Origin of the sequence: [Collinsella] massiliensis, assembly GCF_002161605.1 — a bacterium.
Taxonomy (GTDB): domain Bacteria; phylum Actinomycetota; class Coriobacteriia; order Coriobacteriales; family Coriobacteriaceae; genus Enorma.
Window position 1 is genome coordinate 1 of the sequence record NZ_NFIE01000008.1, and the last position, 101,265, is coordinate 101,265.

The 101,265-nt window shown below is 67.2% G+C and carries 95 protein-coding genes; 61 read left to right on the forward strand and 34 right to left on the reverse strand.

Features of this window, described 5'->3' with window-relative positions:
* Positions 1 to 365: 365 nt before the first annotated feature.
* The 7 genes from B5G02_RS04325 (at position 366) to B5G02_RS04355 (ending at position 6,854) form a co-directional block, all read left to right on the forward strand.
* The gene (locus B5G02_RS04325) at positions 366 to 2,111 is read left to right on the forward strand and encodes an ABC transporter ATP-binding protein/permease (RefSeq protein WP_094335324.1); all 1,746 of its coding nucleotides are present in this window, start codon (positions 366 to 368) and stop codon (positions 2,109 to 2,111) included.
* Positions 2,108 to 3,757 carry a thiol reductant ABC exporter subunit CydC gene (cydC, locus tag B5G02_RS04330; RefSeq protein ID WP_342631419.1) on the forward strand — a complete coding sequence of 550 codons (1,650 nt, stop codon included), beginning with the start codon at positions 2,108 to 2,110 and terminating at the stop codon, positions 3,755 to 3,757. The genes B5G02_RS04325 and cydC overlap by 4 nt, the downstream gene beginning before the upstream one ends.
* Positions 3,757 to 4,131 carry a nitrous oxide-stimulated promoter family protein gene (locus tag B5G02_RS04335; protein ID WP_094335326.1) on the forward strand — a complete coding sequence of 125 codons (375 nt, stop codon included), beginning with the start codon at positions 3,757 to 3,759 and terminating at the stop codon, positions 4,129 to 4,131. Before cydC ends, B5G02_RS04335 begins: the two co-directional genes overlap by 1 nt.
* Positions 4,131 to 4,514 (forward strand): YbaN family protein, encoded by a 384-nt coding sequence (locus tag B5G02_RS04340; protein WP_094335327.1) that lies wholly within the window; start codon positions 4,131 to 4,133, stop codon positions 4,512 to 4,514. Before B5G02_RS04335 ends, B5G02_RS04340 begins: the two co-directional genes overlap by 1 nt.
* A gap of 191 nt (positions 4,515 to 4,705) precedes the next feature.
* Entirely contained in the window at positions 4,706 to 5,440 is a 735-nt protein-coding gene (locus B5G02_RS04345; protein ID WP_094335328.1) for a hypothetical protein, read from the forward strand.
* 237 nt (positions 5,441 to 5,677) lie between these two features.
* On the forward strand, positions 5,678 to 6,631 hold the full coding sequence (locus B5G02_RS04350; RefSeq protein ID WP_094335329.1) for a tRNA dihydrouridine synthase: 954 nt from the start codon (positions 5,678 to 5,680) through the stop codon (positions 6,629 to 6,631).
* Between the two features lie 40 nt (positions 6,632 to 6,671).
* Positions 6,672 to 6,854, forward strand: a complete 183-nt coding sequence (locus B5G02_RS04355; RefSeq protein WP_019239576.1) for a hypothetical protein — start codon at positions 6,672 to 6,674, stop codon at positions 6,852 to 6,854.
* Between the two features lie 6 nt (positions 6,855 to 6,860).
* On the opposite strand, the gene B5G02_RS04360 is transcribed toward B5G02_RS04355, so the two are convergent.
* On the reverse strand, positions 6,861 to 7,778 hold the full coding sequence (locus B5G02_RS04360) for a LysR family transcriptional regulator (protein WP_094335330.1): 918 nt from the start codon (positions 7,776 to 7,778) through the stop codon (positions 6,861 to 6,863).
* A 170-nt stretch (positions 7,779 to 7,948) separates the two neighbouring features.
* On the opposite strand from B5G02_RS04360, the gene B5G02_RS04365 reads away from it, so the two are divergent.
* Entirely contained in the window at positions 7,949 to 9,001 is a 1,053-nt protein-coding gene (locus B5G02_RS04365; protein ID WP_094335331.1) for a YeiH family protein, read from the forward strand.
* A gap of 214 nt (positions 9,002 to 9,215) precedes the next feature.
* A complete protein-coding gene (locus tag B5G02_RS04370; RefSeq protein ID WP_094335332.1) occupies positions 9,216 to 11,231 on the forward strand; it encodes an elongation factor G in 2,016 nt (671 codons plus the stop codon).
* Here B5G02_RS04370 and B5G02_RS04375 read toward each other — a convergent pair.
* Positions 11,228 to 13,204, reverse strand: coding sequence for a glycoside hydrolase family 2 protein (locus B5G02_RS04375; RefSeq protein WP_094335333.1), 1,977 nt, complete (start codon positions 13,202 to 13,204; stop codon positions 11,228 to 11,230). The genes B5G02_RS04370 and B5G02_RS04375 overlap by 4 nt on opposite strands.
* Before the next feature lie 316 nt (positions 13,205 to 13,520).
* On the opposite strand from B5G02_RS04375, the gene B5G02_RS04380 reads away from it, so the two are divergent.
* Positions 13,521 to 14,996, forward strand: a complete 1,476-nt coding sequence (locus B5G02_RS04380; protein WP_094335334.1) for an ATP-binding cassette domain-containing protein — start codon at positions 13,521 to 13,523, stop codon at positions 14,994 to 14,996.
* Between the two features lie 80 nt (positions 14,997 to 15,076).
* Here B5G02_RS04380 and B5G02_RS04385 read toward each other — a convergent pair whose 3' ends face one another.
* Positions 15,077 to 15,556 (reverse strand): universal stress protein, encoded by a 480-nt coding sequence (locus tag B5G02_RS04385; protein WP_019239566.1) that lies wholly within the window; start codon positions 15,554 to 15,556, stop codon positions 15,077 to 15,079.
* A gap of 283 nt (positions 15,557 to 15,839) precedes the next feature.
* Between B5G02_RS04385 and B5G02_RS04390 the strand changes: the two genes are divergently transcribed.
* Positions 15,840 to 16,199, forward strand: coding sequence for a helix-turn-helix domain-containing protein (locus tag B5G02_RS04390; protein ID WP_019239565.1), 360 nt, complete (start codon positions 15,840 to 15,842; stop codon positions 16,197 to 16,199).
* 56 nt (positions 16,200 to 16,255) lie between these two features.
* On the opposite strand, the gene B5G02_RS04395 is transcribed toward B5G02_RS04390, so the two are convergent.
* The 3 genes from B5G02_RS04395 to B5G02_RS04405 all read right to left on the reverse strand — a co-directional run bounded on the left by B5G02_RS04395 (position 16,256) and on the right by B5G02_RS04405 (position 18,454).
* Positions 16,256 to 16,672: a helix-turn-helix domain-containing protein gene (locus B5G02_RS04395; protein ID WP_094335335.1), complete on the reverse strand. Its 417-nt coding sequence runs from the start codon at positions 16,670 to 16,672 to the stop codon at positions 16,256 to 16,258.
* 165 nt (positions 16,673 to 16,837) lie between these two features.
* Positions 16,838 to 17,599 carry an ABC transporter permease gene (locus B5G02_RS04400; RefSeq protein WP_019239562.1) on the reverse strand — a complete coding sequence of 254 codons (762 nt, stop codon included), beginning with the start codon at positions 17,597 to 17,599 and terminating at the stop codon, positions 16,838 to 16,840.
* Complete coding sequence (locus B5G02_RS04405) at positions 17,600 to 18,454, reverse strand: ABC transporter ATP-binding protein (protein WP_019239561.1); 855 nt, start codon at positions 18,452 to 18,454, stop codon at positions 17,600 to 17,602.
* Between the two features lie 303 nt (positions 18,455 to 18,757).
* Here B5G02_RS04405 and B5G02_RS04410 point away from each other — a divergent pair, with 303 nt between their 5' ends.
* Entirely contained in the window at positions 18,758 to 19,102 is a 345-nt protein-coding gene (locus tag B5G02_RS04410; protein WP_019239560.1) for a HigA family addiction module antitoxin, read from the forward strand.
* Positions 19,103 to 19,111: 9 nt separating this feature from the next.
* Here the strand turns inward: B5G02_RS04410 and B5G02_RS04415 are convergent, their stop codons facing one another.
* On the reverse strand, positions 19,112 to 20,038 hold the full coding sequence (locus B5G02_RS04415; protein ID WP_019239559.1) for a LytTR family transcriptional regulator DNA-binding domain-containing protein: 927 nt from the start codon (positions 20,036 to 20,038) through the stop codon (positions 19,112 to 19,114).
* Positions 20,039 to 20,155: 117 nt separating this feature from the next.
* Between B5G02_RS04415 and B5G02_RS04420 the strand changes: the two genes are divergently transcribed.
* The gene (locus B5G02_RS04420; protein WP_232385532.1) at positions 20,156 to 20,920 is read left to right on the forward strand and encodes an ABC transporter permease; all 765 of its coding nucleotides are present in this window, start codon (positions 20,156 to 20,158) and stop codon (positions 20,918 to 20,920) included.
* Positions 20,921 to 21,126: 206 nt separating this feature from the next.
* The gene (locus tag B5G02_RS04425; RefSeq protein WP_094335336.1) at positions 21,127 to 21,774 is read left to right on the forward strand and encodes a helix-turn-helix domain-containing protein; all 648 of its coding nucleotides are present in this window, start codon (positions 21,127 to 21,129) and stop codon (positions 21,772 to 21,774) included.
* Positions 21,775 to 21,912: 138 nt separating this feature from the next.
* Here the strand turns inward: B5G02_RS04425 and B5G02_RS04430 are convergent, their stop codons facing one another.
* Complete coding sequence (locus tag B5G02_RS04430) at positions 21,913 to 23,184, reverse strand: ATP-binding protein (RefSeq protein WP_094335337.1); 1,272 nt, start codon at positions 23,182 to 23,184, stop codon at positions 21,913 to 21,915.
* 157 nt (positions 23,185 to 23,341) lie between these two features.
* Here B5G02_RS04430 and B5G02_RS04435 point away from each other — a divergent pair, with 157 nt between their 5' ends.
* The 7 genes from B5G02_RS04435 (at position 23,342) to B5G02_RS04465 (ending at position 28,092) form a co-directional block, all read left to right on the forward strand.
* The gene (locus tag B5G02_RS04435; RefSeq protein ID WP_241146167.1) at positions 23,342 to 23,761 is read left to right on the forward strand and encodes a TipAS antibiotic-recognition domain-containing protein; all 420 of its coding nucleotides are present in this window, start codon (positions 23,342 to 23,344) and stop codon (positions 23,759 to 23,761) included.
* Positions 23,762 to 23,874: 113 nt separating this feature from the next.
* Positions 23,875 to 24,465, forward strand: a complete 591-nt coding sequence (locus tag B5G02_RS04440; RefSeq protein ID WP_094335339.1) for a TetR/AcrR family transcriptional regulator — start codon at positions 23,875 to 23,877, stop codon at positions 24,463 to 24,465.
* A gap of 76 nt (positions 24,466 to 24,541) precedes the next feature.
* Positions 24,542 to 25,183, forward strand: coding sequence for a class I SAM-dependent methyltransferase (locus tag B5G02_RS04445; RefSeq protein ID WP_094335340.1), 642 nt, complete (start codon positions 24,542 to 24,544; stop codon positions 25,181 to 25,183).
* Between the two features lie 180 nt (positions 25,184 to 25,363).
* Entirely contained in the window at positions 25,364 to 25,573 is a 210-nt protein-coding gene (locus tag B5G02_RS04450; protein WP_094335341.1) for a DUF3923 family protein, read from the forward strand.
* 101 nt (positions 25,574 to 25,674) lie between these two features.
* Entirely contained in the window at positions 25,675 to 25,971 is a 297-nt protein-coding gene (locus tag B5G02_RS04455; protein WP_094335342.1) for a hypothetical protein, read from the forward strand.
* Between the two features lie 4 nt (positions 25,972 to 25,975).
* Positions 25,976 to 27,211: a type II toxin-antitoxin system HipA family toxin gene (locus B5G02_RS04460; protein ID WP_094335343.1), complete on the forward strand. Its 1,236-nt coding sequence runs from the start codon at positions 25,976 to 25,978 to the stop codon at positions 27,209 to 27,211.
* 86 nt (positions 27,212 to 27,297) lie between these two features.
* On the forward strand, positions 27,298 to 28,092 hold the full coding sequence (locus tag B5G02_RS04465) for an EFR1 family ferrodoxin (RefSeq protein ID WP_094335344.1): 795 nt from the start codon (positions 27,298 to 27,300) through the stop codon (positions 28,090 to 28,092).
* Positions 28,093 to 28,317: 225 nt separating this feature from the next.
* On the opposite strand, the gene B5G02_RS04470 is transcribed toward B5G02_RS04465, so the two are convergent.
* Positions 28,318 to 29,592 (reverse strand): HipA domain-containing protein, encoded by a 1,275-nt coding sequence (locus tag B5G02_RS04470; RefSeq protein WP_094335345.1) that lies wholly within the window; start codon positions 29,590 to 29,592, stop codon positions 28,318 to 28,320.
* A gap of 2 nt (positions 29,593 to 29,594) precedes the next feature.
* Positions 29,595 to 29,837, reverse strand: coding sequence for a helix-turn-helix domain-containing protein (locus B5G02_RS04475; RefSeq protein ID WP_019239555.1), 243 nt, complete (start codon positions 29,835 to 29,837; stop codon positions 29,595 to 29,597).
* 279 nt (positions 29,838 to 30,116) lie between these two features.
* Here B5G02_RS04475 and B5G02_RS10205 point away from each other — a divergent pair, with 279 nt between their 5' ends.
* From B5G02_RS10205 to B5G02_RS04490, 3 genes are all read left to right on the forward strand, one after another.
* Positions 30,117 to 30,389 carry a hypothetical protein gene (locus tag B5G02_RS10205; RefSeq protein WP_342631451.1) on the forward strand — a complete coding sequence of 91 codons (273 nt, stop codon included), beginning with the start codon at positions 30,117 to 30,119 and terminating at the stop codon, positions 30,387 to 30,389.
* Positions 30,386 to 30,694 (forward strand): DUF1848 family protein, encoded by a 309-nt coding sequence (locus B5G02_RS04485; RefSeq protein ID WP_094335346.1) that lies wholly within the window; start codon positions 30,386 to 30,388, stop codon positions 30,692 to 30,694. The genes B5G02_RS10205 and B5G02_RS04485 overlap by 4 nt, the downstream gene beginning before the upstream one ends.
* Positions 30,695 to 30,807: 113 nt before the next feature.
* Positions 30,808 to 32,259 carry a radical SAM protein gene (locus B5G02_RS04490; protein WP_019239552.1) on the forward strand — a complete coding sequence of 484 codons (1,452 nt, stop codon included), beginning with the start codon at positions 30,808 to 30,810 and terminating at the stop codon, positions 32,257 to 32,259.
* 17 nt (positions 32,260 to 32,276) lie between these two features.
* Here B5G02_RS04490 and B5G02_RS04495 read toward each other — a convergent pair whose 3' ends face one another.
* From B5G02_RS04495 to B5G02_RS04515, 5 genes are read right to left on the reverse strand one after another with little or no spacing between them, the layout of a single operon-like run.
* Positions 32,277 to 32,783, reverse strand: a complete 507-nt coding sequence (locus B5G02_RS04495) for an AAA family ATPase (protein ID WP_019239551.1) — start codon at positions 32,781 to 32,783, stop codon at positions 32,277 to 32,279.
* The gene (locus B5G02_RS04500) at positions 32,780 to 33,337 is read right to left on the reverse strand and encodes a hypothetical protein (RefSeq protein WP_019239550.1); all 558 of its coding nucleotides are present in this window, start codon (positions 33,335 to 33,337) and stop codon (positions 32,780 to 32,782) included. Before B5G02_RS04500 ends, B5G02_RS04495 begins: the two co-directional genes overlap by 4 nt.
* A gap of 30 nt (positions 33,338 to 33,367) precedes the next feature.
* Positions 33,368 to 33,637, reverse strand: coding sequence for a hypothetical protein (locus B5G02_RS04505; RefSeq protein ID WP_019239549.1), 270 nt, complete (start codon positions 33,635 to 33,637; stop codon positions 33,368 to 33,370).
* 12 nt (positions 33,638 to 33,649) lie between these two features.
* Entirely contained in the window at positions 33,650 to 34,372 is a 723-nt protein-coding gene (locus tag B5G02_RS04510; RefSeq protein WP_019239548.1) for a DUF1700 domain-containing protein, read from the reverse strand.
* Entirely contained in the window at positions 34,369 to 34,668 is a 300-nt protein-coding gene (locus B5G02_RS04515; protein WP_019239547.1) for a PadR family transcriptional regulator, read from the reverse strand. Before B5G02_RS04515 ends, B5G02_RS04510 begins: the two co-directional genes overlap by 4 nt.
* A gap of 225 nt (positions 34,669 to 34,893) precedes the next feature.
* On the opposite strand from B5G02_RS04515, the gene B5G02_RS04520 reads away from it, so the two are divergent.
* From B5G02_RS04520 to B5G02_RS04545, 6 genes are all read left to right on the forward strand, one after another.
* Positions 34,894 to 35,310, forward strand: coding sequence for a hypothetical protein (locus tag B5G02_RS04520; protein ID WP_019239546.1), 417 nt, complete (start codon positions 34,894 to 34,896; stop codon positions 35,308 to 35,310).
* A gap of 83 nt (positions 35,311 to 35,393) precedes the next feature.
* On the forward strand, positions 35,394 to 35,786 hold the full coding sequence (locus tag B5G02_RS04525) for an MmcQ/YjbR family DNA-binding protein (RefSeq protein WP_019239545.1): 393 nt from the start codon (positions 35,394 to 35,396) through the stop codon (positions 35,784 to 35,786).
* Positions 35,787 to 35,933: 147 nt separating this feature from the next.
* Positions 35,934 to 36,896, forward strand: a complete 963-nt coding sequence (gene bsh / locus B5G02_RS04530) for a choloylglycine hydrolase (RefSeq protein WP_026089034.1) — start codon at positions 35,934 to 35,936, stop codon at positions 36,894 to 36,896.
* Between the two features lie 67 nt (positions 36,897 to 36,963).
* Positions 36,964 to 38,784, forward strand: coding sequence for an MFS transporter (locus tag B5G02_RS04535; protein ID WP_232385530.1), 1,821 nt, complete (start codon positions 36,964 to 36,966; stop codon positions 38,782 to 38,784).
* Positions 38,785 to 39,062: 278 nt separating this feature from the next.
* The gene (locus tag B5G02_RS04540) at positions 39,063 to 39,623 is read left to right on the forward strand and encodes a DUF5714 domain-containing protein (RefSeq protein ID WP_094335347.1); all 561 of its coding nucleotides are present in this window, start codon (positions 39,063 to 39,065) and stop codon (positions 39,621 to 39,623) included.
* A gap of 101 nt (positions 39,624 to 39,724) precedes the next feature.
* Positions 39,725 to 40,414 carry an alpha/beta hydrolase gene (locus B5G02_RS04545; RefSeq protein ID WP_094335348.1) on the forward strand — a complete coding sequence of 230 codons (690 nt, stop codon included), beginning with the start codon at positions 39,725 to 39,727 and terminating at the stop codon, positions 40,412 to 40,414.
* 149 nt (positions 40,415 to 40,563) lie between these two features.
* Here the strand turns inward: B5G02_RS04545 and B5G02_RS04550 are convergent, their stop codons facing one another.
* The gene (locus B5G02_RS04550) at positions 40,564 to 44,625 is read right to left on the reverse strand and encodes a M60 family metallopeptidase (RefSeq protein WP_094335349.1); all 4,062 of its coding nucleotides are present in this window, start codon (positions 44,623 to 44,625) and stop codon (positions 40,564 to 40,566) included.
* Between the two features lie 475 nt (positions 44,626 to 45,100).
* On the opposite strand from B5G02_RS04550, the gene B5G02_RS04555 reads away from it, so the two are divergent.
* From B5G02_RS04555 to B5G02_RS04570, 4 genes are all read left to right on the forward strand, one after another.
* Positions 45,101 to 46,666, forward strand: coding sequence for a SpaH/EbpB family LPXTG-anchored major pilin (locus B5G02_RS04555; RefSeq protein WP_094335350.1), 1,566 nt, complete (start codon positions 45,101 to 45,103; stop codon positions 46,664 to 46,666).
* A 3-nt stretch (positions 46,667 to 46,669) separates the two neighbouring features.
* Positions 46,670 to 47,638 carry a class C sortase gene (locus B5G02_RS04560; RefSeq protein WP_019239538.1) on the forward strand — a complete coding sequence of 323 codons (969 nt, stop codon included), beginning with the start codon at positions 46,670 to 46,672 and terminating at the stop codon, positions 47,636 to 47,638.
* On the forward strand, positions 47,619 to 48,410 hold the full coding sequence (locus tag B5G02_RS04565; protein WP_241146170.1) for a hypothetical protein: 792 nt from the start codon (positions 47,619 to 47,621) through the stop codon (positions 48,408 to 48,410). The genes B5G02_RS04560 and B5G02_RS04565 overlap by 20 nt, the downstream gene beginning before the upstream one ends.
* 71 nt (positions 48,411 to 48,481) lie before the next feature.
* Positions 48,482 to 49,174, forward strand: coding sequence for an aspartate/glutamate racemase family protein (locus B5G02_RS04570; protein WP_019239536.1), 693 nt, complete (start codon positions 48,482 to 48,484; stop codon positions 49,172 to 49,174).
* 36 nt (positions 49,175 to 49,210) lie between these two features.
* Here the strand turns inward: B5G02_RS04570 and B5G02_RS04575 are convergent, their stop codons facing one another.
* The gene (locus B5G02_RS04575) at positions 49,211 to 50,233 is read right to left on the reverse strand and encodes a helix-turn-helix transcriptional regulator (RefSeq protein ID WP_094335351.1); all 1,023 of its coding nucleotides are present in this window, start codon (positions 50,231 to 50,233) and stop codon (positions 49,211 to 49,213) included.
* Positions 50,234 to 50,360: 127 nt separating this feature from the next.
* On the opposite strand from B5G02_RS04575, the gene B5G02_RS04580 reads away from it, so the two are divergent.
* The 5 genes from B5G02_RS04580 (at position 50,361) to rhuM (ending at position 56,619) form a co-directional block, all read left to right on the forward strand.
* Positions 50,361 to 52,214 carry an ABC transporter ATP-binding protein gene (locus B5G02_RS04580; protein WP_232385528.1) on the forward strand — a complete coding sequence of 618 codons (1,854 nt, stop codon included), beginning with the start codon at positions 50,361 to 50,363 and terminating at the stop codon, positions 52,212 to 52,214.
* Positions 52,215 to 53,990, forward strand: coding sequence for an ABC transporter ATP-binding protein (locus B5G02_RS04585; RefSeq protein ID WP_019239533.1), 1,776 nt, complete (start codon positions 52,215 to 52,217; stop codon positions 53,988 to 53,990). It begins immediately after the preceding gene.
* Between the two features lie 59 nt (positions 53,991 to 54,049).
* Positions 54,050 to 54,787 carry an AAA family ATPase gene (locus B5G02_RS04590; RefSeq protein WP_094335352.1) on the forward strand — a complete coding sequence of 246 codons (738 nt, stop codon included), beginning with the start codon at positions 54,050 to 54,052 and terminating at the stop codon, positions 54,785 to 54,787.
* Between the two features lie 78 nt (positions 54,788 to 54,865).
* Complete coding sequence (locus B5G02_RS04595) at positions 54,866 to 55,366, forward strand: YaiI/YqxD family protein (RefSeq protein WP_094335353.1); 501 nt, start codon at positions 54,866 to 54,868, stop codon at positions 55,364 to 55,366.
* Positions 55,367 to 55,650: 284 nt separating this feature from the next.
* A complete protein-coding gene (rhuM, locus tag B5G02_RS04600) occupies positions 55,651 to 56,619 on the forward strand; it encodes a RhuM family protein (protein WP_241146171.1) in 969 nt (322 codons plus the stop codon).
* Between the two features lie 164 nt (positions 56,620 to 56,783).
* Here rhuM and B5G02_RS04605 read toward each other — a convergent pair whose 3' ends face one another.
* The 6 genes from B5G02_RS04605 to B5G02_RS04630 all read right to left on the reverse strand — a co-directional run bounded on the left by B5G02_RS04605 (position 56,784) and on the right by B5G02_RS04630 (position 61,886).
* On the reverse strand, positions 56,784 to 57,413 hold the full coding sequence (locus B5G02_RS04605) for a helix-turn-helix domain-containing protein (RefSeq protein WP_094335355.1): 630 nt from the start codon (positions 57,411 to 57,413) through the stop codon (positions 56,784 to 56,786).
* A 245-nt stretch (positions 57,414 to 57,658) separates the two neighbouring features.
* Complete coding sequence (locus B5G02_RS04610) at positions 57,659 to 58,273, reverse strand: hypothetical protein (RefSeq protein ID WP_094335356.1); 615 nt, start codon at positions 58,271 to 58,273, stop codon at positions 57,659 to 57,661.
* Positions 58,274 to 58,361: 88 nt separating this feature from the next.
* Positions 58,362 to 58,835 (reverse strand): hypothetical protein, encoded by a 474-nt coding sequence (locus tag B5G02_RS04615; RefSeq protein ID WP_241146172.1) that lies wholly within the window; start codon positions 58,833 to 58,835, stop codon positions 58,362 to 58,364.
* A gap of 156 nt (positions 58,836 to 58,991) precedes the next feature.
* Positions 58,992 to 59,264, reverse strand: a complete 273-nt coding sequence (locus tag B5G02_RS04620; RefSeq protein ID WP_019239526.1) for a metal-sensing transcriptional repressor — start codon at positions 59,262 to 59,264, stop codon at positions 58,992 to 58,994.
* 2 nt (positions 59,265 to 59,266) lie between these two features.
* Entirely contained in the window at positions 59,267 to 59,482 is a 216-nt protein-coding gene (locus B5G02_RS04625) for a heavy-metal-associated domain-containing protein (protein WP_094335358.1), read from the reverse strand.
* Positions 59,483 to 59,531: 49 nt separating this feature from the next.
* Positions 59,532 to 61,886: a heavy metal translocating P-type ATPase gene (locus B5G02_RS04630; RefSeq protein ID WP_094335359.1), complete on the reverse strand. Its 2,355-nt coding sequence runs from the start codon at positions 61,884 to 61,886 to the stop codon at positions 59,532 to 59,534.
* A 218-nt stretch (positions 61,887 to 62,104) separates the two neighbouring features.
* On the opposite strand from B5G02_RS04630, the gene B5G02_RS04635 reads away from it, so the two are divergent.
* From B5G02_RS04635 to B5G02_RS04650, 4 genes are all read left to right on the forward strand, one after another.
* The gene (locus B5G02_RS04635) at positions 62,105 to 62,323 is read left to right on the forward strand and encodes a hypothetical protein (protein WP_094335360.1); all 219 of its coding nucleotides are present in this window, start codon (positions 62,105 to 62,107) and stop codon (positions 62,321 to 62,323) included.
* Between the two features lie 258 nt (positions 62,324 to 62,581).
* Positions 62,582 to 63,388 carry an AIM24 family protein gene (locus B5G02_RS04640; protein ID WP_094335361.1) on the forward strand — a complete coding sequence of 269 codons (807 nt, stop codon included), beginning with the start codon at positions 62,582 to 62,584 and terminating at the stop codon, positions 63,386 to 63,388.
* A gap of 132 nt (positions 63,389 to 63,520) precedes the next feature.
* Positions 63,521 to 65,341 carry an adenine deaminase gene (locus B5G02_RS04645; RefSeq protein ID WP_094335362.1) on the forward strand — a complete coding sequence of 607 codons (1,821 nt, stop codon included), beginning with the start codon at positions 63,521 to 63,523 and terminating at the stop codon, positions 65,339 to 65,341.
* Positions 65,342 to 65,546: 205 nt separating this feature from the next.
* Positions 65,547 to 66,560: a GlxA family transcriptional regulator gene (locus tag B5G02_RS04650; protein ID WP_019239520.1), complete on the forward strand. Its 1,014-nt coding sequence runs from the start codon at positions 65,547 to 65,549 to the stop codon at positions 66,558 to 66,560.
* An 83-nt stretch (positions 66,561 to 66,643) separates the two neighbouring features.
* Here B5G02_RS04650 and B5G02_RS04655 read toward each other — a convergent pair whose 3' ends face one another.
* Both B5G02_RS04655 and B5G02_RS04660 read right to left on the reverse strand, forming a co-directional pair.
* Positions 66,644 to 67,672: a Gfo/Idh/MocA family protein gene (locus B5G02_RS04655; RefSeq protein ID WP_019239519.1), complete on the reverse strand. Its 1,029-nt coding sequence runs from the start codon at positions 67,670 to 67,672 to the stop codon at positions 66,644 to 66,646.
* 50 nt (positions 67,673 to 67,722) lie between these two features.
* The gene (locus tag B5G02_RS04660) at positions 67,723 to 68,637 is read right to left on the reverse strand and encodes a GRP family sugar transporter (protein ID WP_019239518.1); all 915 of its coding nucleotides are present in this window, start codon (positions 68,635 to 68,637) and stop codon (positions 67,723 to 67,725) included.
* Between the two features lie 352 nt (positions 68,638 to 68,989).
* Here B5G02_RS04660 and B5G02_RS04665 point away from each other — a divergent pair, with 352 nt between their 5' ends.
* On the forward strand, positions 68,990 to 69,784 hold the full coding sequence (locus tag B5G02_RS04665) for a Cof-type HAD-IIB family hydrolase (protein WP_094335363.1): 795 nt from the start codon (positions 68,990 to 68,992) through the stop codon (positions 69,782 to 69,784).
* 15 nt (positions 69,785 to 69,799) lie between these two features.
* Here B5G02_RS04665 and B5G02_RS04670 read toward each other — a convergent pair whose 3' ends face one another.
* The 7 genes from B5G02_RS04670 to B5G02_RS04700 all read right to left on the reverse strand — a co-directional run bounded on the left by B5G02_RS04670 (position 69,800) and on the right by B5G02_RS04700 (position 79,336).
* Positions 69,800 to 71,329, reverse strand: coding sequence for an ATP-binding cassette domain-containing protein (locus B5G02_RS04670; protein ID WP_241146173.1), 1,530 nt, complete (start codon positions 71,327 to 71,329; stop codon positions 69,800 to 69,802).
* Between the two features lie 7 nt (positions 71,330 to 71,336).
* Complete coding sequence (locus B5G02_RS04675; RefSeq protein ID WP_019239515.1) at positions 71,337 to 72,488, reverse strand: ABC transporter substrate-binding protein; 1,152 nt, start codon at positions 72,486 to 72,488, stop codon at positions 71,337 to 71,339.
* A 272-nt stretch (positions 72,489 to 72,760) separates the two neighbouring features.
* Positions 72,761 to 74,503 (reverse strand): [FeFe] hydrogenase, group A, encoded by a 1,743-nt coding sequence (locus tag B5G02_RS04680; RefSeq protein ID WP_094335365.1) that lies wholly within the window; start codon positions 74,501 to 74,503, stop codon positions 72,761 to 72,763.
* Positions 74,497 to 76,320, reverse strand: a complete 1,824-nt coding sequence (locus B5G02_RS04685) for an NAD(P)-binding protein (protein WP_094335366.1) — start codon at positions 76,318 to 76,320, stop codon at positions 74,497 to 74,499. The genes B5G02_RS04680 and B5G02_RS04685 overlap by 7 nt, the downstream gene beginning before the upstream one ends.
* A gap of 403 nt (positions 76,321 to 76,723) precedes the next feature.
* A complete protein-coding gene (locus tag B5G02_RS04690) occupies positions 76,724 to 77,545 on the reverse strand; it encodes an HAD hydrolase family protein (RefSeq protein WP_094335367.1) in 822 nt (273 codons plus the stop codon).
* A gap of 12 nt (positions 77,546 to 77,557) precedes the next feature.
* Complete coding sequence (locus tag B5G02_RS04695; RefSeq protein WP_094335368.1) at positions 77,558 to 78,976, reverse strand: citrate synthase; 1,419 nt, start codon at positions 78,974 to 78,976, stop codon at positions 77,558 to 77,560.
* Positions 78,977 to 79,048: 72 nt separating this feature from the next.
* Entirely contained in the window at positions 79,049 to 79,336 is a 288-nt protein-coding gene (locus B5G02_RS04700) for an ACT domain-containing protein (RefSeq protein WP_206383739.1), read from the reverse strand.
* 296 nt (positions 79,337 to 79,632) lie between these two features.
* Between B5G02_RS04700 and rpmE the strand changes: the two genes are divergently transcribed.
* Both rpmE and B5G02_RS04710 read left to right on the forward strand, forming a co-directional pair.
* The gene (gene rpmE / locus B5G02_RS04705; RefSeq protein WP_094335370.1) at positions 79,633 to 80,061 is read left to right on the forward strand and encodes a 50S ribosomal protein L31; all 429 of its coding nucleotides are present in this window, start codon (positions 79,633 to 79,635) and stop codon (positions 80,059 to 80,061) included.
* Positions 80,062 to 80,467: 406 nt separating this feature from the next.
* The gene (locus tag B5G02_RS04710; protein ID WP_094335371.1) at positions 80,468 to 81,196 is read left to right on the forward strand and encodes an HAD family hydrolase; all 729 of its coding nucleotides are present in this window, start codon (positions 80,468 to 80,470) and stop codon (positions 81,194 to 81,196) included.
* Positions 81,197 to 81,240: 44 nt separating this feature from the next.
* Here the strand turns inward: B5G02_RS04710 and B5G02_RS04715 are convergent, their stop codons facing one another.
* On the reverse strand, positions 81,241 to 81,753 hold the full coding sequence (locus B5G02_RS04715) for a pyridoxamine 5'-phosphate oxidase family protein (protein ID WP_094335372.1): 513 nt from the start codon (positions 81,751 to 81,753) through the stop codon (positions 81,241 to 81,243).
* 437 nt (positions 81,754 to 82,190) lie between these two features.
* Between B5G02_RS04715 and secA the strand changes: the two genes are divergently transcribed.
* From secA to B5G02_RS04730, 3 genes are all read left to right on the forward strand, one after another.
* A complete protein-coding gene (gene secA, locus B5G02_RS04720) occupies positions 82,191 to 85,004 on the forward strand; it encodes a preprotein translocase subunit SecA (RefSeq protein WP_094335373.1) in 2,814 nt (937 codons plus the stop codon).
* On the forward strand, positions 85,004 to 86,143 hold the full coding sequence (gene prfB / locus B5G02_RS04725; RefSeq protein WP_094335374.1) for a peptide chain release factor 2: 1,140 nt from the start codon (positions 85,004 to 85,006) through the stop codon (positions 86,141 to 86,143). Before secA ends, prfB begins: the two co-directional genes overlap by 1 nt.
* A 172-nt stretch (positions 86,144 to 86,315) precedes the next feature.
* On the forward strand, positions 86,316 to 87,227 hold the full coding sequence (locus B5G02_RS04730) for a YitT family protein (protein WP_094335375.1): 912 nt from the start codon (positions 86,316 to 86,318) through the stop codon (positions 87,225 to 87,227).
* Positions 87,228 to 87,358: 131 nt separating this feature from the next.
* Here the strand turns inward: B5G02_RS04730 and B5G02_RS04735 are convergent, their stop codons facing one another.
* On the reverse strand, positions 87,359 to 88,369 hold the full coding sequence (locus B5G02_RS04735) for a hypothetical protein (RefSeq protein WP_094335376.1): 1,011 nt from the start codon (positions 88,367 to 88,369) through the stop codon (positions 87,359 to 87,361).
* A gap of 186 nt (positions 88,370 to 88,555) precedes the next feature.
* Between B5G02_RS04735 and B5G02_RS04740 the strand changes: the two genes are divergently transcribed.
* The 12 genes from B5G02_RS04740 to recJ all read left to right on the forward strand — a co-directional run.
* A complete protein-coding gene (locus B5G02_RS04740) occupies positions 88,556 to 88,681 on the forward strand; it encodes a DUF2179 domain-containing protein (RefSeq protein ID WP_094335377.1) in 126 nt (41 codons plus the stop codon).
* Between the two features lie 219 nt (positions 88,682 to 88,900).
* Positions 88,901 to 89,803 (forward strand): transketolase, encoded by a 903-nt coding sequence (locus B5G02_RS04745; RefSeq protein ID WP_094335378.1) that lies wholly within the window; start codon positions 88,901 to 88,903, stop codon positions 89,801 to 89,803.
* A gap of 3 nt (positions 89,804 to 89,806) precedes the next feature.
* Positions 89,807 to 90,733: a transketolase family protein gene (locus B5G02_RS04750; RefSeq protein ID WP_094335379.1), complete on the forward strand. Its 927-nt coding sequence runs from the start codon at positions 89,807 to 89,809 to the stop codon at positions 90,731 to 90,733.
* Between the two features lie 265 nt (positions 90,734 to 90,998).
* Positions 90,999 to 92,177 (forward strand): cell division ATP-binding protein FtsE, encoded by a 1,179-nt coding sequence (ftsE, locus tag B5G02_RS04755; RefSeq protein WP_094335380.1) that lies wholly within the window; start codon positions 90,999 to 91,001, stop codon positions 92,175 to 92,177.
* The gene (ftsX, locus tag B5G02_RS04760) at positions 92,164 to 93,081 is read left to right on the forward strand and encodes a permease-like cell division protein FtsX (RefSeq protein ID WP_019239499.1); all 918 of its coding nucleotides are present in this window, start codon (positions 92,164 to 92,166) and stop codon (positions 93,079 to 93,081) included. The genes ftsE and ftsX overlap by 14 nt, the downstream gene beginning before the upstream one ends.
* Positions 93,082 to 93,277: 196 nt before the next feature.
* The gene (locus tag B5G02_RS04765; RefSeq protein WP_094335381.1) at positions 93,278 to 95,344 is read left to right on the forward strand and encodes a ribonuclease R family protein; all 2,067 of its coding nucleotides are present in this window, start codon (positions 93,278 to 93,280) and stop codon (positions 95,342 to 95,344) included.
* 50 nt (positions 95,345 to 95,394) lie between these two features.
* The gene (locus tag B5G02_RS04770; RefSeq protein ID WP_094335382.1) at positions 95,395 to 96,315 is read left to right on the forward strand and encodes a hypothetical protein; all 921 of its coding nucleotides are present in this window, start codon (positions 95,395 to 95,397) and stop codon (positions 96,313 to 96,315) included.
* Positions 96,302 to 96,772: an SsrA-binding protein SmpB gene (smpB, locus tag B5G02_RS04775; protein WP_019239496.1), complete on the forward strand. Its 471-nt coding sequence runs from the start codon at positions 96,302 to 96,304 to the stop codon at positions 96,770 to 96,772. Before B5G02_RS04770 ends, smpB begins: the two co-directional genes overlap by 14 nt.
* 108 nt (positions 96,773 to 96,880) lie before the next feature.
* Positions 96,881 to 97,384 carry a flavin reductase family protein gene (locus tag B5G02_RS04780; protein ID WP_094335383.1) on the forward strand — a complete coding sequence of 168 codons (504 nt, stop codon included), beginning with the start codon at positions 96,881 to 96,883 and terminating at the stop codon, positions 97,382 to 97,384.
* A gap of 158 nt (positions 97,385 to 97,542) precedes the next feature.
* Entirely contained in the window at positions 97,543 to 97,686 is a 144-nt protein-coding gene (locus B5G02_RS04785) for a rubredoxin-like domain-containing protein (protein WP_019239494.1), read from the forward strand.
* Positions 97,687 to 97,809: 123 nt separating this feature from the next.
* Positions 97,810 to 99,210 carry an alpha-amylase family glycosyl hydrolase gene (locus tag B5G02_RS04790; RefSeq protein WP_094335384.1) on the forward strand — a complete coding sequence of 467 codons (1,401 nt, stop codon included), beginning with the start codon at positions 97,810 to 97,812 and terminating at the stop codon, positions 99,208 to 99,210.
* A 248-nt stretch (positions 99,211 to 99,458) separates the two neighbouring features.
* The coding region (gene recJ / locus B5G02_RS04795; RefSeq protein ID WP_094335385.1) for a single-stranded-DNA-specific exonuclease RecJ at positions 99,459 to 101,265 on the forward strand (1,807 nt) is incomplete at its 3' end.

Sequence of the window (101,265 nt, forward strand, 5' to 3'; positions counted from 1 at the left end):
GCGGCGCGGGACAGGTCGCTTTGAAGGCGGCCCCGCGGGGGCGCCAGCAGGTAGATGGGTCACCGCGCCGCGTACCGACATGGTATCCGCCGAACGGCGGTACGACCATATTGCAAATTATCAGTGCAGGTAGCGAAGTTGCCGTTTTTCCGGCTACTTGGGCACCCCCGTATAAACCGTTCGTTTCGCTCACTTTGGGAATCCGGCGCAAAAAAGGGGTTGAAAGGAACACGTCCCCAACCAACCCACCGCCCCTCAAAAAGTTAGCCACTTCTAATCTCTCGAGAAATAGTTTACTATGTCTAACCGTTTGGGGCGCAGCGGCCGCCGTGGGGTGCGGCCGCATGACCAGAAAGCGGTTAGATATGATCAACAAGCGGCTCGTGGGGCTGGTGCCCGAGAGCAGGCGCTACATCGCGCTGAACGTCGCCTTCCAATGGGTCTCCCTCGTCGCGAACATCTGCCTGGTCACGGCGATCTGCCGCGTGCTCGGGCGCGTCTTCGCGCACGCGGTGACGCGGGGCGACCTCGTTGCCCTGGCCGCCATCGCGCTCGCGGCCATCGCCGTGCGCGCCCTGTGCACGAGCGGCGCGTCGTGGGCGAGCTTCCGTGCCTCGAGCGCGGTGAAACGCCGCCTGCGCCCCGTCATCTACGAGAAGCTCCTGCGCCTCGGCCCGTCGTATCGCGAGCACGCGCTCACCTCGGAGGTGGTGCAGGTCTCCGTCGAGGGCGTCGACCAGCTCGAGACGTACTTCGGCGCCTACCTGCCGCAGCTCTTCTACGCCCTGCTCGCGCCGCTCACGCTCTTCGCCGTGCTCGCACCGGTGAGCCTGCCGGCGGCCGTGGTGCTGCTCGTGTGCGTGCCGCTCATCCCCGTCGCCATCGCCGTCGTGCAGACGTGGGCGAAGCGCCTGCTCTCCAAGTACTGGGGGAGCTACACGGCGCTCGGCGACACGTTCCTCGAGAACCTCCAGGGCCTCACGACCCTCAAGGTCTACGGCGCGGACGAGATGAAGCAGCGCGAGATGAACGAGCGGGCGGAGGAGTTCCGGCGCATCACCATGCGCGTGCTCGTCATGCAGCTCAACTCCATCGCCATCATGGACATCGTGGCCTATGGCGGCGCGGCGGCGGGCATCGCGGTGGGCCTCTTCCAGCTCCAGTCGGGCGCGGTCGGGCTCACCGGCTGCCTCATGATCATGCTGCTCGCGGCCGACTACTTCCTGCCCATGCGCCAGCTGGGGTCGTTCTTCCACATCGCCATGAACGGCATGGCGGCGAGCGACAAGATCTTCCGCCTGCTCGATGCCGAGGAGCCCGCGCGGGGCACGGCGGCCATGCCGGCGCGCGCGGACCTGCGCGTCGCGGGGCTCGGCTTCACCTACCAGGGCGAGGGTGCCGCGCGCTCCGCGCTCGCCGATGTGGACCTCACGGTTCCCGAGGGGTCGTTCACGGCGATCGTGGGCGAGAGCGGCTGCGGCAAGTCGACGCTCGCCTCGGTGCTCATGGGCAGGAACCGCGTCTACACGGGCTCCGTCACCGTGGGCGGCGTGGAGCTTTCCGAGCTCGACCCGGCCGACCTCATGCGGCAGGTGACCTACGTGGGCCATGCGGGCTACCTGTTCCGCGGCACGGTGCGCGAGAACCTGCTCGCCGCCAAGCCGGACGCCACCGACGACGAGCTCTGGCGGGCGCTCGAGGCCACGCGGCTCGCCGGCTTCCTGCGCGCGGGCAAGGGGCTCGACACGCGCCTCACCGAGCAGGCGTCGAACCTCTCCGGCGGCCAGCGCCAGCGCCTCGCGCTCGCCCGCGCGCTCCTGCACGACAGCCGCGTCTACATCTTCGACGAGGCGGCCTCGAACGTGGACGTGGAGAGCGAGGACGCCATCATGGCGGTCATCGCCGGGCTCGCGCGCGACCGGACGGTGCTGCTCATCTCGCACCGCCTGGCCAGCGTGCGCGCGGCGGACCAGATCGTGGTGCTCGACGCCGGCTCCGTGGCCGAGCGGGGCACCCATGACGAGCTCGTCACCCGCGGCGGCGCCTATGCCGAGCTGTGGGACGCCCAGCAGGAACTTGAGAACTTCGGGACTGAGGAGGTCGCCGCATGAGAAGGACCGGTATCGGCGTGATGGCGCGGCTCGTGGGGCTGGTGCGCCCGCTCGCGGGGTACATGGCGCTCGCGGTGGCGCTCGGGCTCGCCGGGCACCTGTGCGCGACGGCCCTCACCGTGCTCGGCGCATACGGTGTGCTCTCCGTTCTGGGTGAGGCGGCGCTGCCGCTTGTGGGCATCGTGGTTGCGATGGCGCTCTGCGCGGTGGCGCGCGGCGTGCTGCGCTACGGCGAGCAGGCGTGCAACCACTTCATCGCCTTCAAGCTGCTCGCGCTCATCCGCGACCGGATGTTCCGGGCGCTCCGCCGCCTCGCCCCGGCCAAGCTCGAGGGGCGCGGCAAGGGCGAGCTCATCTCCGTCATCACCTCCGACATCGAGCTGCTCGAGGTGTTCTACGCGCACACCATCTCGCCCGCGCTCATCGCGCTCGCGTTCTGCGCGATCCTCGTGGCGTTCATCGGGTCGTTCAACCCGGTCTTGGGTGCGTACGCGGCGCTCTCGTACGCGCTCGTGGGCATCGTGCAGCCGTGGCTGGCCTCGCGCGCGGCAGGCGATGACGGCCTGCGCTTCCGCACGCGCTCGGGCGAGCTCTCGGGGTTCGTCCTCGACAGCCTGCGTGGGCTCGACGAGATCCTGCAGTACGACCAGGGCGAGGCGCGCCTCAAGGAGCTGCGCGCACGAACGGACGCGCTCACCGCGGACGAGGCGCGTCTGAAGCGCGTCGCCGGCAGGAACGCCGCCGCCTCGAGCGCGGGCGTCCTTTTGCTCGATGTGGGGATGCTCCTGCTCGCCGCCTGGCTCGCGCCCGAGGGGGCGCCGCTCGCCGGCGTGCTCGTCCCCACCGTGGCGCTCATGGGCTCGTTCGGCCCGGTGATCGCGCTCGCGAACCTGGGGAGCACGCTGCAGGCGACGTTCGCGGCGGGCAACCGCGTGCTCGACATCCTGGACGAGGATCCGCAGGTCGAGGACGTGCAAGGCCGTGCGCACACGGGCTTCGCCGGCGCGGCGGCGCGCGACGTGGCCTTCTCCTACGACGGCGAGCCGGTGCTCGACGGCATCACACTCGAGGCGCCCGAGGGGAAGATCGTCGGCATCACCGGGCGGAGCGGCAGCGGCAAGTCCACGCTGCTCAAGCTCTTCATGCGCTTCTGGGAGCCCGCGGCGGGGTCGGTCGAGGTCTCGGGCAGGAGCGTGTCGGACGTAAACACCGCGAACCTGCGCGCGCTCGAGTCCTTCGTCACGCAGGAGACCCACCTCTTCCGGGACAGCATCAGGGAGAACCTGCGAATCGCCAAGCTCGACGCGACGGACGAGGAGGTCGAGACCGCGTGCCGCAAGGCGTCGTTGCACGACTTCATCTGCTCGCTGCCCCAGGGCTACGACACGCCCGTGGGGGAGCTCGGCGACGCGCTCTCCGGCGGCGAGCGCCAGCGAATCGGCCTCGCCCGCGCCTTTCTGCGCGACGCCCCGTTCATGCTGCTCGACGAGCCGACGAGCAATCTCGATAGCCTGAACGAGGCGGTGATCCTGCGCGCGCTCGCGCGCGAGCGGGAGGGCAGGACCGTGCTGCTCGTCTCGCACCGCGCCTCGACGATGCGCATCGCCGACGAGGTGGTCTCGGTCGAGCAGGGGAGGGTGTGCTGATGGGCGCCGCGCGCAACCGAAGCGACTCGCCGCGCGTGCGCGCCAAGCGGGAGCGCGAGAAGCGCATGGTGAGCGAGATGATCGCGCTGTGGTGCCGTGCCAAGCACGGGACGCGGGGCGGCGAGCTCTGCCCGGAGTGCGCCGAGCTCGCGGCGTACGCGCGCCGGCGCAGCGATCGCTGCCCGTTCATGGAGGAGAAGACGTTCTGCTCCAATTGCCGGGTGCACTGCTATAGGCCCGCGATGCGCGAGAAGATCCGCGAGGTCATGCGCTTCGCCGGCCCGCGGATGATCTTCCATCACCCTGTGGCGGCGTTGCGGCATGTGTATGAGACCAGGGCTGAGGCCCGGAGGATGGGAAACGAGGAGGCGTGATGAACGTCAAGAAGGTTCTGCTGATCGTGGTGGGTTGCATCGGGCTCGTGCTGGGGGCCATCGGCGCGGTGGTGCCGCTGCTGCCGGCGTTCCCGTTCCTGATGCTCTCCGCATACTGCTTCGCCAAGAGCTCCGAGCGGCTGCACACGTGGTTCACGGGCACCGCGCTCTACCGGAAGAACCTCGAGGGCTTCGTCTCGGGCAAGGGGATGGACTGGGCGACGAAGATCCGCGTGATGGTGACGGTGACCATCCTCATGTCCATCGGCTTCGCCATGATGCACGCGGTGCGCCTGGGCCAGCTCGTGCTGCTCTGCGTGTGGATCTTCCACATCCTCTACTTCTGCTTCGGCGTGAAGACCCGCCGCCCCGCCGCCGAGTAGCGTGCCAGATCGGGATGGGTTGGTTGGGGACGTGTTCCTTTCAACCCCTTTTTGGCGGGGGCGCGTTCGCATCGGCCGCCTTCCTCAAAAGGGGTTGAAAGGAACACGTCCCCAACCAACCCATTCTTGAGCTGCAGCGGAACCAGGGGCACAATGGGAGTAGCGTGGGTCGGAGTTGCGGGGAGGTCGCGGTGTCCCTCGGTGCCAAGAACAATGCGGATGCGAAGCGCGCGGCGCGCGAGCCCCATGCCGCCGGGCAGCGCGCCCAGGACGTGCTCCGGGACGCGGTCGCCGTCGGCGAGAAGGTACGGAAGGACTACGACGCCTCGACCGCGCGGGCGCTGTACCTGGCGACGGTGCTCGGGGCGTGGCACACCGTGATCGGCATCGGCAAGATCGTGTCGGGCGTGCTCGGCACGTCGCTCTTCGCGTGCGTCAACGGCCTCTATACGCTGTTCATGGGGGCGTCGCGCCTGGTCACGGCGACGGGCGCGGTGCGCGCCGGCTCCGGCTCGTCCCGGCGCTACGCTCGGATCGCGGGCGGCATGCTCACGGCGGCGAGCCTGCTCTACGTGGCGTACGCGACGTGGAGCTTCTTCAACCCATCGAGGGTCTACCCGAAGACCGCGGCGTTCGCGATCGTCGCGTTCACGTTTTTGGAGATCGGGCTCAACATCCGGCACCTCATCCAGACGCGCGGCGCGAAGACGGCCATCGAGAAGGCGCTTCGGATCATCTCGCTGGCGAGCTCGCTCATCGCGCTCTCCCTCACGCAGGAGGCGTTCCTGTCGCTGCTGGGCTTTCCGCACGACCCCACCGCCGACGCCTGCATCCGCTGCCTGGCCGGCTTGATCGCGGCATCGCTCGGCGCGTACGTCGTGGTGCGCGCCCGTCCCGGCTCGTCCACGGCGCATGGGTGGAAGTAGCGCCCGGAATGGGTTGGTTGGGGACGTGTTCCTTTCAACCCCTTTTGAGGCGGCTGATACGAGCGCGCCCTCAACCAAAAAGGGGTTGAAAGGAACACGTCCCCAACCAACCCCCCCCAGCCGTCCTCGGTTCCCATGGGGTGATAGTATCTACGGGTCTGCGGCGATATGGGAATAGCCGTAGCCCGTGCGGCCCGCAGCCGCTGTCACACGATGCCGTGAACGAGGGGATTCTCGATGCTTTTCTCGCTGGCGCCCATGGAGGGGATAACGGGTCACGCCTTTCGGCAGGTGCACGCCGCCTGCTTCGGCGCACTCGACCGCTACTACACGCCGTTTCTCACCCCGCCGCAGGTGGGGTCGGCGTTCGGCGGCCGCGCGCGCAAGGAGCTCGATCCGGCCGCCAACCGGGGACTCGATGTCGTCCCCCAGCTGCTCACGAACGATGCGGACCGCTTCGTCTGGGCCGCGCGGCTGCTCGCCGATATGGGCTATGCGGAGGTGAACCTCAACCTGGGCTGCCCGTCGGGGACGGTCGTCGCCAAGGGGCGGGGGTCAGGATTCCTGCGGGATCCGGACGCGCTCGAGGCGTTCCTGCAGGATGTGTGCGCCCGCTCGCCGCTGCCCGTGTCGGTCAAGACGCGGATCGGCATCGCGGACGACGCTGAATACGGGCGCATCCTCGGCATCTACTGCCGCCTTCCGCTCAAGGAGCTCATCGTCCATCCGCGCGTGCAGAAAGACCGCTACCAGGGCAAACCGCGCTGGGAGGCGTACGGTGAGACCCTGGCGCGCGCCCCGTTCCCCGTGGCGTACAACGGCGACATATGTTGCCGCGCCGACCTGGATGCCCTCTGCGCGGCATACCCCCAGACGCGCCATGTGATGCTCGGCCGTGGCATCCTGACCAACCCCGCGCTCGCACGCGAGCTGCGCGGCGGTGGGGCGCTCGCGGCCAGCGAGCTCGCGCGATTCCACGACGAGCTGTACGGCGCCTACAAGGCGGAGATAGGCGGCAACGCGGTGTTCCGCATGAAGGAATGGTGGTCCTACGCCAAGTTCGCTTTCGCCGATTCAACCGCGGTGCATCGCGCCGTGCGGAAGGCGCGCACCACCGCCGAGTACGAGGCGGCCGCCGCGCGCGTGCTGAGTGCGCAGCCGTTGGCGAGCAGTCCGCGGTTCGAGGGGTAGGGGAGCAGCGCGGATCCGCTCTGATGCCTTTGCTCGACCCATGATGGCGGATGCCGATGTCGGTATCCGCCATATTTTGGCTGAAACCGATGTCGGCATCCGCCAAAAATTGGCTGAAACCGACGTCGGCATCCGCCAAAATTGGTTGAAACCGACGTCGGCATCCGCCAAAGACCCCCTCTATGCCGCAGGGCGCGTCGCCGATGCGCTCGCGGACGCATAGGGCGTGCTACCGGGCGGCGCCCGCCTCGGCAACCTTTCGCCAGGCGCGCAGGAGCGCGCGGTAGCTGTCCGCGTAGATGCTGCCACGCTGCCAGACGAGCGAGAAGTCGTGCTCGATGGTGAAGTCCCGGGGCGTGACGTCGACGAGGGCGCCCGCGGCGAGTTCGCGCTCGGCGGCGATGCGGTACAGGAACGAGATTCCCGCGCCCGCCTCGACGCAGGCAAGGATCGCGGGGATGCTCGCGAGCTCGATGACGCCGGCGAAGTCCGCCGTTCCGAGGTCGTGCGCTGCGAGGTTCCGCTCGAGGATGTCGCGGGTGCCCGAGCCCACTTCGCGCAGGATGAGCCGCGCGCCCAAGAGCCCTTCGATGCCCCGCGCCCCGCCCGCACGGAGGCGCTCCGCCAGCTCGGGGCTCGCGACGGCGATGAACGGCTCCCGTGAGAAGACGGCGAAGTCGAAGGCCGTCCGGTCGAACGACCCCTCGACGAGCGCGCAATCGACCTCGCCCGTATCCATGAGGGCGAGGAGCTCGGCGGTGTTTCCCACGCGCATGCAGATGGGCTTCGCCGGGCGAGCGGCCGCGCGCTGCGCGAGGATGCGCGGCACCGCGTAGTCCGCCACGGTGCGCGTGCACCCCAGGTGCAGGGGCGTGGCGTCCGCTCCCTGCGCGCCGGCGCGAAGCTCCGCGCACAGGCGCTCCTCGTCGTTCTCCATCACGGAGAGGGCGCGGTAGAGCATCCGCCCCGCCTCGGTGGGCTCGGCGCCGCGCGTCGTCTTCTCGAAGAGCCGCGCCCCGTAGTGCCGCTCGAGGTGCCGGATATGCTGCGACACCGCGGGCTGCGTGATGTGGAGCTCGCGCGCCGCCTGCGTGAAGCTGCGGCTGCGGTAGACGGCGAGGAACGTGTGCACGCGGTAGTCGAGCATGGGGCTCCTTTCGGCGGGGCGGGCGGAGGCGGTGGCAGCGCGGACGCGTCAGCGCGCAAGCGAGCAGACCGTAAATAATTCTTATGAATATATAAGCAATTCGATAGAAATCATTATAAGCGATGGTGGTAGCTTCAAAGCAACGGAATCCATCGGAAAGGAACGGCTGCATGGAGCTTATCAAGGACTTCAGAAACCTTTGGAAGGGCGTGCTGTTCGCGTTCATCATCGCGGTGCCGGCATGGCTGCTCGGCAAGCAGTTCGAAGTGATCGGCGGCCCGGTCTTCGCCATCATCATCGGCATGGTGCTGGCGCTCCTGGTGCCCGGGCGCGCCGGCGAGCCGCTCGCCGCGGGCATCAAGTTCACCTCCAAGAAGGTGCTCCAGTGGGCGGTGATCCTGCTGGGCTTCGGCCTCAACCTCGCCCAGATCGCGCAAGTGGGCATGACCTCGCTGCCCATCATCGTCGCGACGATCGCCACCTCGCTCATCGTCGCGTACGTGTTGCACCGCGCGCTCAAGATCCCCGGCAAGATCTCCACGCTCGTGGGCGTGGGCTCGTCCATCTGCGGCGGCTCGGCCATCGCGGCGACCGCGCCCGTCATCGACGCGGACGACGAGGAGATCGCCCAGTCCATCAGCGTCATCTTCCTCTTCAACGTCATCGCCGCCCTCGTGTTCCCCACGCTCGGCGTCATCCTCGGCCTCTCCAACGAGGGCTTCGGCCTCTTCGCGGGCACCGCGGTGAACGACACCTCGTCGGTCACGGCGGCCGCGGCGGCGTGGGATGGCATGCACCCCGGCGCGAACACGCTCGATGAGGCGACCATCGTCAAGCTCACGCGCACGCTCGCCATCATCCCCATCACGCTCGCACTCGCGTTCTGGCAGATTCACCTCGCCAAGAAGGCCGCTGCGGAGGGCGAGGGCACGGGCGAGGTCGCGGGCAGCTTCGACCTCAAGCGCATCTTCCCGTTCTTCATCATCTTCTTCGTGCTCGCGAGCGTGGTGACTACGGTCTTCGCGCTGCCGCCCGCCGTGACCGCGCCCATCAAGGAGCTCAGCAAGTTCTTCATCATCATGGCGATGGCCGCCATCGGCTTCAACACGAACATCGTGAAGCTCGTGCGCACGGGCGGCAAGCCCATCCTCATGGGTCTCGTATGCTGGATCGCCATCACGGTGGTGTCGCTCGGCATGCAGCACATGCTCGGGATCTGGTAACGGGCTCCGTTCGAGGGCGCTGCTATACTCTTCCCGACAGCGTGTTTGAAACGCAGACACAACAGAGCGCGGTGAGCACCCGTCGGTAATCTGCTGGCGAGTGGCGCGCATGCGAGAGGGCTCCATGAGGGAGCCCTCTGCGCTACCGGCGCGTCCCGGCGGGGCAGCATCCGCGCCCAGCTCCAACGGGTCGGCGGGGAAGAGGGGAGGCCGCGTGGCAGCTCAGGCGGTTATAGGGCTTCTGGCGCACGTCGATGCGGGCAAGACGACGCTCGCCGAGGCCATGCTGCACGTCTCGGGCGCCATCCGCGCGGCCGGGCGCGTGGACAAGGGCGCCTCCCACCTGGATACTGACGCCATGGAGCGGGCGCGCGGGATCACCATCTTCTCCGCGCAGGCCGCACTCGACTGGAAGGGCGCGCACCTCATGCTCGTCGACGCGCCCGGCCACGTCGATTTCTCTGCCGAGGCCGAGCGCACGCTCCAGGCGCTCGACTACGCGATCCTCGTGGTGGGGGCGAACGACGGCGTGCAGGGGCACACCGAGACGCTCTGGAGCCTGCTCGAGCGCGCCTCCGTCCCGACCTTCATCTTCGTGAACAAAATGGACCTGGAGCATCCCGGCCGCGAAGCGCTCATGCGCGAGCTGCGCGAACGGCTCTCGGCGGGCTGCGTGGACGGGGCGGCGCTGCTCGCGGGCTCCGAGGCGGCGCTCGAGGACGCGGCCGCGACGGATGAGGCGGCGCTCGAGGAATACCTCGATTCCGGCATGCTCGCCGCGAGCACGTGCGCGCGCCTGGTTGCCGAGCGCGCCATCGTCCCGTGCTTCTTCGGCGCGGCGCTGCGCGAGGAGGGCGTCGAGGGGCTTCTCGATGGCCTTGTTGCCCTCATCGCCGAGCGAACGTGGCCGGAGGCGTTCGCCGCCCGCGTGTACCGCGTGAGCAGGGGCGCGCGCGGCGAGCGGCACGCCTGGCTCAAGGTCACGGGCGGCATCTTGCGTGCGAAGGACCTGGTGGACGGCCGGGGCCTGCGCGGGGAGGCGTGGACGGAGAAGATCGACGAGGTCCGCCGCTACCAGGGGGCGAGCTTCGAAACGGTCGCCGAGGTTCCCGCGGGGCAGGTGTGCGCCGTGACCGGGCTTTCCCAAGCGACGCCGGGGTGCGTGCTCGGCGCGGAGCCCGTCGGCGAGCAGCCGGTGCTCGCGCCCGTTCTTTCCTACCAGGTGATTCCCTCCGAGGGGCTGGACGCCACCGCGCTCGTGCGCGCGCTGCGCGAGCTTGCGAGCGAGGACCCGCTGTTGGGCGTCACCTGGCATGAGCAGCTGCAGGAAGCGCACGTGCAGCTCATGGGCGAGGTGCAGCAGGATGTGGTCCGCGAGCAGCTGCGCGAGCGCTACGGCATGGAGGTCTCCTTCGGGACAGGCGGCATCCTGTACAGGGAAACGATCGCGGCGCCCGTCGAGGGCGTGGGGCATTTCGAGCCGCTCCGCCATTATGCCGAGGTGCGGCTCATGCTCGAGCCCTTGTCGCGCGGCTCGGGGCTGGAGTTCGGCACGCGCTGCGCGGAGGACGACCTCGACCGCAATTGGCAGCGGCTCATCTTGACGCACGCCATGGAGCGCGACCATGCGGGCGTGCTCATCGGCGCCCCGCTCACCGATGTCCGGATCACGCTCCTCGCCGGCCGCGCGCACCTGAAGCACACCGAGGGAGGGGATTTCCGCCAGGCGACGTACCGGGCGATCCGGCAGGCGCTCATGTGTGCCCGCGAGCGCGGGGATTGCGTGCTGCTGGAACCTTGGTACCGGTTCCGTCTCACCGTCCCCGCGGAGAACGTGGGGCGCGCGCTCGCTGACCTTGCGCGCATGGCGGCGGAATTCTCGTCTCCCCTGGCTGAGGGCGGCCAGGCGCGCATCGAGGGCGCGGTGCCGGCTTCCGAGGTCGGCGCGTACGCGCTCGAGGTCGCGCGTTACACGGGCGGCCGCGGCCGGCTCTCGCTCGCGTTCTCGGGATACCGCGCGTGCCATGATGCGGAGGCGGTCATCGCGGCGGAAGGGTACGACCCCGAGGCCGACCTTCCCCATACGCCGGATTCCGTGTTCTGCAGCCACGGCGCCGGCTTCACGGTCACGTGGCGCGACGTGCCGGAGCACGCCCACACGGAGGTCGATGCGGCGCGGTTGCGGCCGTACCGCCCCGCCGACGCCGCATTCTTCTCGGCGGGATGTTAAAAAACCCCTGGGGTAATTTTACATACGCGGCGATCGTAGGTGATGAGGCCGTTGACCTCGTCTTCGACGTCGGAGAGCTGCGTGTAGACGTAGCCCGCAAGGCCGTGTGCCTCGAGGTCCCCCGCGGCGGCGAGCGACGCGCGCACCGCCGCGCGCCATGCATCGATGCCGTCGAACTCGCCGTAGCCGTAGGCGGCGTCCGAGAACCGGTGCCCTTCGACCGGCTGCCCCCATCCGCCGAATTCCGAGAGGAAGAGCGCACGGAATCCGCGCTGGGCGACGTAGCCGGAGAGGTGCCCGCGGTCGCGGTCCGCGGTGAGCGGGCGGAAGTAGTTGTGCTGCGAGAGGTAGTCCCCGCAATGCTGGTCGAACCAGCCGCTCACGGCATCGATGGGGCGCGTCGCGTCGATGCCGTGGATGTGCTCGGCCGCTGCGCGGGCATCGAACTGCCCCATGCCCTCGTTGAAGAGCGACCAGGTGGCGATCGAGGGGTGGCATGCGAGCAGGCGCACCATGGCTGCGCAGGTCTCGTTCCATTCGAGCTGGTAGCGCACGTCGGTGGACGCGAGGGCGGCCCGATGGGGCGGGATGTCGTCGCGGAAGCGGCCCCAGGTGCGCTTGAACACCGTGGGCTTGCGGCTGATATGCCACAGGCTGTACGGGCCGCCGCCCTGCACGGCGTCCTGCCATACGAGCATGCCGAGCCGGTCGCAGTGGTAGTACCAGCGTGCGCACTCGATCTTGAGGTGCTTGCGCATCATGGTGAAGCCCGCGGCCTTCATGGCGGAGATGTCGTGGATGAGCGCCTCATCCGAGGGGGCGGTCATGAGGCCATCCGGCCAGTAGCCCTGGTCGAGCACGCCCTTCACGAAATACGGCTCGCCGTTGAGGAAGAAGCGCGGCACGCCCTGGGCATCGCGCTCGATGGAGACGGTGCGAAACGCGCAGTAGCTCTCGACGCTGTCCGGAGCGGACGCGGCTGTCGTGGGCGAACCCTCACAGAGCCGGGCCTTCACCTGGTAGAGGTACGGGTCGTCCGGCGACCACCGGTGCGGGTTCTCGACGGCGAGCGTGGCTCGGAGCCTCCCGCGCGCGTCAAGCGGGAGGGTCTGTTGAAGCACCGTAGCCCCCGCGTGGTCGAGGACGGTGAGCTCGAGGGCGCGGCCGGATGCTTCGGCACCTGCCGCCCGTGCATCGATCGCAAGCGTGCCGTCCGCCGCGCCGCTCAGGGAGAGCGACGTGAGATGCATCGCCGGCACGACTTCGTACCATACACTTTGCCAGATGCCGCTCTGCGCGGTGTACCAGATGCCCCCGGGCGCGAGGCTCTGCTTGCCGCGCGGCTGCACGCCCGCGTCGGAGGGGTCGTACACGCAGAGCATGAGCTCCGTAGGCTCTGTGCTCGCAGGGCGGAGATAGGGCGTGGCGTCGATGTCGAAGGGGAGGTACCCGCCCGCGTGCTCGCCGGCGAGCTGCCCGTTCACGTAGACCGCGCACACCCAGTCGACCGCCTCGAAGTGCAGGATGAGCCGTTCGCCTGCGGTGAGCGCGGGCGGCTCGAAGGTCCGGCGGTACCACAGGAGCTCGTCCGGCCGGAGCATGCGGTTCACCCCGGAGAGCGGGGCCTCGGGAGAGAAGGGGACGCGGATGCGGCCGCTGTTGAAGGTGATGGGCGCAAGGGCGCTGCTCACCACGGCAAGCGCCTCATCGCGGTTGAGCGCCAAGGGTCGGGCGTCTCCCGTGCGGGTGTTGCGCGGGGGAAGCTCCACGGGAAGCGGGGTGAACGCGTACTCCCACATGCCGTTGAGCATGGTGTACGCGTCGCGCCGCGTGGTGGGGCGGGGGTGTTCGGGCAGAACTGGGGCGTCGTCTCCCGCGGAAGCGATCGCTTCGCCCCAAGGGGTCGAGAGGGGCAGGGTGCGCGTGCGCGCGGGTACCTGGGCAGCTTTGAGGGCGCGCCTCACGTCGAGCATGGCTGCCTCCGTTTCTCGATGTTCGCGCCGCCGAGCCCGGCGCGCGAAAGGCCGATGCTGGCTATTGTACCGTGCGGGCGCGTTGTCCGGCCGCGCGGCGAGCGAGGGGCGGGCAATTGACCCTGCATGCACCGCGGCGTATACTCGGCGTGTCGACCGGGCGAGGGCAGAGGGTCCTCGCAGCGCGCGTGGCGGCGCCACCGGAACCGACGGAAGGGAAGCTCGGTGAAGATTCGCTAGATCAATGTCTTGATGAGATGGCAGCGCGATGCCGCGCCGAGCGCGGATGCTGCCTGCGACCAGCGAAGGAGCCCCCATGCAGCTTACCCTTTCGGGCGTGACGTACGCCTACCCCTCATCGTTCGAACCCATCCTCGACCGCGTGAGCATCGCCTTCCCGGAGGGCTGGACCGGCCTTCTGGGCGACAACGGCTGCGGGAAGACCACGCTCGCGAAGATCGCCTGCGGCCTCATCGTGCCGGACGCGGGCAGCGTGTCGCCGCACCTCGCGAGCGCGTACTGCGCGCAGGAGACGGACGACCCGCCCGCGGGCTTGTTCGACTTCGCTGCGGACTTCGGTCGGGACGCGCGCGCCCTCCGCGTAGCGCTCGGCATCGAGGACGACATGCCCTGGCGCTACGACGAGCTCTCGTTCGGCGAGCGCAAGAAGCTGCAGGTCGCGTGCGCGCTCTGGCAGCGGCCGGACGTACTCGTGCTCGACGAGCCCACGAACCACATCGACCATGACGCCCGCGCGCGCATCGCGGGGCTTATCCAGGGCTTCAAGGGCATCGGCATCCTCATCAGCCACGACCGCGAGCTGCTCGACGAGGTCGCCGCGCGCTGCGCCTCGTTCGAGGCGGGCGGCATCGTGGTGCGGCAGGGCGGCTACACGGCGGCGCACGCGCAGGCGGAGCTCGAGCGCGCGACCGTGGTGCGCGAGCGACGCGCGGCGAAGGGCGAGCTCGCGCGCCTCGCGGCCGAGAAGGACGCCCGCGCCCACGAAGCGGCCCGTGCCCAGGCGCGCCGCAGCAAGCGGCACATCGACCCGAAGGACCGTTCGGCGAAGGCCAAGATCGACCTCGCGATCTTCACCGGGCAGGACGGTGCCCGCGGCAGGCTGTCGTCGCAGATGGACGCGCGCATGCAGGCGGCCGAGCGGCGCGTGGGCGCGGCGTTCGTGCACAAGCGCTATGACGGCGACCTGTGGGTCGACGCCGCCCCGAGCCCGCGCAAGGTGGTGGTGCGCATCGCCGAGGCGCGCATCCCGTGTGGCGCCGGTACGCTCCATATCCCCGAGCTCTTCGTGGGGAACCGCGACCACATCGGCATCGTGGGGCCGAACGGCGCCGGTAAATCGACCCTGCTCGGCCATATCCGCCCGCGCATCGCGCGCGACCTCGTCGTCCTCGACATCCCGCAGGAGCTCGACCCGGCGCGCCGCGCGCAGGTGCTCGAGCGCGTGCGCCACCTTTCGGATGCGGAGCGCGGCCGCGTGCTCTCCACGGTGGCGCAGCTCAACTCCGACCCCGACCGCATCCTGGACGGTGGCGCGACGAGCCCCGGCGAGCTGCGCAAGCTCATGCTCGCGCTCGGCATGCTCGAGCATCCCGCGCTCATCATCATGGACGAGCCCACGAACCACCTCGATCTGCATTCCACCGAGGCGCTCGAGCGCGCGCTCGCGGCGTATCCCGGGGCGCTTCTGCTCGTGAGCCACGACCGCGTGTTCCTCGACGGCTGCACGACGGCGACCTGGAAGGTGCGTGACGGGGCGGTCACGGCGCGCTAACAGATGCGGGGCGGACGCCCGGGGGTTCCAGGCATCCGCCCCGCCGCGCGCCGCCGTGCCCGGCGCACGCTTCCCATCCGCTATTTCACGGTGAGGATGGGCACATCCACAGAGCGGAGCACGCCGTAGCTCACGCTGCCGAGCATGCCGCGCAGCGCGCCCACGCCGCGCCGCCCCATGACCACGAGGTCGATGTTGTTGTTCTCGACGTAATTCGCGATGCCCTCCACGGGCGAGGCATCGATGACGGCGTCCACGGACACCTTGCAGCGCGCGCCGTCGAGCGATTCCTTCACCACCTGCTGCAGGTCGGTGCGGGTGCGGCTCACGAGGACGTCCATGAGCTGGTCGTAGCTCTCGGGGTTCACGACGGTGGGCGAGACGTCGAAGCCGTCGCCGGTGAACGGGACGCCGGGCAGGGCGCGGGCGGGGATGATGGTGACGACGTGCACCTTCGCGTCCGGCTCGTCGCCCACCATGGCGAGCGCGGTGTGCAGGGCGCTGAGCGCGTGGTCGGACTCGTCGTAGGGAACCAAGATGTTGCGGAAGTACATGGACATGGCAACCTCCCTCGAGCTCATGCGGCACGCGGCCGCTGATATGACTCGTATACCCGTTGCGGCCGGTGCGGGGACGCCGGCGCGCCCATACTGGGCGAACAGCCGGTTTCGCGCGGTGAAAGGCGCGGGCGGGAGCACGGGCGGGGGCGTGGCGGGCGGTCTGTTCGGCGAAATAGCGCGCGCAACCGATATGCAACCGCATGTTGCGCGATAGGTGGTGGAGGCAACGGGCGGCCTGCGCGACACTTCCCGTATCATAGGACGCGAGAGACAAGGAGCCACCATGTACCCGAGCGCGTATGAACTGTTCATCATCTTCACGATACTTGTCGTGAATGTGCTGCCGTGGCTGCTCTTCGTGGTGGCCGCGGTGCTCGCGATCCGCTGGTTCGTCCGCCAGGAACGCGCGCGCAAGGACGCCCAGACGGTCGCCGTGCGCCGCTCGCTCGGCGAGGCGCTGCGCGCGGAGCGCGAGCGCTGCCGGATGACGCAGGAGTTCGTCGCCCAGCACGTGGGCGTGAGCCGGCAGGCGGTGAGCAAGTGGGAGCAGGGCACGTCCGAGCCGAGCACCACGAACCTCATCAAGCTCGCGAAGCTCTACGACGTGGACCCTGCCGACCTGCTGCGCAGCGTGAGCGGATAGGCGGAGCGGCGCGATCGGGCAGCTGCGCCGCCTAGCCCGTCCGTCGGCGGCAGCGCCTACTCGTCGGCCTCCCCGCCATCCATGAGCTGGACGATCCCCAGGCAGGCGACGCCGATGCCGAGCAGGCAGAAGGCGTTTCGCGGCTCGACCTCGTCCATGATAGTGAGCGCGGTCACGCCGACGCCCATGGCGAGCGCGACGGCCTTGAGGACGAGGCGCACGAGTGCGGGCGCCTTCGTTCGCGCGCCTTCCGGGTTCTTGGCAGCCGTCTGCACCTCGAGCAGCTCGTCGACCGAGGTGTCGAGGAGCTCGGCGAGCTTGGGGAGGGTTGCCACGTCGGGAAACGAGAGGTCGCGCTCCCACTTGGACACGGCTTTGTCGGTCACGCCCATCTGTCGGGCGAGGTCGAGCTGGGTCATGCCCTTCTGCTTGCGGAGGGCGGAGATGGTGGCGCCGAAGCTCTTCTGTGCCATGGGTGTCCTTTCGTCGGCGGCTTTTCGAGCGACCCCATCGTTCCATAGGGCGCATCCGCACTCAACCGACCGCCAGTTGAGTTCACTCGACCGATGGTAGAGTAGCAGGTTACGCGCCCGCGAGCTGGGTGTTTCGTGAAATCTGGAACCTGGCGCGCCTCAGGGTCAGTTGTCGCGCGCGAGCCGGCGGAAGAGGGCTGCGAACGCGACGGCGCCCGCCGCCGTCCAGGCGAGGGTCACGGCGAGCGGCGTGAGCGCTTCCGCTGTGAGGAGCTGCCCCTCTGCGGCAAGGTTGAGCAGGTCGTAGACGCCGCCGAGCGGGGTCACGCGAGCAAAGGCCTCGATCGCCGCGCTCGCCACGCCGAAGGTCGGAACGAGCACGAGCAGCAACACGGGCACGCTGAAGAACCCGGCGGTCATCTGGTCGCGCGACGCGAGCCCCAGCACGAGGGAGATGAGCGTCACCGGCACCGCGCCCAGGAAGGTGAGGAGCAGGTATGCGGGCAAGAGCCCCGGCGCGCCGCCGGCAGCGAAGAAGCAACCCGCGCCCACCACCATGGTCGCTGCCAGCGCCACAGCGCCTTTCGAGGTTGCGACCTCGCCCGCCCCCACGTTGGCGAGCATGAGCGTGCGCAGGGTGCGCTTCTCCTTCTCCTCGGCGATGCCGTAGATGAGCACCATGGGAACTACCATGCCGACGGACATGCACAAGCCGGAGCCGAGTAGGTAGCGCCCGACTGCCTCCCCCGCCCGCGCGGCCTCGGCGCCGGTGAGATCTGAGCCTGCGGTGGTGTCGCCCATGATTAAGCGGAAGAGCAGCATAAAGCCGATGGGCATGAGACACACTGTGAACATCGTGGGATTCTTGAACAGGTCGGCGAAGTCCTTGTTTGCCAGGGCGCCGATGCGCCGCAGGGTCGCGTTCATCTAAAACTCCCTTCCGGTGAGCTCGAGGAAGACTTCCTCGAGATCGGGTTCATCCGAGTGCATGGTGATGACCTCGCCCGCAGCGAGCAGGTCGCGCACGGTGTTTGCGGCCTTGGCGTCTTTTGTTAGCTCGAGGACGCCTTGGGTGCGCGTCGTGACCACGATGCGGTTGCGCGCGAACCTCATGGTAAGCGATGCCGGCGCGTCGAGCGCGATGATGCGTCCGGCATCGAGGATGGCGAGCTGGTCGCAGAGCGTCTCGGCCTCGGTCATGTCGTGTGTCGTGATGAAGATGGTGGTGCCCCCGCGCTTAAGCTCGGCGAGCATCCGGTGCACCTCGGCGCGAGCCGCCGGATCGAGGCCGCTTGTGGGTTCGTCAAGGAAGACGAGCTCCGGGCTGTGGATGAGGGCAGCGAGGAGCGCTGCGCGCTGCCGCATGCCCTTCGAGCAGTTCTTGATGAGGGTACGGCGGTCGCGGTCGAGTCCCATCCGCTCGAGCAAGCGGTCGATGTCGCGTGCTCCGCGCCCGCGGATGTGCGCATAGAGTCTGAGGTTCTCCTCGATGGAGAGCCGTTCGTAGAGGGAGCTTGTGTCCGAGAGGATTCCGATGCGGTCGTAATCCGCACCACTCGCGTGCTCAATGGGGCGTCCGAAGAGGCCGATGCGCCCGGCGTCTGCCGTAAGCTGGCGGGTGAGCAGCTTGATCGTGGTCGTCTTACCCGCGCCTGAGGGGCCGAGGAAGCCGAAGCATGTGCCCCGCTCCACGCTGAACGTGAGGCCGTCGAGTACGCGCTTCGCGCCGAAGGAGAGGCAGACGCCCTCCATGGAGAGGACGGCATTATGCGTTGCGCTCATCGTTCTGCTCCTTCCGTGCGTCGCGTTCGATTCCTTGTTTCCTCATGAGGCTTCCTTTCGTCGTTTCCGGTGGATGGCTGGGTGTTTGCCCGTGGCCTCATCCTCGTCGGGGAGGCGAGTGCAGGCAAGGCGTTTTGTCTATCAGGAGCAGGGAAAACGACGAGAGGAGCATAGGGGGCGACGACAGGAGTAGGGAGCATTGACGCGGAAGGGCAATCGCCTTGCAGTATACGAACATATGTTCTAATATAGAAATGCGATTGTCCCTCATACGCTTCAAATGGGTCGAAGGAGGTACTGAGGATGTTGAAATCGTCGACTATCGTTGAGACGGTGCCTGCGGGTATTCCGCTCGACCCGGTTACGCCGGGCGAGCTGCTGCGGGAGGAGTTTCTCGTCCCGCTCGGCATCTCGCAGTATCGCTTGGCAAAGGAGACGGGCATTCCCGTGCAGCGGATCGGGCAGATCGTGCTCGGGCGCCGCTCCATCACGGCCGATACCGATTTGCGGCTGTGCCGGTTTTTCGGGCTGTCCGATGGCTACTGGCTGCGCGCGCAGGCTGCATACGACATCGAGGTCGCGCGCCGAAAGCTCGAACCTGAACTGAGCAAGATCAGGCCATGGCGGCGCGTCGTCGCGCTACGCTAGCCGTCGCTGCTAGCGCCAGCCGTAGCGCTCGCGCATGGCCTCGGCGCGCCCCTTGGCAAGTGGAACCTGCGTCGCCCGTGCGTCGGCGAGCGTCAGATTGAAGCTGTTGCGGGTGAAGCGCTCGACCTTCGCCACCTTCTGCACGTTCACGATGTACGAGCGATGGCAGCGAAAGAAGCCGAAGCGCTCGAGCTCCACCTCAAGCTCGTCGAGCGTGAGCGTGACGGGATAGAGCTCCCCGCGGACGGAGGCGAAGTTCTGCCGGTTCACGCTTTCCACGAAGTCGACCTCGCGCGGGTCGAGGAGCAGCGTCGCACCATCCACGCGTGCGGGCAGCTTGAATACGCGTACCTCGTCGCCTGCATACTCGCCTTCATCGTCCTCGCCCACAGCGGTCTGCGCCTCGAACAGGCGGCCATCTTCTTCATAAAAGGCCGTGCCGGGCATGAGGAGCGCTTCGCGCAGAGGCTCGCCGGCTGTGATGAGGATGCCGCCGTCGTCAACGACCGTTCCCATCCAGGCGGTTACGATGCCGCGTGTGGCAGGGGTGATATCGGCAAGGGGTCGCTCGCAGAATACCACCTCGGGTTCGAAGAGGCTCATGCGTGCGAAGTTCATGAGCGCGCGTTGCTCGGGATTGAGCTTTTTGACGGGGGTGCGCGCGGCAGGTGAGAGGCCGAAGTGCGTCAGCACGTCGTCGGCAGAGACGACGCCGCCCGCGAGGCGCGAGAAGAACTTGAGGTAGGAACGGACGGTCTCGCGATCGAACCCCCGGTCGGTGATGAGGTAGAAGGCGCAGCGGCGCCGCGCGTAGCGCTCGTGAACAAAGCGTACCGCGCGATCGACGGTCTCGCGCGAGCATTCGAGGTGCACGCTCTCATCTGCGCGTGCCTCGAGCAGCTCTTCGATGCTGTCGTAGGATGTCGCTGCGGCCACTGGTAGCCTCCTTTTCGCTGAGGGCGGAACGAGCAGGCCGGCGCCCGTCGCTTCGCGGTGTAGCGCGGTTGTTTTTCGATCCCGCTGCATCCTGCCCTGTTCAGTATATCGGGTATCATGGGTCGCATGATGGGAAGGACATTTGCTACCATACGTGCGCTTGTGGCGCGCGACCTTTTGGATGCGGTGCGCAACTCCACCCTGTTCATGTCAGGTGCGGTGGGGGTGGCTCTGGCTGTGTTCATCGTGCGCATCGTCGAGCATGCGCCGAGATTCGCTGCCGGTGAGCTGCCCGCATATGCGTGCACGGCTGCGCTTTGTATCCCGCCTGCCTTCACGGGTTGCGTGATGCTGCTCTATGTGATGGCCGAGGAGCGCGAGCGCGGCGTTTGCCTCACACTCGCTGAGGCTGGGGTGACACCCCGTGCGTTCGCTGTGTCGAAATGGCTCGCTGGAACCCTGGCGGCGCTCTTCGCGCAGGTCGTTGCCTGTCTGCTTCTGGGTTTCTCGCCTGTGCAAACGCTCGGACTCGGTGCGTTCGCACTCGTGGTGATGCAACCGTTGCTGCTTGCGGGACTTGCCTGCGGACTTATGGCGACCGAGCAAATGTCATCGAGCGTTCTCGCCGCCCCGCTCACGCTTGTTGCTGTCGCGCCCATTCTCTCGTTCATGTCGGTATCGGTGCGCGCGGTAACGTGGCTGCTGCCCTTGGGGCCTGCTGTCGAGTTGGTTCGAACGGCGCAGGGGCTTGCACCCATAGTACCTGTTCCGGTGCTTTTCGCGGTGCTTCTATTCTGGCTCATCGCCTCGGGCGCGCTTGCGGTCTGGGCGCTTCGCCGGTATGCCCGGCAGCTTGCCGCAGAGCGCGATCGTCTCGCGTAGGGGCACCAAGGGGGCGTTTCGCCTTGGCATTCCGACCAATCATGCTGCCTTCAAACTATGGAACCGTTCCAGTTCGTCGCGGATAGCGCATCTGGCGGCACGCTCACCTCACTCTACGCTCCGTAGGTAGCGCGGCGGCGATGGATATCCCATACTGAGGCGGTCAACAGGGCGCATGCCATCAACCTCATCTGAAAGGGGCCGACATGTCCGGCTATCTCACCGCTTCCACCATCAAGTCTCTCCGCGAGCATCGCGGGCTCACGCAGCGCGCCCTGGCAGACGCCGTGGGCGTGACCGACAAGGCCGTGTCCAAATGGGAATCCGGTCGTGGGCTGCCGGATATCTCGCTTGTGGAGCCGCTCGCCGCCGCGCTCGGCATCTCGGTGGCCGAGCTTCTGACCGGCGACGTGCGGCAGAACGCCAACCGGGCGGGCAATCTGCTGCGCGCGCGGTTCTACGTGTGTCCCATCTGCGGCAACGTGGTCTATGCGCTCGGCGAGGGGTCGTTTTCGTGCTGCGGCGTGCAGCTCCTGCCCTGCGAGGCCGAGCCCGCAGAGCCCGGCAAGATGGCGGCGCCGACCGAGGAGCTCGAGCCGGGGAGCGCCGGGTGCCATGCCATCTCGGTCGAGCGCATCGAGGACGAATGGTACGTCACGCTCGACCACCCCATGCGCAAGGACCACTTCATCAGCTTCATCGCGTACGTGTCCACGGGCGGTGTGGCCATCCAGAAGCTCTACCCCGAGCAGGAGGCGGCCGCGCGCTTCCGCGCCGGGATGTCGGGCGTCATCTACGCGTACTGCAACCGGCACGGTCTGTTCTCCGCCCGCACGCCGCGTCGTCAGCGATAAAATGGTGTCAGACACCTTTTTATCGGTCGGCGACGATGCCGATGTAATAAAACCCCTGGGGTGATTTTACGGGTTGGGGACGGGGTGTTTCACCCTGGTACGGGACGCGGTGACCCCGTCTCGCTCCCCAGTGCATTTCTACCCGCACAGGCTCAGCAGGAACTTCCACGCGGGCACGATCTCGATGCGCACGCCGTCGCGCTCGATCGTTTCCTCTTCCTCCTTGGTCACGATGACGAGACGTTCTACCGAGTCATCCACGTGCGCGAGCCGCGTAAGGTTCGCGACCTCGCGTTCGCGCGCGCTGCCTGCAACGGAGTAGGCAACCTGGACGGCGAGCCCAGATTCGGGAACGTAAAAGTCGACGTCGATGCCGGTTTTCGGTGACTTGAGGTAATGCAGCCCCTCGCCGAAGCGGTCGCGCAGCGCGACGGCTATCTCGTTTTCCAGCAGCGCGGTATCCCGATCGAAGAGAAAGAGGTTCAGCAGGCCGTTGTCCGAGAAATAGTACTTGGGCGAGCCCTCTCGCTCCACGAACTTGGCCGTCGCGTTGGTGATGCTGAACAGCAGGTACGCCTCCCGGGCGTAGCCCAGGTACGCGATCACGGTGTCTTTCGAGATGCGGTGCCCGATGCTTTGCAACGTGTGGTGAAGCGCAGAGAACGAGACCTCGTTGCGAACGGTCTCGGCGACCTTTTTCATGAGGACGCGCAATGCGTCCACGTTCCGCACGTTGTAGCGCGCAGCCACGTCTCCCAGCAGCACCTTTTGATAGACGTTCTCGACGTACGCGCGTGGGGAGGAGAAGCGCAGGGACTCGGGAAAGCCACCCTGTTCGTAGAAGGTGTCGAAGCAATGAGAGATGCGGCCGATCTCCCGCGTGGTGTACAGGGCGCCGCCCGTATGCGTCTGCCCGAGGGCATCGAGGTACTCGTCGAAGCGGTAGGGCGTCACGTGCAGGGAGAAATACCTGCCTCCCAGCGTCGAGGAGATCTGGCTGCTGAGCATGGCCGCGTTGCTTCCCGTGATGTAGATGCGCTCGCCGGCGTCGGCAAGTCGCCGAGCGAACTTCTCCCAGCTCGCGACGTTCTGGATCTCGTCAAAGAAGAAGTAGCCGCGCTCGTGGCTGAGTTCGCTTTGGGCGAGCAGGATGTCCTGGAAATCGGCGGACGTGAAGTCTGCCAGACGCTCGTCCTCGAAGTTGATGTATATGACGCGCTCCCACGCGACGCCACTCTGCACAAGGTCGTGCACGATTCCGTAGAGGAGCGTTGACTTTCCCGCGCGGCGGAGACCCGTCACAACGTAGTTCGCCTGGGGGTCGAGCGCGTAACGGCGGGGAATGATCTGCGCGTTGCGGATGACCTCATGCTGGTCGAAGATGATGCGCTTGAGCAATTCTCGATTCACAGGCACCTCGGTTCATTATGTCTTGTATATTCGACAAGATTATAATGATTCTGTCTTTTATAGTCGACAAACTTGAATAGATGGGCAGACTCGTTTCGTCCCGCACTTTGCGAGCTTGGTTTCGGCGCAGCGTGCTGCTGTGGAAGGAGCAATGACGATGCAAGACAGCGAAAAGTTCGAGGGGCTCAAGCGGAACCTCGTGGAGGAGAACGAGCGCCGCTATGGCGCGGAGGCGCGCGAGCGCTGCGGCGCGGCAGCGGTGGACGAGAGCACGCGAAAGATGCTCAACATGGGCGAGAAGGATTTCGCGGCGTGGCAAGAGCTGGGAGCGGAGATCGTGAGCGCGCTTGAGGAGGCCGTCCGCTCAGGCGCCGACCCCGCCGGGCCGGAAGGTGCGCGCGTGTGCGACCTGCACCGTCGGTGGCTCGGCTACACGTGGCCTTCCAACACGGCCGAGGCGCACCGCGGGCTCGCCGAGGCCTACGTTGCCGATGAGCGCTTCACCGCCTACTACGACGGCACCGTCGTCGGCTGCGCCGCCTGGCTGCGCGCCGCCATCCTCGCGCACGCGCGATAGCAGCTGGCGCGTGCCGATAAAATGGTGTCAGACACCTTTTTATCACATCGTCAGCTTATCATTGACCAATGTTCAATGAAAGCGTATCCTTCTCGTTGAAGGAGGTGCCGCCCATGCCGAGAACCGTCAAAGATCCCGAGGAGCGCCGGCGCGAGCTGCTCGCCTGCGCCATGCGGCTCTTCGCCGAGGAGGGCTACGACAACGTATCCGTCCGCGCGGTGGCGCGCGCCGCGCACGTGGCGCCGGGGCTCGCGTACCACTACTTCGACTCCAAGGAGTGCCTGTTCGCGGCCGCCATCGAGGACTACGCCCGCCGCTGCGCGGAGGGGGTCTGCGCAGTGCTGGACGAGCCTGATACGCCGCTGGACGAGAAGCTCGACCGTGCGCTCGAGGTAGGCGCGCGCCACGACGGCTACCCGTATGCGGAGTTCTTCCACAAGGAGGGGCACGGCGCGCTGCACGACCGGCTCTCGCTCGCCATGTGTGAGGTAGTGCGTCCGCACCTGCGCCGTGCGCTCGAGGCGGACGCAGCGGAGCGGGGCGTGGCGGCTCCGGATGCCGACGAGCTCGCCGCCATCATGGTCTACGGGTGCGTGGGGCTCGCCGCCGGGCCGGGCATGCCGGACGAGCGCGCCCTCGCCGCCGCCCGGCGCTACCTTCGCGCGTTGCTCACCGCGTTTCGCTCGGACGAGTCGCTGAACTAGGGATCCCACCCCGGCTCTGGTCGGGGTTTATTTCGGCCGATTGTATTGAACATTGCCCAACAGAAGGGATGCGAACATGGACGAGAATAGCGCCCAGGCGCTCAAGAACCGTTTGCGTGCGGCATTCGACGCGCAGGCGGGAACATACGATGCGGGGATGGAAGGGGAGCACGCGCGCCGGCTGTACCCACATGTTGTGCGCGAGGTGACGGCAGCTGTCGCGGGTATCGCCCGCCCGCGCCTGCTCGACCTCGGTTGCGGCACGGGTGCGCTTGCCGCGCGCATGCTGGGCGAGATGCCAGCCGCGCAGCTCACCTGCATCGACCTGTCCCCGCGCATGGTTGAGGCGGCTCGAGCTCGCTTGGCGGGCCGTGCAGAAGTGCTGCTCGGCGACGCTGAGCGCCTGCCGTTCCACGACGCGAGCTTCGATGTCGCGTGGTGCAACGATTCGTTCCACCATTACCCCGACCCGGAGCGCGCGGCGTTCCAAGCGTGGCGCGTGCTCGCACCGGGCGGTGTCTTCGTCATCGGCGACGCTTGGCAGCCGGCGCCTGCGCGCGCCATCATGAACGCCTGGATGCCGCACTCCCGCGAGGGCGACGTGCGCATCTACTCGGAGGCAGAGCTTCGCCGGATCCTGGGCGCCTGGTTCACCGATGTCGACTGGCACCGCGTCGGCACGACCGCCTGCATCGCTGTGGCGCGCAAGGGGCGCTGAGGCTGACCCCGATTGTTACGAGTAATCGCGGCGTGGGGATTTCGCTTTCATTTGCGCGGCTCCGCGACGAAGATGTATCCCGGTAGGAAGAGCCGTGCCGCGCCGCATGCTCGGGCATCGGCGACCTGCGGGGTCATGCGGGAACAGCTCGGCGGATGAGCCGCTGTGGGAGATGGCACCATGAAGACGAAAAAATGGCAAACGTTCCAAATCGTCCAGCTCGTCCTCTTCGTCAGCTTTAGCGTGTTCCTGTTTCTGCGACCGGTGGACGGGCATGGCGCCGAGCAGACGCCCGAGGTGAGGCTCATCAGCTTCGCGGTGTGGGCAGCCTTTTACCTCGGCATCTTGGCGGTGGAGCGGCTGATCTACGCCATCGTTCGACACCGGTGATAAAAAGGTGTCTGACACCATTTTATCATTTTATCAGTTTATAGAAATATATCTTTCTCTTATAATCGATTACAGTAGTATATCTTTCTGTAAGGAGTGTCATGGCTGGTCGCACACCCATTCCGGTCTCACGCGCCATGCGCCAGGTTGCGGCACATCTCGACCTCGCGCGCCGTCAGCAGCGCATCACGATGGAACTGTTGGCGGAACGTGCGAACCTGTCCGTGCCGACCGTGCGCAGGCTCCTGAGCGAGGGAGCGGGAACGTTCGAGAACTTTTTACGCGTCGCCCGCATCCTGGGCATGCTCGACGGCATCGTTGGGGCGACGGATCCCCTGCGCACGCCCATCGGCAGGGCACGCGCGGAACAGGACGTGCCCAAGCGCGTGAGGGGGTGACGGTATGGAGTTCGACGTGACCGTCCAAATCGCCGGCGAGGATGTTTTGGCGGGCAGGCTCTATCAAAACGTGCGCCATGGGGATGAGACGACGACGTTCTCATACGACCCCTCATATCTCAGCGACCCGCGTTCGTTCTCGCTTGCGCCCGACATGTCGCTCGGTGCCGGGTCGTTCCACTCCTCGGGGTTGCGGCAGTTGCGCGCGTTCGAGGATTGCATGCCCGATAGGTGGGGGCGCAACCTGATGCTTAGGGCGGAGCGTTCCCGTGCGCGCGATGAGCAGCGGGCGCCGCGTACGCTCTTCGAGGCGGATATGCTTGCGGGCGTCAACGACGAGGCTCGCCAGGGCGCGCTGCGCATCTGGAGCGATGCGGGCGAGGCGCTCTCGCCGGTGAGCGATGGCGTGCCGCGCGAGACGAGCATACCGGCGCTGCTCGATGCGGCGGATCGTGCGTCCAGGGACATGAACGCCGATATTCGCGACCTGCTAGCTGCGGGTTCAAGTTTGGGTGGGGCGCGGCCGAAGGCATCCATCCGCGACGAGCAGGGGTGCCTATGCATTGCGAAGTTCCCCAAAGCGGACGAGGGAGCGTTGGACGATGTGTGCGCTTGGGAGCATGTCGCCCTGCGGCTCATGGCGGAGCTGGGGATATCCGTCCCCGTTTCGCGCCTCCTGCGCATCGGCCCGCGCGCGGTACTCCTCATGCGACGGTTCGACCGGAGCGGAAGCGTGCGAGTGCCCTACATCAGCGGCTTGACCGCTGTGCAGGGAGAGGATGGGGGAAGGTATTCATATCTCGAGCTCGCCGAATTCATCGAGGAAGAAGGGTCGAGACCGACGAACGACCTGCGCGAGCTTTGGACTCGGGCGCTCTTCTCGTGCGTCGTGGGAAACACGGATAACCACCTCAGAAACTACGGATTCTTGCGCGAGCGCGCAGGCTGGCGGCTGTCGCCGGCGTTCGACGTCAACCCCACGCCGGGCTCGGAGCGAAAGTACCTGGCGACCGGTCTCGATTTCGATAATCGCGAGGCGGAACCGGAAGGCGCGTTCGCGGTGCGCGAGTATTTCAGGCTGGATGATGCGGCGGCCCGCGCTGTTGCGGCTCGCATGGCGCGCGTGATGGGTGGATGGCGCAGGATAGCTCGGGCAGACGGCATATCAGAAGCTTCGATCGAGTTCATGGCGGATTGCTTCGAATCGGGCATCCGCAAGCTGAAGGCGCTTGCTCGTTAGGGGCTGAGCTCGGGCGCATCGTCCCTGTCGGTTGCGGTGCCGTGGCAGCGGGTACGATACGTTTACGTGTCGCCAGAGGAGCGGTCATGATTCTGTACTTTTCCGCAACGGGTAACAGCGGATACGTCGCGAAGCGGATAGCCGACGGGCTGGGTGACGAGCGCCTCGACCTCTTCGACAGAATCCGCGATGAAGATTCCTCGTCCATAACGTCCAAGACCCCGCTCGTGGTGGTGACGCCGACGTACGCCTGGCGCATGCCGCGCATCGTCGCGTCGTGGATGGAGCGCACGCCGATCACGGCGCCCGCGGGCGCCTACTTCGTGATGACCTGCGGCGGGAGCATCGGCAACGCCGGCGCCTACCTCAAGCGCCTGTGCGCGAAGAAGGGGCTTGCGTACCGGGGCCGCGCGGGCATCGTCATGCCGGAGAACTACATCGCGCTGTTCACCACGCCCGCGCCCGCGGAGGCCAAGCGCATCATCGACGCCGCCGAGCCCGCGATCGACCGGGTCATCGAGTGCATCAAGGCGGGCAGCGCGCTTCCCGAGCATGCGCCCTCGCTCACGGATCGGCTGAGTAGCGGCGTCGTGAACGACCTGTTCTACCCGGCGTTCGTCCGTGCGGTGAAGTTCCGCGTCACCGACGCCTGCATCTCGTGCGGCATGTGCGTCCGCGCGTGCCCGCTCGCCAACATCCGCCTCGAGGGCGGTCGACCTGTTTGGGGGAGCGACTGCACCCACTGCATGGCGTGCATCAACTGCTGTCCCAAAGAGGCGATCGAATACGGCAAGCACAGCGTCGGCCTACCGCGCTACACGTTCAGGCGCGCAGCTTCCGCGACGGGGAAGGGGCGGTCGGGAGGCGGGGAGCGTAGCTGAGCTTCTCAGTGTCGCGACGAGCGAGCTGGCTGAGACGGCGTATGCCGGTGCCGCGGTTTGCCTCTCGCGTTGCTTGTGATGGCTTCGCAGATATGCGGCGTTTTGTTACGCGGCGTGCATAGGTTTGCCGGCGAGCGTGTCACTCCCTTACCCTCGGGGTTCATGAGGCAATTCCTGGACAGGGTGGAGTCCATCTTAGAAATGATTCTCTCCGGCACCGGGCGGCTAGCTCAGTGTGACTTTCTGGCTCAGCTCCTTGCGAATATGCTGCGCGATCTCGTGCGCCTCTGTTGCAAAACCTGCTGATGCTATCGCTTCTTCCGCGGCGTCGAGCGCAGGGACGATGTTGCGGAGAAGCTCCTGATAGAAGCTTCTCGCCAGAGTCCGGGGGATGCCTGCGTCTTTTCCCGCCCGTTCGATGTCCTGCTCGGAAACGTCGCAAATGCGTCGGGAAGGAGTGAGCGACACGCCCATTTCTAGGTAGATTTGTGGGTATACCGTTGTGCACGTGATGTCATACAGCGGGGAGAGCATGGGAGTTTTCCAAGATGGGTCCCACAGCAAAGAATGGTTCTTGAGATGGTTGTCGCAATTGCCGATGAGATAGTCAAAATAGATGGTCTGCAAGAAGCATGCGCGATCTCCGAAGGGATTTGCCGATGCGTTTTGTATGGCGTTGCAGCAGCGTGAGAGGTACGCTCCGTTCGTGGGCTCGTACTTCATGTCGGGCATGAGTCCCGTAGCTTGGCAGAAGTCTTCCTGATGCAGGCGTTTCGGTCTGAGCGGTTTGTTTTCGGCTGATACCGTCTCATCGGTAACGCGGTCGAATCTTTTGACGGCAAGGAGCGGTTCGCCTTCTTCTATAGGGATGAGCGACCATTCCGCTATGTCAAACCCGCATCGCTTGGCTGTTTCTAGGCAAAGCGCCTCGTTGACAGTTTGAAGGGGAAAGAGGCTGTCCGGCGTTTTGACGATATGGGTCGTTGCCGCATTGCCGCTGGGTACGTACCATCCGCAAGACGGATCCTCTCCCTGATGGTAAAGGCCGACCTTGCTTTGGGCTCCCGCGAGTGAGAGGCGGGAGGCCATTCCCATCTTGAACGATGTTTCGCGGGGCGCATCGCGTAGCGCGCGCAACTCCGAGAGTCCGATCTCTGTGTACCCACCATCGTTTTCTACGGTCTCATCTGTACTGAATATGAGGGCGCCGATGGACTCGTTATTGAGGCGAGCAAGCATGTTGCCGAAGTAATCCGAATGTATCGATTCGGCAACAAGACGCCTCATGTCTCCTTCAGGTGCGAGGCCGGCGAAAAACGGCGAGGCCTCTTCTTGAGAAAACGGTTCGGCGCGAAGCGGCAGTGAGCAAGACACAGCGCTTGCTGTTGTGCTTGCAAGATATGCGGGGTCATAGGCGAATGTAAGCGACACTTCGGAAAAATCGAGTGCTCCAACTAGTTGATACGCCTCGTCCTGCTCTCGAAAAACGTTGAGCTTCATCGTCACGCTCCTCGTGGGATGGCGAACAGGTCGATGCCGAGCCCCTGGGCAAGATTGATAACCGTTTGAACGGAGACGGTTTGCTTGCCGCGTTCGATCTCTCCGATGAGGCGTGGGCTGCATCCCATCATGGCCGCCACAAACTCTTGGGTGAGTCCAAGTTTTTTTCTGCGTGTTCTGATAAGCGAGCCGAGTTCTGCCGCTTGCGAAATGCGGACAGCGTTTTCGGCGTTCGAAAGGCGCATAGCTACTCCTCATGTCTTACCTATAGGTATGATTACTAGCCAATCCGTTAGAATCTTCCCTATAGGTAAGATTCTAACACTTGAAGTATACAATCTTACCTATGGGGAAGATTTTAAGGGCAACTATGCGGCGACACGTTGCAACGCGGGTCGTTTTGCAGCCTACTTTATCAACATATTGATACATTGCTCACCTCGGCAGAGAATATCAACGCATTGCTATTCCGCCATCGAGGGGAGGCGCGCACCTGCGAGCAGACGCTCAACTCGCGCCAAACGGTGAGCCTCGTGACCAAACGGCTCGTGGCGCAGGGCTATGCCACGACCGAGGGCAACCCGGACGACCGTCGCAACAGCATCGTGCGGCTCACCGACGCCGGTCGCGCTTGGGCGCACGACATGGTGCGGCGCATCACGCGCGCCGAGGACGAGGCCATGGCCGCCCTCATGCCTGAAGAGCAAGAGGCGCTCGTCTCCCTGTCCCGCCGCTTCACCGAGAACCTCATCCGCCTCATCGACGATCCGGATCTCAAGCTCGAGGAGGGCGCATGATCATCAACACCGGCGCGCGCACCGACACCGTCCAGTACTACACCCCGTGGCTCCTGCGCAGCTTCGAGGATGGGTACGTGCTCGCGCGCAACCCGCTCTTCCCCAACAAGGTGACGCGCTACGAGCTCGACCCGGCCGTGGTGGACTGCGTGGTGTTCTGCTCCAAGGACTACGCGCCCATCCCGCCAGCGATGCTCGAAGCTCTATTCGTAACCCAAAAATATGCACTATCTCGCATAACTTATCATAATTCGATATTTGTCCTGCAAACATACCAAAATCAATGCATGTCGCACAGCGGATAAATGGGTACGAATCCTTCCAAGTGCCGTGGCAACTTGGCATCCAGCGGGTCGCACCCGCCGCCATCTCGCCGCCGCTTCATTCCAATTGAGCGATCCCGGTCGAAAGGAACCCCATGGCATCCGTTACCCAAGCCGCCGAGCGCGCGGCGCTCAACAAGCTCATCGACTACCTCGACCATGACCCCGAGAAGCACATCCCGCAGATCATGGACCTCGTCAACAAGGCGGTGCCGGACTCGGTGTTCCCGGCGCAGCGCAAGGCCATCGGCAACGCGATCGATGAGCACAGCAACTGGTACGAGCTCATCCTGCGCGCGTTCCGCCTGAACCCCGAGATGCGCTCGCGCCTGCTCAAGACGCTCATCGTGGACGCCAACCTGCTCGCGTGGCCTGTGCAGCAGAAGGCGCGCGAGCGCGAGCAGTGCAACATCCCGTGGGCGATCCTGCTCGACCCCACGAGCGCCTGCAACCTGCACTGCACCGGCTGCTGGGCGGCGGAGTACGGCCACAAGCTCAACCTCTCGTACGACGACATCTGCTCGATCATCGACCAGGGGCGCGAGCTGGGCACGCACATCTACATCTACACGGGCGGCGAGCCCATGGTGCGCAAGGCCGACCTCATCAGGATCTGCGAGAAGTACCCGGACTGCATCTTCCTATGCTTCACCAACGCCACGCTCATCGACGAGGCGTTCTGCGACGAAATGATCCGCGTGGCCAACTTCGTGCCCGCCATCAGCGCCGAGGGCACCGAGGCCACCACGGACGAGCGCCGCGGCAAGGGCACGTACGCCAAGATTATGCATGCGATGGAGCTCCTGCGCGAGCGCCAGCTGCCGTTCGGCATCTCGTGCTGCTGGACGCGGGCGAACGCCGATGCCGTGGCGAGCGAGGAGTACATGGATTGGATGATCGAGCAGGGGGCGCTCTTCTGCTGGTTCTTCTACTTCATGCCGGTGGGCAAGGGCGCCACGTCCGACCTCATGCCCACCGCCGAGCAGCGCGAGCACATGTACCGCTTCATCCGCGAGATGCGCCACAAGAAGCCGCTCTTCACGCTCGACTTCCAAAACGACGGCGAGTTCGTGGGCGGCTGCATCGCGGGCGGCCGCCGCTACCTGCACATCAACGCGGCGGGCGACGTGGAGCCGTGCGTGTTCATCCACTACTCCAACGCGAACATCCACAACGTGAGCCTGCTCGACGCGCTCAAGAGCCCGCTCTTCATCAAGTACTACGAGGGGCAGCCCTTCAACGAGAACCATCTGCGCCCGTGCCCGATGCTCGAGAACCCGGATGTGCTGGGCCGGATGGTCGCCGAGTCGGGCGCGCACGGGACGGATCTGGTGGAGCCGGAGACGCCCGAGGAGCTGCGCGAGAAGACCGTCGCGGTGGCCGAGGAATGGAAGCCTGTGGCGGAGCGCTTGTGGCGCAACGAGGATGACGAGATGTTCGAGAAGCGCCACGACCCCTACCAGGGCATGGACTCGGTCGAGGAGCACAAGTTCGAGCGCCTGGGCCGCGACGTCGAGGCGGAGCGCGCGGCGGCGTTTAGCGAGTAGGTTGTTGCTTTGCGGTGTTACGGACGGGCGGAGATGCTCAGGGCGATCTCGTGCGGCGTGCGCCCGGTGGTATCGATGAGCTCGGTATCGAGCGCGCGGTAGCGTGGCAGGTAGGCGAGTGAGCGGCGGAGTGCGTCCTCGTCACGGGCGCCGGCGCGGATGTCCCGCTCGATGCGCTCGCGCAGCGCCGCTTCGCTGGCGACGAGCGAGATGGCGCGCACGCGTGCGCCGGTGTCCTCGAGGGGCAAGCGGCCCAGGATCTCGTCGATGATTTCTTGCTCGTGCATCACCCAGCAGAACGCAACGTTCTCGTAGGCGTCGCAGCACAGGAAATTGCCGAGCAGGTGGCAGATGTTGTCGAGCACCATGCGCTTGGTCTCCGGTGTGACTTGGAAGGGATTGGCGCACCAGCACCAGTCGCCGTCGAGCATGACGGAGGCGGGGAGCAGGCGGTTGAGCTCGCGACACACGGTGGTCTTGCCGACGCCCATCGGGCCGCCGATGAGGTAGAGGGTCTTGGTCATGGGCGCCTCCGGTTTGCGGTGGGGTTCGCATCGCGCAGGCGGGCGAGGTACGCATCGGCCTCCGCATGGCTGCGCAGCGTGATGATGCGGCGACGGTCGCGCCACGCATCGAGCGCTGCGACGACCTCGGGGCGCTGCTCGATGGGGAAGCGCCGGATGTAGTCAGCGAATTCAGGATCGAGCGCGTCCTCCTGCCAGGGCAGATCCTCGCGCGGCTGCCCGATGCGCGCCGCCGCCCCGGCAAGGCACGCCTCCACCGGCAGGTCGAGGAAGATGACCGCGTCGCAGCGCTCGAGCCGCCGCTCGAGCGTGCGCAGGTAGTTGCCGTCGATGATCCAGCGCTCGCCGTTGAGGGCCGCCGCGAGGCGTTCGTCGAATTCCGCCTGCGTGACGTTGGTGCCGTCCGGCTTATGCCAGATCATGTCGAGGTACACGAGCGGCAGCCCCAGCGCGTCGCGCAGTCCGCGGGCGAGCGTGCTCTTGCCGGCACCGGGGCTCCCGATGACGAGCACGCGCTCCAGGGTAGAGGAGGGTGTGTCGAGATGGTCTGCCATGGCTTCTCCTATGTAAAATAACCCCAGGGGTTATTTTACATATGCGCGCGGCGCGCTCGGGGCCTCGGGGGCTGCGAGGTCGATTTCACCGAGGTTCTCGAGTAGGTTGACAAACGGGATGCCCGACGGATCATCCACCTCGACGCCGCCGAAGTTGATGCTGTTGCTGCGCAGGTCGATTTGCGTCTGGAACACGGCGGGATTGAAGCCCGAGGCGGCGAACCCCAGGACGGCAAGGATGATGCCGAGGGCAAGGAGCCCACCCGCAACGGAGAAATAGGTCTTCTTCACGTTGGTCATGATGCGTGCCTCCTAGTTGAGTGCGGCCGTCGCCGCCGCGGAGAAGTGCTCGCCGCCCGCAGTGCGTTCCGCATCTCCGCCACCATCTACGGACGGGTTGACGGGAAGCCTGCCTGCTCTGCCATTCGGTCGTCCGGTTTCGCCGTCCCCCCGATGTTTGCTGAAGGGGGAGAGCGCCTTGTTCACCCAGAGGGCGGAAAGACGTGCGATCTGCTTGGTCACCGCCCAGGCGCCCGCGCCCACGAAGAGCGTCCCGCCCATGAGGCCGAGCCCGGCACCCGCCATGGCGAGCACGTACGGGACGTTCCCAATCGCGATGCCGCATGTGGCGAGCGCGAGCGCTACGATGCCGGAGGCCCCGAGCGCCGCTGCGATGATCCACACGCAAAGTGCGAGGATCCAGATGCAGAGGTAGACCGTGAAGGCCACGGCGGCGAAGGCAAGCGCGAGCACGAACCATAGGGGCGAGCCCACGATCGCGAGAATCCAGAGCAGCACGTTGCTGCGGCGACGGGTCTTGGCGATCACGCGCGGCACGGCGGGCAGGTCATTCAGGATCGCTTCGGCCACGGCGCCCGGCGATCCGATTGCGGCGACGGCCTCCTCCTCGGACATGCCGTCCTCCATACGGTCGGCGATAGCCTCGGCATAGAACGCCTTCGATTCCTCGATCTGCTCTGCGGGCAGGCAGGCCAGGAGGTCACCCAGACGCTCCAGGAACTCTTCCCTCGTCATGATCGTGCTCCCTCCACGTAGCGGTAGATCTCTTGTACGGACGGCCATTCGGCCAGGAACTCGTTGATGCGCTCTCGTCCTGTGTCCGTGATGCGATAGTACTTGCGCAGCCGGCCGTTGTGCTCGGCGGAGCGCACGGCGATGCAACCCGCCTTCTCGAGGCGTTTCAGCAGCGGGTAGAGCGTGGACTCGGTGAGTCCCATGCATGCCGGCACGTCCTTGACGATGCGATAGCCGTAGGACTCCTCACCGGAGACGGCGGCGAGCACGCAGGCCTCCAGGAACCCGCGTTTCATCTGAGCCTCCATCCGCACACCTCCCTTCGCCTTATACTGTGTGACATATACTATATAACACATAGTATAAGACGCTGCAAGGATTCTCTTGGAGCGGGTTCTAATGGCGGTGTCGGCCTCGTTCGCAGATCCTTGGCGGGATGCATGTTCTGTGTGCGCGGCACCTTGCCGCTACCATGTATGGGCTCGGTTTGAAGCCTGCTGCTGAACCCGGAGGGAATGGCTATGAAAGTCAAACGAGATACGCTGCTGCTCATCGCGTGCCTGGTGTGGAGCGCGGCGGGCATCAACATCCTGCGCATCGGCCTCATGGCGTACCCGGCGTATCTCAGCCTTCTGAACATCGCGCTCAGCCTTGTGGTCTTCGGCGTCTTCCAAGTGTTCATCTTCGGGCGGCTCGTGCGCAAGCACACCGCGCGCATCGGCGGCTACCAGGACGAGCGTCAGTTCTTTCTCAAATTCTTCGACACCAAGGCGTTCATCATCATGGCGGTGATGATGGCGGGCGGCATCGGTCTCAGGGCGAGCGGCCTTGCGCCTGAGCGGTTCATCGCGGTGTTCTACACCGGCTTGGGCGCCGCGCTTTTGCTGGCAGGCCTCCTGTTCGGCCATAACTTCGGCAAGGCCGTCTATGTAAAATAACCCCAGGGGTATTTTTACATCGACGAATCCCCATCCGGGGAACAATGGCATCAGCAGTATCTTCGCTGGCGAAGGGAGCGGCTATGGATCTTGGCCGCATCGATGACCGGTTGCTCGCGCATCCCGGGGCGAGCAAGGCGCTCCATGAACGATGGGGCTGGATGGTCTATTGGGTAGGCGGTCGCCAGTTCGCATGCGAGTTCACGGCGGGCGCGGACGCGAAGGCGCCCTATGCAGGCATGCACCTGCTGTCTCTCAAGTGCGACCCCGACCGCATCCGCGAGCTGCGTGCCGAGTGGCCCGATGCGATCCTTCCCGCGTACTACTCCGACGGTCGCACATGGATCTCCATCGACCTTGATGCCGACCTGCCCGAGTCGCTCGTGCTCGACCTATGCGATATGAGCTACGAGCTCGTTTTCGCCAAGCTTCCCAAGCGCGTACAGCGGGAGCTGGCGGCAGCGAATGTAAAATAACCCCTGGGGTAATTTTACGTCGTCCCCCTGCCGTTTACCAATCTTAATTAACCATTTACCGATTTAGTGCTTGCATCGTGGATACAATAATATCAACTTCCCAACGAGCGCCAGCGGCTCTGCCGCCGACGAGAAGGGAGCGGCCCTATGTGTACGGGTATCCGCTTTACCGACAAGACCGGCGCAATGTTTTTTGGGCGTAACCTTGATTGGACGCAGGGTTACGGAGAGAAGGTGGTCGTGACGCCCTCGGGGGCCAAGGTCCCGACGGCTTTCGAGCGTCCGGACGATCCCGAGCAAGGTCATACCGTAATGGGCATGGGTATCGTCGTCATGGGTATCCCGCTCTATTTCGACTGCGGCAACGACGCCGGCGTGGCCGTTGCGGGCCTCAACTTCCCGCAGAGCGCGCACTATGCGCCGGGTCCCGTGGACGGCACCTCAAACGTCGCCGCCTACGAGTTCCCCTATTGGATCGCGCGCAACTTCGCCTCGCTCGATGAGGTGCGTGCCGCGCTGAAGAACACCACCGTGGTGGCCAAGCCCGTGAACGAGCAGTTGCCGGTGGCCAACCTGCACTGGCTCGTGGGCGACGCCACGGGCAGCGTGGTGGTCGAGTGCATGGCCGACGGCCTGCATGTTTGGGAGAACGATGTCGACGCGCTCACCAACGAGCCCGATTTCGGCTGGCATCGTCAGAACCTGCGCAACTACCTCATGATGGACGAGGACCTGCCCGCGCCCACCGCGTGGGATCGCGCCGAGCTCAAACCCTTCGGCTCGGGCGGCGGCGTCCAGGGCATGCCCGGCGATTACGGCGGACCGGCGCGTTTCGTGCGCGCGGCGTATGTGAACGCGCACTATCCCGTCCAGGAGGGCGAGCAGGCCAACGTGACCCGTCTCTTCCGCACGCTCGGCGCTTCCGCGGTGCCCGAGGGCGTGGCGAAGATGGCCAACGGCGACTACGAGAAGACCCTGTATACGAGCGGTTTCTCTGCCGGCACGATGACCTACTACCACGCGACCTACGAAGATCCCACCATCCACGCGTATCCGCTCTCGGCGTGCGACCTCAGTGGCACGGAGCCGTTCATCGCCACCGCTGCCTAACCGACCGCACGATCACGCAACCTATTAGTCAAGGCCCGGGTTGTATGCCCGGGTGAAGGGAGTGCTCATGAATCGCACGACCCCTGCCTCATCATCTGCGCACGCGGCGGCCGCTACCGCCGCTAAGCCCGCACCGGGTGCGGGTAAAGAGAAATTCCTCGTGCTGCCCATCGTCATCCTGGTTCTTGCCCAGATGGGAACCACCGGCGACAACGGCGCGCTTTCGCTCGCCGCGGACGCGCTGACGAAGGACCTCGGGGCGACGACCTCGGATATTCAGCTCGCCAACATGATCTATCCGTTGGTTGGCGGCTCGTTCATGATCGCCGGCGGCCTTGCCGGCACCATGATCGGCTGGCGCAAGACCTTCCGCATCGGCGCCTTGCTCGCCGCCATCGGTGAGGTCGCCCTTGCGCTTTCCCCCAACATGTTCTTCTTCATCTGGGTCGGCCGTGTGCTTGTTGGATTGGGTGCGAGCTTCCTCGTCCCATCCCTCCTCGGCATCATTCCGTTCATCTATCACGGCGCTAACCGTACCGTCGCTTTCGGGTGCATCGGCGCCGCCTCCGGCCTCGCGGCCGTGCTGCCGCTCATCCTGGGCGTCGTCATGCAGCTGTCGGGCATGCGCGTAACCTTCCTCGTGCTCGCCCTCTACTTCGTCGGCGTCGTGGTGCTCTCGATGGGCTTGCCCAAGTTCGACCAGCCGTCTGAGAAGTCCCACTTCGACGCCATCGGCGTGGCGCTCGCCGCGCTCGGGTTCTTCTGCGTGCTCATCGGCCTCTCGAGCATCTCGAGCTGGGGTCTCATCAAGCCGATGCACACCGCCCCGTTCGCCCTCTTCGGCATCTCGCCGGCGATCCCGCTCATCATCTTGGGCATCATCATCCTCATCGTGCTCGTGAAGGTGGAGGCGCGCGAGGAGAAGCGCTACGGCCTCGTGGTGCTTCCGCGCTCGTTCCTTACCACGAAGCAGGTGCTCGCCGGTCTGGTCGCCAACGCGCTGATGTTCTTCTTCATGGGCGCGCAGTCGATCCTCATGTCCCCGTACCTGCAGCTCGTCGCTGACTGGACGCCGATCGACGTCGGCACCATCTCCATCGTGACCGGCCTGCCCACCTTCGGGCTCGCCCTCGGCATCCCGAAGCTCTTCCCCAAGGCCAACCCGCGCCACGTGATCCAGATCGGCTATGTGGCCATGGCGATCGCGCTGGGCATCATGGCCTCCTCCGTGACCATCGATGGCGCGAACCGCATCGGTGTCTACCTGGGCGCGTTCATGGCTGGCGTCGGCGCGGGCACCGTGTCGGCCCATGCGAGCAACGTCGTCGCCCTCGCGGTGAACGATCGCGATGCGTCGCAGTCCGGCGGCATCCAGAGCACGATGCGCAACGTGGGCCAGGCTCTGGGCGTGGCGCTCCTGGGCGCCGTCCTGATCTTCGGTATCAGCTCCACCTTGAGCAATGAGATGGCCTCCAACTCGGAGATTCCGTCGTCGGTTGCCGAGCAGGTTTCCGGGCTCACCATCAACCTGGGCAGCAACAAGGAGTTCGAGGAGGACATCTCCCATATCCAGATGTCCGACGCCGAGCGCACCAAGCTCGTTGAGCTTGAGGCCAAGGCGCGCTTCGACTCGACGCGCATCGCCTATGGCGTGGGTGCTGTCATCGTGCTGCTGGGCCTGCTCACCACTCCGTGGATCAAGACGCTTTCCAAGGAGAGCGGCCCGAGCGCGACGTCCGGTGCCGCCTCCGGCAAGGGCGCGCCGGGTAAGGCCGCGCCTCAGAAGGCAGCTGCCCAGGCCGCTCCGGCTCAGAAGGTCACGGCTCAGGCGCCTGCTGCTCAGGCGACCGCTGGCCCGAAGGCCGCGCCTCCCAAGGGTGGCCACTAAGTTCCGCGGGGCCGCTTGTTTGGGAAAGCGGCCCCGCTCCCATGCCGTGCGCTCGGCAGTAGCGGATCCGAGCGCATGAAAGATGCCCGCCACCTGTCCACGGTGTGGATGTGCAGGTGGCGGGCATCATGCTGTCCGTACGGGTTGGGTGGTGCCGTGTGGCTCGCCCTGCGGGTGCGGACGGCGCGCCTCGCTTCGTCGCGCGTCTTCATGCGACGGAGTGCACGCAGCAGGTATATTGGTAGCCATCGATATAGAGGCATCGAAAGGGGAGCGCGATGGGTGAGAAGACGACGGAGTACGCCTGGGCGTATGAGTTGTGCCGGCAGGGCGACGTGGTGTGTCCTGCCGATATGCTGGAGCTGCTGATGTCCGCGCCGGAATGCCCGGCATTTGGGCCGGTCCATCACTTCCTGGTGGGCGCGGCGCTGCTCGCCTGCGCGTCGAACGCGGGATATGCGGGGGACCTGGATGCGCAGCTCGATGAACTGGCATCCCGCTCTGCCTGCGTGCCCGGGGGCGCTTGCGCGCGCTGGGGCGTGTGCGGCGCCGCGGCGTCGTGCGGCATGGCGCTCGCGATCGCCCAGGGCAACGCGCCGCTCAAGGCCGATGGCTGGAGCGAGACGCAGCTCATGGTGGCGGATCTGCTGCAAAAGATCGCGCAGGCGGGCGCCCCGCGCTGCTGCAAGCGCGATGCCCGCATCGCCGTGCGCGAGGCGACGCCGTGGTTTTCCCGCGCCCTCGGGGTGGAGCTGGCGCTGCCTGCGGAAGAGCCCGTCTGCGCGGTATCCGAGGCGAATGCTGCGTGCATCGGCGAGGCCTGTCCGTACCACGGGTGATTTCGCCGGCCGGTGCACGGTGTGTGCCGCCGGTGCTGCGGGCGCGCTCGGGAACGCGACTCCGGGCTGCTACACTGGGAGGCGGCGAGCGAAGGGAAGCGATGACCGAGATGGGCTTCATTGACGCGGACGGGTGCGCGCTTCTGCGCGGTGCGGGCGGGGACGGCGCGCCCGTCATCTACGTGATCGATATGCCCGAGCATCCCTTCGATGTCGCGGCTGCGGTCGATGGCGTGCGCGCCATGGTGGTGCGCGTGCCCGTGCGCGACTGGAGCGATAGCCTGACGCCCTGGCCGGCGGCGGGCGTGCGCCCGGGTGCGGAGGATTTCGGCGGCAAGGCGACAGAGACGCTCGCGGAGCTGACGGGTACGGTTATCCCTGCGGTGGAGGCGGCACACGGGCTCTCCCCGGCGCGCCGCGTGATCTGCGGGTACTCGCTCGGCGGGCTCTTCGCGCTGTATGCGTTCACCCGTGAGCCCTCGACGTTCTCGGCGTGCGCCTGCCTCTCGGGTTCGGTTTGGTACGAGGGCTGGGTCGATTACCTGCGACAGTACGCTCCAAACGGCGCGGGGCGCTACGCGTACCTCTCGATCGGGAGGAAGGAGCGCCGCGCCGGGCCTCCCATCATGCGATCCGTTCAGGACGATCTGGAGGCATGTGCGGACATGCTTCGCGGCAGTGGATGCGCGGTGGACCTCGTCGTGGGGCCGGGCAACCATATGCAGCACCATACCGAGCGCCTCGCCGCAGGGCTCAAGGCGCTCGACGCGCAGCTCGCCATCACGGGTTGATGGCGCATCGAGCCGGTGCGCGGTTTCGAGCACAGCGCGTCGTCATCCCTGGAAGCGCGCAAGGCCCGTCGCCCCAGATGCGGGGGTGACGGGCCTTGGCCGTTGCGCGCGCCGCCCCGGTCGTCGGGGTCAGCTACGGTATGGCATGCCTACGATTTCCGGAAACGCCGGGCGATGGCGGCGCCGATGAAGGCGAGGGCGGAACCCGCCGCGGCTATGCCGATGGGCAGAGCCGATGCGTCGCCTGTCTGCGTAAGCAGGCCGGAGGCGTCGGCTGCCAGCGCGTCGGCGTCCTGCGTCTGCCCGGTGGCGTCCCCACCCGCATCCGCGTCGCTGGCGGAGCCGTTCGGGTTGCCGTTACCGGAGGTGTCCCCATCCGTCGGGGAGTCCCCACCGGGCTGGTTCGAGCCGCCGCCGGTCGTATCGCCGGCGCCGCTGTCGGTGCCATTGTCACCGTCGGTCGAGCCGCCGCCTGTGGTGTCATCCCCGCCGGCGTCGTTGTCGCCATTGCCGGTGTCGCCATCAGCATCGCCGTCGCCCGTGCCGTCGCCGCCGTTGCCGGCATCGTCGCCGTTACCGGCGCCGCCATCGACGTCGCCGTCCCCGCCGGGGAGCCCGCCGTCCTCACCGGGCTCATCCGTATCGGGTAGCTCGGCGTCGAGGATGGGGCCGTCCACGTTGGCGGGGCTGCTGGGGTTCACGCGCACGTCGTAGGCGACCACGGAATAGGCAGCCTTGTCGAAGGCGCCGTCTGCCGTGCCGTCAGCGCTCGCGGCGTTCGCCCCTGCGTCAACGGCGACCTCGAACGAGCCGTCGCGCGAGAAGCCGATGAGCGTGCCGTCGCGGTACAGCTCGTAGGCGGTCGTCGCCTGCTCGAGCTCGGGCGTCGCCATGGTCGCCTCGACCCGCACCGTCCCCGCATCGCCGAGCTCCACGGATACGGTGGGCGACACCGCGTCGGCGCTGCCCTCCAGCTGGGCATACGTCTTCGCCCCGTTGATGATCGCCGCGTCGGTGTCGAGCGAGAAGTAGCGCACCGCGCGCGGCACCGAGGGGTACTGGGCGCACCAGTCCAGCACCTCGGGCGTGAGGTCGCGCTCGCCCAGGTCGTAGAGGTACTCGGCGAAGTTGTAGCCCGTGCCCATGGTGAACGCCACGGCGATGCGGTTATATTTCACGCTCGTCGACGAGGAAGCACCCGCCGCCAGCTCCTGGATGGTCTTCACCGCCTCGGCGTCGCTGCGCAGGATGCGCACCGTCGCGCCGTATGCGCCATAGCGTTCCACGTCCGCCGCGATCTCTTGCGTGTAGGGGCTCGCGGCGTAGTCGTAGCCGCTGTAGTCCCAATCATCGAAGAAGTGCAGGCCGTTCCACCAGGTGGTCACGTGGGTCCAGATATAGGTGCCCCAATCCCCGCCGTTCATCCAATCCGGCACGAAGGTGGGGTCGGCGGCCATCTTCGCCAGCTCCTCGTCGCGGCGCTCGTTGGCCTTCACGGCGTTCCCGTGATAGTACGCCGCCGGGTCGAACGCGATGCCCGCCGCGGCCGACGCCTCGATACCGCCCTGGCGCGATCCCGCCAGGGAGTACAGGTTGTTCGTCTCCTCGGCAACGGCGATGACATTGTTGTCGAGCATGTGCCCGTACTCGTGCGACATCCCCCAGGTGTACATGTTCTCGCCCGACAAAAACGACGCGGCGTCGCCCTCCGGCATGTGGAAGTAGCGCACGAAGGCGTACATGGTCGAGGGGTTGGAGACGGTGCGCGTGAACGCGGTGTGCACGCGCGCGGGGGAGATGGCGTTGGCCCCGCTCTCGGCCGCGTCGAAGCCGTCGAACGCCCAGAAGAACTCGAGGCGGTCCTGGATGGCCTCGTTCGAGCGCTCGATATAGGCCACGGCGGCGTCCTTGCTCGTGATGCCGGCGTATGCCTGCGCGAGCGCGGTGGCGGTGATGGAGAACTGCGCGTGTCCGTCGTCGCCCATCTGCACGAGCGCCATGTCGGCGACCTGCTCGCCCGCCTCTACGCGCGCGGCGTGCGCCTTGACGTCCTGGACGAAGGCCCAGAAGCGCTCGGGCTGCTCGGGATCGTGCTCGTAGAGGGGGTGCTCGCCCAGGCTCGTGCCGAGCGCGGGGTTGGCGGCCGCGGAGCCGTCGCGGGCCGTGGAGCCGTCCGCATCAGCGCCATCCTCGGCGTCAGCGGTCACGTAGGGCGCGTCGTACGACTCGATGCGCACGCGCGCGGGATTGCTCGTCGAGTCGTTGCGCAGGAAGAGCATCGAGCCGTGCGTCTTGCCCGAGAGGTCGATGGTGATGCGGTTCTCACCGCGCGCGAGCTTGGACTTCTGCTCGAGGTTGAGCGAGGTGTAGCTGTTGGTGTCGGTGAGGCCCGCCTGCCGCCATGCCACGGAGAGCACGGAGGGGTCGTCGGCATCGACGTAGACGACGATCTCGTGCACCTTGCCCGGCTTGAGGTAGAGCCCCGTGGCGTCGAGGTTGTCGAACTGGTAGCCCTGCTGGGTGCGCTGCGCCTCGGCGCCGGGGTTCCCCAGCTCGGAGAGGGTGAGCACCGAGGCCGCAAGCTCCTCGTGGTGCGCGCTCAGGTAGCCGGCGTACTGCTCGAGGCGCTCGATCTGCTGCACGCGCACGCGACGTTCGGGCGTGTCGGCATCGCCGAAGTGCGCGTCCACCGTGTCGCGCAGGCGGTCGAAGGCGCCCTCTGCGGTGAGCTCGTCGCGCAGCTCGAGGCCGAGGTCGTCGACGAAGGGGTTGTCCAGCGCGTCGAACGCGGCCACGACATCGGCCGAGGCGAGGGCGATGTTGCACTCGTTGGAGGGGTCGATGCCCACCGTCGCGAGCTGCTCGCGCGTCCCGCCGTGCTTCACGGAGAGGATGCCCAGGACGTCGCGCGCCGTCTCGGGAGCGTCCGTCGCGGCGAGAAGTGTGCCATCCGCCCACTCGCCCGAGAGCACGATTTCGATGGGTTCGTCGATGCTGTGGGCAGCCGGCGTGCCCGTGAAGCGCAGGGCTGCGCCCTGGGCGAGGTCGATGCGGTCGGCGCCCGCAAGGTGGGCGTCCGCGCCCAGCGCGAGCGAACCGCCGCCGTCCACGCGCACACCGAAGGTGTTGTTGGGGTTGTTGTCGCCGATGGTGCCGCCCTCGAACGCGAGCGAGCCGCCCGAGAGCACCTGCACCACGCCGTCGCTCGACACGTTCGAGCGGTTGCTCGCGATGGTGCCGCCCGTCATGGTGATCGAGCCCTTGGTCCAGACCATGGTCTGGGTGTAGCTCGCACGGTTGTTCGCGATGGTGCCGCCGCGCATCTCGAACGAGCCCGCAGCCTCGACCGCAACCGCGGTGTTGCGCATGGCGAAGCTGTCGCGGATCTCGCCGCCGTCGAGCACGAAGGTGCCGGAGTGCACGTACACGGCGCCCCATGGCTTCCATGAGCAATGGGCGCGCACGATCGAGGCGCCCTCGTTCATGGTGAGCTTGGACGCGTTGCGCAGCGTGATGATGGCCTCGTTGGAATCCTTCTCCTCGCCGTCCAGCGTGAGGGAGCTCGCGTCGTCCGCGCGCTCGAGCGTGAGCTTGGCGCCATCGTTGACGATGATCATCCCGGCGATCTTGTTGTCGGCCGTGGGGAAGGAGGAGCTGCGGGTCAGCGTGACCTGCGCCGTGGCGCGCAGGGTGATGTCGCGGTCGCCCGCGATGACGAGCCGCTCGTCGAGCACCTGGTCGCGGGAGAGCTCGATGACGTCGCCGCTCTGGGCGTCGGCCACGGCGTCGGCGAGACTGCCGTACGTGGTGCGCGCACCGTCGCGCACGATGGCGATGCCGGCGTCCTCCGAGGGATCGGTCGCGGACTCGGCTGCGTCTGCGGTGTCGTTGTTGGTGGTGGTGTCGGTGTCGGCGAGCGCGCCGGGTTCCTCGGGGCTTTCCCCGGTAGCGGGAGCCTCGGCGATTGCCTCGGGGCTTTCCAGGGCTTCGGTGTTCTCGTTGGCCGCTTCGTCGGCGTTCCCCTTGTTTTCCGGGGCGGCCTCGACGTTCTCGAGGGCTTCGAGTTCGCTTGAGCCCTCTCCGGTGGTGAGCGACACGGCGGAATCCGTCGCCTGAGCGGAATGCTCGCTGGCAGCGAGCGCACCGGTGGGCATCACGCTCACGGCGAGGACGGCGCTCAGGAGCGCCGGGGCGATTCTGTTGTGGGGCATGTTGTTCCTTTCGCATCTCGCGCCCCGGTCAGGGGCGTGGCCGCGCTGCGGATTTTGAGCGCGGAGGCATAAGCATGTCTAGGTGCGCATCCGTTATACCCTGTTGGCATTTCGTCAACATATGACTCGCGCCCGGCTCCACGGCTTTTCCAAGAATGGGTTGGTTGGGGACGTGTTCCTTTCAACCCCTTTTTTGAAGCGAGCGCCCCGCGCGGCATCTGGTGCGGGCACCGTTCAGAGCCCTACGTGGCCTTTGGGCGGAAACCCCACATATATCTATATACGCGGGGTGCGATACGGGGATAGTACATAGTATGCATGCGTTTGCCGGGCCGGGCATCGTAACGCCCGGCATGGGCAAGCGTTTGCGTGAACCGATGACGCGCGCCGCCGAGCGCGCCTCGATATTGGAATGGCAAGAGCGGGCGAGAAGGGAGAACGCAAACCCCACACGCGCAGACGAAGAGGAGCAGACATGCTGCACAAGATAGGAAAGAAATTGACGGTGGCCCTGGTCACCTTTGCGTTGGCGATGGGAACGCTGCTGTATGCGGTGCCGGCGTTCGCGGCCGCCTCGGACGGCTCCATCGCGGTCACGGGTAACGGTCCCTTCGCGAGCATCAGCGTCTATCAGATGTTCTCGCAAAACGATGTCAACAGCTACGTGCTGAACGACGCTTGGAAGGACTTCTTCACCACCGACGCTGGCAGCGGCGGCATCGGGCTCACTGCCGATGATGCGGATCTCTCCAACGCGGCATATACCTACATCAGGGGTCTTGGCAACGACGACGCGGAGGGGATGGCAACCTTCGCGAAGCAGGCGGCAGCGTGGGCCGCGGCACATTCGGTGCAGGCGACCTCTACACCTAGCGCCACGGCCAACGCGGACGGGACGTCGAAGACCGCTACGGCTTCAAGCCTCGCATACGGCTACTACCTGGTCGTCCCCAGCCCAGAGGGTTCGACGGACCAGACCGACCCGTCCCGCGGGACCGATGCGCTGCTCGTGAACGTGAACAGCGCCACCCCGGTCGCGATTGACCTCAAGACCGTTTACCCGACCATCCAAAAAGTAGTTAATGGATCCGACAAGCATGCGAGCGCGAGCGTCGGCGACTCCCTGCCGTTCACCCTGACCTCCATGGTTCCCGATGTGAGCGGGTATACGAACGGGTATCAATTCGCGATCCAGGATACGCTCAGCGAGGGCCTTACTCTCGATAAGGACAGCGTGAAGGTCGAGATCGGCGGCACCGACGTGACCTCCTCGTGCATCATCCAGTATGGGCAGGACCTGGGCAACACCTTCGTCATCAACTTCGGCACTGTAGACACCGCGCTGGGCGCGGGGAAATACGACGCCACGGACCTCTTCACGGGCAAGGCAGGCCAGACCATCACGGTGACGTACACCGCGACGCTTAACACGAGCGCGTCTCTCGCAGGCACGGGCAAGGACAACACCAACTCCGCGAAGGTGATTTACTCCAACGGCCCGGGTGTGAATGACCTCTATGCGTCCGCTGAGGTCTTCACGCATCAGTACACGTTCAACTTCGATCTGGAAAAGACCGACGGCACGAACCCGCTCGCCGGGGCGACGTTCCAGTTGAAGGACGCGAAGGGCAACGTCATCAGCCTCGTTGCCACGGGCAGCAGCAACACCTACCGTCCGGCCGTGGGTGATGAGACCGCGAGCGCGGTGACCGAGGTCACTACGCCCGCCGACGGCACCATCCACTTCGTCGACCTCGGCGAGGGCTCCTACACGCTCACCGAGACCAAGGCGCCCGAGGGCTACAACAAGGCAGCCGATACGACCGTGACCATCGCCGCTGAGTACAACACCGACGGCACGCTTCAGAGCTGGTCGGTCAACAACAACGGCCAGAACGCCGTCGAGATCGTAAACAACGCCGGCATCCTGCTGCCCGGAACCGGCGGCATGGGAACGGTCGTCTTCACCGTGGCCGGCGTGGTCGCTATCGTGGGCGGCACGGCGTGGATGATGACGCGTCGCGCGCGGAGGAACAGCTAGCACATGGCGAAGGGGTGGTTGAGCAGGTTCGCCCCACTGCTGGTCGTGCTCGCGGGCATCGCGCTTCTACTGTACCCGACCGTCTCGAACTTCCTCATCGAGCGGAACGCGTCGCACGTGGTCCAGCGTTACGGCGAGGCGGTCGAGGTGATGTCCGACGAGGAACGCCAGGCGATCCTCGACGCTGCGCGCACCTATAACGCGGCGCTCGCCCAAAAGCAGGGCGTCGCCTCCGAGGAGGTGGACGGAACGCCGCCCGCCTCCCCGGAGGAGCGGGAGCAGGTGCTCGCCAGCTACGACGACGCGCTCAACCTCGACGGCAACGGCCTCATGGGCTACATCTCCATCCCGCGCATCGATGTGACGCTGCCCATCTACCACGGTGTCGGCGAGCGGGTGCTGCAGCAGGCGGTCGGCCACGTCGAGGGGACGTCGCTGCCCGTCGGCGGCGCTTCGACCCATGCGGTGCTCTCCGGGCATCGCGGGCTGCCCTCGGCGAAGCTCTTCACCGACCTCGACCAGATGCGGGAGGGCGACGTCTTCTACATCCGCGTGCTCGAGGAGGTGCATGCCTACCAGGTGGACGGCATCGAGACCGTGCTGCCCGACGAGACGGAATCGCTCGCCATCACGCCGGGGGAGGATCGCGTGACGCTCGTCACCTGCACGCCCTACGGCATCAACTCGCATCGGCTGCTCGTGCATGCCCACGCCATCCCGTATACGGCCGAGATGGAGGACGAGGTGGGCAAGCCCGGCGGCTTCATCAACATCCCCTTGCCGTATCTCTTGCTCATCATCGCGCTCGTCGTCATCGCGGTGGCGCTCGCCGTGTTGCGCCTTCGGGTGAGCAGGCGGGCCGCGGCGGACGCGGCGGCCGGTGCGACGCGGCGCGGCGACGGCGCGTCCGGGAATACGGGTTCGAGGCGCACCTATGGAAAGGATGGCGCGCGTGGCAGGCATTTCTCATAGCATGCAGGCCGCTGCCATGCGGGGGCGGCGGGAACGGGGGCGGTGCGCCCGAGCGCTCGGAGCCTTCGCGCGCGTCGCGGCGGCCATCGTCCTCGCGCTGGCCGGTATGATCCTGCGCCCTGCCGATGCCGCCGCCCTTTCGTACGGGTCGATCACCATCGATGCCGTGTGCGGACAGGGGGAGGCCGCCCAGCCGGTATCCGGGGACACGTGGCGGCTGGCGCTCGTCGCGACGGCCACGCCGTTGGACGACGGCTCCTTCGCCTATGCGACCACCGATGGGTTCGTGCCGCTCGACCGCGACTGGGTGTCGCTCGACGCATCTGGTTGGCGCGCGGCAACCCGCGAGCTCGGCGCATATGCCCAAGACCATGGCCTGCTGACCGATGGCGCGTGCGTGACGGACGGCGACGGGCGCGCGGTGTTCCGCGACGTGGCGCCCGGCCTCTACGTCGCGGTGCGCACCGATGTCGCGAGCGCTAATAAGGCGCTGACGTGCGACGCCGTGCTCGTGAGCGTACCCCTTTTGGAGGATGGCGCCTGGGTGTACGACGTCACGGTGGCTCCCAAGTTCGAGACCTCGGGAGGCGCGTCCGGCGAGGAGCCCGAGCCGCCCGCTGCCAAGCCGCAGGAACCGGAGCGCCCGCTCGATCGCTTCCTATCCGCGCTCGGTATCCCGGCGACCGGCGGCACGCTGGCCGTGTTCGCGTTGGGCATCGCCGTGATCGCGCTGCTCTGCCTCGCCGCCGCCGCCTTCTCCGCACACATGTAAAATAACCCCAGGGGTATTTTTACATCGGCGACGTTCGCCGGGTTGCCCCGCTCGCAAGGAGGCGTATCGCGATGAAGGTCATCGGACTTATCGGCGGCATGAGCTGGGAAAGCACCGTCACGTATTACGAGGTCATCAACCAGACCGTCGCCGAGGAGCTGGGCGGGCTCCATTCCGCCCGCATCGTACTCTACAGCGTTGATTTCGACGAGATCGAACGCTGCCAGTCGTCGGGAAACTGGGAACGCAGCGCCGAGATCCTCTCCGATGCCGCGCGCGCACTCGAGCGTGCTGGTGCCGACCTGCTGCTCATCTGCACCAATACCATGCACAAGGTGGCGGACGAGGTCGCGGCAGCGGTGAGCATCCCGCTGCTGCACATCGCGAGCATGACGGCCGACGAGCTCGATCGCGCCGGGGTGGCCACGGTGGGGCTGCTCGGCACCCGCTACACCATGGAGCAGGACTTTTATACGGGCGTGCTTGAGCGGCGCGGGTTCACGGTGCTCACGCCGGGCGAGGAGGATCGGGCGCTCGTGAACCGCGTGATCTTTGACGAGCTGTGCCGGGGCGATATCCGTGACGAGTCGCGGGCGGCGTTCCAGCGCATCATCGACGACCTCGCGGCGCGCGGGGCGCAGGGCGTCATCCTCGGCTGCACGGAGATCGGCCTGCTCGTCCATCCTGACGACCCGGACGTGCCGCTCTTCGATACCACGCTCATCCATGCCCGCGGCGCCGCGCTTGCAGCACTTGAGGGCTAGCAACGTCGCTCGCGTAAAATAACCCCTGGGGTAATTTTACGAGGGCGTTCTCGGCTGTGACGAGGCGCGCGCCCGTTGGTTGCGCCAGGCGTGCGGAGAGAGACCCGTTGCCCTGGTGAAGGCGTGATCGAACGCCGAGAGGCCAGGGTAGCCCAGTCGGCGGGCGACGTCGGCCACCGTGAGGTCGCGCTGGCCCAGCAGCTCGCAGGCGCGCTCGATGCGCGTCCGGCGCATGTGCTGCCCGGGGCCCTGCCCGGTCTCTCGCTGGAATGCGGCGCAGAGCCGGGAGCGGCTTACGTAGAGCGCCTTTGCGAGTCCATCTACCGTGGGCGGCGCCGTTCCCTCGTCGAGTGCTTGCTCGACGAGGCCCTTTGCCCGGCGCACCAGTTGCGCGGTGCTCTCCTCGCCGTGCGTCGAGGCATCCTTGCTCGCCGCAAGCGACGCTATGAGGCCGTCGACGGCTGCGCGCAAGGCGAGCGCCCCGCCCGACTCCGTTGGAGGACGGCTTGAGATGCGGCCGAGCGCGCGCCCGATTTCCAGCTCTCCAGGTGTGTCGAAGCGCGTATCGAATAGGCCGAGCACGCCCCGAAATTCCCCGGGATAGCTTTGCTCGAGCCTGTCGAAGAACTCGGGCAGCAGGATGATGGAGCTCGAACGATACCGTTGGCCTGCATGCAGGGCGCTGGTGAGGGTTCGAGGCCTGCGCTCGACAAAGGTCGCGAGCTCGGTGCGCCCGGCCCCGCGCCCTTGGCCGACAGGCCTCAGCGCCAGTCCGCAGCTTCGCGAACAAGCAAGCGCCGCGTCTTTCAGCATGCATGCGCAGGCGTATGGCCCGAGCGACGTTTCCTGAAGCTGCATGTCGGCGCGGGGAACCACGTCGTGATAGAGCACAAGACAGCCTGGGGAGGGGGACGAAAACCACATCGTCCCATCGGCGGTGGAGCCCGCCGCGTCGCCCGCCCAGAATCGCCCGTGTCGCTCAAGCCGGATACCGAGCTGCTCGGCTTGGGGGATGCAGAGCGCGAGCAGCTCGTCGGATATGGTCGCCCCGCTCGCCATGTTGAAGCATCGTCCCTTCCGCTTGCCGTTTTGTCTCACATAAGTTAGACAAAGTGAACATTTCTGATCCTACATGATACCGTGCGGCGAAACGTCAATCAAGAACCTGGTGTGCTGGGAGGACATCATGTCGGATTCGCAACAATCGGCTGGGATTTCCACCGAAGAACGGCCGCGGCAGGCGGGCGCGGTGGGGCGTCTGCTCGCCTTCGCCGGGCCCAGGCGCGCGCTCACCTTTCTGGGGTGCGCGCTCTCGGCGCTCTCGATGCTCGCGGGCTTCGGTCCATATGTTTGCATCTGGTTCGCGGCGCGCGACCTCATCGCCGTCGCTCCCGACTGGACGGCCGCCGGCAGTATCGCGGTCTACGGTTGGTGGGCGCTCGGCTTCGCAACGGGATCCATCGCCCTCTACTTCGCGGGGCTCATGTGCACCCACCTCGCGGCGTTCCGCTGCGCGTCCAACATGCGCAAGCGAGCTATCGAGCACCTCATGCATACGAGTCTCGGCTACTTCGATACCCATGCGTCCGGTGCGCTGCGTCGCGTGGTGGACGGCTGCGCGGCCGAGACCGAGGGATTGCTCGCTCACAAGCTGCCGGACACGGCCGGGTCGGTCGCGATGATCCTCGGTATGCTCGCGCTGTTCTTCGCGTTTGATTGGCGCCTGGGCGCGGCGTGCCTCGTGCCGGTTGCCGTGAGCCTTTGCTGCATGGTTTACATGATGGGCGGTCGTGGCATGGATTTCATGACGCGCTATATGGAGTCGCTCGTGAAGATGAACAAGACCGGCACCGAGTACGTGCGCGGCATCCCCGTGGTCAAGGTCTTCCAGCAGACGGTCAACTCCTTTCGCGCCTTCCATGACGCCATCGAGGAGTTCACCGTGCTTGCACAGGATTATGCGGTGAAATGGTGCCAGACGCCGCAGGCGCTCTCGCTGACCGTTATCGGCGCGGCGGCGGTATTCCTCGTGCCGGTGGTCGTGCTCGTTGCACCGGGTGAGACGGACGTTGCGCGCCTCTCCACGAACTTCGCCTTCTACGCCATCTTCTCCGCGGTGATCCCCACGGCCATGACGCGCGTGATGTTCATGTCCGAAGCGTTCCAGTCGGCGGCGGATGCCGTCAGCCGCGTCGAGGGGGTGCTCGCCGCCCCCGTGATCGCGGCGCCCGCAGCTCCGAAGGAACCACGCGATACCTCCATCTGCTTCGATGACGTGAGCTTTGCGTACGAGGGCGCCGAGGAGGCGGCGCTCGGTCACGTGAGCTTCACGGTGCCGGCGGGTTCCACGGTCGCTTTGGTGGGCCCGTCGGGGGGCGGCAAGACCACAGCCGCCTCTCTCGTGCCCAGGTTCTGGGATGTCGGGTCCGGGCGGGTGCTCGTGGGCGGCGTGGATGTGCGCGATATCGACCCCGCCGTCCTTATGGATCACGTTGCCTTCGTCTTCCAAACCAACCGGCTCTTCTCGCAATCCATCTTGGAGAACGTGCGGGCCGCGCGTCCGCAGGCAACGCGCGAGGAGGTGCTGGCAGCGCTCTCCGCCGCCCAATGCGACGACATTCTCGCCAAGCTGCCGGATGGCGTCGACACCGTCTACGGCGCCGAGGGCGCTCACCTTTCCGGCGGCGAGGCCCAGCGGCTCATGATCGCGCGCGCCATCCTCAAAGATGCGCCCATCGTGGTGCTCGACGAGGCCACGGCCTTCGCCGACCCGGAGAACGAGGTCAAGATCCAGGCCGCCTTCAAACGCCTCGCCCGCGACTGTAACGGTCGTCCGCGCACCGTGCTCATGGTTGCGCATCGGCTCTCGACGGTGCGCAATGCCGACAAGATCGTGGTGCTCGATCGCGGGCACGTGGTGGAGAGCGGTACCCACGACGAGCTGCTTGCCTCGGATGGGCTGTATGCGCGCATGTGGGCAGATTACGAACAGGCCGTGAGCTGGAAGATCTCAAGCGATGCTGCCGGGGAGGTGGCCTAGATGACCATGAAGGAGAAGTATGCCCTCACGGACGAGGGCGTAAGGAACGTCCGCCTGGGGGCTGCGTGGACTACCGTGACCAATCTCGTGGTGTTCGCGGGCGTGGGGTTCGTCTTCGCGATCATGAGCGCGCTCGTGGCGCGGCTCACGGGCGGGGCGGTGACGCTGGGACCGTGGGGGAGACTCGGTTTCGACCCGCTTGACGTGCCCGTCCTCGGCTGGATGGCGGTGCTTGCCGTGTATCTCGTCATGCTCTTCGTGTGCGAGCGGTTCCAGTACTACTACCAGTACGGCGTCATCTACAAGGAGAGCGGCCGGCAGCGGATCGCCCTCGCCGAGCGGCTGCGCAGGCTCCCGCTTTCGTTCTTCGGCCGCCGCGACCTTGCCGACCTCACCGAGACCCTCATGACCGACGTCAAGACCACCGAGCATGCCTACAGCCACGTGCTGCCCGAACTCTACGGCGCCTATGCCACGATGGCCATCGCGTTCGCGTGCCTGCTCGCCTTCGACTGGCGGCTCGCGGTGGCCTCGATGTGGTCGGGTCCGGTGGCGCTGCTCCTGCTCTTCGGCGTTCGCTCCCGGCTTCAGCCGCTCATGCGAAAGACCCGCATGGCTGGGCTCAAGACCTCGGAGCTCGTGCAGGAGGCGCTTGAGTGCGTGCGCGAGGTGCGCGCGACCAATCAGGAGGAGCGCTATCTCGAGCGGGTGTACCGGAGCGTGGATGCTGCCGAGCGCAGCGCGATCCGCTCCGAGCTCGCCTGCGGCGTCGCGGTCAATGGTGCCCAGGTGGTGCTGCGTCTGGGGTTTGCCACGACGCTGCTGGTGGGTGCCGCGCTCGTGCTCGAAGGCACCTGCGACTTCCTTACGCTGTTCTGCTTCCTGCTCGTGGTGAGCCGCATCTACGCCCCGTTCGACCAGGCGCTCATGCTCATCGCCGAGCTCTTCTCGGCGCGCACGGCGTCTGCACGCATGAAGAGCTTCTTCGAGGAGCCGATGGCGGCGGGCGGCGCCGCGTATGCCCCCAACGGCCATGATGTCGCGTTCGAGCATGTGGGCTTCGCATACGAGGAGGGCGGTGAGCAGGTTCTCTCCGATGTGTCGTTCATCGCCCGCGAAGGCGAGGTCACGGCGCTCGTGGGGCCGTCGGGCTCCGGCAAGTCCACGTGCGCGCGGCTCGGCTGCAGGCTGTGGGATGCGAGCTCCGGCCGCGTGACCGTGGGCGGCGTGGATGTCTCCACCGTTGATCCCGAGGTGCTGCTCGGTGATTTCTCCGTGGTGTTCCAGGACGTGACGCTCTTCGACGATACCGTGATGGAGAACATTCGCCTGGGAAGGCGCGGGGCTACCGACGAGGAGGTGCTTGCGGCGGCGCGCGCAGCCAACTGCGATGAGTTCGTCTCGCGCATGCCGGACGGCTACGCCACGATGATCGGGGAGAACGGCGCGTGCATCTCCGGCGGCGAGCGGCAGCGCATCTCCATCGCTCGTGCGCTGCTCAAGGATGCGCCCATCGTGCTTTTGGACGAAGCGACGGCGAGTTTGGACGTTGAGAACGAGACGCGGGTGCAAAGCGCGCTCTCGCGGCTGTTGGCAGGCAAGACCGTCATCGTGATCGCCCATCGCATGCGCACCGTGCGCGCGGCCGACAAGATCGTGGTGCTGGAGGGTGGCCGCGTGGCCGAGCAGGGCATGCCGGCCGAGCTTCTCGCCGCGAACGGTCTGTTCGCCCGTATGGTGCGCCTGCAGACCGAGAGCGAGGGATGGACGATCTGAGGATGGTTTCGCATGTAAAATAACCCCAGGGGTATTTTTACATCGGCAAGGAGGGCGCCATGGCCGCTGCGCCGTTCATCAGGTCGGTCGGCATCCGCTGGGATCTTGTTCATGCGGATGGTTATCTGAGGCGCATGCCCGCCCTCGCGGCGCTGGGGGAGGAGCCGCTCGCCCTTACCGGCAACGTGACGTTCTTTGTGGGCGAGAATGGCTCGGGCAAATCGACGCTGCTCGAGGCCATGGCGGTGGCCTACGGCCTCAACCCCGAGGGCGGCACCGCCAACTACGCGTTCCGCACGCACGACTCCCATTCGGCGCTGCATGAGGGTATCGAGATGATGCGCGGGCCGCTGCGCCCGTGGAGCACGTTCTTCCTACGCGCCGAGAGCTTCTACAACGTGGCGAGCAAGGCGGGGGACTACTGCCAGGCCTATCACAATCCCGCCACGGGGCGGCGCGCGCAGCTGCACGAGATGAGCCACGGCGAGGCGTTCCTCGGCTTCATCCAGGACTGTTCGAAGGAGAACGGCCTGTACTTCCTCGATGAGCCCGAGGCGGCTCTCTCGCCGTCGCGCCAGCTGACGCTGCTCTACGAGATGCACCAGCTCGCCGAGCACGGCAGCCAGCTCATCGTGGCGTCGCATTCGCCGATCCTTCTGGGCTTGCCGGGAGCGCAGATCGTCTCCTTCGACGGCGATCGGCTGCAAACCATCACCTACGAGGAGACGGAGAGCTATCAGGTGACGAAGCTCTTCATCGACGATCGGGACGACCTGCTGCGCCGGTTGCTGGCGTGATGGGTTGATTGGGGACGTGTTCCTTTCAACCCATTTTGTAAAATAACCCCTGGGGTAATTTTACATGGGGGAGGTGCCATGGGGCGCACGCTGTATATAGATGCCGATGCCTGCCCGGTCACGCGGGAGGCGCTCGCCTGCGCTCGCCGCGCTCGCACGCCCGTCGTCATCGTCGGCAACACAACGCAGAACCTCGCGCGGCACATCCGCTCCACCGACCCGCGCGACGCTGCGCACGCCCGGGGGCGCGACGCAGCGCACGGCGGCTTCTGGGTGGATGTGCTCGACGTCTCCATCGGGGCGGATAGCGCCGACTTCGCCATCGTCGAGCGCCTGCAGCCGGGAGACGTGGTGGTCACACAGGATATCGGCCTGGCGAGCATGGCGCTCGGACGCGGGGCGGCGGCCATCGGCGTGCGCGGCAGGGTGTACACGAAGGCGACGATCGACATGGACCTCCTCATCAGCCACGAGGAGAAGAAGGTGCGCCGCGCAGGCGGGCGCACGCGCGGCCCGGCCGCCTTCACGGGCGAGGATCGCGCGCGGTTCACCCGCAACCTTGAGGAGCTGCTGCGCTGATTCGCCTGAGTCCGCCGGTACCCCAGGAGAAAAATAAAATTGATATAGAACATGTGTTCTATATCTGTTATACTACGTACAAGGTACGAGGACGAGCAAGAGCCGGCACGGAGGTCCCCAATGATACGTGTCGGCGGGTATGCCAGATACCGCCTACGGCAAAGAGGCTGGCTGCACTGGCTCGACTCGGGTGGAGTCGCGCATCCGCTTCCCGGCGCCCGTCAATGCCGGGGCTACAAGTTGGTGGTTAGTTTTTGAACCGACGAGGAAGCGGATGGTATGTCATGGCCAAGGAATCAACTGTTGTAGATGGCGCGTGGGACGAAGGTCGTCACGAGGAACAGAGCATCGTGCTGTTCGAATCGAGCGACGGAGACGTGTCGCTCTCGGTGAGCGTCGAGGACGAGACGGTCTGGCTCACGCAGACGCAGATGTCCGAGCTGTTTGAGCGCAGCATCGCGGTCATATCGCGCCATATCAACAACATATTCGAGGAAAAAGAGCTGGTCAAAGAGGGTAATTTGCATTTTTTGCAAATTGCTTCCTCAACGAGGCCGGTCGCCTTCTACAGCCTCGATGTCATCATTTCCGTGGGTTACCGCGTCAAGTCGCAGCGCGGTGTGGAGTTCCGCAGATGGGCTACGGATGTGCTCAAGCGCTACATCCTGCAGGGCCATGCGGAAAACGATGCGCGCCTGCGGCAGCTGGGGACGGTCGCGCGGATTATCGAGCGCCTGCCCGGAGAACTCGGATCTCAGGAGATTCTCGACATCGTCGAGAGCTACACCGATGCCTATGCGCTGCTCGATGCCTACGATCGCGAGGCCGTGCCGCGTCCGCAGGGCGTCCGTTCAACCTATGTGCTCGATTACGATGAGTGCATGGAGTTGATCGCCCAGATGCGGCCTCGTTTCGGAAGCGATATCTTCGGGCGCGAGAAAGATGACTCCTTCCGAAGCAGCATCGCCGCAATCTACCAGTCATACGGAGGCGAGGAACTGTATCCCTCGCTTGAGGAGAAGGCAGCGAATTTGCTGTACTTCATCATCAAGAACCATTCGTTCGTGGACGGCAACAAGCGCATCGCGTGCAGCCTGTTTCTGTATTTCCTCGACCGGAATAATGGCCTGTTCCGGGGCATCGAAAAGCGCGTGTCCGATAACACGCTCGTGGCGATGGCGCTCATGATCGCGGAGTCGCGTCCCGAGGAGAAGGAGACGATGGTCGCGCTCGTGATGAACTTTCTTGCATGACCTTGGGGTCGCACGGCACGCGAAGTGCACGTGGGCGCGGTGCGCGAACACCGGGGCGGCCGCCGCTGATGTTCGCGCGCCGTGAACGCTCGACGTTTAGATGCTGCTATTGAGATGCTGCCGTGGTATGAGACCGCCTCCCGTCACCCGGCGCGCGATGGTGGCTACCCGAGCAGCATATCGGCGAGCATGGCGCCGCCGTATCCCAGGAAGGCTCCGATCGCCGCGGTGATCAACACCTTCCCGACGGTGCGCACGATCTTCAGCCAGCGGGGGATGAGGCGCTCGCGCCGGCGCTTCTTGGTGTCGCGAACGATGTCCTCGCCGTTCCAGAACGAAAGGATCTCGTGGTAGGTGATGAGGTCGTTCCGCTTCTTGATGCGGTCGATCCAGCAGGCGGCGAACATCGCGATGCCCCAGAGCACGAGGGCGAGCACGAACGTCGGCACGGTCTGCTCGATCGGCCAGTCCCAGGCGAAGGTCTGCACGCATATCCAGATCACGGCAAGGAGCATGAGCGCAAGGAAGCCGAGCATGACGTAGCTCAAGCGCTTCATGGTGCGGACTTCGGTGTCGATCGTTTCGGTCATGGTTTCCACGTCTCCTTTGATGAGGGAGTCCACGGTCACGCCGAAGATCTCGGAAAGGAGGATGAGGCTCTGAACGTCGGGGTACGTCTTGTCGTTTTCCCATGAGCTGATGGTCTGGCGGCTCACGTACACGCGCGCCGCGAGGTCGTCCTGCGACATCCCCGCGCCCGTGCGCTCATCGCGTATGCGCTTCCCGACCTCCATGCTGCGCCTACCTCCTCCCAAGGTGTGTCGGCGTGGCCCTTACGGCTTCGACCATGCCATGACGCGCCGCATCGTACCATTAAATGGGGCGGACAGGCGTCCTCGCAGGCGCGCAACGCGTTGTCGGGAGTTCTTTACATGGCGTTTGAGCTGGGGCGATGCGTCCTAGACGAGCAGCATATGCGACGGCGGCCGTCGCCTGGTGGCTGCGTCGACGGCAGTGAGGGAACCTGTTTCGGGGCGCGCTACGCCGCCTCGCCCTGCCGCTTCCGCCCCGCTCCCCGCGCGACGAGCGCGAGCACGATCGCGGCAAGGCCCAAGATGGCTGCGGCGATGAGCCCGAGGCCGGGGGAGAGCGTGGTGTCGAGCCCGGCGACGCCGCGCCCCACCGCCCACGGGTTGCCCTGGGCGACCGAGCGCACGATGAGGAAGAGCTGCCAGCTCACGGTGGAGCAGAGGATGGTGACGATGAGCGCGTCGGCGGCGGCGAGCGCGCCCGCGAGCACGCAACGCCATGCGCGGTGCCCGCGCGCAAGGTCGTAGCCGGCCAGGATGACAGCACCCGCGCATACCGCGACATGGGTGGCGCTCAGCACGAAGAAGATGCTCGCAAGGGAACCGTGCGCGACGCTTTGCAGGAACGCGACGATCTGCGCGACGCGCCCGGATGCACCGGGGAAGGCGTCGAGCGAGTCCGTTATCTGGAGCAGCGTGCTCGCGACCTCGCCGGCCGTGTGCGGCATCGTGGCCAAGGGCAGCTCGACGCCGAAGATGCCGACGGTGCCGAACAGGGCGAGCGCTCCGGCGACGATGGCGCACACGGCCGACCAAGTTCCCGCGCCGTGAACCAGCTTCTGCATGAAGACCGCTCCTTCCCGTCCACCATTACGCTTGGACGGGCGTGGCAGGAGCCGCGGATCCCGCCCCCGTCAGCCCGCGCCGGCGAGCCTACGACTTCGTCTCCATGCGGGCGTGGCACTTGGGGCAGGTGACGATGATCTTGCCCTTGCCCTTGGGAACGGAGAGCATGGCGCCGCAGTTCGGGCACTTGAGGAAGGCCTTCGTCTTGCGCTCCTTCCACATCTTCTTCGCGGTGCGGGCTTGGCGCTTCAAATCGCCGGTCGCGGCGGAACCCGCGCCCCCGCTCCGCGGACGGCTCCCGGTGCCCGGCGAGCCCTTGAAGCGGTCGCCGATCACGGGGATGCGCGCGACGAGCCGGTGGAAGGCCTCGTTTTCGGCCCGGCGCTGCTCGAAGTTCTTGGAGAAGGCGCGCACGAGGCCGAGCACGATGATGAGCAGGGCGATGACGGAGAGGGTGCGGAGCGAGAAGATCGTGCCGATGAGCGTGAGCACGACGCCGATCGCTCCGAGCGCGGTGGTGAGGTCGTCGACGCCGTAGCGTCCCTTCATGAAGTCCTGCATGGCGATGAATCCTTTCAGCAGCGTGATGGCGCGCAAAGCGCCCGCGCATCGCGTGCGGGATGCGCGGGCTCGTTTCGTATGCACCTGTTGTACCCAGATGCGCCGCCGCTATCCAAGGCGGTTCATCTGCTCCATTCGCTGCCGCCGCGCCACGGGCTACCGTGCGAGCTTATCGATGATCTGCGCGATCTCCTCGAGCTTGGCGTCCTTCTCCGCATCGGTCCCGCTCTCCGCGGCCGTGCGCACGCAGTGCTCCACGTGCGCCTTGAGCACGTCGGCGTTCACGCGGGCGAGCAGCGATTCGGTGGCCATGAGCTGCGTGGATATGTCGATGCAGTAGCGGTCTTCCTCCACCATGCGCATGATGCCGTCGATCTGGCCGCGCGCGGTCTTGAGCAGGCGGAGCACCTGGGTGCGGTCGGCCTGCATGCTTAGGCCGCCTCGACGGAGAGCGCCTTGAAGCCGGCGGCCTCGACGGCGGCCATGAGCTCGCTCGGCGCGACCTCGCCCGTGCAGGTGACCTCAACGGTGTTCGTGTCGTGGTCGGCGTCGGCGTCCGCCACGCCCGCGACCTTCATGAGCTCGGTCTCGACGCTCGCCTCGCAGTGTCCGCAGTGGAGGCCCTCGGTCTTGATGATGTAGTCCATGATTTCACCTTTCTCTTGATGATGCGTTTCCCGGCGCCGTGCCGGGCGCCTATCCTTCCGCGAGGACGCGGTCGGTTACCTTGGGTTTGAAGCCGCGCAGGCGCAGGGCGTTCGCGACGACGCAGATGCTCGACAGGCTCATGGCGGCGGCGCCGAACATGGGCGAGAGCTGCCAGCCCAGCAGCGGGTAGAACACGCCGGCCGCGAGCGGGATGCCGCAGGCGTTGTAGAAGAGCGCCCAGAACAGGTCCTGCTTGATGTTGCGGATGACCGCGCGCGAGAGCTCGATGGCGCGCGCCACGTCCGTGAGGTCGCTGCGCATGAGCACGACGTCCGCACCCTCCTTGGCGATGTCCGCGCCGGTGCCGATGGCGAGGCCCACGTCAGCGCGGGCGAGGGCGGGGGAGTCGTTGATGCCGTCGCCCACCATGGCCACGCACGCGCCGCCGTCCTGCAGCTCGCGCACGTGACGCTCCTTGTCGGCGGGCATGACGTCGGCGATGACGCTTTGGGCGTCCAGCTCCACCTCGCGCGCGATGGCCTCGGCGGTGAGGCGGTTGTCGCCCGTGAGCATCACGGTCTTCACACCGAGCGCGCCGAGCGCGCGGATGGCGGCGGCGCTCGTGGGCTTCACCTCGTCGGCGACGGCGATGGTGCCGGCGAGCGCGCCGTTACGGGCGAAGAAGAGCGGCGTCTTGCCCTCCCGCGCGAAGCGCTCGACCTCCGCCGCGGGCACCTCGATGCCGAGCTCGGCCATGAGCTGCGCGTTGCCGGCGGCGATCACGCTTGCGCCCTCGCGCGCCGTCACGCCGCGACCGGGTACCGCCTGGAAGTCCTCGACCGTGCGCGCGACGATGCCCAGCTCGTCGGCGCGGGCCATGATGGCCTCGGCGAGCGGGTGCTCGCTGCGCTTCTCGAGCGCGGCGGCGAGCTTCATGAGCGCCTTCTCGCTCATGGCGGGCGCGCCGTCCGCGCGCGTCGCGGGGATCACGTCGGTCACGGCGGGCGCGCCCTTCGTGACGGTGCCGGTCTTGTCGAGCACGACGGTGTCGACCTTGTGCAGGGTCTCGAGGGCCTCTGCGCTCTTGAAGAGCACGCCAAGCTCCGCGCCCTTGCCGGTGCCCACCATGATGGCGACGGGCGTGGCGAGGCCGAGCGCGCACGGGCAGCTGATGACCACGACGGCGACGCCCGCGGTGAGCGCCTCGCTCACGGTGCCGCCCGCGATGAGCCAGACGATGAACGTGACCGCCGCGATGCCGAGCACCACGGGCACGAACACGCCGGCGACCTTGTCGGCCAGGCGCGCGATGGGCGCCTTCGTGGCGTTCGCGTCCTCCACGAGCTGGATGATTTTGGCGAGCGCCGTGTCCGCCCCCACGCGCGTGGCGCGGAAGGTGAACGAGCCCGTGCGGTTCACGGTCGCGGCGTTCACCGTGTCGCCCGGCTCCTTCTCCACGGGGATGGACTCGCCGGTGAGCGCGCTCTCGTCCACGGCGGAGGAGCCCTCGAGCACGACGCCGTCCACGGGGATGGACTCGCCCGGGCGCACGACGACGGTGTCGCCGAGCTGGATGGCCTCGACGGGCACGGTCTCCTCGGTGCCGTCGGCCGTAAGGCGATGGGCGGTCTTGGGCGCGAGGTCGATGAGCTTCTCGATGGCGCCGCCGGTCTTGGACTTGCTGCGCGTCTCGAGGTACTTGCCCACGGTGACGAGCGTGAGGATGGTGCCGGCGCTCTCGAGGAAGAGATTGTTCATGGCCATGTGGTGCGCCGCCATGGTGTCGCCGACGGCGAGGTCGGCCGCCATGACGAACATCGCGTACACCGACCAGCCCACGCTCGCCGCGGAGCCGATCGCGATGAGCGCATCCATGGTGGGCGCCCCGTGCAGCATGGACTTGAACCCGCTCTCAAAGTACGCGCGGTTCACGTAGGCGATGGGCAGGGTGAGCACGAGCTCCGTGAGGGCGAGCGTCATGGAGTAGTCCGCGTTGGTGAAGATGCCGGGAAGCGGCCAGCCGAGCATGTGCCCCATGCCGATGTAGAAGAGCGGGATCCAGAACACGAAGGACGTGATGAGGCGCGTGCGCATGGAGCGCGCCGTGGCCTCGAGCTTCTTCGTGGGGGATTCCAGGCGCGCGGGGCGGGCGGTCGCGGCCTGAGCGGCTCCGGCGCCGCCTTCCGCCTGCACGACGGGCGCGGCAGAGTAGCCCGCGCGATCCACGGCGGCGCAGATGTCCGCATCGGAGAGCTCCTGCTCGTCGAAGTCGACGGTCATGGAGCCCGAGAGCAGGTTCACCGAGACGTCCTCGACGCCGGGGAGGTTGCACACCGCCTTCTCCACATGGGCCTGGCACGCCGCGCAGGTCATGCCGCCCACGTCGAACGTTTCATGTGCCATATCCGCATCCTTTCCGACCCACGCGGGGTGGGTTCAGTGAGTCATCGTCGCTTTGGTTCAGTCTATACCCCCGGGGGGTGGGGGTATACCTGCGGCACGAGAAGAACGAAAAAAGGTTGCCCATAGCTAACTTGTATGGCATAGTGACTGCATCAATGAGAGCCGCGAAGGGCGCGCGGAGCCGTTGCCCCGCCGCCCCGTCCCAGCGAGGAGCCCCCATGTCTGCCAAGGTGCGCGTCTGCAAGAAATGCTCCGGCATCAAGCCGGGCGACCTCAAGGGGGTCATCGCGAAGGAAGACCGCGCGAGCGGGTGCTTCGGCGCCTGCCGCAAGAAGCATCCCGAGCTCAAGGGCAAGGTCTACGTGCGCGCCGCGGGCAAGGTCATCACGGCGGATTCCAAGAAGAAGCTCCTGAAAGCGCTCGCCGGGATCGCGTAGCGCGCCGTAGGCCGCCGCTCGCCCCGCCGCCGTTCGCCACGCGCGCGGGTCTCAGGCAGCCTGTTCGTCGCTCGCCGCCCGTCCCGCCGTCGCTCGTCATCGCCCCGCAGCCCGCCCCGCCGCCACCCGCCGCTCGCCGTCGCCGGACGGTCGAACGCCCGATTGTTGCACCCCCACCGTATAATCGAGGCAGGGAATACGGCGGCGCGGCGTGAGCGCGCGACGCCCCGGTGTCGGGCTGCTTTCAGGAGGCGACCTATGGCGTATACGATCTACAACTTCCTCAACAACGACGATGTGAAGGTGCTGCACCAAGCCGGTCAGTACCAGGTGATCCAGTGGGATCGCGACCTCTCCGTCGCGCCGTGGAGCGCGCAGGAGGCGTGGTTCGCCTCGCAGATGGACGTGCGCCGGCGCCAACTCGTCGCGACGCTCGACGGGCACACGGGCGTCACGCTCCAGGCGGGCGCCATGCAGTGGACGGTGGGCTCCGTGCAGGCATCGACCGGCGTGAAGGGCGTGGGCGACCTGCTCGGCAAGGCGGTGCGCGGCGCCGTGAGCCAGGACTCCATCATCAAGCCGGAGTACACAGGCACGGGCATGCTCGTGTGCGAGCCCACCTGGCGCCACCTGCTCATCCTCGACCTGTCCCAGTGGGGCGGCTCCGTGGTGCTCAACGACGGCCTCTTCCTCGCGTGCGATAGCACCCTCCACCACGACCTGCAGCGCCGCTCGAACATGTCATCGGCGCTCGCCGGCAACGAGGGCCTTTTCAACCTGCGCCTCGACGGGCAGGGCTTCGCGGTGCTCGAGTCGCCGTGCCCCCAGACGGAAGTCATCTACATCGACCTCACGAACGACGAGGTGAAGATCGACGGGAACTACGCGCTCGCCTGGACGAGCGGGCTCACCTTCACGGTGGAGCGCTCGGGCAAGTCGCTCATCGGCTCGGCCGTGGGCGGCGAGGGCCTCGTGAACGTGTACCGCGGCACTGGGCGCATCATGATGGCGCCCATGCAGGCGGCGACGAGCTGGAACACGAACGCCGCGAACCCGACGAGCTAGGCGGGGCGGAGCGGCCTGGCGGGCGCGCGCCGTGCCGGAACGTGAGCGCGCCGCCCGCCCACATCGTCGCGCACGGGACGGCGCCCTCCGGGTATCATGCTTGCAATATCGGTTTCATCGAGAGGGGCGCTCATGGCGGTCGAGGAGCTCAAGCACATGGTCGATGCGGCGGAAGGCCGCGAAGCGGTGGACATTCTGTTCACGAACGCGCAGATCGTCGACGTGTACGCGCTGCGCGTGGTGCCCGGGCGCGTCGCGGTGAAGGACGGCGTGATCGTGGGCGTGCTCTTCGACCCACGCGACGCCGACGTGCCCGACCCCGCGGCCGCCCAGGTCATAGACCTCGGCGGGCGCTTCCTCTCGCCCGGCTTCATCGACGGCCACCTGCACATCGAGTCCTCGAACGTGCGCCCCTCGGAATACGCGCGCATGGCGCTCGCCCGCGGCACCACCTGCGCCATCGCCGATAGCCACGAGATCGCCAACGTCTGCGGGCTGGACGGCCTCTCCTTCATGATCGAGGACGCGCGCCGCAGCCCGCTCGATATCAAGTTCATGATGCCGTCGTGCGTGCCGGCGCTGCCCGACGAGCAGGCCGGCGCCAGCATCACGGCTGCGGACATGCAGGCGTTCATGGCCGAGCATCCCGGGGAGATCTTCGGCCTGGGCGAGATGATGAACTACCCGGGCGTCGAGGCGGCGGATGCCGAGACCCTCGCGCGCATCGACGCGGCGCGCGCGACCGTCTCGGGGCTCGTGGACGGCCACGCCCCGCTCGTTGCGGGCAACGACCTCAACGCCTACACCGCCTCGGGCGTCATCGCCGACCACGAGTGCACGAACGTGGACGAGGCGCTCGACAAGCTGTCGCGCGGCATGTACATCATGCTGCGCGAGGGCACATGCAGCCACGACCTCGAGGCGCTCGCGCCCCTCGTGGTGGACGACCCGCGCCGCGCGCGCCGCTGCTGCTTCGCCACGGACGACCGCGCGCCGTCGGACGCCCTCGCGATCGGCATGATCGACAACGCCTGCCGCGTGGCGATCGCCTCCGGGATCGACGAGCTCACCGCCATCGCCATGGGCACGCTCTCCACGGCCGAGTGCTTCAGGCTCGACCACGGGCACGCGCCCGCCTGCGAGCGGCGCGGCACCATCGCGCCGGGCAAGCGCGCCGACCTGCTCGTCCTCGACGACCTTTCCTTCACGCGCCCGCCGCGCGCGGTGTACTCCGCCGGCGAGCTCGTCGCGCGGGACGGTGCCTTCGTGGGCGAGGTCGCCCCGGCGAGCGCGCGCGTCGAGGAGCTCGAGGCGCTGCTGCGCGGCTCGGTGCGCCTGCCCGAGCTCTCGGCTGAGGTGTTTGACTACCCCTTCGTCCCCGGCAGCGCGGTCATCGACGTCATCCCCGGCAACGCCATCACGGGCGCGGCCTACCCGGACTCCGCCGAGGGGCTCCGCCGCATCATGCTCATCGAGCGCCACGGGCGCGGGGTCGCCGCGCAGGAGGCAGGTGCCGACGGCGACGCCCCGGCGGGCACGGGACTCGTGGGGAAGCACATCGGCCGCGGCTGGCTGCGCGGGTTCACGATCGCAGGCGGCGCCATCGCCTCGACGATCGGGCACGATTCGCACAACGTCTGCGTCGTGGGCGACAACCCGCGCGATATGTACGAGGCGGTGCGCCATGTCGGCCAGGGCGGCTTCGTGCTCGTGCGCGACGGGAGCGTCGTTGCCCGGCTCGACCTGCCGCTCGGCGGCCTCATGAGCGACAAGCCCGCCGACGAGGTGGCGCGCGAGCACGACGAATTCATCGCCGCCGGCTGCGCCGCCGGCATCGAGCCGCCGCTCGACCCGCTCATGGGCATGATCTTCCTGCCCCTGCCCGTCATCCCTACGCTGCGCATCCGCCCCGAGGGCGTGTTCGACGTGCGCACGATGAGCTATGCCGTCTGACGACGCACGGGGGAATGGGTTGGTTGGGGACGTGTTCCTTTCAACCCATTCGCTGGCGGACGACCTCGGCCGATTCCAACCCCTCCCGAATGGGTTGAAAGGAACACGTCCCCAACCAACCCATATTTCCAAATCATGGGTTGAAAGGAACACGTCCCCAGCCAACCCATCCGAGCCTCCGGATGCCGCGCTGCGCGTCTCGATCGTGCTGCTCGACGGCATGTGGTCGTTCGACGTGGCAGCCCCCATGCAGGTGTTCGGCGGCGTGATCGCCCCCGACGGCACCGAGCCCTGCCGGCTGAGCACGGTGGGCCTCGGAGAGGTCGCCCGCCTCGACCACGGCATGTTCGTCGAGACCTGCCCGCTCGAGCGCTATCGCGAGCGCCCCGACATCGTGGTCGTCCCGGGCTTCTCCAATCCCTTCCAGATCGAGGCGGACGCGCGCCCGCTCCCGGTGGATGATGCCCAAGCAGCGCGCCCGGCGCCCGACGCGCTCCTTACCTGGCTGCGCGCGCAGCACGAGCGCGGCGCGGAGCTCGTGGCGCTGGGCACGGGTACGTTCGTCCTGGGCTGGGCGGGCCTGCTCGACGGCTGCTTTTGCACCACCCACGGCGCCTATGCCGACGGCCTCGCCCGCCAGGTGCCCGCCGCGCGCATCGATGCCTCCCGCCTCATCGCCCACGACAAGGAGCGCCGCATCTGGACGTCGGCTGGCGGCGCCTCGTGCGTCGACGTCTGCCTCACGGCCTTCGCTGCGCAAGCGGGGATGGGGACGGTCGGCCGCGTCGAGCGCATCATGAACCTCGCCGCCGCGCGCCCGGCGGATGCCGAGCAGGACACCGTGCGTGCGCCCATCGCCGGTGCGGGCGTCGCGGGCGACCTGAGCGTTCGGCGCGTGGAGGGCACCGTGCGCCAGAGCCTGAGCCAGTCGTGGACCACCGAGCAGATGGCGTGGTACGCGGGCATGTCGGTCCGGACGTTCCAGCGGCATTTCAAGGCGCAGATGGGCATGACCCCGAGCCGCTGGCTCGTCCGCGAGCGCGTGCGCGCAGCCTGCGAGCTGCTCGAGCTCACGGACCTCTCCATCGAGGTCATCGCCGCGCGGGTGGGGCTCTGCGATGCCGCCGCGCTCCGACGCGGCTTCTCGGCGATGCTCGGCACCTCCCCGAGCGCGTATCGCGCGCAGTTCCGGCGCACCGCTGCGGCCACCTCGGGCTAAGCGCGCCAGAAAAAAGACCCGCCGGCATCCCAGCGGGTCTTCCATGGGTTTGCATGTAGCCGCCACGCGGCAGCCGCGCGCTCTTACGCGTACAGCGCGGGGCGCTCCGGCAGCGAGATCTCGACGCGCCCGCCGTTGTGCAGGCTCTCGAGCATCGCGTCCGCGGCGACGTTCGCCACGTAGCCGTCCCAGGCGGTCGCCATCTGGCCGCTCGGCTCCTCGCCGCGCTCCACGCGGTTCAGGAAGGCGCGCATCTCCTTGTCGTACGCGTCGAGGAAGCGAGCGAACCAGTCGCTCGAGATGGAGTGGTAGATGCGCTCGGCCTGGCGCACCTCGGGCGTGGCGACGTCCGGCAGGCTCACGGTGCCCGACTCGCCCACGAGGCGGCACTGGATGTCGTAGCCGTACTGGCAGTTCACGTTGGCCTCGACGGTCACGATCGCGCCATGCTGGAACTCGATGATCGCGATCTGCGGCTCGCGCAGGTTCTCCGCGCCGTTGGGGTTCAGGCGGTTCTGGCGGGCGCACTTGATCTCGACCGCCTTGTAGTCGTCGTCGAAGAGGTAGTGCAGGATGTCGCACTCATGGATGAGGGTGTCGTTAACCACGTTGTCCGTGCGGTAGTAGGAGGTCGCCGCCTGGGCGTTGAAGTGGCGGCAGTCGCCGCAGAGCAGCTCGCCGATCTGCTTGGAGTCGATGATCTCCTTCATCTGCTCGTAGCCGGTGTCGTAGCGGCGGTTGAAGCCCACCTGCACGAGCTTCTTGCCGGCCTTCACCTCGGCTTCGACGACCTTCCAGGAATCGGCGCCGTCGATGGTCATGGGCTTCTCGGTGAAGACGGGCTTGCCCGCCTCGATGCACGCGAGCAGGGGCTCCAGGTGCGCGTCGTTGCGGCTCGCCATCACCACGGCGTCCACCTCGGGCGCGTGGATGAGCTCGTCGGCGGAATCGCAGATCTTGGCGTCGAGGCCGAAGTCCGCGACCGCCTTCTCGGCTGCCGCGCGATTGAGGTCGTAGATGGCGACGATGTGCGCGTTGCCCATGCGGTTCGCGATGCGATCGATGTGGTCGCGGCCCATCTGGCCGCATCCGATGAATCCAATGTTGACCATGGTCTGTTCCTTTCCCTGGAAAATGGTTACCGATTGATTGCCCCGTGCGCCTACTGGCCGGTCTTGGTGATGCCGATGAGGATGCCGCCGATGGCTATGAGCACCATGCCCGCGATGACGAAGCGCATCTCCTTGGGCGTCTTCTTCTCGTGCAGGATGAAGAGGCCGCCGAGCGTCGAGAAGATGACATTCATCTGCGAGAGCGTCCAGCCCACGGCGACGCCGTTCATCTGGTTGGAGAACATGACGGTGATGTTCGCGATGGCGAAGAGCACGCCGGTCGCCATGTTCTGCCAGCTCTTCTTGCCGAATACGCCCTCCACGGGGTCGCCTGCGCCGCGGGGCGCGAGCTTCTTGCACATGAAGAACGCGAGCACGGTCGTGGAGATGAACATGAAGAGCGCCTGCGGGAAGATGAGGTCCATGCTATCGACGGAGAAGAAGCGCGCCGCGGTGGCGTAGGCGACGAAGCCCGCCGACGAGATGACGGTGATGATGATGCCCTTGGTGATGTCCGAGGACGAGGTGCTGGACTGCGCGTCGCCGGACTTCTCCTGCCAGGCGCTGAGCGCGACGCCCACGATGATGAGGGCGATGGCGCCGAAGCCGAGGATGAGCTGCCAGGTCTGCGGCCACTCGTTGAACGCGAACGCGCCGATGATGGCCGTGAAGGCGAGCTGCAGGCCGCTGGAGAGCGGCATGGCGCGCGAGACGCCCAGGTAGTCGAAGGACTTGATCTGTAGGATCTGGGCGATGCTCCACGGGATGCCGTTGATGGCGGCCGCCGCGACGAGCGTGCCCGACCAATTGATGGGATGGATGAAGGCGATGACGATGCCGAACAGCAGCGTCGTGAGCACCATGCCCATCTGCTTGTTCGCGGTGTTGCCACCCACCTTCTGCATGACGATCCCCTGGAAGCCCCAACCGAGGGCAGGGATCAGGCCGAATAAGATAGAACCCATAGTGCCTCCTGGTTCCTGTTTGCGCGCCCGCGTCGGGGCGCGATGTCACAGCAGTTCCAGTGTATGGTTGCGGCTTCAGCACATACATTCAAACAACGACATTGTTCGTGCGTATTACGACAAAATCGGATGGGTTGGATGGGTTGGTTGGGGACGTGTTCCTTTCAACCCGTTCGCCGGCGGGCGATTCCGACCGACCCAACCCCTCCCGAATGGGTTGAAAGGAACACGTCCCCAACCAACCCATCCCCGCGATGGTGGGGCGCTACAATGGTGGGAGCGCGGGAAGCGCGGGCCGCCGCCGGCGGATCTGTGGGCGCCCGGCGAGCGGGCGGTATCGAAAGGAGCTCCCTTGATCAAGCTCATCGCATCGGATATGGACGGCACGCTGCTCAACGAGAACGGCGAGGTGCCGCCCGAGACGTTCGACCTCATCCTCGCCCTGCGCGAGAAGGGCATTCACTTCGCGGCCTCATCGGGTCGCCGCTTCGACCGCCTGTGCATGTTCTTCGAGCCGGTGCGCGACCAGATGGATTTCGTGGCCGCCAACGGCGCGCAGGTGTACGCGGGCGGCGAGCTCGTCGACCGCGAGGTGTTCTCGCACCTGGGCATCAAGCGCCTCGCCAAGACGGTGGGCATGTTCGAGCACCTGCACCTTGCGCTGTTCGACCGCACCAAGTCGTTCCTGCTCGACGACGAGGACAAGTTCGTGCGCGAGTGCGACAAGGACCTGCCGAACATCGAGCGCATCTGGTACCTGCCCACGCCCGATGTGAACATCATCAAGGCGTCGATCTACTGCGACGACGGCCACGTGATGGACTACGCCTACGCGCTCTCGCGCGAGTTGGGCGACGAGTTCATCTTCGCGCCGTCCGGCAGCGCATGGGTCGACCCCATCCAGCGCGGCGTGTCCAAGGCGACGGGCATCCAGCAGGTCATGGCGCGCTACGGCATCAAGCGCGAGGAGGTCATGGCGTTCGGCGACTCCATGAACGACTACGAGATCATCCGCTTCGCGGGCGTGGGCTGCGCGATGGCGAACGCGCGTCCCGCGCTGCGGGCCGTGGCCGACCGCGTGGTGGGTTACAACCACGAGCAGGCGGTGCAGCAGGAGATGCGCAAGCTGCTGGAGCAGTCGGCGTAGCCCAATGCGCTGTGCCTAGTCGGGCTGGCAGGAGAGGCCGCGCTCGCCCGCGACGAGGTGGATGACGCGCGCTCCGAGGAGCTCGGCGTCCACGCGGTCGTGGGTGGCGATGATGACGATCCGGTTTCGTTCACGGGAGCGCACGAGCATGGCCGCACGTTCCCGCGCCGTTGCGTCGAGGCCGGTGAACGGCTCGTCGAGCAAGAGGATCCCGTGCGGCGCGAGAAGCGCGCGGGCAAGGGCGATGCGTCGCCGCTCGCCGCCCGAGCACGTGGAGGCAGGGGAGAGCAGGCGCTCGCCCAAGCCGAGCTCACGGAGTAGCTCCGGCGCCGCGTCCCAGGCGGCGGTTCCGGGCGTAAGCGGAAGCCGCGCGTTGGCGAGCGCGCTCGCCTGGTCGGCCAGGCGGTCATCCTGGAACGCCATGGAGACGGCGGGAAGGGGCTCGCGGTCGCATGCGTCGCCCATGACGAGCGACCCCGCGTCCGCGTGCTCGAGCCCGGCGACGATGCGCATGAGCGTGGTCTTGCCCGCGCCCGACGGCGCCATGAGGCAGAGGGCCTCGCCCGGGCGCGCGGCAAGCGAGACATCGCGCAGCACGCGGTGCCCCGCGAACGACTTCTCGATCCCGTCAAGCGCAAGCGGCGCCGCGGCCGTCCCCGCCGCCGGCGAGGTCGCAGCCGCCGTCTGGGGGCTCGCCTGCGCATCATCCGCGGAAGCCGGCGCGCCCGCATCCACGCGCTCGAGTGCGGGGGCGTGGCCGGCCGCCCCGCAGGCGATGGGCTCCACCGCGTGCAGCGCCGCCCGCACCAGCGCCGTAGAGGCCGCGCTCACTGCCACGACGGCGAGCGTGACGGCGAACAGCTCGGTCGTGTCGAAATAGACCTTCGCGTCGTAGATGGCCTCGCCGAGCGAGCCGTTCGGGATGCCGATGACCTCGGCCGCCACGCCCGCCTTCCATGCCATGCCCATGCCGGCGCCCAGCGCGGCGCTCAGGTACGGGAAGAGCCGGGGCATGACGAGGTAGCGCAGCCTGCGCGGCGCGGGTATGCGGAAGAGGGCGGCCATCTCGTCGAGCGACCGGTCGGTCGCGCGGAGCCCGGCGAGGGTGTTCTCGTACACGATGGGCAGCACCACGAGCAGCACGACGAGCACGGCGAGGTTGGCGGCGCGCAGCCAGATGAGCGCGAGCACGGTGATCGAGGCCACGGGCACGCTCTTCGCAAGCGAGATGAGCGGCGCGATGAGCCCCTCCACCACGCGCCAGCGCGCGGCCGCGAGCGCGCCGAGCGTCCCGAGCAGGGCGCCGAGCGCGAACCCGCCCGCGATGCGCGCGAGCGAGAACCCGATGCGCTCCCAGAACACCGCCTGCGGCAGGAGCTCGCCCAGGCGCAGGAGCACCGCGACGGGGGAGGGCAGCAGCAAGGGGCTGCCCAGCGCCATGGAGCCGAGCTGCCAGACGATGATCCAGAAGAGGACGGCACCCGCCGCCAACCGGTTTCCCGGCGCGCTCGGGTGCCGTCGCGTCTCGACGCGAGGTCGCGGCATGGGCGGTTTACTCCTCGTAGTAGAAGTCGTCGCTCGGCATTTCGCCGCCCACGGACTGCGGGTCGGCGTCGTAGAGGGTCTTGAGGTAGCCCTCGAGCGCCTCGCGCATCTCGCTATCGGTCACGCACACGATGTGGCAGTAGGGGATGGCCTTCTCGGCGATCTGCGCCTTGACGATGCCCGCCGCCTCGATGAGCTTCGCGGCCTCCGCGTGGTTATCGTTCACGAATGCGACGGAGGAGGGGTAGGCGTCGAGCAGCTCGTCGATCGCGCCGGGGTACTCGTCCACGAAGGAGCGGCGCGCCACGGCGACACCGGTGATGAGCTGGGAGTTGTCGCCGTTGGCCGCGGTGGTGTCGTCCCACACGTCGGTGAGGTCGAGCGCGATGCGCGCGCCCTTGACCTGCTCGATTGCGCTCGTGGCGAAGGGCTGCGGCAGCATGCACACGATGCTCGGGTCCGACTGGAGTGCGGCGAGGCACTCGGAGTGCTCGCTCACCCACTGGATGGTGACGTCCTTATCGGGGTCGATGCCGTTCTCGCGCAGCAGGTACTCGAGGGCGAACTGGGGCGTGGAGCCGCGCCCGGCGGAGTAGATGGTGCGCCCGGCGAGGTCGGAGAAATCGTGGATGGTGTCCTGCGCCTCGACGATGTCGAGGACGCCGAGGGTGTTCACGCAAAGCACCGTGACCTCGCCCTCGGTCTTCTGGTAGAGCGTGGCGGCGAGGTTCGCCGGGACGCAGAGCACGTCGAGGTCGCCCTGGATGAGTTGGGGCGTGAGCTCGTCCGCCGAGCCGGCGAGCGTGAACTCGTAGGTGTTGACGAGCTTGGCGATGTCCGCCGGGTTGTCGTTCTCGGGGAGCTCGACGTTGTTCTGGGCGGCGAGGTCCTTGAGCGCGCCGCAGGCGTCCATGAGGCCGACGAGCCCCATGCCCGTGGGTCCCTGGAGCGTGCCGATGCGAACGGTGGTGGGGTTGGAATCGGTGGGCTGCTTTTCCGAGGACCCGGAGCCCTCGTTGTCGACGATCGTGCCGGCGGAGCAGCCGGCGAGGCCGAGGCCGCCCGCCACGACGGCGAACCCGCTGAGGAGCGAGCGACGGGAGATGGTTATCGGGTGACGAGTGCTTTCCGTGCTACGAGATTGATCATCGTTTTTCATTGAAACCTCCTAAGTTCAATGACGAAGGCGTGCATACCACTATATCAGCGCCACGCCCGCGGCGCGTCCGCCGTTCATGCGCGCTATCTTCTGTGTACCCCGGATGGGGCGTTTCCATGGCGCGGATAGGGAATGCGTTGCCGCGAGGGGGGGCGCGGGGGACGCGATCGCGCGCCCGGCTTGGCGGTGCCGCGCGCGAACGGAAAGCGCGCCCGGGGCGGGTTTCCTCGACCGCTCCGGGCGCGCATGCGGCCCCTTGTGTTGTCGCCTACCTACGCCACCGCGCCGCCCGCCGTCACGCGCAGCGGCATCGTCCACGCGGCGTGGTCGGAATGCAGCAGCTCCTCGGCGCGCTCGGAGAGCGGCTCGCCCAGGAAGCCGTCGTAGCAGGCCTTGACGGCGGGGTTCTCGTGGCTGAAGCGCAGCTCGCTCTGCTCGTCGATGATGCGCAGCGTGCAGCCGCGGTCGGCCGAGAGGTTGATGCCCTCGATGATGGGCTGGCCGCCGCCGCCCACGCAGCCGCCGGGGCAGGCCATGATCTCCACGAAGTCGTACCGCGCCTCGCCGCGCTCGAGCGCCCGGCAGAGGGCGTCGGCGTTCGCGAGCCCGCTCGCCACGGCGATCTTGAGCTGGCGGCCGGGCAGGTCGAACGTCTTCTCGCGCCATCCGCGCTCGGGGCCTTCGTGCCGCACCTCGTGGAAGGCGTCCGCGTCGGGGTTCTCGCCGGTCGCGAAGAAGTACGCCGTGCGCAGTGCCGCCTCCATGACGCCGCCGGTCACGCCGAAGATGTGTCCCGCGCCCGTCGCCACGCCCAAGGGGCGGTCGAACTCCTCCTCCTCGAGCAGATCGACGTTCACGAAGCGCGAGCGCAGCTGGCGCGTGAGCTCGCGCACGGTGAGCACGGCGTCCACGTCCGGCCCCGTGCCGGTGGAGTCCATGCCGGGGTAGGCCGCCTCCATCTTCTTGGCGATGCACGGCATGTAGGACACCACGTAGATGTTCGCGGGGTCGACGCCGAGCAGCTGGGCGTAGTAGGTCTTGGCGAGCGCGCCGAAGATCTGCTGCGGCGACTTGGTGGTGGAGAGCTTGCCGGCGAGCGCGGGGTAGCGGTCCTTCACGAAGCGCACCCAGCCCGGGCAGCACGAGGTGAACATGGGGCCTTCCTCGCCCGCAGCGAGCCGCGCCATGAGCTCGCTCGCCTCCTCCATGATGGTCACGTCGGCGGCGAAGTCCGTGTCGAAGACGTAATCGAAGCCCAGCCGGCGGATGGCGGCGACCATGCGGCCGGGCGTGGGCGCCTTGCCGCCCAGGTCGAGCATCTCCGCCCAGCTCGAGCGCACGGCGGGCGCGACCTGCGCGATGACGACCTTCTCGGGGTCGTTGATGGCCTCGAAGACCCGCTCGGTGTCGTCGCGCTCGTGGAGCGCGCCGGTGGGGCAGTTGGCGATGCACTGGCCGCAGTAGGCGCACTCGTCCTCCGCCACGGCGTCCACGTGCGCGCGGCTGCCGGAGTCGACGAGGTCCCACACGCCGAGCGCCTGCACCTTCTGGCAGGTGGAGACGCAGCGCAGGCAGTTCACGCACTTCTCGGGCTCGCGCACGAGCGGGAAGCGCGCGTCGATGGGCTTCGTCTCGAAGAACGTGGTGTAGGGCACCTCGTGCACGTTCATGCGGTCGGCGAGCGCCTGGAGCTGGCAGGTGCCGTTGCGGAAGCACGTGGGGCAGCGGCGGTCGTGCCGCGAGAGGATGAGCTGCAGGTTCGCGGCGCGCGCCCGGCGCACGCGCGGGGTGTCGGTGTGCACGGCCATGCCGTCGGCGACCTTGTTGTTGCAGGCGGCGACCAGGTGGTCGATGCCCTCCACCTCCACGAGGCACACGCGGCAGGCGCCGATCTCGTTGATCTCGCGCAGGTAGCACAGGGTGGGGATGTCCACGCGGTGCTCGCGCGCGACCTCGAGGATGGTGGCCTCCTCGGGGGCCTCGTAGGCGCAGCCGTCGATCGTGATGGTTACCATGACATCCGTCCCTCCTCATGCAGGATGCCGCAGCCGAAGTGGTCGCAGTTGAGGCACCTGAGCGTTTCCTGGCGGATCTCCTGCTCGGAGAGGCCGTATTCAACAAGGTCGAAGTCGTGCACGCGCTCCTCGACGGGGCGCTCGCCCAGCACGGAGCGGCCGCAGGGCACGCGGTCGTCCAGGCGCGGGTGCGGCAGGTCGATGTCCACGGACACGGCGTGGTGGAAGCCGAGGTAGGTGTCGATGGAACGCGCCGCCTTCTTGCCGTCGGCGATGGCGAGGATCACGGTTGCAGGCCCGCGCATGCAGTCGCCGCCGCTGAAGATGCCCGGGTGCCCGGGGACGGCGAGCTCCTCGTCCACGTCGAACTGCTTCCAGCTCGTGGGGAGGCCGGCCTCGGCGAAGTAATCGGACTGGATGTCCTGGCCGATGGCGACGATGACCACCTGGCAGGGGAACTCGTGCGCCGGGCGCTCGGCCTCGACGGGCGCGGGGCGGCCGCGCTTCACCGGGCCGATGATCTGCGGCTGGGCCTTGAGGGCGCGCACGTGGCCCGCTTCGTCCGTGAGGATCTCGAGCGGCGCCATGAGGTCGGCGATCTCGCAGCCGTCGGCGATGGTGCCCTCGATCTCCTCGGGCAGCGCGGTCATGTCGGCCGTGCGCCGGCGGTACACCACCGTGACGCGCTTGGCCCCGCAGCGCACCGCCGAGCGCGCGGCGTCCATGGCGACGTTGCCGCCGCCCACCACGCACACCTCGAGGCCGGAGTAATCCGGCGTGTTCCCCAGGCCGATCTCGCGGAGCATCTTCACCGCGGGCACCACGCCCTCAGCGTCCTCGCCGGGCATGCGGAGCTTCTTGTCGCCGTGCGCGCCCATGGCGATGTAGACGGCGTCGAAGTCGCGCTCGAGCTCCTCGAGCGTGATGCCGTCTGCGCCCACGGGCGCGTTGCAGCGGATCTCGACGCCCGCGGCCTCGATGGAGGCGATCTCGTCATCCAGGATGGTCTTCGGCAGGCGGTAGTTGGGGATGCCGTAGCGCAGCATGCCGCCGGCCTGCTCGCGCTGCTCGAACGCCACGACCTCGTGCCCCATGCGGGCGAGGAAGTACCCGCAGGTGAGGCCGGAGGGTCCGGCGCCCACGACGGCGACGCGCTTGCCGGTGGCCGGCCCCCGGTCGCAGGCGCGCGGCGCGCGGGCGTGGTCGACGGCGTAGCGCTTGATGCCGCGGATGTTCACGGCGTCGTCCACCATGGTGCGGCGGCAGGTCTCCTCGCAGGGGTGCTCGCACACGTAGGCGCAGGCGGAGGGGAAGGGGTTGTCCTTGCGGATGAGCTCCACGGCCTCCTCGTAGCGGCCGGCGCCCGTGAGCGCGATGTAGCCGGGGATGTCCACGTGCGCGGGGCAGCTCACCACGCACGGCGTGCCCTGGCTCGAGCTGCGCAGGCAGCGGCCGGTCTGGGCGTGGTACTCGAAATCGTCGCGGAACGCCTTGATGCTCATGAGCACCTGCTCGGCGGCCTGGTAGCCCACGGCGCAGTCCGAGCTCACGCGGATCTGCTCGGCGAGGTCCTCCAGCCGCTCGATGGTGCCGGCCTGCGCCGTCCCGCCGATGATCTGCTCGAGCATGTCGGTCATGGCTCCCAGCCCGACGCGGCACGGCGTGCACTTGCCACAACTCTGCGCATGCGCCACGCCCACGAGCGCGCGCGTCATATCGACCGGGCACGTGCCGCGGGCGTTCGCGCCCAGGCGGCGGCTCGTGTTGGAGCACATCTCACCGAGCGCGCCGTACGAGCTGTCGTTTTCAAACAGCATTGAGGCCCCTCTCTCGCATCTCTCGTGCATTCCACCCGTTGCGTGCCGGCAGCGCCGGGGTTGAGGTGGTGCTGAGTGCTCATTCTACTGGCCGCGCGGGGGCGGCGCGATGCGAGTGGTCTGTTTGCGCCGGTGAACGGTAGGCGAGGGGGAATTTTCATCCGAGCGGGCAACGCGATGCCCCGATGGGGAGCGGGTGCCGAGTACAAAATGAGCGAAACGAACGGTTTATAGGGGGTACGCCAAGTAGCCGGCGAAGGAGCGAGCTCGCTACCTGCGGTTCCGTTGGCGCGCAACCCCGTGCTACTTCCGGGGGTGCCCATAAAACGCTCGTTTCGCGCATTTTGGGTTTCGAACCCGCCATTTCGGGGCATCAACCGGGCGAGACGGCCCCGTCCGCCGCCTACCGCTGCTCGGCGAGCAGCTGCAGCAGGAAGGTGCCGACGCCGTTCTCGTCGTTGGTGGCGGCGATGGCGTCGGCGGCGGTCTTGGCCTCGGGCTCGGCGTTGCCCATCGCCACGCCCAGCCCCGCCGCCTCGAGCATCGAGGTGTCGTTGATGTTGTCGCCGAACGCGACGGCCTCCTCGACGGGGATGCCGAGCTCGCCGCAGAGCCAGACAAGGGCGAGGCCCTTCGTGGCGTTCGCATCCGAGATCTCGATGTCGTTCTCGACGGAGCGCACGACGCTTAGGTCGGTCGCGCCCGCGAGCTCGCGCAGGATGGCATCGCGGTCGCGCGCGTCGTACCAGTACATGGCGACGCGCTCGATGTGCTCGAGCCCTGCGAGGAACGCGCCCGTATCGCCGTCGTAGATCGTGCGCAAGCGGCGCACGGAGGCGAGGACGGCGGGGTTCGCGATGTACTCACCGAGCCGGTCGTAACAGCTCCTATGCGTGTAGATGCGCCCGTCGGCGAAGATGTCGAACGTCACGTCGCGGCCGCGTGTGAGCTCGTAGCAGGCGAGCGCCCGCTCACGGCCCAAGTCAACGCGGTGCATGACGGCGCCGGTGCGCAGGTCGGTGATCGCGGCGCCGTTCGACGTGATGGCGTAGCGCGCGGCGGGGTGCTCGATGATGGGCCGGGCGATGCCGGTGAGCGCGCGCCCGGTGCAGGGGACGAACGGGATGCCCGCGGCCGCGAGCGCGTCGAGCGCCGCGAGGTTGCCCGCGCTCACCTGCTTGTCGGAGGTGAGGAACGTGCCGTCGAGGTCCGAGAATACGATCATGCGTCACCTTTTCTAACCGCGCTCGGCGAGCGGCACGTAGGGCTCGTAGGTCATGACCGAGTTGTACGCGGGGCGGATGATGCGGTTCGCGCCGTAGATCTCCTCCATGCGGTGCGCGGCCCAGCCGGCCATGCGTGCCACGGCGAACAGCGGCGTGTAGAGGTCCTCGGGCACGCCGAGCATGTTGTAGATGAAGCCGGTGTAGAGGTCGATGTTCGCGCAGATGGGCTTGTCCGTGCCGCGCACGTCGCGCATCACCTGCGGCGCGAGTCGCTCGACGCGCTCGATGAGCGCGAACTCCTCGCCCAGCCCCTTCTCCTCGGCGAGCTTGCGGGCGTAGTGGCGGCAGAGCTTGGCGCGCGGGTCCGAGAGCGTGTAGACCGCGTGCCCCATGCCGTAGATGAGGCCGGAGCCGTCGAAGGCCTCGCGGTTCAGGATCTTCATGAGGTAACCCGCCACCTCGCCGTCGTCGTCCCAGCGGCGCACGTGCTCGCGGATGTCCGCGTGCATGGCGGTGACCTTGGAGTTCGCGCCGCCGTGACGCGGCCCCTTGAGCGAGCCGATCGCGGCGGAATAGGCGGAGTAGGCGTCCGTCGCCGAGCTCGAGAGCACGCGGCACGCGAAGGTGGAGTTGTTGCCGCCGCCGTGCTCGGCATGGAGCATGAGCATGACATCGAGGAGCATCGCCTCGTCATGGGTGAAGTCCTCGCCCTCGCGCAGGATCTGCAGGATGGTCTCGGCCATGGAGTAGGAGGCGACGGGCCGCGGCACGTGCGCGCGCCTGCCCTCGAGCTCCGCCTGGCGCGTGGTGTGCGCGATGGCGGCGATGCGCGGCAGCCGTGCGAGCAGCGAGAGCGCTACGTCGACCTCGTGCGCGGGCGAGATGTCGTCCGGCGTCTCGTCGAACGCGTAGAGCAGCAGCACGGCACGCGAGAGCACGTTCATGATGCTCTTGGATTTCGTGGAGATGGGGAACTCGCTCACGTATCCCTTCGGCAGCATGCGCATGCTCGCGACGCGCTCGCGCAGGGCGTCGAGCTCGTCCTGCCGGGGCAGCTCGCCCGCGAGCAGCAAGAAGACGATCTCCTCGTAGCCGAAGCGCTGCTCCTCCTGGGCGTGGCTCACGAGGTCCTCGATGTCGTAGCCGCAGATGGTGAGCTTGCCCTCGTCGGGCACGAGCACCCCGTCGACCTTGTTGTAGCCGTGCACGTCCGAGATGCGGGTGAGGCCCGCCACCACGCCGGAGCCGTCGGCGTTGCGCAGGCCGCGCTTGACGTTGTGCTCGCGGAAGAGCGCCTCGTTGTAGGGCACCATGGCCGCCCCGTCGTACAGGCGCTTCGTCGCCGGCGTGATGGAGCGCGTCTCGGCGAAGTTGACGGTCGAGCGCTCGGCGATGCTCGGGCGGTCCATATTCAGTTCGATCATGCTCATAAGCGGCCCCTTCAGATCGTGGCGCGAAGCGCGGCGCGGGGTGCGCGCGGCCGGCGTGCGCCGGTGCCCGCGCTAGAGGCGGTACATGAAGTTGAAGACGTCCTCGCGCTGGATCTGCACGTCCACGCCGATCTCCTGCCCGACGGCGCTGAGGCGCTCCTGGAGCTCGGAGAACGAGGTCGAGGCAGCGCCCATGTCGGCGATCATCGTCATGGTGAAGATCTCCTCGATGATGCTCTGCGTGATGTCGCGGATATCGATGCCCTCTTCGCCGAGCACGCGCGACACGGCGGCGACGATGCCGGGCCGGTTCTTGCCGAGGACGGTGATGACGATGCGGTTCTGGGCGACTTCTGCCATGGGTGAGGCCTTTCTCTCGGGCTCGCGGGGCGCGTCGCGGTGCGGACGCATGAATTCCTTTATACCCAATTGGCTGGTGCCCGCATCTCATGCGTCGTTTTGTAACAGTGGGGTCGCGTCGGACGGAGCGGCAGCCGCGCCGCATGCCCCGCGTCCCGGAAATCTGTAGGCTTTTTGTATGCTGGCAGCGCGGGGGATCGTGTGCTATTCTAATCCGGTTGTTTCTGCCTTGGTCGGAAACCAAGGCGCCTTATGTCCTGGTCGGTAACCAGGACGCGATGGTAAGGAGTCCCTGCATGAAACCTGGAATCCATCCCGAGTACATGGAGTGCACGGTCCGCTGCTCCTGCGGCAACACGTTCGTGACCCGCTCCACCGTTCCCGAGATCCGCGTCGAGCTCTGCAACGAGTGCCACCCGTTCTACACGGGTCAGCAGAAGTTTGTCGACACCGGTGGACGCGTCGGCCGCTTCGAGCAGAAGTTCGGTGGCGCCGCCAAGGCCGCCCTCGAGCGCGAGGCCGCCAAGAAGGCCGCCAAGCAGGCTGCTGCCGAGGAGGCCGCTGCCAAGAAGGCCGCCGAGCGCGAGGCCAAGGCCGCCGAGAAGGCCAAGCGTGCCGCTAAGTACGCTGCCGAGGCCGCCAAGAAGGCCGAGGAGGCCACCGCTGCCGAGGAGGCCGCTCCCGCTGAGGAGACCGTGGTCGTCGAGGAGACCGCTGCCGAGTAGCGCCTTCGCACAACCGTATCGGCATGAGACCCCGTCGCTTCTGCGGCGGGGTCTTTTCTTGTATAGCGTGGGAATCTCAAGCCGGGTTTCAGGGCTACCACCCCAAAAGCGTCGCATAACTCGAGGGTGAATCCCAAATATGCGGTCCACCCTCGAGTTATGCGACCGTTTTCTCGGCGCCGAATGGCATGGGGTGCCTGGCCGCTCTCTGCGGCACGATCGGAATGCCGCGCGCGGCCGTTCTCCGCGGCGTCGAATGGTATGATTGAGGCGCGCGTCCGCGCAACGCCGAGGGTGCTGCCGCCCTCGGTTCCGCACTCGGGGGACGAGACAGTCCGGCATGTCGCAGAATGCATCTGCTCCGCCCATCGACCGTCGCCTCTGGGATGATTCCAGAGGAGCTCTCATGGACATGCCTGCATCCGCTCCGCTCGATGGCTTCATCTTCGATATGGATGGCGTCATCGTCGATACCGAAATGATCGACCATCGCATTCAATGCGAATTTGTGCGCGCGGTCAATGCTGCACATGGCGAACCGTCAGACGAGGCGGGCTTTGCCTCGTTGGTAGGCGCTTCGTATGCGGCGCTCGACCGTCGGCTTCGCGAGCTCACCCATTGCGTGTGGTCGGAAGGGGAGACTCATCGACGATTCGTCGAGTTCGACAAGGCTCAGCGCGCTGGCCTTGATTACGCGGCGCTATTCCGTACAGAAACGGTCAACGTGCTCGATACGCTGCGGTTGCGCGGCGTTGCGACGGCCGTGTGCTCCTCGTCCGCCTTAGCGCACATCGAGGAAGTCCTTTCGGCCTGTGGTGTCCTGGATCGATTCGATGTGGTGTATAGCGGTGAGAACGTTCCCCAGAGCAAGCCGCATCCGCAGATCTATCTCAATACCCTGGCCGAGCTTTCGCGCGCGTCGGGCGAGGAGATCCGCCCCGAGCGATGCATGGCGCTTGAGGATTCAACCTATGGAATCGCGGCGGCGAAGGCGGCGGGTATCGGCTTGGTGGTCGCCTATGAGGAGACGCGCGTGCCGATCGATCAGTCGCAAGCCGACGCCATGGTGCATGACATGGCTGGCATGCAGCGGATGCTCGAGTGGTATCTCGGCTCGTTCCATGAGGGCGAGTAAGCGCTGCCCAAGGTTCGACTTACCGGCCCCGGCGCGTTCGCCCATCATTTGGGCTGTCGCTGTTTGCCGCTGAACGTATCGACCTCGACGCGCCAGACCGCCACGCGCTCAAGCGCGGCATCCGGGAACGTGCTCGGTGCGCCGGGTGCCATGTGCGCCATGATGCGCGCGAGGCCATGTGCCTTGTCATCGCGGTTCGAGACCGGGAAGATGCGCCCGGTTCCCATGATGCTGCGATACGCGAAGGAATACGCGCACGCATAATCGCCGGTAATGACGCCGTCCTCGCAGTCCATCTCGATGGCGACCTCGACGCCGTCTGCTCCATGTGCGGCAAACGCAGCGGCCTTGCGGCCTTCGCCCGCCGAATGCAGCCAGAGCGTCAGGTGCGCCTCGCCCGCCTCATCGAGTTCCCAGTCATAGCCGAAGCTCACGGGCACGATGAACATGCCCTCGTCGTCAACCGCGCCCAGGCGCACCGTCCGGCACGCCTCGACGATCTCGCGGAGCGCGCCGGGATCGGTGACCGCGCGCTTGGCTAAACGCATAGCTTTCATGGGCTCACCTTCCATGGTGTGGTGCTTTCTGGACTTCCGCGTCGCATTCGCGTCCCGATACTGTGTGGGATTGGCGACATACCCAGTATACGACGCATCCGCGCACGAAAACCGCAGGTCGTATTCGGCTGCGAACGGCCTGTACCGGCCGCCCGGCGAATCCCGCACAGTATCGGGGCTCGAGCGCGCCGCTTCCCGTCGCGGAAGCCGCTGCCCGCCCGGTCGTGCAGCCCCGTGGTCCCGCGCCGCCCCGCCTGCGCGCGGCGCATCCCGCCCACCCGTGGTTTCTGCGTGCGCATGCGCATCTCAGCTCACCCCCGCAGCTCGAACGGGTACAGTAGTGCGGGTTTAACATGTCTGTCGAAGCCGCATGCCCGCCTCGGCGCGGTCCCGCCCGTCGGTGTCTGGTTTCGACGCGTGAAAAAAGGGAACGTTACATGGGTTTTTTCTCTAAACTCCTCTCCGTGGGTTCCGACAAGGAGCTGAAGCGCTACCAGAAGATCGTCGAGCGCATCAACAGCCTCGAGCCGACATACGAAGCGATGGACGACGAGGAGCTCGCGCACCAGACCGTGCTCTTCCGCGAGCGCTACGCGAACGGGGAGTCGCTCGATAGCATGCTGCCCGAGGCGTTCGCCACGGTCCGTGAGGCGTCGCGGCGCAGCACGGGCCTGCGCCACTTCGACGTCCAGCTCATTGGCGGCATGACCCTGCATGAGGGGCAGATCGCCGAGATGAAGACCGGCGAGGGCAAGACGCTCGTGTCCACGCTCGCCGGCTACCTGAACGCCATCCCCGGCACCGGCGTGCACATCGTCACGGTGAACGACTACCTGGCCAAGCGCGACTCCGAGTGGATGGGTCAGATCTACCGCTTTTTGGGCATGGAGGTCGGTCTGCTGCAGAACGGCATGCCGCTCGACCAGAAGCGCCCCGCGTACGCCGCGGACGTAACGTACGGCACGAACTCCGAGTTCGGCTTCGATTACCTGCGCGACAACATGGTGCTGCGCGCCGGCCAGCGCGTGCAGCGCGGGCACGCGTACGCCATCGTGGACGAGGTCGACTCGATCCTCATCGATGAGGCGCGCACGCCGCTCATCATCTCCGGCGCGGGCACGCGCTCGGCGAGCACGTACAAGGACTTCGCGCGCGCGGTGCGCGGCCTGAAGCGCGCCCCCGAGGTCGTGCGCGACCCGCTCTCGCCCGAGCCTGCGCCCGAGCCCGACGGCGACTTCGTGATGGACGAGGCCAAGCACACCATCGCCGCCACGGAGCAGGGCCTGCGCAAGATCGAGAAGCGCCTGGGCATCGACGACATCTACGCCGACCTCTCCGGCTCGCTCGTGAACCACCTGCAGCAGGCGCTTAAGGCGCAATACATGTTCCATCGCGACCAGCAGTACGTGGTCACGAACGGCGAGGTCAAGATCGTCGACGAGTTCACCGGCCGCATCATGGAGGGCAGGCGCTACTCCGACGGCCTGCACCAGGCCATCGAGGCCAAGGAAGGCGTGCTCGTCCGCGAGGAGAACCAGACGCTCGCCACCATCACGCTGCAGAACTACTTCCGCCTGTACGACAAGCTCTCGGGCATGACGGGTACCGCCCTTACCGAGGACGCCGAGTTCCGCGAGATCTACAAGCTGCCCGTCCAGGTGATCCCGCCCAACAAACCGGTCATCCGCGTCGACCACGACGACCTCATCTACCGCTCGATCGACGCGAAGTACCGTGCCGTCGTGGACGATGTGGCCGAGCGCCACGCCGCCGGCCAGCCGGTGCTCGTGGGCACCGTGTCCATCGAGAGCTCCGAACGCCTCTCGCGCGAGCTGTCCAAGCGCGGCATCAAGCACGAGGTCCTCAACGCCAAGTACCATGAGCGCGAGGCGCACATCGTCGCGCAGGCCGGCCGCCTGGGTGCCGTGACCATCGCGACGAACATGGCCGGCCGTGGTACGGACATCCTGCTCGGCGGCAACCCGGAGGAGCTGGCGCGCGAGAACGCCGAGGCGCGCGGGCTCGACCCGGAGGCCGAAGGCTACGAGGAGGCGTTCGCCGCGGCCTACGCCGAGGAGCTCGAGCGCGCCAAGGAGCTGTGCGCCCGCGAGCACGAGCAGGTCGTCGCGGCGGGCGGCCTGTGCGTGATCGGCACCGAGCGCCACGAGAGCCGCCGTATCGACAACCAGCTGCGCGGCCGTTCCGGCCGTCAGGGCGACCCCGGCGAGACGCAGTTCTACCTCTCGCTCGAGGACGACCTCATGCGGCTCTTCGGCGGCGAGCGCGTGGAGAAGCTCTCCGGCCTCATGTCCGCGGCCGACATGGACGACATGGCGCTCCAGAACAAGCTCGTGTCGAAGGCCGTGGAGAGCGCGCAGCGCAAGGTCGAGAACATCAACTTCTCCATGCGCAAGAACGTGCTCGAGTACGACGACGTCATGAACAAGCAGCGCATGGAGATCTACGAGGAGCGCAACCGCATCCTCGACGGCAAGGACCTCGCGGCGCACACGAGCGAGGTCATGGAGGACACCGTCGCGCGCGGCGTGCAGGAGTTCTGCGGCGGCGAGCACGCGGGCGACCCCGACCTCGACGGCCTGCGCCGGTGGGTCGTCGAGCTCACGGGCCGACCGGACGCCCCGAGCTTCGAGGGCGCCGACACCGACGCGCTCGCGGCCGAGGTGCTCGACTTTGTGCGCACCTGCTATGACGAGAAGGCCGAGCGCCTGGGCGAGGACCTCATCCGCGAGCTCGACCGCCAGGTCATGCTCCGCGTCATCGACACGCGCTGGATGAGCTACCTCCAGGAGATGGACTACCTCAAGCAGGGCATCGGCCTGCGCGGCTTCGGCCAGCGCGACCCGCTCACCGAGTACCGCTCCGAGGCGCACGCCGCCTTCGGCGCGCTCGTGAGCGCGATGTACGAGGACTACCTGCGCACGGTGCTGCGCACGGAGGTCCGCCAGGCGCCGGTGAGCCCCCAGGGCGATGCCGAGGCCGGCGCGCTCCGCTCAGCCACCTATTCCGGCCCCAGCGAGGTCGACGGCGACTCCGGCTCCTCGACGCTGCGCCGCCAGGCTGCCGCGACCGCGGCGAACGCGGCCGGCCCCGCGCCCGCCCCTGCGCGCGGCGCGGTGAAGACCTACGTGAAGGCCGAGAGCGGCGACCCGTACGCCAACGTGGGGCGCAACGACCCGTGCCCCTGCGGCAGCGGCAAGAAGTTCAAGAACTGCCACGGTAGGAACCGCTGATGACCGAGGTGGAGAGCATCACGCCCGACGCGCTCGACGCGTTGGAGCGCCGTCTCGCCGAGGTCGAGGCGTACCTGCACATCGAGGAGAAGCGCGGCCGCGTGGACGAGCTCGAGCGCCTAAGCGCGGCGCCCGGCTTCTGGGATGACGCCGAGCGCGCCCGCTCCCTCATGGCTGAGCTCGCCTCCGCGCGCGGGGACGTCGAGGCCGTGGACGGCGCGCGCTCGCAGCTCGCGGACGCTCGCGCCGCGCTCGAGCTCGCCTCCGAGCTCGGTGAGGACGAGGGCGCGGACGACCTCGTGGCCGAGGCGTCCCAGGATGCGGCGGCGCTCGCGCGCGCGGTCGACGCCCTCGAGCTCACGAGCTGGTTCACGGGCGAGTTCGACCACGGCGACGCCATCCTCACCATCAAGCCGGGGCAGGGCGGCCTCGAGGCGCAGGACTGGACCTTCATGCTCTTCAAGATGTACATGAAGTACTGCGCGCGCAAGGGCTGGAAGGTCACGGTGAACGATTGCCCCGCGGCCGAGCAGATCGGCATCGACCGCGCCACCATCACCGTCGAGGGCAAGGACGCCTTCGGCATGCTGCGCGCGGAGGCGGGCGTGCACCGGCTCGTGCGCATCAGCCCCACGGATGCGAAGAAGCGCCGGCAGACCACGTTCGCCGGCGTCGAGGTCATCCCCGTGCTGCCGGACGATATCGACATCGAGGTCGCGCCCGACGACATCCGCGTGGACGTGTACCACGCGAGCGGCCCCGGCGGCCAGGGCGTGAACACCACCGACTCCGCCGTGCGCGTGACGCACCTGCCCACGGGCATCGTCGTGACCTGCCAGAACGAGCGCAGCCAGATCCAGAACAAGGCCGCGTGCATGCAGATCCTAAAGGCGCGTCTCTACGAGCTCGAGCTCCAGAAGCGCGAGGACAAGCTCGACGAGATCCGCGGCCCCAAGACCGAGATCGGCTTCGGCAACCAGATCCGCAGTTACGTGCTGTACCCGTATCAGATGGTGAAGGATCTGCGCACCGGCGTGGAGACCTCGAACGTGGACGGCGTCCTCGAGGAGGGCGACCTCGACCCGTTCGTCATCGGCTACCACCGCTGGGCCACGGGCAACGCAGAAGCAGAAGCCTAGCCATGTAAATTTACCCCAGGGGTTATTTTACATGGTGGTAAGACGTATCAAGTCGTTATAACTGAGCGGCCAAGCGTGCTACAATCCTTCCGGTACTATCGGAACCCATGCGCCTGTTGAGGTACGGCGGCGCGCCGCGCGAGCGGAGGCCGTGCGCAGAAGGGACGGGCACATGGCTTCCCGTATGAACCTGAAACACGTCGACGTCAAGCGCGTCATCCGGTCGCGGTTCTGGCGCGACGTGCCGCTCATCGCCGCCGGGTGCGCCATCGCGGCGTTCGCGGTCGACGCGTTCATGGTCTCGAACGGCCTCGCGGCGGGCGGCCTCACCGGTCTCGCCACCATCATCGCGGAGCTCGCGTCGCGCCAGGGAATCTACCTGCCCGTCGGCTTCCAGACTATCGTCATGAACGCGGTGCTCCTCCTCTTCGTCATGCGCACGGGCGGCACGCGCTACATGGTGCAGACCATCACGGGCTTCGTGCTCTTCGGCTTCTTCTGCGATGCGCTCATGCCGCTCGCGGCCTCGTTCGAGAGCGTCTCGGGCGACCTCGTGCTCTCGGCGCTTTGGGGCGGCATCATCTCGGGTGTGGGCTACGGCCTCGTGTTCCGCGCGGGCGCCAATACGGGTGGCTCGGACACCATCGCGCAGATCATCTCGCGCAAGACGTCGCTGCCCGTGGGTGCCACGGTCATGGCGATCGACGTGGCCGTGTGCGCCGCCTCCGCGCCGGTGTTCTCGCTCGAGCACGCGCTTTACGCGGCGCTCGCCATGGTCATCATGGGCTACGTGGTCGACATGGTGGTGGACGGCGGCAACCGCCAGCGCGCGGCGTTCATCGTGTCCGACGCGTGGAAGGACATCAAGCAGGGCATCTTCGACGAGCTCGACCGCGGCTGCACGGAGCTTCTGGCGCGCGGCGGCTACACGGGCAAGGAGCGCCCCGTCATCCTGCTCATCATGAGCAAGAACGAGATCTCGCTCGTGAAGACCATCGTGCACGAGTACGACCCGAACGCCATCATCATGATCACGGACGTGAGCGAGGCCATCGGCTACGGCTTCAAGGAGTTCACGGTCTAAGCCCACGATACGCTGAGGGTGGGGTTGAACCTGGCGCGCCAGGGGGTTGCCGGGGCGCGCGGGGCTTTGGCGCGGATACCGCGCGTACCGGCGCTGCTCATCCGCTGCGCCCGCGGAACCCTCTGGCTGAACTAGCGGACCGTGCCATCGCCGCCGGGGTCGAGCCTTCGCTTGAGCGACCTTCTTGTCACCAGCGCGATGGTCAGGCTGAGGCCAGAAAAGGCCAGGGCGAACAGTATTCCCCCTAAGCTCGCGTAATGTTCCCAGAGCCGGTAGTTGAACGTTACGGCGCTCAAGAGGTTTCCCGAGCCGTCATAGGTGGTGCGCGTCCTGATCTCGCCGAACATCCCATAGGTCGTTTCCTGTGTTGAGATGAGGGTGTCTGTGGAATCGCGCGTAGTCGTGATGGTTCTGCCCGGCTCCTGCACGCGTTCGATGCGGTATACGACATCGCCCTCTTCGTTGGTGTCGACGGCGCGTATGAGATCGGTTCCGTTGACGTATTCGAACGTCCGCGTGACCTGCATTGTTCCGCTCCCCGACGGAGTGCGGAAGGTGCCTTCCATGCGCGCTGCGCGATCTGATCCGGGTTCGTAGTCGATAACAACATACGCGAGCGGTGCTGCTTCGTCGGAACCGCCCTCATTGAGGCTCATGGACGTGATGCCGCCATCTTTGTTCGCGTCTATTGAGGTAGCGTACGCTTGCACACCGGAGCCATCGTCAAAGAGCGCGCGGTTCAAGATGTTCATATCTTCCGGCGTCGCCCATTGCTCCGCGAGGTTCATGCCGAGCATCTGCGCCTGCGAGCCGTCCGCCCTCGATATCGAAATGCCGTATTGCGCGCCGATCGGCCGGTCGAAGCGCACGCGCGTTTCGACCTCGCCGTGCTCATAGGTGGTTGCGTCAGCCGAGGTCCAGTGATCCCCCGCGATGTCATCAAGATCGGGGAAGTACGTGTTAGGGGATCCGTCGGGCAAAAAGCGCGCACAGAGGTACGATTCTCCAGCCATGGGAAACCAGGCAACGGTTAAGAGCAGGAAGAGAGCGCAAAATGCAAGGAGGGCGCCAAGCGTGGGAATAACGTGTGCCTTCAACACGGAGGCGCGGTGCTGGTTTTGTTCTCCCTGGCTGGCCTGCATCGTGGCTCCAAATAAATAGTGAAATTGAATACCAAAAATATACAGAATATTTTATATTATTACCATGGTTGATGCTGGCGTTGCGTCGTATCACGGATCGATAATCTGATATAGGCAATTATTAGTCGGTGTCTGTTCAAGCGTCTTGTTCGAAGGGGTTCATATGCCGCCTCGCGTCCATCCCGTTTGCGCGGCGGCTACACGGGCAAGGAGCGCCCGGTGATCCTGCTCATCATGAGCAAGAACGAGATCTCGCTCGTGAAGACCATCGTGCACGAGTACGACCCGAATGGGTTGATTGGGGACGGTTGATTGGGGACGTGTTCCTTTCAACCCATTTCTCTCAGCCCATAGCGGCCGGTGTATCGGAATGGCGCCCCGTCGCGAACGCGCAAAAGGGGTTGAAAGGAACACGTCCCCAACCAACCCATTGCGAAAAGATGATGCAGGAATGTCGAGCCCCCGCGCTCCGCGTCGCACCTGCTATGATTGGTCTCGTCACCGGGGGACCTCTCATGCGAAGGGATGGACATGGCAACTGATCAGCTCAGGAGCGCGTGCGCGCGGAGCGATGCGGAGATAGCGCTCATCGCGAACCGCATGCGGCGCGACGAGATCGAGATGCTCGCGGCGGCGGGCAGCGGGCACCCGGGTGGGTCGCTCTCCGCGACGGACATCATGGCGACGCTCTTCTTCTCCGGCGTGCTCGGCTACGACCCGGCGGATCCGGAGAACCCGGCGCGCGACCGCTTCGTGCTCTCGAAGGGACACGCGGCGCCCGCGCTCTACGCCGTCCTCGCACAGATCGGCTACATCCCGCGCGAGGAGCTCGTCACCCTGCGCAAGCTGGGCAGTCGCCTGCAGGGGCACCCCGACTGCCATCTCTGCCCGGGCGTGGAGGTCTGCTCCGGCTCGCTCGGCCAGGGACTTTCCATCGGGTGCGGCATGGCCATGGGGCTCGCCCTCGACGCCGCCCGCGACGGTTCCGATCCGCAGCGCGTCTTCGTGCTCACCGGCGATGGCGAGCTGCAGGAGGGCGAGAACTGGGAGGCCGCGATGTTCGCCGGCCACCGCGGGATCGACAACCTCGTCGCCATCATCGATAGCAACGACCTGCAGATCGACGGCCACGTGAGCGACGTGTGCGCCGTGCAGCCGATCGATGCGAAGTTCCGCGCGTTCGGCTGGAACGTCATCGTGCTCGAGAACGGCCACGACATCCCGGCCATCCGCGCCGCGCTTGCCGAGGCGGTCGCCACGACCGGCGCGCCGACCGCCCTCATCTGCCCCACCATCAAGGGCAAGGGCGTCTCCTTCATGGAGGATCAGGCCAACTGGCACGGCGTCGCGCCGAATGCCGAGGAAGCGGCCAAGGCACTGGCAGAGATCGATGCAGCGGCCGAGGCGCTCGCCGCCGTGGCAAAGGAGGCGTAAGCGATGGCGAAGGCAACACGCGCAGCCTTTGGCGAGACGCTCGTGAAGCTCGTCGAAGAAGGTATGGACATCATGGCGGTGGACGCGGACCTGTGCGGCTCCACCACCACGGCGAAGCTCGGCGCGGCGTACCCCGACCGCCTGGTCGACGTGGGCATCGCGGAGCAGAACATGATCGGCGTGGCGGCGGGCCTCTCGCTCACCGGCCGCACGGTCTTCACCGGCTCGTTCTCCGTGTTCGGCACGGGTCGCTGCTGGGAGCAGATCCGCAACACCGTGTGCGATTCCGGCCTGAACGTGAAGATCTGCCCCACGCACTCCGGCATCACCGTGGGCGCGGACGGCGCGACGCATCAGATGCTCGAGGACATCGCGCTCATGCGCGTGCTGCCCGGCATGCGCGTGCTCGTGCCGGCGGACTACGCGAGCGCCGTGGCGGCCATCCGCCTCGCGGCGAAGACGCCCGGCCCCTTCTACGTGCGCCTGGGCCGCGAGCCCCTGCCCGAGGTCTATGACGAGACCTTCACCTGCGACGTGCCGTTCGCGGGCGTGCCGCGTGAGGGCTCGGACATCTCCATCATGGCGTGCGGCGTCGAGGTGGCGCATGCCCTCAAGGCCGCCGAGCTGCTCGAGGCCGAAGGGATTTCCGCCGAGGTCGTCGACGTGTTCAGCGTGAAGCCGCTCGACGAGGAGACCATCATCGCCTCCGCCGCGAAGACGGGTCGCGTGCTCACCGTCGAGGAGCACAGCATCTACGGGGGCATGGGTTCGGCCGTGACGGAGCTGCTCTCCGAGAAGCACCCCGTCCCCGTGTCGCGCCTGGGGCTCACGACGTTCGGCCAGTCCGGCACCGCCGCCGAGCTGCTCGCGTACTACCAGCTCGACGCGGCGGGCATCGTCGCGCGCGTGAAGGAGCTGCTGGGGAAGTAGGCAGCTGGCGCACTGGGTAGCACTGCGCAGTTACTAGAGAAGAAAAGGCTCGTGGGGCGGTGTCCTGCGAGCCTTTTTGTGTGGTCGAGCACGTGCGGAGGCAGACTCGCGTGAAGGCCACCGGCCATGTTGCCCCGCCCGCGGCGCAGCAAAGGAGGTGGGAAGGTGAAGAACGCGCCCGCGCCCTGCTGATTCTGTGTGCCCTCGTGCTTCCTGCTAGAATAAGCGCGTATGTAGTTTAAACGCACGACTCGAAGGAGCTGCAGTGGGCAACCACTTCCGTACCGTCGAAGATGGGCAGGACGCACCGGCAGCGAACGCACCGGGCACCGCTTCCCACTTCGCGTATTCCTCGCCCGATGAGGATGCGCAAACGCCTTTGTATCCACAAGCCGACGCGGGGATGCCCGAGCCGGCAGCGCCGGAGCTCGATCCGTTCGCCTACCATCCCGAGATGCCGACGTCGCAGGTGAGCCCGTTCGCCAACGTGCCCTCGCCTGAAGCGCCCGCCCCGGGCGACATGGCTGCGGGCCACACGCAGGCCACCGGCGCCCCCGCGGGCACGAACGCCGCCCTGGCGTCCATCCCCTCCATCCCCGACCCTGCGGAGCCGGCGGTGGGGGCGGATCAGGCCCACGAGGTCGCGACGCTCAACACCGCGCTCGAGAGCGGGGACTTCACCTCGGTCTTCGCGCCGGTGGGCGAGTCGCGCAAGAAGATGGCGCACGAGGCGGGCGTCGAGCCCGTCATCGTGATGGAACACGTCACGAAGATCTACCCGGCGCAGCCGAACAAGCCCGCACTCGAGGACGTGAACCTCGAGGTCTACCCGGGCGAGTTCGTCTTCCTCGTCGGCCATTCCGGCTCGGGCAAGTCCACGCTGCTACGCACCATCATGCGCGAGGTGAAGCCCACGTCCGGTCGCGTGATCGTGGCGGGCCAGGACCTCATGCGCATCCGCAACCGCAAGGTTCCCTACCTGCGCCGCCAGATGGGCATCGTGTTCCAGGACTTCCGCCTGCTGCCGAACAAGACCGCCTATGAGAACGTGGCCTTCGCGCTCGAGTGCATCGGCAAGCCGCGCGGCGTCATCCGCGCGCAGGTGCCCGAGGTGCTGCGCCTCGTGGGCCTCGCGGACCAGATGAACTCCACGCCCGACCAGCTCTCCGGCGGCGAGCAGCAGCGCGTGAACGTCGCGCGCGCCATGGTCAACCGCCCGCCGCTGCTCATCTGCGACGAGCCCACGGGCAATCTCGACCCGGCCATCTCGCTCGGCATCATGAAGCTCCTGGAGCGCATCAACCGCGCCGGCACCACGGTGATCGTCGCCACGCACGACCGCGAGATGGTCGACTCCATGCACCGCCGCGTCATCGCGCTCGAGGCCGGCCATGTCATCCGCGACCAGGAGAGGGGAGGCTACGGCAACTATGGCGCCTTCTAACATCGGCTACTCGCTGCGCGAGGCATTCAGCCACTTCTTCCGCAACTGGACGACGTCGTTCGGCGCGGTCATCACCATCTTTCTGTCGCTGTTCATCATCGGCCTGTTCATCGTGGGCTCGGCGCTCATCTCGTCTGCCATCGGCACCATCGAGGACACCGTGACCATCAACGCGTTCATCTCGGACGACGCGTCCGACGAGGACGTCGAGGCCTTCAAGGAGAAGCTCGAGAGCTGGGACAACGTCGCCTCCGTCAACTTCAAGACGAAGGAGGACGCGTACCAGGAGTACGCCAACATGTCCTCGAGCGCCGACTCGACGCTCGCGGCGCTCGACGGCGAGAACCCGCTGCCGCGCTCGTATGAGATCATCATGGACGACTCCTCGCAGGTCGAGGCCATGGCCGACCGCATCAAGGACGACCCCGACTTCCAGGCCATCAGCGACACGGGCAACCCGGACGACGACGTGCTCTACAGCCAGGAGATGGTGGGGCGCCTGTTCCAGATCACCGGCTACATCCGCATCGCGTGCATCGTCCTCGTGGCGCTGCTTACGTTCATCGCGTTCATCTTCATCAACAACACCATCCGCCTCTCCATCACGGCGCGCCGCCGCGAGATCGCCATCATGCGCCTGGTGGGCGCGTCGAACGGCTTCATCCGCGGGCCGTTTGTCACGGAGGGCGTGCTCCAGGCGCTTCTGGGGTCGCTCCTCGCCATCGGCGTGCTCGAGCTCGTGCGGAACCTCCTCATGCCGCGCGTGCAGAACATGGTGAGCTGGATGCCGTTCAACATCCCGCTCGAGGTGTACCTCACCACGTACGCGGCTCTCGTGGTGGTCGGCCTTGTGATCGGCCTCTTCGGATCGGCCATCGCGATGCGCCGCTACCTGAAGGTGTAGCGCGCGGACCGGGTTCCACCGGCGCTTCCGTGGGATGGCGCGGGCTCAGGCGAGCTCGACGCCCCGCGGGCATACAGACACGTCCAGGCGTGCAATGTGGCGATTTCGGCGCATTGCACGCCTTTTGCGTCCGCGGGCTTGGGGAGGGCGCCCGCGGGTACACGGGTACCAGCTTTGAGCGGAAAGGAGGGGAGCTATGGCACATAGGAAGCGCGCAGGCGGGCACCGGAAGCCCACGCGGACGGTGCGGCGGCCGAGCCTGACGGGAACGGTGCGCCTCACGGACGCGGGCGGCGAGGTCGCGTGCGCCGAGGGGACGCTCAGGCTCGCGAGCCGATCGCTTCGCGAGGTCATGGGCGGCGACGTGGTGGCGGTGAGCGTGCAGCGCGGCCGCGAGGGCGGCAAGCGCGCGGTGGTCGAGAGCGTCGTCGAGCGCGCGCACGCCGCGGTGGTGGGTACGTTCTCGCCGGTCGGGCCCTTGGGCTGCGTGCGGCCGCTCGACACGCGCGTCCGCGCGGACTTCTTCGTGCTGCCGAGCGACGGCTCCCCCGCGCGCCTCAGCGTGGGCACGGGCGACGTGGTGCGGGCGCGCATCGTCTCGTACCCCAGCCGCCACGAGTCGGGCGTCGTGACGATCGAGCGCCGTCTGGGCGACGCGGACGCACCCGACCTGGGCATCCGCTCCGTCATGGCGCGCTACGACCTGGACGACGCCTACCCCGAGCAGGCGCTCCGCGCGGCGGAGGGGCTCGTGCTCGACGTGGACGGCGCGCTCGCCGACCCGCTCCGCCGCGACGTGCGCGACCGCTTCGCGCTCACCATCGACCCGGTGGACGCGCGCGACTTCGACGACGCGCTCTCCATCTCCCGCACCGCGGAGGGCGGCTTCGCCCTGTCCGTGCACATCGCCGATGTCTCGCACTACGTGGCCTGGGGCGATGACATCGACCTCGAGGCCAGGCGGCGCACGACCTCGGTGTACCTGGCCGACCGCGTGCTGCCCATGCTCCCCGAGCGCCTCTCAAACGACCTGTGCTCGCTGCGCCCAGGCGAGGACCGCCTCGCCATGACGGTCGAGATGACGTTCGACGCGCGCGGGCGGCTGCAGGGCGCCGTGCCCTATCCGAGCGTCATGCGCTCGCGGGTGCGCCTGTCCTATGACGAGGCGCAGGCGCTCCTGGACGGCGGGGCGGGTGTGGCCGAGGACGCCGTGGCGCGCGCGGCGGAGGAGGGCGTCGACCTGTGCGAAGTGCTGCGCCTCGCCGATGAGCTCGCGCGCCTGCGCGCCCAGGTGCGCTCACGGCGCGGGGCGATCGACTTCGACACCGTCGAGGTCCATGCGCTCATGGGCTCCGACGGCGAGCCGCGCGACCTCGTGGCGCGGCACCGTACGGCGGCCACCGCGCTCGTCGAGGAGGCCATGCTCGTTGCGAACGAATGCGTGGCGTCGTGGCTCGTCCGCCGCGACCTCGAGGCCGTCTACCGCGTGCACGAGCCGCCCACGCCGGAGCACCTCCAGGCGGCGGCCGCCGCGCTCGTGGAGCTCGGCATCATCGACCGCGGGCGCGCGCTCGCCATCGCGGCGGGCGAGATACCGGCGATGCGCGCCGCCCTCGCCGACGTGGCGGGGACGCCGGAGGCCGAGCTCGTGAACGCGCTTCTGCTCCGCGCGATGCAGCGCGCGGTGTACCGGCCGCAGAACCTGGGGCACTACGCCCTCGGCGCGGCGGCGTACTGCCACTTCACGAGCCCCATCCGCCGCTATCCGGACCTCATGGTGCACCGGGTGCTCAAGCTCGCTCTCGCGCGCGAGCGCCTGGGCGCGCAGGAGGCTCGGCGCCGCGCCGGTGCGCTCGTGGGCGCGGGTGCCACGGGCTTCGGCGCCCTCGCGGCGCAGCTCTGCCGCACGTGCAGCGAGCGCGAGCGGGCGGCCGACGCCGCGGCGCGCGCCTCGCAGAAGGTCATGGTGGCGCGCTACTACGCCCATCGGATCGGCGAGCGCTTCACGGCGACGGTGAGCTGGGTCGACGCGATGGGGGCGTTCGCGCGCATCGACGAGACGCAGGCCGAGGGCCTCATTCGCCTGCGCGACCTCGGGGACGAGTGGTTCGACCTCGACGAGCGCACGCTCGCGCTCGTGGGCTCCGCCACCGGGCGCCGCATCCGCCCGGGCGACCGTGTGGTCGTGGAGGTGCGCGCGACCGACCAGCTGCGCGGCCACCTCGATCTGGCGCTCGTCGCCGCGCCCCGTGCGCTACACTGAGAGATTGGATATACGCGCGTGCCGTGCCGGCACCGACGAGAGGACATGCGATGGAAGCGCCCGTCACCGAAGAGGGCATTCGCCATATTGAGAACTACCTGGGCCAGGGGGACATCGACGCCGCCCTGCCGGAGCTGCTCGAGCTGCGCGACGCGGTCGAGGACTACGTGAAGGACGCCTGCGTCACGACCGACGAGGTGCAGTTCTTCAGCTTCGCCGACATGTTCGAGCGCCTCGCGTACCGCCGCGTGGAGCGCGACCCGCGCACGCTCGTGCAGGTGGACGCGCCGTTCGACCGCGTGTACGCCGACCTCGCCTTCGCCTACGGCGCCCAGCGCGAGTACGGCCTCGCGCGTGACGCGCTCAAGCAGGCCGTGCGCTGGGATCCCATGAACTGCGCCTACCGCCTGGACCTCGCCGAGCTGTACCGCGTGCTCGGCGACGAGGACGAATGGGGCGCGCTCGCCTACAGCGTGCTCGAGCGCGCGGCCGACGCCGTGCTCTTCGGGCGCGCGTGCGCGGCGCTCGGCCAGTTCTTCCTGAACCGCGAGGAGCCGCTCCTCGCGGCCGGGTACGCCCGGCGCGCCGCGGCGTTCGCCCCGCGGGAGGAGGCGACCCGCGCGCTGCTCGAGCGCCTCATGCAAGAGGCGCCCGATGCGGCCGAGGCCTCGGACGAGGAGACCGCGCGCGCCCTGGGCGAGCAGGGCCTCTCCGCCGAGCCGAACGCCGAGATCGCCATCTGCCTGCTCATGTGCGCCACCGACGCCGCCCACGCGGGCGACCGCGACGCGGCGGCCCGCTACACGCTCCGCGCACGCGACCTCGTGGGGGAGGACGCCTGCTCGGCGCTCATCCGCCTCATCCGCGAGTCCGACGCCGAGCTCGCCTCGGAGCGGGAGGCGGGCGCCGCCGGCTCCGATGCGGCCGCGTCGCAGGGCGCAGGGGAGGGGGCCGCGCATGCCGAGTCGTAAGGAGCGCAAGCTCATCGCCAAGAACCGCTCCGCGCACCACGCGTACTTCATCGAGGAGACGTATGAGTGCGGCATCGAGCTCTCGGGGACCGAGGTGCGGAGCCTGCGCGAGCGCGCCTGCCAGATCACGGACACCTACGCGGTCATCCGCGGCGGGGAGTGCTGGCTCATCGGCGTGCACATCCACCCCTACAGCAACGGCTCGATCTTCAACCGCGACCCCGACCGCCGCCGCAGGCTCCTGCTGCACCGCAAGGAGATCAACCACCTCGACGTGAAGCTGCGCACGCGCGGCTACGCCCTCGTACCGCTCGAGCTGTACTTCAACGCCGACGGCCGCGTGAAGCTCCTGCTCGGCCTGGGGCGCGGTAAGAAGCTCTACGACAAGCGCGACGACATGGCGAAGCGCGACATGCAGCGCGAGATCGAGCGCACCCTCAAGGAGCGCAACCGCTAGCCCGCCCGCGGCCGTTCACCGAGCCGTCCCGGGCGCGGCCGCGTGCCCGCGTCGATGCGCTACAATGAGAGCGTGTGCGAACCGTTGCTTCGTGAAAGGGGTTTCGCCATGGATCTCACAGCTTTCTTCAAGATGACCTACGGACTCTACGTCGTTTCCGCCGAGGCGGACGGTCTGCGCGCGGGCTGCATCATCAACACCGCCGTGCAGGTGACGGCGGAGCCGCCGCGCGTGTCGGTCGCGGTCAACAAGGACAACGTCACGGCGCGCGTGATCGCGCAGTCGGGCGCCTTCGCGGTGACGGCCATCGACAAGACCGCGGACATGCCCTATATCGGCAACTTCGGCTTCCGCTCGAGCGACACCTACGACAAGTTCGAGAAGTACGGTTGCGAGACCTCCGCGGTGGGCAGCCCGTACGCGCCCGAGCACGCGTGCGCGCTCATCGCGTGCCGGCTCATCGACACCGTCGACGTGGGCACGCACTACCTGTTCATCGGCGAGGCGGTGGACGCGCAGGTGCTCTCGGACGAGGAGCCGCTCACCTACAGCTACTACCACACGGTGCTCAAGGGCAAGACGCCGCCCAAGGCCTCGAGCTACCAGGCGTAGCTGCGGGTGCGCGGGGCTGGCGTGCGCCTGCGAGCACCGCGCCGTCCCGTCCGGATTCGCGGCTTCCGGCGATTCGAGCGTATGAGAACGCGACGGTTGGGTACTACTATCACGATGCCGGCGACGGTACGTCGGCGCTTTTGGAAAGGAAGCATCTCATGAGCGACGAGAAGAAGACCTACAAGTTCGTGTGCGTCGTCTGCGGCTACGAGGTTGAGGTCGATACCCCCGAGCTGCCCGAGGACTTCGTCTGCCCCGTGTGCGGCGTCGGCCCCGATCAGTTCGAGCTGGTCGAGGAGTAGCCTCGATAACCAAACGATGGAAGGCGCCGGGTCGTGGCAGCAGCCGCGCCCGGCGTTTTCGTTATCTGCGCTCGTGATAAAAACCAGCCCGTCTGGATTTTGTCATTTCGGGAAGGGCATGCCATGTGGGCATATGAGGAAACGTTCTACCAGATCTATCCGCTCGGCATGTGCGGGGCGCCGCACGAGAACGACGGCGTCCGCGTGCCGCGCATCCGGCGCGTCGCGGAGTGGGCGGACTACCTCGAGGGCCTGGGCATCGGCGCCGTCCTGCTCAACCCCGTGTTCGAATCGAGCGTGCACGGCTACGACACGCGCGACCTGCGGCACGTCGACTGCCGCCTGGGGTCGGATGAGGACCTCGCCTTCGTGGTGGAGACGCTCCACGCCCACGGGATCCGCGTGGTGCTCGATGCGGTGTTCAACCATGTGGGGCGCGAGTTCTGGGCGTTCCGCGACCTGCGCGAGCACGGTTGGGATTCCCGCTATCGCGACTGGTTCTTCACCAACTTCGACGGCGACTCCGCCTATGGCGACGGCTTCTGGTACGAGGGCTGGGAGGGCGCCTACGACCTCGTGAAGCTCAACCTGCGGAACCCCGAGGTCGTGGAGTACCTGCTCGAGACCGTGCGGGCTTGGCGCGATACATTCGCCATCGACGGCCTGCGCCTCGACGTGGCGTACCTCCTCGACCACGATTTCCTGCGGCGCCTGCGCGCCCTCGCCAACGAGCTCTCGGCAGCGCCGGTGTGGGACGCGCCGGAGGGGGACGGCACGTTCGCGCTCATCGGCGAGATGCTGCACGGCGACTACCGCCAGATCGTGAACGACGAGATGCTTCATTCCTGCACGAATTACGAGTGCTACAAGGGGCTGTACTCGAGTTTCAATTCCCGCAACATGTTCGAGATCGCCCACTCGCTCCATCGGCAGTTCGGCGGCGACCCGTGGTGCATCTACCAGGGGCTGCACCTGCTCTCGTTCGCGGACAACCACGACGTGACGCGGCTCGCGAGCATCCTTTCCGACCCTGAATGCCTGCGCCCGGCCTATGGCCTGCTTTTCGGCATGCCGGGCATCCCCTGCGTGTACTATGGCAGCGAATGGGGCGCGTCGGGCCAGAAGGGCGGGCCCGACGACTGGCCGCTCCGCCCGGCGTTCGAGGCGCCGCAGGCAAACGACCTCACCGCCTGGATCCGGCAACTCGCGCACGTGCGCTCGGGGCGTGACGCGGACGGTGCGCTCCGTCCCGCGGCGCGGGCGCTCTGCTACGGCGGGTACCGAAACGTGCAGATCGCGAGCGAGCAGCTGCTCTTCGAGCGCGCGGTCGACGCGTCTGAGAGTGCGTCCGCCGCACGCGTGCTCGTCGCGGTGAACGCCGCGGCGGAGCCGGCGACGCTTTATGCCGGGGAGCTGGCGGGTGCGTTCGAGGACGCGCTCGCGCAGGATGGCGCGGAGCCGGTCGAGCTCGACGGCTCGCTCGAGCTCGCGCCCCATGAGGTGCGCTACCTGCTCGCGCGGTAGCGTGCGCGGCATCCCGCCGCCTACCGGGGGATTGGCGCTTCTGGGGCGAACGTGTCCGGACGGCGCGTATACTAGAGGGCGAACAACAGCTCGACCCGCCGCAGCGGGTCTCTTCCAAAGGACGTTCGCCATGCAGAGCCTTGCGCGCGGGCACGCCGGCCACGGTGCCGGGTGCCGCCCCATCCCACAGCCGAACCCCGTCGCACCCATGCCGTACGCTGCGGCAGCCTCCCAGGCGGTGATGCCCCATGGCATCGCTTAAGACCACGCGCCGCTGGGCGCTCGCCCGCCAAGACTCCGCCCGCGCCGCCGCGCTCGCCGAGGCGCTGCACGTCGCGCCGCTCGTCGCGCGCATCATGGTGGCCCACGGCATCGAGACCGCCGAGGAGGCCGAGCGCTTCCTCACCCCCTCGCTCGACCGCGACTGGGCGGACCCGCTCATCATCCCCGGCATGGCCGAGGTGGCCGACCGCGTGGAGCGCGCCGTGCGCACGGGCGAGGTCATCGCCGTGTTCGGTGACTTCGATGTGGACGGCATCACGTCGACCTGCCTGCTCACCGAGGCGCTGCGCGAGCTCGGCGCGCACGTGCGCCCGTTCATCCCCCGCCGCTTCGACGAAGGCTACGGCCTCACCGAGGCGGCGCTCGACCGCGTGGTGGCCTCCTGCGACCCGTCGCTCATCGTGACCGTCGACAACGGGATCGCCGCGAAGCAGGAGGTGGGCTACCTGCGCGACCGCGGCATCGACCTCGCGGTGACGGACCATCACGAGCCGTCGGACGCCGTGCCCCGGGGCATCCCGCTCACCGATCCCAAGCTCGCCGCCGACGGCCCCTCGCGCGAGCTCGCCGGCGCCGGCGTGGCGCTCAAGCTCGTCCAGGTGCTCGGCGCGCGCCTCGGTATGCCCGATCTCTGGAAGCGCTACCTCGAGGTGGCCGCGCTCGGCACCGTGTCCGACATGATGCTCCTCACGCCCGAGAACCGCGCGCTCGTCGCCGAGGGCATCGCCCAGATGCGCGCCACGGCGCGCCCGGGCTACATCGCGCTCGCGAGCGTGAGCCGCGTGGACCTCGCCACCATCACCGCCGACGCCCTCTCGTTCTCGCTCATCCCCCGGCTCAATGCCGCGGGGCGCATGGCGAACCCCACGCTCGCCCTCGACCTCTTGCTCGAACGCGACCCCATCGAGGCGTCGCGCCTCGCCGCCCGGCTCGAGGAGACCAACCAGGAGCGCCGCTCCATCGAGGCGGGGCTCACCGAGGAGGCGCTCGAGCGGGTGGAGGAGACCTATACCGGCGGCCGCGTCATCGTGGTGGGCGGCGAGGGCTGGCACGAGGGCGTGAAGGGCATCGTGGCGAGCCGGCTCGTGAACCGCTACCACGTGCCCACGCTCCTGTTCTCCATCGAGGACGGCGTCGCGCGCGGCTCGGGGCGCTCCGTGGGCTCCGTGAACCTCTTCGACGCCGTCGAGCGCTGCTCCGACATGCTCACGCGCTTCGGCGGCCATGCCGGCGCCGTGGGGGTGACGCTTCCGGCGGAGCGCCTGCCCGAGCTGCGCGCCCGGCTCGACGCCGTCCTCTCGGAGCTGCCGGGGGAGGCGTTCGAGGACACGGGCGAGATCGCCACGACGGTCGACCTCGCGGAGCTCGATATCGAGACCATCGAGCAGGTCTCGCTGCTCGAGCCCTTCGGCCAGGGCAACAAGGTGCCGCTCCTCGCGGCGACGGGCGTCACCATGGTCGACCGCTTCTGCGTGGGCAAGGCGGCCGACCATATGCGCTTCACCGCGACCGACGGCGTGTCGAGCGTGCCCGCCATCATGTTCCGCGTGCCCGACATCGAGGAGGTCTGCGCCTGCGATTCCGTGGTCGACCTCGTGTTCGAGGCGGTCGCGGAGCGGTGGCAGGGCAGGGTCAAGCCGAAGCTTATGGTCCGCGACATCCTGCGCCATACGGACGAGGACGCGCCGGCGCGGGCGGGGGAGGGCGCGGACGCGCTGCCCATGCCCGAGGGGGCGGACGGGGACGCGGGCGTCGATGCCGCCGCCCCCGCTG

Bases quoted from the DNA above. Each gene is read 5' to 3' on its own strand.
- B5G02_RS04325 (WP_094335324.1), top strand. From the start codon at position 366: ATGATCAACAAGCGGCTCGTGGGGCTGGTGCCCGAGAGCAGGCGCTAC.
- cydC (WP_342631419.1), top strand. From the start codon at position 2,108: ATGAGAAGGACCGGTATCGGCGTGATGGCGCGGCTCGTGGGGCTGGTG.
- B5G02_RS04335 (WP_094335326.1), top strand. From the start codon at position 3,757: ATGGGCGCCGCGCGCAACCGAAGCGACTCGCCGCGCGTGCGCGCCAAG.
- B5G02_RS04340 (WP_094335327.1), top strand. From the start codon at position 4,131: ATGAACGTCAAGAAGGTTCTGCTGATCGTGGTGGGTTGCATCGGGCTC.
- B5G02_RS04350 (WP_094335329.1), top strand. From the start codon at position 5,678: ATGCTTTTCTCGCTGGCGCCCATGGAGGGGATAACGGGTCACGCCTTT.
- B5G02_RS04355 (WP_019239576.1), top strand. From the start codon at position 6,672: ATGATGGCGGATGCCGATGTCGGTATCCGCCATATTTTGGCTGAAACC.
- B5G02_RS04360 (WP_094335330.1), bottom strand. From the start codon at position 7,778: ATGCTCGACTACCGCGTGCACACGTTCCTCGCCGTCTACCGCAGCCGC.
- B5G02_RS04365 (WP_094335331.1), top strand. From the start codon at position 7,949: ATGGAGCTTATCAAGGACTTCAGAAACCTTTGGAAGGGCGTGCTGTTC.
- B5G02_RS04375 (WP_094335333.1), bottom strand. From the start codon at position 13,204: ATGCTCGACGTGAGGCGCGCCCTCAAAGCTGCCCAGGTACCCGCGCGC.
- B5G02_RS04380 (WP_094335334.1), top strand. From the start codon at position 13,521: ATGCAGCTTACCCTTTCGGGCGTGACGTACGCCTACCCCTCATCGTTC.
- B5G02_RS04385 (WP_019239566.1), bottom strand. From the start codon at position 15,556: ATGTCCATGTACTTCCGCAACATCTTGGTTCCCTACGACGAGTCCGAC.
- B5G02_RS04390 (WP_019239565.1), top strand. From the start codon at position 15,840: ATGTACCCGAGCGCGTATGAACTGTTCATCATCTTCACGATACTTGTC.
- B5G02_RS04395 (WP_094335335.1), bottom strand. From the start codon at position 16,672: ATGGCACAGAAGAGCTTCGGCGCCACCATCTCCGCCCTCCGCAAGCAG.
- B5G02_RS04400 (WP_019239562.1), bottom strand. From the start codon at position 17,599: ATGAACGCGACCCTGCGGCGCATCGGCGCCCTGGCAAACAAGGACTTC.
- B5G02_RS04405 (WP_019239561.1), bottom strand. From the start codon at position 18,454: ATGAGCGCAACGCATAATGCCGTCCTCTCCATGGAGGGCGTCTGCCTC.
- B5G02_RS04410 (WP_019239560.1), top strand. From the start codon at position 18,758: ATGTTGAAATCGTCGACTATCGTTGAGACGGTGCCTGCGGGTATTCCG.
- B5G02_RS04420 (WP_232385532.1), top strand. From the start codon at position 20,156: ATGGGTCGCATGATGGGAAGGACATTTGCTACCATACGTGCGCTTGTG.
- B5G02_RS04425 (WP_094335336.1), top strand. From the start codon at position 21,127: ATGTCCGGCTATCTCACCGCTTCCACCATCAAGTCTCTCCGCGAGCAT.
- B5G02_RS04435 (WP_241146167.1), top strand. From the start codon at position 23,342: ATGCAAGACAGCGAAAAGTTCGAGGGGCTCAAGCGGAACCTCGTGGAG.
- B5G02_RS04440 (WP_094335339.1), top strand. From the start codon at position 23,875: ATGCCGAGAACCGTCAAAGATCCCGAGGAGCGCCGGCGCGAGCTGCTC.
- B5G02_RS04445 (WP_094335340.1), top strand. From the start codon at position 24,542: ATGGACGAGAATAGCGCCCAGGCGCTCAAGAACCGTTTGCGTGCGGCA.
- B5G02_RS04450 (WP_094335341.1), top strand. From the start codon at position 25,364: ATGAAGACGAAAAAATGGCAAACGTTCCAAATCGTCCAGCTCGTCCTC.
- B5G02_RS04455 (WP_094335342.1), top strand. From the start codon at position 25,675: ATGGCTGGTCGCACACCCATTCCGGTCTCACGCGCCATGCGCCAGGTT.
- B5G02_RS04460 (WP_094335343.1), top strand. From the start codon at position 25,976: ATGGAGTTCGACGTGACCGTCCAAATCGCCGGCGAGGATGTTTTGGCG.
- B5G02_RS04465 (WP_094335344.1), top strand. From the start codon at position 27,298: ATGATTCTGTACTTTTCCGCAACGGGTAACAGCGGATACGTCGCGAAG.
- B5G02_RS04470 (WP_094335345.1), bottom strand. From the start codon at position 29,592: ATGAAGCTCAACGTTTTTCGAGAGCAGGACGAGGCGTATCAACTAGTT.
- B5G02_RS04475 (WP_019239555.1), bottom strand. From the start codon at position 29,837: ATGCGCCTTTCGAACGCCGAAAACGCTGTCCGCATTTCGCAAGCGGCA.
- B5G02_RS04485 (WP_094335346.1), top strand. From the start codon at position 30,386: ATGATCATCAACACCGGCGCGCGCACCGACACCGTCCAGTACTACACC.
- B5G02_RS04490 (WP_019239552.1), top strand. From the start codon at position 30,808: ATGGCATCCGTTACCCAAGCCGCCGAGCGCGCGGCGCTCAACAAGCTC.
- B5G02_RS04495 (WP_019239551.1), bottom strand. From the start codon at position 32,783: ATGACCAAGACCCTCTACCTCATCGGCGGCCCGATGGGCGTCGGCAAG.
- B5G02_RS04500 (WP_019239550.1), bottom strand. From the start codon at position 33,337: ATGGCAGACCATCTCGACACACCCTCCTCTACCCTGGAGCGCGTGCTC.
- B5G02_RS04505 (WP_019239549.1), bottom strand. From the start codon at position 33,637: ATGACCAACGTGAAGAAGACCTATTTCTCCGTTGCGGGTGGGCTCCTT.
- B5G02_RS04510 (WP_019239548.1), bottom strand. From the start codon at position 34,372: ATGACGAGGGAAGAGTTCCTGGAGCGTCTGGGTGACCTCCTGGCCTGC.
- B5G02_RS04515 (WP_019239547.1), bottom strand. From the start codon at position 34,668: ATGAAACGCGGGTTCCTGGAGGCCTGCGTGCTCGCCGCCGTCTCCGGT.
- B5G02_RS04520 (WP_019239546.1), top strand. From the start codon at position 34,894: ATGAAAGTCAAACGAGATACGCTGCTGCTCATCGCGTGCCTGGTGTGG.
- B5G02_RS04525 (WP_019239545.1), top strand. From the start codon at position 35,394: ATGGATCTTGGCCGCATCGATGACCGGTTGCTCGCGCATCCCGGGGCG.
- bsh (WP_026089034.1), top strand. From the start codon at position 35,934: ATGTGTACGGGTATCCGCTTTACCGACAAGACCGGCGCAATGTTTTTT.
- B5G02_RS04535 (WP_232385530.1), top strand. From the start codon at position 36,964: ATGAATCGCACGACCCCTGCCTCATCATCTGCGCACGCGGCGGCCGCT.
- B5G02_RS04540 (WP_094335347.1), top strand. From the start codon at position 39,063: ATGGGTGAGAAGACGACGGAGTACGCCTGGGCGTATGAGTTGTGCCGG.
- B5G02_RS04545 (WP_094335348.1), top strand. From the start codon at position 39,725: ATGACCGAGATGGGCTTCATTGACGCGGACGGGTGCGCGCTTCTGCGC.
- B5G02_RS04550 (WP_094335349.1), bottom strand. From the start codon at position 44,625: ATGCCCCACAACAGAATCGCCCCGGCGCTCCTGAGCGCCGTCCTCGCC.
- B5G02_RS04555 (WP_094335350.1), top strand. From the start codon at position 45,101: ATGCTGCACAAGATAGGAAAGAAATTGACGGTGGCCCTGGTCACCTTT.
- B5G02_RS04560 (WP_019239538.1), top strand. From the start codon at position 46,670: ATGGCGAAGGGGTGGTTGAGCAGGTTCGCCCCACTGCTGGTCGTGCTC.
- B5G02_RS04570 (WP_019239536.1), top strand. From the start codon at position 48,482: ATGAAGGTCATCGGACTTATCGGCGGCATGAGCTGGGAAAGCACCGTC.
- B5G02_RS04575 (WP_094335351.1), bottom strand. From the start codon at position 50,233: ATGGCGAGCGGGGCGACCATATCCGACGAGCTGCTCGCGCTCTGCATC.
- B5G02_RS04580 (WP_232385528.1), top strand. From the start codon at position 50,361: ATGTCGGATTCGCAACAATCGGCTGGGATTTCCACCGAAGAACGGCCG.
- B5G02_RS04585 (WP_019239533.1), top strand. From the start codon at position 52,215: ATGACCATGAAGGAGAAGTATGCCCTCACGGACGAGGGCGTAAGGAAC.
- B5G02_RS04590 (WP_094335352.1), top strand. From the start codon at position 54,050: ATGGCCGCTGCGCCGTTCATCAGGTCGGTCGGCATCCGCTGGGATCTT.
- B5G02_RS04595 (WP_094335353.1), top strand. From the start codon at position 54,866: ATGGGGCGCACGCTGTATATAGATGCCGATGCCTGCCCGGTCACGCGG.
- rhuM (WP_241146171.1), top strand. From the start codon at position 55,651: ATGGCCAAGGAATCAACTGTTGTAGATGGCGCGTGGGACGAAGGTCGT.
- B5G02_RS04605 (WP_094335355.1), bottom strand. From the start codon at position 57,413: ATGGAGGTCGGGAAGCGCATACGCGATGAGCGCACGGGCGCGGGGATG.
- B5G02_RS04610 (WP_094335356.1), bottom strand. From the start codon at position 58,273: ATGCAGAAGCTGGTTCACGGCGCGGGAACTTGGTCGGCCGTGTGCGCC.
- B5G02_RS04615 (WP_241146172.1), bottom strand. From the start codon at position 58,835: ATGCAGGACTTCATGAAGGGACGCTACGGCGTCGACGACCTCACCACC.
- B5G02_RS04620 (WP_019239526.1), bottom strand. From the start codon at position 59,264: ATGCAGGCCGACCGCACCCAGGTGCTCCGCCTGCTCAAGACCGCGCGC.
- B5G02_RS04625 (WP_094335358.1), bottom strand. From the start codon at position 59,482: ATGGACTACATCATCAAGACCGAGGGCCTCCACTGCGGACACTGCGAG.
- B5G02_RS04630 (WP_094335359.1), bottom strand. From the start codon at position 61,886: ATGGCACATGAAACGTTCGACGTGGGCGGCATGACCTGCGCGGCGTGC.
- B5G02_RS04635 (WP_094335360.1), top strand. From the start codon at position 62,105: ATGTCTGCCAAGGTGCGCGTCTGCAAGAAATGCTCCGGCATCAAGCCG.
- B5G02_RS04640 (WP_094335361.1), top strand. From the start codon at position 62,582: ATGGCGTATACGATCTACAACTTCCTCAACAACGACGATGTGAAGGTG.
- B5G02_RS04645 (WP_094335362.1), top strand. From the start codon at position 63,521: ATGGCGGTCGAGGAGCTCAAGCACATGGTCGATGCGGCGGAAGGCCGC.
- B5G02_RS04655 (WP_019239519.1), bottom strand. From the start codon at position 67,672: ATGGTCAACATTGGATTCATCGGATGCGGCCAGATGGGCCGCGACCAC.
- B5G02_RS04660 (WP_019239518.1), bottom strand. From the start codon at position 68,637: ATGGGTTCTATCTTATTCGGCCTGATCCCTGCCCTCGGTTGGGGCTTC.
- B5G02_RS04670 (WP_241146173.1), bottom strand. From the start codon at position 71,329: ATGCCGCGACCTCGCGTCGAGACGCGACGGCACCCGAGCGCGCCGGGA.
- B5G02_RS04675 (WP_019239515.1), bottom strand. From the start codon at position 72,488: ATGAAAAACGATGATCAATCTCGTAGCACGGAAAGCACTCGTCACCCG.
- B5G02_RS04680 (WP_094335365.1), bottom strand. From the start codon at position 74,503: ATGGTAACCATCACGATCGACGGCTGCGCCTACGAGGCCCCCGAGGAG.
- B5G02_RS04685 (WP_094335366.1), bottom strand. From the start codon at position 76,320: ATGCTGTTTGAAAACGACAGCTCGTACGGCGCGCTCGGTGAGATGTGC.
- B5G02_RS04690 (WP_094335367.1), bottom strand. From the start codon at position 77,545: ATGATCGTATTCTCGGACCTCGACGGCACGTTCCTCACCTCCGACAAG.
- B5G02_RS04695 (WP_094335368.1), bottom strand. From the start codon at position 78,976: ATGAGCATGATCGAACTGAATATGGACCGCCCGAGCATCGCCGAGCGC.
- B5G02_RS04700 (WP_206383739.1), bottom strand. From the start codon at position 79,336: ATGGCAGAAGTCGCCCAGAACCGCATCGTCATCACCGTCCTCGGCAAG.
- rpmE (WP_094335370.1), top strand. From the start codon at position 79,633: ATGAAACCTGGAATCCATCCCGAGTACATGGAGTGCACGGTCCGCTGC.
- B5G02_RS04710 (WP_094335371.1), top strand. From the start codon at position 80,468: ATGGACATGCCTGCATCCGCTCCGCTCGATGGCTTCATCTTCGATATG.
- B5G02_RS04715 (WP_094335372.1), bottom strand. From the start codon at position 81,753: ATGAAAGCTATGCGTTTAGCCAAGCGCGCGGTCACCGATCCCGGCGCG.
- secA (WP_094335373.1), top strand. From the start codon at position 82,191: ATGGGTTTTTTCTCTAAACTCCTCTCCGTGGGTTCCGACAAGGAGCTG.
- prfB (WP_094335374.1), top strand. From the start codon at position 85,004: ATGACCGAGGTGGAGAGCATCACGCCCGACGCGCTCGACGCGTTGGAG.
- B5G02_RS04730 (WP_094335375.1), top strand. From the start codon at position 86,316: ATGGCTTCCCGTATGAACCTGAAACACGTCGACGTCAAGCGCGTCATC.
- B5G02_RS04735 (WP_094335376.1), bottom strand. From the start codon at position 88,369: ATGCAGGCCAGCCAGGGAGAACAAAACCAGCACCGCGCCTCCGTGTTG.
- B5G02_RS04745 (WP_094335378.1), top strand. From the start codon at position 88,901: ATGGCAACTGATCAGCTCAGGAGCGCGTGCGCGCGGAGCGATGCGGAG.
- B5G02_RS04750 (WP_094335379.1), top strand. From the start codon at position 89,807: ATGGCGAAGGCAACACGCGCAGCCTTTGGCGAGACGCTCGTGAAGCTC.
- ftsX (WP_019239499.1), top strand. From the start codon at position 92,164: ATGGCGCCTTCTAACATCGGCTACTCGCTGCGCGAGGCATTCAGCCAC.
- B5G02_RS04765 (WP_094335381.1), top strand. From the start codon at position 93,278: ATGGCACATAGGAAGCGCGCAGGCGGGCACCGGAAGCCCACGCGGACG.
- B5G02_RS04770 (WP_094335382.1), top strand. From the start codon at position 95,395: ATGGAAGCGCCCGTCACCGAAGAGGGCATTCGCCATATTGAGAACTAC.
- smpB (WP_019239496.1), top strand. From the start codon at position 96,302: ATGCCGAGTCGTAAGGAGCGCAAGCTCATCGCCAAGAACCGCTCCGCG.
- B5G02_RS04780 (WP_094335383.1), top strand. From the start codon at position 96,881: ATGGATCTCACAGCTTTCTTCAAGATGACCTACGGACTCTACGTCGTT.
- B5G02_RS04785 (WP_019239494.1), top strand. From the start codon at position 97,543: ATGAGCGACGAGAAGAAGACCTACAAGTTCGTGTGCGTCGTCTGCGGC.
- B5G02_RS04790 (WP_094335384.1), top strand. From the start codon at position 97,810: ATGTGGGCATATGAGGAAACGTTCTACCAGATCTATCCGCTCGGCATG.